The following is a 99,240-nucleotide window of genomic DNA, read 5'->3' on the forward strand; positions in this document are numbered from 1 at the left end:
CTATCAGACCGCTGGCCTGCAAGCGCCGGGCATCCTCTTTGGTGACGAGGTCATTGGTCACCACGGCCACCTCGATCGCACGCGCCTTAAAGACCGGCATCATCGCCTCGATAAGCGCCGTCTTGCCCGAGCCGACAGGCCCGCCGATCCCGATCCGGGCAGGACCGGGATTGTTGCTTTTGCTCAGGGGAATAAACTGGTTCATCGCAGCATATACCTTTGCGTAAGCGGCAGGCTTTCCGCTGGCTCGCAGGTGGCAAGAACGCCATCCACGAACACCTCGAAGGTCGCGGGATCCACGGTGATGTCAGGACAGGCATCGTTGAGGAACATGTCCGATTTGCGCAGCGTCCGCGTGCCCTGCGCGGGCAACAACCCCTTGGTCAGGCCCAGCCGCTGTGCCAGACCGCTATCAATGGCGCGGGGATTCACGAAACAGGCCCCACAGGCTGGCGCGGCCTTGCCGAAAGACCCCCATTGCGGTCGCATCATCAGCGGCTCGCAGGTCATCAGCGAGGCGGCGCTATCCCCCATCGCACCCCATGCGATAAAGCCGCCCTTGACCACCAACTCGGGCTTGATGCCGAAATATCCCGGCTTCCACAGCACGACATCCGCCATCTTGCCCGGTTCAAGAGACCCGATGTGATCGGCAATGCCAAAGGATCGCGCGGCGTTGATCGTGTATTTCGCAATGAACCGTTTGATCCGGTGATTGTCGCCTTTTGCCACGGTTTCCTCGGGCAGACGCCCGCGTTGAACCCGCATTTTCGAGGCAAGCTGCCATGTTCGGGTGATAACCTCGTGAATGCGGCCCATCCCCTGACTGTCCGAGCCAAGCATCGAGATTGCACCGATATCGTGCAGCACGTCCTCAGCGGCGATAGTCTGCGCGCGGATGCGGCTCTCGGCAAAGGCCACATCCTCAGGAATCGACGGATTCAGGTGATGGCACACCATCGTCATATCGAGATGTTCGTCGAAGGTGTTGATGGTGAAGGGGTTTGTCGGATTGGTTGACGACGGCAAGCAGTTCGCCCGCCCCGCCACCGTAATGATATCAGGCGCATGGCCGCCGCCCGCGCCCTCGGTGTGATACATATGTATCGTGCGATCCCCGATGGCCCGCAGCGTATCCTCGACAAATCCGCTTTCATTGAGTGTGTCGGTGTGAATCTGCACCTGAAAATCAAGCGCGTCGGCGACTGTCAGGCAGGCATCAATCGCTGCCGGCATTGATCCCCAGTCCTCGTGGATCTTGAGACCCAGACAGCCGTTCTCGATCTGCTCGACCATCGCGTCGGGCTGATGGGCGTTGCCGCGCCCCAAGAAACCGAAATTCATCGGCCAATGCTCGGCGGCCTGCAGCATTTTACCGGTGTTGAAGACGCCGCCACAATCAATGCCGACTGTGATCGGCCCCAAGGAGCCGCCCAGCATCGTCGTGATACCTGACGAAAGAGCATGCTCTACCAGTTGGGCACTGTCGAAATGCACGTGGACGTCAATTGCACCCGCCGTCGCGATCATGCCTTCGGCGTCACGCACGGTGGTGCCAGCCCCCACGATCAGGCGCGGATCGACCCCGTCCATCGTCGCCGGATTGCCTGCCTTGCCAATGGCGACGATCTTGCCGTTCTTGATGCCGATATCGCCTTTGACGATCCCGACCACCGCGTCGATCACCACAACATTGCAAATCAGCATATCGAGCGATCCGCCCGCACTTGTCACGCCCACGGCCATGCCGAGCCCGTCGCGCAGGGTCTTGCCGCCCCCATGCAGGCATTCGTCCCCGTAGACCGTGAAATCATGCTCGATCTCGGCCCATAGCTCGGTATCGCCAAGCCGGATCATGTCGCCCGTAGTCGGGCCGAACATCGCCGCATATTCCGCTCGCGTCATCTTTACCATGATCAGGCCCCCTTGAATCCCGCGGCGCGCGCGCGCTCTAGCGCAGCGATCTTGTTGGCCTCGTTGACTTCGCCATTTGTCAGATTGTTCAGCCCGCTCAACCGCTTCTCACCGCCAAAGGTGCAAAGGCTGACCTCTTTTTCCTGCCCCGGTTCGAACCGCACGGCTGTGCCCGCCGGAATGTTCAGCCGAAAGCCGAAGGCGGCGGCGCGGTCCATGTCCAGCGCCTTGTTGGCTTCGAAAAAATGATAGTGACTGCCGACCTGCACCGGGCGATCCCCGGTGTTGCGCACGGTCAGGGTGATCGTTTCACGCCCGGCATTGAGCTCTATCTCACCCTCAGCGACACGGAATTCGCCGGGTCTGATCTCGGCGTCCGCCACGGGGTTTGCACCGGGGCGGATCGGATCATGAACCGTGACCAGCTTGGTGCCATCTGGAAAGACACCCTCGACCTGTATCATGGGAACAAGGTCGGCAACGCCGGGCATCACATCGTCCCGCGTCAGGATTGTCGATCCATAACTGACAAGCTCGGCCACGCTGCGCCCGTCGCGGGCGCCCTCTAGGATTTCGTCGCAAATGATGGCAATTGCCTCAGGCGCGTTCAGAGCCAGGCCACGGTCGCGACGCCGCCGCGCCAGTTGCGCCGCGGTGAAGATCGTCAAGCGTTCAAGTTCGGTCGGTGTTAAAAGCATTCCGTATCCTTGATCCTCATCATGGTCTTTCAGGTCGCAAAAAGGCTGGCATGCGCAGTGGAGCGGCGGACTGCGGCAATCTCGGACAGGGGCGAAAAACTCCCCGGTTTCTCATGGCATGGCGTGCTCAATTCTTTGGCCATCGTCGGCGCGATCTGAGCCAGCAGCGACTGCGCCTCTATGGCTCCCAGCGTGCCAAGGCGCACCGCAGCCGAGGTGAACGCCGTGACCACCCCGTTCAGCGCACCAGCCTGGCCCTGCAAGGGCGACAGCCCCAAACCAGCGGCCACGACACCTTGCACCACCGGTTCATAGCCCCCCGCATGGCCGCGCATGGCCTGAGCGATGGCCGCGTTGAAGCTGGCAACGAATGGCGTGCCGATACGGCTATGAACGGACAACAAAGAGCGTCCAATCCTGCGCGAGGCGTCAGCCAACCGGTCCGAGGTGTTCTGCACGTGGCACCGCGCATCAATTTCCAAAAGCTGCTGCGGATCATTGGCCGCGTCCATCGCGCAGAGCAGGAAGGGGCGATCAAAGCTGAACCATCGTGGGATGATCTGATGCGTGAGTATCCCGTGAACACCTGTGGCATCGCGCACCTTGCCCTCGTTCGTCAGGCTCTCAAGCCCGGAAGAAAACGCGAAGGCGCCTGAAGGAAAGGCGCTATCGGTCGTCTGCAACATCCTGAGCAGAGATAACGCATCCGTCATGGCAAAGCGGCCTCAGCGCTTCGCAGGGGGCGGATTTCACCCGACTGAATCATCGGCTCCAGCCGGTCGAGATAGACGCGCCGCTCAGTCTCGACAGCGATCAAGAGCACATCGCCCTCAAAACGCACCCGCCAATGCAGGTTGCCCGCGAAATACCCCAATCTGAGCGCTGTGGCCGCATCCCGCGCCACAAACCGCAGCCAGTCCTCGGTCTCGACGCGCACCACGAGTGCCGCAGAGGCCTTCAATTCCAGAATTGCACCATCAAACAGCTGTTGGCTTCGGGGCAGCGCAATCGCAATCTCGCGCCCCGCATCCGTTAGGCCCCGAAATCGGCGACGCGCCAGATCGGACCGGGACAGGCGCAGGTGGTCAACCGCATGGGCGTGGTCCAACCGGTGCAGATCCTCGCGGAAACCGGGTTGATCGGCCGCACCGATGATGTCGGAGAATATGTTCATAGCATGCGCCCACGACTAGAGACGCACCTGCAATGCAAGCGGTGAAGCATAGCCTTACTCCTGGAAGGTCGGCGTGTTGAAACTCCGTCAAAACCGAGCACGCCGATGCGAAAAGTGAATTTGCCGGTGAAAGCCAGAACAGGATTTTAATGCTCACGCGCAGGCGTTCAGCACATCAAGTTATGGCTCAGATCAGACATAAGACGGCGACCCTGCATTTCATGATGCAGCCTTTCGGAGGTCAGATCCCCTAAGGGGCGGTCAGGCTTGGATACGACACTGCATCCACCGTCATCAACGCGCAGGGTCATAGTAAGATTGCGCGTTCAGCCTTCTTCCGTGTTGGCAAGCACCTATGGTTGCCAACGATTTAACTATACATCGCTTCGCTTCATTGACAATAGCTCACTCGCGCTGATGATCGCTTGGGCCATGTCATCTATGGAAATACGCTTGGACATTGCCTGTTCTCTAAGCACTCGATGCGCATCACACTCGCTAAGATTGTGCATTTCCATCAAAATCAGCTTGGCCTTGGCCAAAGCCTTCTGACCTCTGATCTTTTGTTCCAGCCGCTCGATCTGTTCTTGATAGGCAAGCTGCTGCTGCCAAATCGCACGCGCGAGGGCAAGATTGGTCAGCACGCCAAAGCTCTTGACCGGCTTGGAGGTGGCAGCCGTCGCATTCAAATCCAGCAGCAGTTGCAGCATGGCCGGGTTTTCGTAATTCACCAAACCGATGATGGTCGGCCCCGGCTTCCCGGTTCGCTTCAACATCGCTTTGATTTCTTCATGGTGGTCACAGAACAGACCGATGAACGCCACGTCGATCTGCTCAGCCAGCGTGTTGGGTGGCGGCCATGCCAGGGATTTGCGGCAACCGATCCGGCCAAGTTGGTCAAGGATCATCATGCCATCCTCATCGGGGGGATGCACCACGACGACTTCAATCTCACGAAGGTTTTTTAATCGAAAGATGCTCATGATAGGCTGCTCTTGGCAAAAGCGGCATGTGAAAGGGCAACTGGATCTTCCAGCTGGATAAGATAAGGCGAGGGGATCACCGGCGAAGACGCTTCCCGCACGATCCGGAACTTGCCATCCGCATCGACAATGGCGACCCTAGGCCACAACACCGTGTGATTTGTTGCCGCGTCCACCCGCACCAAGCCCTGCGGGGCCTCTAGTGAGAAGGTCGGCAGAACACGCAACAGATCGTCGCGATCGGTTCCCCCGGCCTGCCTTACGGCCTCTGCGAATAGCTTGACCTGAAAATATGCAGCCTCCGCCTCGGCGCAAAGCGATGCCTCTTCCCCGAAACGCTCCCGGAAGCTCGAGACGAAGCGGCGGTTCACGTCACTGTCGATCACGCTGAAATACGGAGCCGCCTTGATATTGCCCTCCGCCGCACTTCGGCCCATCGCGGCCATCTCAGGTTCGCCCGCAGTAACCGAACAAATCGGCATGACCGTCCTGTCGAAGCCCGCGTTGTCATAAGCCCTGTAGAAATCAACAGCATCTGTTCCGACCAACGTGGAAAACACGATAGCAGGCTGGCTTTGCTTGATCCGGTTGATGACGCAGTCGATCTCGTCGCCGGTCGAGCCCAATGGAATATAAACTTCATCCACGACATCCGCGCCGCGATTAGAGAGAAGATCGCGCATCAGGCGGTTTATTTCGTATGGAAAAATGTAGTTTGAGCCAACAAAGAAAAAGCGGCCACCATAGGTCTGCGTCATGAAATCGGCAAGCCATTTCGCGCTCTGATTGGGGGTCGCACCAGAATAGATACATCCCTTCGCGTATTCGAATCCCTCGTAATGTGTCGGGTAGAACAGTGTCGACTTGTGATCGTTCACGGTCGGCAGCACAGCCTTGCGGCAAGAGGACATGTAGCAACCAAACAAGGCATCTACCCGCTCCTCAGACAGCAACCGCGCACTTTCCGTACGAAACGCGGCAGGATTGGATCGCGTGTCACAGCCGGAAAACAAAAGCTTTTCGCCGAGAAGCCCACCATTCTGATTTATCTCTTCAACAGCCAATATGGCAGCTTTTCGCTGCTGGCCTTCAACCACGGACGTCACGCCGGCTCTGGAATAGAGAAAACCGATCTTGACCGGCGTTTTGTCGAGATTCATTGTCCTTCCCCGTGCAGGGGAACACATCAGCCATCACTGACCGAGTGTCCCATCGCGAAAGTTCGTATCCGAACCTGTTGCTCTTACCCGACGAGCTAAGCACAGTGATTTTGCAAATGACGCAAGCATTTGGGCCTTGAATGGAGCTAAACATGCAATGACTAGTGCGCCGCGCCGAAAAATTAAGCAGCCCACATGAGATTTGCCCGCTTTTCTGTTGCACCTTATAGTTGGGACACAGGCGGATGGGATGGGCCTGGCGTCGAAACTTCTTGTGTGGGTACCACTCGGTTTGCAAAGATTCTTGGAACTTCTGCAAATGAGATCGGGTGTTGTCTTTTGTCAGGCCGGAGAGGTGGTCGCGGAGATCTTGACTCGATTTCCGTCGCATCCAAGGCCTCGCGGACCAGTTGGAGTGGAACCCGCGGGCGGTAAGGAACCGGCCGCAAGCCAACCCTTCGATCAGCGCTGCCGTGCCGCGCAGATCGCGGGCCTGCTCGGGCAGCAGACGGAAGTCGATCAGGTTGCTGAGCGTGTCGGTCAACCATTCAAGCACTGAGAGCTGTGAGGACGAGGACGAGATTTAGGCCCAATCACGGTTGTCCCGCTGATGCTTTTGCCTCCAGCCTCCCGGCCAAGATCTTGGTTGAAGACGTCCATCCTTAGGAATGGTTCCTTTGGCACCCTGCGACTTCGCGGGGCAAGGTTGTGATGGATGAGAGGCCCGCACTTGGGCGGGTTCCTCGGTTTCAGTTGGGCTCAGGCGGCCAGGTCCGCGTCCCCTGCCCTTTAGCCCTCTTCATCGGCAACGATTTCAAGTCGCGCATTGCGGTATCCTTCCTTGGCGATCCAAAGCTCGGCCGCAGTGATGGATTCCGCCAAATGCAGCGGCTCCGTGTTGCCTCCGAAGTCGAGGAACACACGCACCTGCCCGGGCGTCGGCTCCTCGGCCACCTCGAAGACGAGGGCGCTGTCAGCGGAATGGCCGCGCATGATGGTCACGAGGATCATCCCTTCAGAGGCGAAATTGCCCTCATGCAACGTGAACGACGCGGGAGCCGTCCATGTAGGATAATGCCGGGGTGGTTCCTTTTTCACAAGGCGGCCGACGCCGTTCGAACGCTCCCAGGCTGCCAGCTTCGCGGGTCGAAGCGTGCCGGTGGCTTGGGGCTGCCGTCGGTGTAGCGAATGAGCGCCCCGAGGGGGGCAGTGTCGATGATGGCTATTGCAGACATGATTCCTCATTCCGAATGCGAGTATTCGTACTCATCTCATTGATATTATTACGTTATAGGGTGATTGGGGGCGGAATTTCCGCCCCCCCGCTGGATCACATTATTCCGCGGCCAGCATCGACGCGCCTTCAGCAGGCAGGTCATCCGTCAGGAACGCAGGAAGGTCAGCTTCACTGACGCTGTCAGCCGCTTCCGCATCCGCCCCCTGCCCTTCGGCACAGTCCTCACCGTCCAGCGCCACGAGATCGTTCCGGCGCAGGACCTCGGGCAACCAGCCGCTGCCCTTCAGCAAGCGCTCGGCCTCACTGGCCATCTCGCCCTTCTTCAGGTGATCGAGGAGTTGGGCAGTCCCCTCCCCTTTCGCCTCGCGCACGGCCTCGAGGATGCGGGCCTTGGGCACGCGGTTGAGATAGGTGTCGACCGTGGGCTCCCAGCCCGCCTCGACCATGTCGAGATCTGTCGCGCGCGCCACGAGATCGGCATGCGCCATCCGCCGGGTCAGACCGCCTGCAGAGATGCCTGCCCCGTACGGGTTCACCTTCTCATGCAGCGCGTTGACGCCGAAGCTGAGGCAATGCGCCAGTAAGGCCAGACGGCTGCCCTGGTCCAGGAGTGTCAGATAGTCCCAGAGCGCTGCATCGTCGCCAAGCGGCAGATCGGCTTCCCATTCCGCATGACGCTCATCGACCAGCTTTGCCACCACGCTGTCCTTCAGATCACTTGCCTGCGCCGACATGTAGACGTGACGCACGGAGGCTTCGAGACAGCTGCCCGAAGCTGAGGAGGTACGGAAGGTGTCCGTCACCAGCTTCAGAAGCAGAAGCGTCAACGCTACGTCGGGCGAGCGCCCGATCGCTTCACGCAGCGCCAGCGTCCGGTGGGCCGTCAACTCCATGACCAAGCGCTCGGGCAGTGGCTTCAACGCTCCGTCATCCTCATCCTCCGGCAAGTCAGTTCCGATCGGCTGGCCACCCGACATGATGACGGTTCCGCCATGAGCGGCACTGCCATGTCCATCGGTGAGATCATGACAATCCCCCTGCCCCGCCACCGCAGGATCAGTACCATCCTGGACCTCGGTCTCCTCAACGGGCTCATCCTCTGGACGCACATAGCCACGATAGACTGCCAGCGCGCCGTAGCGATCGAGCGTGACGAACGCCCCTGCCCGCCCGTTCTCTTCCGCGTCGAAGATCAATGGCCTGGCCTCGAGTTTTTCCATGGCGACCTCCAACACACCAAGACGTGCATCGATCTCTTCAGGGAATTCATCCTGCCCCTCGTATTCCTCTTCCAGCGCTCGATATTCGGCGAGCAGCTTGGCATGAGCCACGACTTCGTCATCCGTCATCGGGGCCGGATCACCGGACAAGGACCGCAGCCCGTGGCTGTAGCCGTAGGGCAGGTCAAGCGCGACCTCGATCCACTTCCAGCCCTCAACCGCAACCGTCTCAGCCTCGGCCTGCAGTTTTTCCGTTACCAGCCGATCGAGCAAGGCAGGGTCCTCGAGCCAACCACCGTCATCGCCCTGGAACAGGTCATGCAGCATCGTGCCGCCCGCCGCTTCATAGGCATCAAGACCCACGAAGATCGCGCGCCGGTCCGACACCCGGACCGAGGTTTCTGTCAGCATGCGCCGGATCTGGAATGGTTCCTTGTTCCAGGATGAGTTGATCACATCCCAGACCTGAACCTGACGCGAATGATCGGGGTTCACGGTGAAGGCCATGAGCTGCTCCAGCGTCATGCCATCCTCGGCGTAGACCTCAAGCAGGGCAGGGGCGACAGCTGCGAGTTTCAGGCGCTGCTTCACGATCTGCGGCGTTACGAAGAAGGCGGCAGCAATCTCTGCATCGGTCTGACCCTTATCGCGCAGGGACACAAACGCGCGGAACTGGTCGAGCGGGTGCAGGGCGACGCGCTGCATATTCTCGGCCAAGGAATCGTCCTCGGCTAGGATGTCAGACGCAGGATCGCGCACGATGCAGGGAATTGGCGTCGTTTTCGCCAAACGCTTCTGCTTCACCAGCAACGACAATGCTTGGAACCGGCGGCCACCGGCGGGGATCTCGAACTTGCCGGTCTCTGTGCCATCAGCATCCAACACTGGCCGCACGCTCAGGCTTTGCAAGAGGCCTCGGCGGGCGATGTCTTCAGCCAGTTCCTCAACGGACACGCCAGCCTTGATGCGCCGCACGTTGGATTGGCTCAGCACAAGCCTGTCGAAAGGGATATCTCGGGACGGGGACAGGGTGATTTTCTGGACAGCTTTGGTCATCAGATCTTCTCCACGACGGGCGTCGGAAGCCACTCTACCGATCTCACTTCCCGTCACCCTCAAACCAACACTCCTTTCCCTCTCGATGCCGTTTGGTCATGCGCCAATGGAAATAGTTCACAGCTGTGAACTTTGCCGAATGGGTGGTTGAGGCCGTGGGTGTTCACAGCTGTGAACATCACGCCGCGCTCCTTCGGCCGATCAGCGCCATGACCATCGGCCCGCAGGAGAATTCACCCGCCGCCGCCTTCGATGTCAGCGCGCGGAGATATCCACCCGGCGATCTGATGTCGGCAAAGCGTTCCAGCATGGCAACAACAACGATCGACGCCTGCTCGGGCCCCATGAACCGCTGCGCTTCTTGCCAGGCGGACGCGCTGATGCCCATTGCTGGCCGCACATGGCAGGCAGCGTCGAAAAGCTGGTGCCAGTGCCGAACATCCCCTTGGTAGAAAGTTTTGAGCGAAGGACAGGCCGCAATCACCAGATGAAGTGGGATCTTGGGCACCCGCTGTGTGTCCGGCTCTTCAACGTCAGCCAAAGGCGCATCGTTATCCTTCTCTGGCACATCGGCCGCCGCCCCGCCTTTTTCTAAGGCAGGTTCAAGATCTATAGATTCTTTATTTGAATTATGATCGTGACGCTCGAACCGGGCATCATTGGTGTTCATTTCTTCTGTTTCAGGGCCATCAATGACGTTACGCGCCTGATCGAGAAGGGTCTCGAGGTCAGCCCGATACGCCGTGAGCTCCTCAAGCAAGAGCTTGCGTCGAAGCGCGCGGGCCGTAAGGACGGCCTTGTCGCGAAGCTTATCCCAGATGCCTAGGCCTGGTTGTATTTCGTCTCCGAACTCCGCGAGGGCCGCGAGATCACGCCGCATGAGGCTTACGACCTCCCTCAAACGCCTGACACGCTCCTCAGCCTCACGCACGGCCTCAGCGGCCCGAGCGATCTCCTCGGATTGGCAGTAGAGAGGGGATAGATCAAAACCAAAGGCTACGCGCTCTTCGCCGTGCTTACGCACGTAGCGCTTCCCGTTGGGACTATCGCGCCGCATGAGCAAGCCAGCTTCTACCAGGCGGGCAAGATGGCGACGCATCGTGGAGCAGGGCATGCCATTCAGCCGCTCGCAGATCGCTTTGTTGGAGGGAAAGACAAGCATTTCAGCGTTCCCGCCAAGCGCATCATCCGGAAAGAAGCTGAGAAGCCCCTGCAGGACGGTCAGATCGCGCTCAGAGACACCAAAGGCGGCCTGCGCCTTGGACAATTCGCGCAAGAGCTCCCACTTGTTGACGGGCTTGCCGGCAACAGACGTCTCAGGCCGCTCGATCACGCGCAGATGGGCGTGCGAGATCGGCCGCATAAACGGCGAAATCGGTGTGTAGTCCATGATGTCATTCACGAAGGCATAGAAAAGCTGTTCCGCGAATCAGATATGACTTGCGGTTTGCGCGTCGGCCCACTACCTTGAAAGTGCTAAGATCAAAGTTGGGGTCTCGTGGAGCGAAAGCTTTGCGGGACCTTTTCTTTAGCCTGTACCGTGCCTCCTTTTTGTTGCTGCTCTGCCTCTCTTCATGTCTCGCGTTTCCAGCGATCGTGAAGCTCTTCGAGGACGTCCTGTGCGCGGGCGTCAAGCCACTCCGCAAAGGCATCATCCACATCCGTCAGGTCTAGGCGAAGCGCCCGGCCAGATCTCTTGCTCGCGCCCACGGGCGTACCATCAATCACAAGGGCAGTGGTCTTCGATCTCGGCTTCTTGCCGGGCGTCGGGCCAACATTCTTTTTTACCTGCCGTGCAACGGCCTCAAAAGCCGCCACCGAAGGATCAACCTGAGTCTCCTCGTCGGCGTGCTCGCTCGCGGCTACTGTTGCATGAACATCAAGAGCAACTCGGCAAAGGACGTCGATACCGATCTGGTTATCGGCAAGTTCCTTCGCCATAGCCTCCCACCTGGGACGCCCGACACCATGAGCCGGTCCGATTGCGTGGGCCAAGGCCGTGCCGATCGCCTTGGCAACTGAGATCGACATCGATACTGCAGAACGGGTCACGTTCAACACTTCGGCAATCTGCGCTTGGGAGCCAAAGCCACTATCGAGCAGTTCTTGGGCGAAAAGTGCGCGTTCGATGTAGCTTAGGTCACGTCTGCCGGTGTTTTCCGAAACTTGGGCGCGAAGCGCCGCCGTATCATCCATATTCGCAATGAGGGCGCGGACCTTGCTCACCTTGTCAGAGGCACGGATTGCCTCAAGACGTCGACGGCCATAGACGAGCAGATAGCGGTTGCTTTCGGTGGGGTGGCGCCGAACGAGGATGGGGACCGTCTGCCCGTTTTGCTCTATCGACACGCGCAGATCGTGGACATCCTTGGGATCAAGGCGATCGGAATACCGCTCGTCTTCGATCTCGGCCGGATCGAGATCCCAAACATGGTGCGCGTCCACAGCATCACGTGCAGAGCGCAGCGCTCGATTGCTCGACATCATGCTTCCAGCCACAGGCGGCGTCCCCGCTGTTGCGAGACTGTCGAGCATGGACATGCGCTTCTTTTTGCTGTCGGTCATCAGCGGCCCCAAGTCTTTTGTATGAGCTGGGCGATCTCGTCATTGACCGCGTTCAAGCTTTCAATGGCCCGGTCATAGGTCGTCCGGGTGAAGGCGCTGCGTTCGACCTCATAAAGGGTCTGCTTGGTCAAGCCGGCATCCGAGATGGCCGTCGACTTGAGCATCGGCGCGTTCAAGACTTTGTCGCCATACATCGTCCGCAAGAAGGCGACGATCCGGTTCTGCGGTGCGTCTGTCGGCTCATATCGGGTCAAGAGATACCGCATCCAGTCATGCGACATGTCAGCCCCACTGTCGGCAATGACGTCCATCAGGTCGGCCGTCATTCTGAGGAACTGGCTCATCGACATCACGTCGAGCATCTCGGGATGAATCGTCACGAGGACGCCCGTCGCGGCCGACAGAGCGGACATGGTCAGGAACCCAAGCTGCGGCGGGCAGTCAATCACGACCACGTCGTACTGCTCATCGACCTGTGCCAATGCTTCCTTCACCCTGAAAAAAAACAAGCCGGCATTGCCCTTGGCAAGTGCCCGCGGTGTTTCGTGCTCGAACTCCATGAGTTCGAGATTCCCGGGAATCAAATCGAGGTTTGGGATGTATGTCTTGCGGATAACCTCTGCGATCGGAACCCGGTCTTCATAACGGATCGCATCATAGAGCGTGCCGCCATCCAGCAGGTCAAATTCAGGCTGAACCCCATGCAAGGCTGTCAGTGAGGCCTGCGGATCAAGGTCGATCGCCAGCACCCGGTAACCCTTGAGGGCAAGCCGCTGTGCAAGATGTGCGGACGAAGTCGTTTTCCCGGAGCCGCCCTTGAAATTCATCACGCCGATGATCTGAAGATGGTCACCAGCGCGGCGACCAGGCAAATAGTCGCCGGGCTTCCGAGCTGTTTTTTCCAACAAAACCCGCAGGTTCTGAATGTCTTCAGCCGAATAGTGCCTGCGGTTCCCCGAAGTGATCTCAGGCGAAGGTCCCTTGCCATCAAGATGCAGCTTTCTGAGGTATGAATCGTTGACACCCAGCAGAGCAGCGGCTTCCCCGGAGGTGAATTTTCGCATAGACTTAGACGCGTCGGGTGGGAAGAGGCTCTCGCGCTGCGAATGCAGCTGCGCCGCCAGCAAAGCAGAGTGCTGACGGATCACGGCGTTCAGGTCTTCCTGGGTATCTGCTCTGCTCATCTGCCCTCACTCGTCCGCATCGTGTTCACGGATTACGGCGTTTAGTCGCCCTTTTTCGTGACTATTGCCCGAGGGATCAGATTCGTGCAACACCTTTCTAGATTTGGTGTGCAAAGGCCTGACATGCACAATAGTGTCCAGGTCTCGACGTCAAGCTTGCCCTTACGCTCAGTATGATATACTTTTCCCAGCGTATATCCAAGCTAGGAGGTCACGATGCATGTCGCGAAATGGGGGAACTCGCTTGCCGTCCGCCTGCCTGCGGAGCTCGTCCGTGAGCTTGGCCTCAAGGAAGGTGACCAGATCGACCTTGTGAAGGATAACGGCCAAGTAAGAGTGCGCCGCTTGGCCCGCGCAGAGGAGGTGCTGACGGGTCTGCGCCGCTTCCGGGGCAAGCTGCCCGCTGCGGAACGCCTTAGCCGCGAAGACGCTCATGAGCGCTGAATTCGCGGACACGAATGTCATTCTTTACCTGCTCGACGACAGCCCGAAGGCCTATCGAGCCGAGGTCATCCTGGGGCAAGGACCGCGGATCAGCGTTCAGGTCCTGAACGAGACGCTGGTGAACTGCCGCCGCAAGGCTGGCCTCAGTTGGGAGGAAGCAGGGGCGTTTCTCGAGGGCGTGCGTGCCTTGTGCCCCGTCGAAGACCTGAACCTTCAGACCCATGACGTCGGCCGCGCATTGGCGGAACGCTACGGCTTCTCGATCTACGACGCGATGATCGTCGCTAGCGCTTTGGTTGCGGGTTGTACCACGCTGTGGAGCGAGGACATGCAGGATGGCCTGCTGGTGGAAGACCAGCTTCGCATCGTTAACCCCTTTGCGTGAGCGGACGGCTTCTGAGCATCGCGCCTGCCACAGCCTTGTAAACCTTCCATGTCGTGGAGGATTTGGAAGGTTGTTTGGCTACTCAAGCAGTCCCATCTTCTCGGTCCGTTCCAGCAGCATCTTCACCGATGACGGCTGCCAACTTGTCCGCCCGCGGGGAGTACGCTCGCGCATCGCTTCGAGCCGGGTGCAGATCGCCTGGAGCCTAATGCCGGATCCGCGCCCTTGATGGCTGCGACGATGGCGGGCGGTCGTCGGTTTTGCGGCGCCCGGCACGGGCCAGCACCGTTTCGGGCAGAAAGCCATCGCGAACATAAGCGTTGACCGCGCGCAGGAGTCGGCTTTGCGTCCATTGACGCTCGCGGGGCAGGGGGCCGTTAACAACGCTCAGCACGTCTTCCCATGCCGTGTCGGGACGCAGGCGGCGTACATGCGGCACCCAGTCCTGTGCCGTCTCGTTTAGCCGCTCCGTGTAGCCGTCCTGTCGTGCCAGCCGCACTTTGTGCAGAGCGGCTGGGTCCTTGGCCCGCAGACCCGGGTTCCCACCAACGCGACCTCTAGTTCTCGCGCTTGCCAAGCCCGCCTTGGTGCGTTCCCGGATTAGGGCGCGCTCGAACTCGGCCGCAGCACCCAAGACCTGAAGCGTGAACTTGCCCTGCGGGGATGCAGTGTCGATTGGGTCTTGAATGGAACGGAAGAACGCGCCCGTCGCCTCAAGTCGTTCGATCACTTCCAGCAGATGCGACAGCGATCGCGCAAGACGATCAATGCGCACAACAACCAGCGTGTCGCCCTTGGTCACGCGCTCCAAAATGCGCGCAAGGACCGGCCGCGCACGATTTCCGGCAGAGGCCTGTTCTTTATGGATCTCGGCACAACCCGCGGATTTCAGGGCCTGCAACTGGGGCAGGGGGGGGTTGATTCTCGGTTGAAACGCGCGCGTAACCTATCAATGGCATCAAAACAGGCCTTTTGCCGTTTCATATAGCGTCACTAAACGACGGTTTGGCTTGGAATGCATGAACAATTCTTGCGATTTGGCAAACTTTGTCATACTCTTTGCTAGGAAGGAGATCATCATGGGCACCATGAATATTTCGTTGCCGGACCCGATGAAGAGTTGGGTCGAAGACCAGGCAAAAGCCGGACGCTACGCCAATTCCAGCGACTACGTTCGCGATCTGATCCGGCGCGATCGCGCACGGACTGAGGCCATTGCGGAAATCCAGGCTGCGGTTGACGCTGGCCTCGCCAGCGGGCCGGCGGCCCCGCTCGATCGCAGCACGTTCAAGTCCCGGATGCGCGCGGAATATGCCGGAGAATAGCCGTTGGGTCATTCGATCCGCCGCTGAAACCGACTTGTCCGACATCTGGCACCACGGCGCAGGCATCTGGGGCATCGAACAGGCGGATCGCTATGCCGATGGTCTGTTCGCGCTCTTCGACCTGCTCGCTGACTTTCCAGAGATGGCCCGGGAACACGGCGAGTTCATACCCCCGGTACGCATCCATCCCAGTGGTATGCATCTGGTGATCTACCGGGCGGACGGGCAGGGGGTTGAGATTATCCGCATAATACATGCTCACCAGAACCTGACGGCCTATCTCTTGGAGGGGTGAGCGTCACAACCCTGCGGCCTTTGTCAGGTTTACCCGGAATCGGTCGCGGCGGCGCTGGTAGCGGCGGGTCATTTCGGCCGAGGCATGCCCCAGCTGTTTCTGAACGTGGCGCTCGTCGACCTCGGCAGAGCTGGCGAGACCGGCGCGCAGCGAGTGGCCGGAAAACAGCGCCAGTCGTTCCTTTTCGGGCAGATCTGACCGGATGCCGGCGTCCAAGACCGTGCGCTTGATCAGGCGCGCAACATGCTTGTCATTGAGCCGAGCTTCCAGCGCGCGTTTGCCGTCTCGCCCGGTGCGCACGAAGACCGGGCCGAAGTCGATCTTCGCGAAGTGTAGCCATTGCTCAAGTGCATGCACGGGGCAGGTCTGATCCTTGGAACCTCGCCCGACCTCGACCTCGCGCCAGCCGGTCTTGGCGTTCAGCGTCAACAGTGCGCCCTTGTCGAAGACCTCAACCCAGCCACCCGAGTCCGGCGTGTCGTCCTTGTTGACGTCGAGGCTGACAATCTCGGAACGCCGCAATCCGCCCGCATAGCCCAAGAGCAAGATTGCCCGATCCCGCAGCCCACGGAGGTCGAAGGGCAGGGAGGCAACCATCGCGAGGATGTCCTCGGCCAGGATTGCCTCCTTCTGGACCGGCGGACGCGCATGCCTGCGTTTGATCCCGGCCAGCACAGTCGCGATGTGACGGTTCTTGCGATCAAGGGTGACCCCGCGCTGCGCATAGGTCCACCCAAGCCCCGACAGGCGCCGTTCAATCGTTGAAACCGAGAGGGCAGGGGAGGGCCCCGACCCGGACGCCAGATCCGCAAGGTAGAGCCCGATCATCTCCGGAGAAGGGGGCAGGGGGTCTGCGCCCTTCATCCGGCACCAGCGCGCAAAATGCGCCCAGTCCTTCGTATAAGCCTTCAATGTATTTTCGGAAGCTGCGGCGCGCGCATAATCCCGCGCCGTATCGACCAAGCGATCTAGATTGCCGGAGCCAGCCACATGGGAGGGTAGAGCAATAGAAGTTTCTTCGTCGTTCATGGCTGGGCCTCTCTCTCGACGTTTGTGTTCTCTAGGCAAGCGCGATCACACTCAGATCGGTGATAACGCGCGCCGGCGGACCGAAGCCGCCGGTTATTGCTTACAGTCTCATGAATTCCGACTCGTCCAGTCTCATAAACACTGTTCAAGAATCTCACGAACCCCTGTCTCTCTCGCGGCGCAAGTGCTTGTGTCGGAATGCCGGAATTCATGAGACTGCGATTCCTTTAATTTCAATGGCCTAGCCGAAGCGCCCCGGTTCTCCCGAGTCAGTATTTGTGAGACTGGTGACAAAACATGCCGGGGTTCATGAGACCAGATCGCATCCGAACGGATGGCTATTTTCGCGGGTTTTGGTGCCATCGGAGGCAGTCTGGTCGTAGGAAAGCCCTTATTTTGTGGGGCGTGGCAGCATCTAGTCTCACGAATTCCGACTCGTCCAGTCTCATCAATACCGCTCCAGAATCTCATGAACCCCGGTTCGTTTTTCGGGGAAGTGCTTGAATCTCGTGAATTCCGGTCATCCGACAACAGATTTCTCGGTGTTTTCTGACATGACGCTGAGCATATTCTTTTATGTCCGATAAGGCAAACTTATTGGACATAATATAGAGCGGCAAGGCGGGGCGGTTTATACGCTATTTACTGGCAAAAACAGCCGCACGAGTGTAGGCTCTGGGCATGACATTTGCCCGGCCGGATCACATCAGCGACCTCGACACGATACCCCGGATGCCCGCTTGGATCACCTCTGCACGCGCTGAAACCCTTGAAGATGTGGCGTTTTTGTCGGGCGCGGCGCTGAACCACCTGCATCTTGTGTTGGGACGCGAGGAAGTGCCCCAAGCCTTGTTGCGGGACCGCTTGGCGCTGCGCGCGGCAGAGGCTTGCGTTGTGTTTTCTGGGCGTCCAGAGCGGGCAGGGGAACTGCGCGACGCGGTACACCTGCTGCGCCCCGGCGACCTGCCCGGACCGGCGGGGGAAACCTACCTGGCCTGGCGGCGTGCGGTGGAGCTGCCGGTCTCGATCAAGGCTTTGGGGCGCGCCTTGCCGAGCCTCGGGCCCCGCCAGGTTGCCGTGTGGCTTGATGCAGGGAAAGGGGCGCCAGTGACCCGGGCCGCGATGGTCCTGGAGACGGTGCTGACGGAGGCGCCGCGTGCAGAGGCTGCGGCGCTGATCCTCGCGGACGCGGCTTTGTCCCAAGCGCTCGGTTGGGATCATGTCGTGCCGCTGCTGGCGGCTGGCCTGAAACGCGCAGACCTGCGCAAGCAAGGCGACGACTTGAGGCTCGCCTGTCATCGGGCGCTCGTCTCATCGGCGGTCGAGACCGTGCGTCTCTCCACCGACCTCGCGCGTCGGGTGGCGCATCTGAGGGCGGTCGCACCCAAGCTGCGGGCCAAGGGGGCGGGCGACGCGGTCGATATGTTCCTGGCTCGTGACGCGGTGGCGCCGTCGGCCTTGCCTTTGCCGGATCGGGCAGCGCGGCGGCTGTGTGACCGGTTGGTCGATCTCGGCGCGGTACGCGAGCTGACGGGCCGAGATACGTTCCGGCTCTATGGGGTATGACGATGGCTAAGGATCGCTCTGACCCCGAACTGGATCGCGAGCTGACCGACTTGCCGCCCGAGCTGCGCTGGCGGGAATGGATGCGCCGGATCGAGGCGGTGCTCTTTGCCTCAGCTTCGCCGGTGCCGCGCGACGACCTGGCACGCGTGGTGGGGCAGGGGGCTTCGGTCGACCTTCTGGTCGAGGACCTCGCCGCCGATCTGGAGGGGCGGGCTTTTGAAGTTGCGCAGGTCGCTGGCGGCTGGATATTCCGCACGCGACCCGCCTACGCCCCCGCGATCCGGGCCGCCGCGGATGTCGGCGACCAACTGATAGACCTGAGCGAATTCGACGTCGCGGTGTTGGCCGCTGTCGCCTACCACCAGCCTATCACCCGCGACGGGCTGAAGGACATCTTCGGCAAGGAGATCAGCCGCGATCTGATCGGACGGCTGCATGCGCGGGGGCTGATTGGAACAGGGCCGCGGTCGCCGCAGCGCGGGGCACCCTATACCTTTGTGACCACGGAGACGTTCCTGATCGCCTTCGACCTGGAAACCCTGCACGATTTGCCGGACCGAGAACAGATGGAAGATGCGGGGTTGAGTTGATGGGGAAGCTCGCGCTCGGCACTTGGCTGTGCCCGACGCAGTATCACGGTTCTGAATCCAATCGGGGCGATTGATTCCGAATTGTCGTTGGACGGATTACGGCTGCTGCCCGATAATCCCGCCATGTTTGATATGGCACATTCCACGACCGATCTGGTCCGCATTGTTCCCGACCTGAATATGGCGCGGTTCTATGTCACCGCGATACAGCCCACGCTATTCGGCGAGGTCTCGGTTGTCCGATACTGGGGCCGCATCGGTACTCGCGGGCGGTCGATGACGGTGACTTACGAGGATGCGAGGCAGGCGGGCGAGGCGGGCGACAAGCTGGAACGCCAAAAGCGCCACCGGGGGTATGTGGGGGCGTAGTGTTGGTTGAGGGGTGTATTTTCGGATCGTTCAATCAGCCGTACAGTCGCAAATCCAGATTTGCCGAAAATGCTCGCTTGTTTTGGCTTCAGCTGTCGGGCCAGTAGTGGACATGTGAGAGTGCCCGCAAAAACATTCTTGCGCTTGTTGAGGTATAGGATTGACTTCTATGGCTCTAAATTGATCTATTTTTGAGTTATAGAAAGGACATCTATAACTCATGGCATGGAACTGGCAATTACCTAACTGGCCGGATTTTCGGTATGACGCGACAGCATTGGCCCCGCTTGAACAACGTTTTCTGCTGTCGTCAGGCGAAATCCTGGGTGCGGTTCACCATGTCAGCCCGTCAGAACGTGATCAGCTCCGCATTGATCTGCTGAGCGATGAAGCCATGAAAACCAGCGCCATCGAAGGTGAGATGCTCGATCGGCTCAGCGTGCAATCCTCGCTTCGCCGACAACTCGGATTGGCACCGGACAGCTATCCGAACAGGCCTCGAGAACAGGGCGTAGCCGAGATGATGGTCGATGTTTACTCAACTTATGCCGAGCCTCTTACACATAACACGCTCTTTCGGTGGCATGAGATGCTCTTGTCTTTCGACAAACCGTTGGAGGCAATCGGGTCCTATCGCAAGCACGAAGAAGCCATGCAGATCGTCTCTGGCCGTCTTGATCGTCCGGTCGTACATTTTGAGGCGCCGCCTTCGGCGCAGGTTGCAGACAAGATGGACGGTTATGTCGACTGGTTCAGCAGGACGGCGCCGGGTACCAGTGACCCATTGCCGGCACTGACGCGTGCTGGGCTGAGCCACCTCTATTTCGAAAGCATCCATCCATTCGAAGACGGGAATGGTCGCTTGGGTCGGGCCCTGGCCGAAAAGTCCTTGGCTCAGAATATCGGACAGCCAAGCCTGATCGCGCTTGCCTTCACAATCGAACGGCAACGGAAGGCATACTATGACCAGCTTGAACGGCACCAGAAGATATTGGATGTCACACCTTGGCTCGTGTGGTTTGCCGAAACGGTGCTTGCAGCGCAGCAAGTCACTTTGGATCGCGTCGGCTTCTTCATTGCGAAAGCACATTTCTATGACAGGCACCGGGACAACCTGAACGAGCGGCAGACCAAGGCGATCAAGCGGATGTTCCGAGAAGGACCAGAAGGGTTCAAAGGTGGCCTAAGCGCCGGGAACTACATTTCGATTACCGGTACTTCGCGTGCAACGGCGACAAGGGATCTACAAGACCTTGTTGAGATGGAGGCATTCGGGCGCACAGGTGAGCGTAGGTACACGCGCTACTGGCTCAATCTTGAGGAGGCGCCTCAGTAGGGTCCGTTGCATTAATTTGGGAATGCCTGGCAAAGGCTGTGTCGCAAACTATTTTGCTTCCAGCTGGACAGGCGATATTGCAGAGCACGGTCGGAAGAAACGATTGCGCGGGTTGGGCAGAATGGCGATAGATTTCAAAGGCGTGCACTACCCGAAGGGGTGTTGTCAAATTAACTCAACCAGTCTTCAGGTTGGCGTGCCGATCTCACATCAAGCGACATTGGTCGCGATTTTCCATGCCTCGAGTGCTTCGAGCCGGTGGTAGCGGATGGTGATGGCGGAGCGGCGGCGGGCTGGCACGGAGAAGCAATTGCGGGTGGCGGACTGTATGGACACGAAGCGTTGTAGTGCGCCCGGCGATCGAAAGCCCTGCATCACCCGCTCGCGTTTTCGAAAGGGCAGATGGTTGTTCTCGGCTCGGTTATTGAGTCCTTTGTGGGACCAATGATCCAGGCCAGGTGCGACCTCGCGCTTGGCGGCACCGTAGGATCGTAATTTGTCCGTAATGATCCGTTTGGGCACGAAGCCCCAGCGTTTCATCAGTTTGACCAGAAGCCGCTTTGCCGCGCGCTTGTCCCGCTTGGGCTGTAGGATTTCCTCAAGGACGACGCCGTGTTGATCAACGGCTCGCCAAAGCCAGAAGGACCGGCCCGCGATCTTCACAACGACTTCATCCAGGTGCCAGACATCGCCGGGGCGCGGTTGTCGTCGCCGAAGAGTACGGGCAATCAGCGGGCCAAACTTTACCGTCCAGCGCCGGATCGTCTCGTACGAAACGTCGATGCCGCGCTCCAACATCGAACTCTTCGACTTCACGGAGGCTCAGGTTGAACCGGGCGTAGAGCCAGACGACATGCGTGATGATCTGGAGTGGAAACCGGTGGCGCTTGTAGCGGATGTCTTGATTTCGCATCGCCACCAACTACGCTGACAACCCTAGGCCAGCAATGTGCAGGGCGTTAACGTGACAACACCCGTTTAGACTTTGCAGGCCAGCGAAATTGGCGCCGCTCTTGTCGTTGGCAATTCGGTCTGGGACACCGTTGGTGCCAATGGCACGCATGAAGAACCTTCGCGCGGCAGCGGTATCGCGGCGCTTTGACAGCATGAAATCAAGAGTTTGGCCGTCCTGATCGACGGCGCGGTAAAGATAAGTCCATTTGCCGCGGACCCGGCAATCGGAAGTAGATATGTGACAACGCCCCCTGTCGGCATGATTCACAGGAATTAGGCGACACTTAGGCCAAGGCCATAGTTTCGCTGGAGTGCCCCCGTTGAAGTAGGTTCTCTTCGGACAGTCGTCGGCGCGCGCCTGAAAAGGGAAAACGCCCTACAGGGACAAGGCGTCGTTGAGATTCGCAATTGCATTACTCGCCACTAGGTTGTCCGGTTGGATGAGCGTTCGGTAGGAGATACCCATATGGTAGTTGGATACGTCCTGGTCGGTGCCCTTGCGGGTCTGATTGCATCCGTCGTTGCCCTTCTTCTCGGTGCATCGTTCTGGCTCGCATTCGGTCTCTACCCGCTGGTTGGCTCCGCCATTCTGGTTCTGCTTCCGGCTGCCAGAATGCTGGTGGGCCATCTCGCCGATCAAGGCAAGGCAGCGATCGCCGGAGATAGCGGGAACCCGCAGGGATATGCGCCACTAATCGAACCCGCTCCCGACCGACCAGTTGCGGTGACTGAAGCTCCAATGAGAATCCTTGCGGTCGATGACGATGCGTTCATTCTGGAACTCATACCGATGATCTCGGCGAAGGCGGGGTTTTCCGAGGTGACGCCCGCCGCGTCAGGCGAAGAAGCCTTGAAGTTGCTAACCGGCAGCGACACGCCCTTCGACTGCCTCCTGCTCGATATCAGCATGCCTGGCATGAACGGTATCGAATTCTGTCGCCGGGTTCGCCAAATTCCCCGATACCGCCAGACGCCGATCGTCATGCTGACCGCAATGCGGGACGTGGCAAACATTGGTGATGCCTATCGTGCCGGTGCGACTGAATATGCGACCAAACCGTTCGATATCGAAGAACTGGGTATGCGCTTGCGGCGGGCGCAGGAAACAGTCCACGCACAGCGCGGGACGGGTCCTGCAAGGCAGGAAAACTCGGAATGTCGCCGACGGATTCGGATACAGAACCAAGACTTCGAATTGCCCGAAGAACTGCGGCTTCAAGCCGGGGGAAGCCTTGTCGATCCCACGGCCCTGTCGAGTTATCTGACCCAGTTGCCAGGGAAAGAGGTGGCCGGTGTTCAGATGCTCGCCGTCAGCATTGATGAGGTCGAAGCGGTTTATATGCGATCATCCTCCCAACAGTTCGTCGCGCTTCTCGAAGATCTTGCGGCGACTGCAGTCGGATGTTTCGGAGCCGATCAAACCGTTATGGCCTACACTGACGACGCGACCCTTCTGGTTGCGACCAATTATGCAAACCCTCTGCATGCGATCAATATCGAGACCGACATCGAGAGACGGCTTCATGGCAACGTTTCCAGCAAGGACGCGGGGATAGGCATATCTGTCGGAGGACCGGTACAGCTACAAGGTGCAAAGGCAGAGCGCGCCGGGATGGCGACGGACCGCGTGATCGCCCTTGCGGAGAACAGAGCGATGGACAAACAGGGCAGATCAGTTGCAGGTCTGCTCAGGCGCTAGCGCGGCGATTTCTCCACCTGTGAGACGAATGCCTGCTGCCCCGCCGCTCCTTAACAGCGCCCTGTCCCCGATATCGCGGGTATCTAGCCATGCCTAAGCTATCGCCAGGCGGGATGGCTCTACGGGAACTGCTCTGTACGCCAGACTGGCAATCGGATTATCGCAGTTGTGCAGTTGGGATCGGACCGGACTTCAAAGTCACCACCGTGAAGTTCGACCAACTTGCGCGTTAATGGAAGGCCAAGACCCAGTCCGCCTCGCGTGTCCCGATGTTTGATATCACCACCAACCACGAAGGGTTCGTAGAGCTTGGCCAGTTCTACATGCTCACCTAGATTGCCGCTATCAGCGACCCAGAGCTCGATATTACCCTGTGCGTCCTGACTGGCACCGACGGTGATGTCTTGACCGCCATGATTAATCGCGTTGAGGGCGAGAGCGTTCAGTGCAACCTTGATCTGGTTCGGATCAAGAAAGACCTGCTGTGTCAATGAACCCTTCTCAAGGGTGATCGACTTCAGGACACCGTCGGCACCCGGTAGTTGCAGGTAAGAGATTTCCGCAAAAAGGTCTCCCAATTCGCAACGGTTTTCGTTCAGCCGCAGCTCACCTGTCGAGGCATCACTGAACGCTATGACCGCTTCCACGAGGTTCATCAGGTGTTCGACTGCTTTCCCCGCCGCCCTCATCAATTTCGGATTGACGCCGCTTTCAGCGGTAGCTTCGAGAAGTTGCAGACTGCCGCGCAGGATCGTGAGCGGCGTCCGTAACTCATGGCCTATCAAGGTGATGAAAGTGGTCTTCGCGGATTCATCTTCTGTCTTTACCACCGGTTTCGGCGGAACGCCTTCGAGGGCCGCGACCACGGCCCTGCCCAAGTCCGCAAGGATAGCCATCTGTTGGTCCGCGGGGGCGTCGTGCGGGACGAGATCGAGACCACAGAGACTTCCGAAACGATGTCCCGATGAAAGTACCAAGGGTACTCCGGCATAGTACCGGGCTTCTGGGCCTCCCTTGACGACCATCGGGTGTCGTTTGAAGCGCGGGTCTTTGCTCAGGTCCGGAACCACGAGTGGTTCGTTTGACATAATCGTATGCGCGCAAAAACTGTTGTCTTTAGGCATACGGTCCAGCTCTATCCCGACGACAGCCTTGTACCACTGCGTGTCGTCCTCAACGACGCTGATGTGGGCGATGGGACAATCAAGAAGTTTCCTTGCGGCCTCGCAAATAGCTTCGAAAACGGCGTCATTCTCTTCCGTAAGGCCCGGAACGGCAAAAAGAGATCGGAGGCGTGCTTCCTCATTGAACGGAATGGGATAGGTCCTCACAAGCGGCGCCTCTTAGGAAATTAACTTTCACGTCAATAAGTAGGCTATTTCCGGTTTAGTCAACGATTGCGTTTGCGTGGGTGTTGTCACGTTAACTTCCGCGGCTTGCAAGACCGGCCGGTTTCTGCTGATCCAGGCGATGTCGGCTGCGGTTGCCCAAGCTTCGAATGCTTCCCTTCGGTGATATCGGATAGTCAAGGCGGCGCGGCGTCTGGATGGAACGGTAAAACAATTTCGGTGGCGGAATGAATTGAACCGAACCGCTGTAATCCGCCTGGTGACCGGAAGCTTTGCATCGCTCGTTCCCGCTTTCGAAATGGCAGGTGGCTGTTCTCGGCGCGATTGTTGAGGTCCTTGTGAGACCAATGATCAAGGCCTGGCGCCACTTCCCGTTTGGCCGCCCCATATGCGCGGAGTTTGTCGGTAACGATCCGCTTGGGGAGCCCGTAACATTTGATCAGGCGTCGCAGTACCCGTTTCGCGGCTCGCTTGTCGCGCTTGGATTGCACGATCTCCTCGAGAACGACGCCATGCTGATCAACCGCGCGCCAGAGCCAGAACTTCCGCCCCGAGATTTTCACAACGACCTCGTCCAGATGCCATACATCACCAGGGCGCGCCTGTCGGCGCCGCAGGTTCCGTGCAATCTGGGGGCCGAATTTGGCGGTCCAGCGCCGGATAGTTTCATAGGACACGTCAATGCCACGTTCGAGCAGCATCTCCTCAACCTCACGCAAGCTCAGATTGAACCGGACGTACAGCCATACCGCATGGGCAATGATCTCAGGCGGAAAGCTGTGGCACTTATAGCTGATTTACGGTGTCTGCGTCGGCACCGGCTACCTCCAAATCGCGGACCCGGCAATCGGAAGTAGATAATGTGACAACGCCGCTTGTGGTGCTAAGCTTAAGTCTGTTTTTCTAACGACGTTGTCAAAATCAGACACCCGCCCGCCACTGCCCAGTTCTTGATCATGATCGACATCTGCCATGGGTCGGATGGAATGAAATGAAAGACGCTGGTCAGCAAGCAATATGCCGCCAGCAAACGTCCGAGAGGCTTCAAGAACTTGCCCGCGATAAGAAGCCCGGCAGCCAACGCGTTGAACGCTAGGGCGGGCCAGACCAGCCACACGGGCAATCCAGAGCCCGCCAGAAGCGCCTGCGCGGCACCTGGGTCAATTGTCTTCTGCACGGCCCCGGCAAGAAAAAGTATCGCCAAGAGATACCGCCCGGCGACCCATTCAAATCTATTGGTCATTCGCCCGGAACGAAGGTCAGGCTGAGACCATTCAGGCAATGACGTTTGCCCGTCGGCTCCGGTCCGTCAACGAAGATATGGCCCAGGTGGCCGCCACATCGGCGGCAATGCACCTCGGTCCGGACCTGAAAGAAAAGCTTCCTGTCTTCTTTAGTCCTAACAGCATCCTGCAGGCTTTCATAAAAGCTCGGCCAGCCGGTTCCACTGTCGTATTTCGCGTCCGAAACATAAACCGGGAGGTCGCACCCACGACAATGGTATGTCCCAGTGCGCGTTTCTTCATTGAGCGGGCTAGTGTAGGGCCGCTCGGTTTCTTCCTCGCGCAGCACCAGGTATTCGTTCTCGCTCAGGCGGTCGCGCCACTCCGCTTCGGTGCGGCAAATCTCGAAACCGCATGTTGAGGCGTGGAGAGGCCGTGCCATCAAGGCGGCTCCCGTCATCAAGAGAAATGCTCTGCGCTTCATGGTTTCACCTCTTCGAAAAATGCCCGGACGGACCAGCGGGGGGCGTCGGCCCGCCCAGGCGGTTCTGCTCGCCTTATTTCGGAACGAGGACCGTATCGACGACGTGGATCACGCCGTTTGACTGATCGACATCCGCGATGGTCACACGACCCGCGTTGCCGCTTTCGTCGTAGATGAAGACGTTGTTTCCCCTGACCTGGGCCGACAGGGCGTCGCCCGATACCGCATTGAAGTGATAAAAGCCATCGGACGAGGCGCGAGCCTGACGTGCGATCTCGGCGGCGGACCAGTCACCAGCAACCACGTGCGCGGTCAGCACCTTAGTGAGCATGTCCTTGTTTTCGGGCTTCAAGAGCGTGTCGACGGTGCCGTCCGGCAGGGCCGCGAACGCGTCGTTGACCGGCGCGAAGACGGTGAATGGTCCGGGGCCTTGCAGGGTTTCGACAAGGTCTGCGGCCTTGACCGCGGCAACGAGCGTCGTGTGGTCGGCCGAGTTCACAGCGTTTTCCACGATGTTCTTCGTCTCGAACATCGGCGCGCCACCAACCATCGGGTTTTCTGCGTAGGCTGCGGTCGCGATGGTCAATGCTGCAACTGCGGTGGCCAGTTTGGACACGATTTTCATGTTTTTCTCCTCCTGATAATGTTCGCAACTTTCTTGCGGTAACGAGAGAAGATACGGGCGCGCCCGCGAAAGAGTTTCAGCCCGCCTAGAATAAACGTGCGCCGAAGAATTATTTGGTTGCCAGAATGGCCCCGGTGGGTGAGCCGCCTTCCCCACACACGAGGCCGCAAGGCAAATGTAGGAATGCCGTTACTTGCGGAACATTCTCATTAAGCTCGGAGCTCCGAGCGAAAGAGATGTTCATGACTCAGGACAACGCGATATTCAGCGCAAGCTGCGGATACTTCGATATGCTGAGGCCATTGGGCACGTCGCCAAGACATGTCGCTACTTTGGCATCGGCAGGACAAGCTTTTATCGATGGCGCAAAGACTATGCCGAGCATGGCGAAGCAGGGCTGGTAAACGCACCACCTATCCCGAAGCGCCATGCCAATAGGACGTCGCCAGAGCGCGAGGAAAAGGTGCTACACCTTCGCCGCACGTATCATCTCGGACCGATGCGGATCGTTTGGTATCTGGAGCGCTATGATGGCATTCGGATGTCTGATGCCACCGTGTCGCGGATATTGCGGCGCAATGGATTAAATCGGCTTCCGCGCGGAACACGCATGCGCAAAGTGCATACTAAGCGATACAACAAACAGGTCCCCGGCACACCGCCTTCGGCCTGGCGCAGGATCGCAATGATCTGCGCTTCACTGTATCTGCTTGTCTTAATTCGAAATCTCCTCGTTCATCTTGCCGAGAAAATTCTACTTATCCAGCCCCTTACTTTCGGGGGGATTACCCCCGTCTTCAAGTGGTGATCCAGATCGTCTTGGTTTGCATGTACTGCGCCAAAGCCTCTGTACCATTGTCGCGAGCAAGCGAACCGGACATTTTGTAACCGCCAAATGGGGTTTTGATGTCTCCTTCAGAAAAACCGTTTACTGACACGGTGCCGCAAGGAAGAGACCGCGCCATGTGAAGCGCGCGGTCGATATCGCGCGTAAAGACGGTCGCATGGAGGCCGTATTCGGTATCGCTAGCGATCGCGAGCGCCTCTGCATCTGATCCCACCGGCATGATGCCAAGGACCGGGCCAAATATCTCTTCCCGCGCGATCTGCATATCGGGAGTGACACCTTGAAACACGGTCGGCTCAATAAAGAATCCTGGTAAGTCGCTGCTACCGCCCATGATTTTGCGGGCACCCTGATCCACGCCGCTTTGGATATAACACATCACCATTTCCTTGTGGTCCTTGGAGATCATCGAGCCGATATCCGTCGACGGATCCAGCGGATCACCAAGCCGAAAGGCCTTTACCCGTTCGCAGACGCGGGCCGTGAACTCTTCGACCAAAGGCGCCGCGATAAGCTGACGCATATTGGCTGAGCAGTTCTGCCCTCCATTCCAGAAGGCCGACATGGTGGCGTGTTCGATCAGATCGTCAGTGATAGGGGCGTCATCCAGCACGATGAAGGGGCTCTTACCGCCCATTTCCAGACCAACTCCTTTGAGGTTGCTGTCGCCGGAATAGTGCAGGAACATCCGTCCGACTTCGGTCGAGCCGGTGAAAGATAGCGTGTCGATGTCATTGTGCAGACCGATCGCTTGCCCCGCCGTGTGCCCATAGCCGGGAATGACGTTGATGACACCTGGCGGAACGCCGGCCTCTTCCATCAACTGGGCCAGACGAATGGCGGTGAGTGGCGTTTGCTCGGCCGGTTTGATGACAGCAGAACACCCGACCGCGAGGGCAGGAGCAATCTTCCAGGCCGCCATGAGAAGTGGGAAATTCCAGGGCAGGACGCCGGCCGCGATACCGGCAGGCTCATAGGTGATCAGGGCGAGCGCACCTAGGCCGGTGGGTGCAATCTTTCCAAAGGTCTTGTCCGCGAGTTCCGCGTACCACTGAAAGAAACGCGGTACTTCAGTTCCGATCTCGTGCAGGCAATCAGTGATGGTCTTGCCAGTATCAAGGCTTTCTAGAACTGCCAGCTCAGTTGTGTGTTCGCGAACGAGGGTCGCGACCTTCAGCAGTACCTCCTTGCGGTGCTCTGGCTCTGCCCGCGACCAGGTGCCGTCGTTGAACACCCGACGGGCGGCGGCGACAGCGCGGTCGACATCTGCCGATTTGCAATGTGAGACCTCTGCCAGAACCTGCCCGGTGGCCGGATTGATCGTTTCGAATTTGTCGCCGTCAACTGCGTCACAGGATGAGCCGTCGATATAGGCCCGACCGTTCGGGATCAGCTTGGCAGCTATGGCTTGGAAGTTGGCATGTGTCAGGGTCATCGGGTGGCTCCATTGTCTTTTTGGCGCAGGCTGCATGCGAATTTGCGAATGTCGTTGATGAGCATTTCTGGTTCTTCCATCGCAGCGAAGTGGCCACCGCGTGGCATTTCAGTCCAATGCTGGATGTTGTAGATGCGTTCGGCATAACTGCGTGGCGGCCAGCGCAGCATTTCCTTCGGGAAAACGGCGCAACCCGTCGGTACTTCGACGCGAGCCCCTTCCGGCGATAGAATGCGCCCGCCTTCCTCACGCCGTCCGTAGTAGATCCACGAGGCGGAATTGAAGGTCCGCGTGGTGATATAGATCATGATATTGGTCAGCAGCTCATCCTTGGAATGAGCGGTTTCGATGCCACCGACTGGCACATCCGACCAATCGTGGAACTTTTCCACTAGCCAGGCCGCAATGCCGACCGGGCTGTCCATCATCGCATAGCTGAGCGTCTGCGGTCGCGTCGCCTGCTGGGTGCGATACCCGTTCTGCATGATCTGATCGCGTTCGAATTGTGCTTCCCACGCCGCTTCAGTCGGTGTCTGTGGTCCGTCGGGATGGCGCATGGTTAAGACGTTGAGGTGAACGGCCGAGCAGGCGGGCGCATGATCAAAGCCGAGCCAAGAACAGATTGCGCCCCCCCAATCTCCGCCCTGTGCCAGATAGCTTTCGATGCCCAGAGTTTTGGTCATCAAGGAATTGATGACGCCTGCCATTTTGCGTGGGCCAAAAGGGCGCGGAGGGCGTCCAGAAAAACCAAAGCCAGGCAGAGAAGGGGCGATGACGGTGAAGGCGTCACTGACATCGCCGCCAAAACGTTCAGGATGGGCCAGTGGCTCAATCAACTTGAAAAACTCGGCTACGGATCCAGGCCAGCCATGGCTGATCATTAGTGGCATAGGATTTGGGCCGCTGCCGGGCTCATGGATGAAATGCATATCTATGCCGTCGACCGACGTCTTGAAATGCGAAAAGCTGTTGATCCGCGCTTCTTGCGCGCGCCAGTCAAAGCCATCCGTCCAATAGGCACAAAGCTCTTTGAGGTAGTCGATATTGGTGCCGTAATCCCAGCCTCCGTCGTCCGGCATTTCGTGCCAAGGGTAAGTTGCAACCCTGGAAAGAACGGTCTCAAGCACATCGTCGGGGACGTGGAACTTAAACGGTGACAAATTGGGATTGGTGTTGATGCGATCCAACAAAAGGCTGACTCCTCAATCTGATCAATTATGCTCAAAGGCCCATGGACCTAGCATCTCGAAACTCAGATAACTGGAAAGTCGGACTTGCCACGAGAGACAGGTTGAGCCTTTCGAAGGGACAGATGGATGGTCGCAGATACGGAATCTAAAGCGCGGCCTGAACTTCTTCGGCAATGATTTGGACGCCTGCCTTTAATTTCGTGACTGGGACATAAGCAAATCCAAGGCGGAAGCTTCGGTTATTATCGTAGTGGAGAAAGTAGTCCCGCCCCCTGTCCACCAAGACGCCACGTGCGCGCAAGCGCAAAGCCAGTTTTGCCGCGTCAAACCCCTCTGGCCCGGTTAGCCAGAATGACGTCCCACCCTTGGATGCCGTGCGCTCCAAACTGCCAAGATGGTCGCTTAGTGCCGAATTCATCGCATGCCAGCGTTTTTCATAGCGTCGCTCGATATTGCGCAGATGGGCATCGTAGTGCCCCAGCCGGAAGAACAGGGCTAGGATTTCCTGAACGATAGTCGGCGGGTGTCGCATCATTACGCCGCGCGCGACGCGTGCTTCCCGAATTATGTCCCTATGCGCGACGATGAAGCCAATCCTGATACCTGGAGATACAGTTTTTGAAAGGCTACCGACATAAATAACACGGTCTGATTGGTCCATCGAACGCAGCGACGGCGAGGACTTTGTAACATAATTCATCTCGGCTTCGTAATCATCCTCAATGATCATGAAATCCTTCTCGGAAGCCGCTTCGATCAATTCTTCGCGCCTTGATTGGCTCATGGTGACCATGGTCGGGAACTGGTGGCTGGGTGTTGTGAAAACCATTTGGCAGCCCTTGGGAATGGCGGACGGAATCAGCCCATCCGTGTCGATCGGAACGCCGATCAACTCGTTGCCAGAAAGTCGGAAAGCATTGCGTGCGCCAAAGAAGCCGGGATCTTCCAAAGCTATCGGTTTGCGGTTCGGTGCAAAGATCGTGCCAAGTATGAAGAGCGCGTTCTGTGAGCCGAGCGTGATTAGTATCTCATCCTCGTCGGCATAGATGCCTCGCGTGTTCAGCAGCCTTTGCCGAAGTTGCTGGATAAGTTGGGAGCTGTCGCTTTCCACAGAATCGTTGGCCCAAGCTGGCATTTGCTTGCGGCCTAGGGCCTGTCTAGTGCATTCGCGCCAGCTGTCGACAGGAAACAGGTCTGGGTCGATTTGGTTGTAGATGAATGGGTAGGGATAGCTGCTCCAATCCAGCGGATTGACTACTGGCATCAGATTACTTGGCTGGAAGCTCACGGGGCAGGGCGCGCCCCCATTTTCGTCGGCCTTAACCTTTGCTGCCTTTTTCAAAGTCACCATCTTTGGGTTCACGAAATAGCCCGAACGGTCGCGTGATATCAAAAATTCTAAATCTATCAGCCTGTTATAGGCGGAAAAAACCGTATTACGTGACACCCCAAACTGTTGTGCTAGCTCACGGCAAGAGGGGAGCGGGCGGCTACAAGCCAAGGCCTCGGACGCAATCGCGGCGGTCACAACCTCACATATCTGGTCGCGCAAGCTTAGTGTCGAGTTTCTGGGGAGCCTCAGGAACTTTGGCGTCGTGGAACTCAATGAATCTCTCCCTCGGGCGGATCGCTTTCTTTCGACTGTAAGGGCCTTCTGACAGTTTCCCAAGTTGCGCGGTGCCTGTCCCCTTCAATCATTACATCTGTCCCTTCCAAAGAAAACGTCCTCGGTAAACAGTGCCTCTAAGAAATCCGAGCCAAAGGGAGTTAATTCTATGAGAACGAAATCCGTAGCGACGCTACTGTCGTTTGCAACGGCATTGGTGATATCTGCGCAGTCGGCCAACGCTGAAACCGTCTTGAAGCTTGGCACCGTTGGCCAGTTGGGCATGCCGATTGGCGACGCCATCGAGCAGGCGCTGATCCCGACGCTTGAGGAAGTGTCAGGCGGCCAAATGCGGATCGAGCCGCATTATCGCGGGTCACTGTGCGGTGAACAGACCTGCGGCGAGCAGGCAAATCAGGGACTATTGCAGCTTTGGACCAGTTCAACCGCTAATTTCCAAAGTTTTGGTGTCTCCCTTTCTATCTTTGATCTGCCTTACATCTTCAAGACCGCAGAAGATGCCGATCGCATCTCTTCGGAATGGCTGGCCAAGAAGCAATGCGAGATCGCCGCCGAAGAGTCGGGGCATGTCTGTCTGACCGTCTATTCGAGTGGCGGTTTCCGTCAGCTCGGCAACGCGTTGCGCCCCGTGCATGTCCCCTCGGACATGGAAGGCATAAAGTGGCGCGTCACCAAAAGCCCGATCGAATACACGCTCATCAGCAATTGGGGTGCTGTTCCGGTCCCTTACGACTGGACGCAGCTTTACCAGGGACTTCAGACCGGTGTTGTTTCCGGACAGTATGTTGCCACTCCGTGGCAGGAAATTGCGAAACTGCACGAGGTCGCAAAATACTTCACTGAGATCAATGGTTCGTGGTCGGGCAACCAATTGTCGATGGATAAAGGTCAGTATGACGCGCTGAGCGATCAACAACGCGAATGGCTTCACACCGCCGCTGAAGCCTTTGGTCAGAAGGTGCAGGAACTCGACCGGCAGTGGGTCGCCGACGGCGAGGCGATAATCAAGGCAGCGATCGAGGAATGGTATGTTCCGACCGATGAGGAAATCGCCCTGTGGCGTACTGGAGCAATCGATGCCTGGGTCAACGCCAAAGGCACATTTGATCCGGAAACGGCAACCCGCGTTCTTCAAGAGCAGGGGATGGAAGACTTCATCGCTCAACTGAAGGAAGCTGGGGCGCTTTGATAAGACCACACTGCCAACAGCGGCGCGGAGCTTCGGCTTTGCGTCGTAACAACTGCTCAACCGCAGCGAAATTACCCAACCGCACAGGATCAAGGCTGACATGGATAGTATAATGCTAATGATCGTTCTGGTGCTGCTGATCTTACTCGGCGCGCCAGTTGGCTTTACGCTGATCATGATCCCGGTGGTCTATATCCTGATCACCGACGCGGCACCGATGATCCTGATCCCCAGTCAGATGTTCAGCGCTATCGACTCGGTTCCGCTTACAGCTATTCCCTTGTTCATGCTAACCGGCGAGTTGATGACCAGTGCGACGATCACCGATAGATTGGTCGAGCTGAGCCGTCGCCTAATCGGGCGGGCGCGAGGAAGTCTTGCACAGGTCAATGTTCTAGTCAGCATGTTCTTTGCAGGCATGAATGGATCGGTCGTGGCGGACACAGCTACTGTCGGTTCCCTGCTGGTGCCCGCGATGAAAAAGGCGGGCTACCCACCAGCCTTTGCGGCAGCAATCACGGCTGTCAGTTCCACCATTGGCGGGATCATACCGCCTTCGATCATGATGATTGTCCTCGCGAATGCGGGAGGGATATCGGTGGGCGCGCTCTTCGCTGCAGGTATTATTCCGGGCCTTTTGATTGGCGGACTACTGATGGTAATTAATTACATTATTGCGCGCCGCAACAATTTCGAACGGAGCGAAGAGCCGTTCAACCTTAAGGCCGTTATGGTCGTGGGCTACAAATCATCTTTTGCGCTGCTGATCCCAATTGTTTTGGTCGGATCGGTGGTGTTTGGCATCGCGGGTGTGGTCGAAGCGGGTGCGCTAACGGCAACCATTGCTCTAGCCGTTGGGTTGTTTGTCTATCGTACGATAACCTGGACGAACTGCAAAAGCGCCTTTGTTCGCGCTTTTCGAAACTCGGCAATGGTGTTTATCATCATCGCCGCTTCGGGGCCTTTCAGCTGGTTGCTGACGTCAATGGGGGCGATAAACGATCTGGAAGAGTGGTTGTTGGGATATACTCACAATCCATTATTGTTTGCTTTGGTACTGGTGCTGTTTATCTGCCTTTTGGGTATGGTCATGGATTCAGCAGCGAACATCATTGTTGTGGGGCCGGTGCTGGTCGATGTTATGGTGAAGGCAGGGTATCCGGATGTGCAGGCGGCACTCGTCGTTGTCGTGGGATTTCTGATAGGTTCGGTGACACCACCCGTAGGAGTCGCGTTCTTTACTGCCGGTGCAATCGCGAATGTTAGGCTGGAGAAGGTCGCAGTAGCCATGCTGCCCTACCTAGTGGCGCTTTTTGCGCTGTTGTTCGTGCTAATTGTTGTGCCGGATATCACCATGTTCCTGCCGCAAGCATTGGGGTTCGTGAGATGACGTTGTTCGAGACCGCCACTCGCATCAATCCGAGCACCTCCATCGTCATCGCATCCTCAATGGTGAGGCCATCCCAATGCTAGCAGCCTTTAAGTTCATCGACCGCGCTGTCAAGAAAACGCTCACCGCATTCTGCGCTGTTCTCTTGTCGCTGATGGTTGCATTCACGGTCTATTCCGTCGTCATGCGCTATGTATTTGAGAATCCGCCCGTTTGGGGGGATCTTCTGACGGTTCTCAGCAACATCTGGCTAGTTTTCTTTGCTCTTGCGCTGACGGTTCGCGACAGGGACCACATCGCGCTGGACCTGATCTATTCTTGGCTACCAATCAAGGTTGCGTTCGTCATTCAACAGTTCTGGTCTGTCGTGATCTTCGGGATCGGTATCGTGATGATCATCTATGGGCTCGAAGCCGTTGCCAAGATGGGCGGCAAGTATTGGGAAATGTGGTATTTCGCATGGGAAGACGGAGGCTTTGTCTTCAAGCCCAATTACATGCCTAAGAAATATGCCATCAGCATCGTGCCAATCTCTGGGTTCCTTGTCAGCGTAGCAGCCTTGGCATCCATTCTGGAGGATAGTCTTCGATTGAAAGCAGGTAAGTATGAGCATTCCAGCGACTTTGATGGCGATGAAGGTATCGACCACCTCTAGTTGATTCTGGCCGGTTGTCAGGAAGCGGACCGCTATCGGAGATAGATACTTGAGGATGAAGATGGCATTCATCACTAAAGAGGGCCCGGTTAGGCAAACTTGGATTGAGGCAGGGCAGGGCACCGACTAGCGTTTTGTCATGTCAGTACCCAGTCCCGTCAATTGCTTTAAGACGAACCCCTAGATCAAACGCCTAGCCAATTCGAAAATCCAACTTGCGCGAGCCGACAGTTTTTCAATCACCTCATAGTGAGATGATGTTATTTTGCCTCAGCTCGGATTGGTGAGACCCTACGATATGCCGGTAGTGTCGCAAATTTTGTAAAGGGTTGAGAATGTCCCGTGGACTGGACACAATTATCCAGCGAGCTCAGCGAACTGCTCGAAGCCGAACTTCCCTGATCGGGAGAATTGCCCTTTACGGATCATGTGAGCGACTTCGATGCCAGCCAGAGTGGCTGCGGCCGAATTGAACGATTTGAAGGTCTGCATGGGGCGGGTGATCTTCTTTATGAAACGGTGATCCTGTTCGATAATATTGTTGAGATATTTCACCTGCAGGACCTCGATCAACCAACACCAGTTGTGCATCATCAGCAGGCAATTCATGTTGAACAGACCGGCTGCGTTCGATCCGCTCTTGTCGATGACGACCCTGTCGGGAAAGCCGTTGTTTCCGATTGCGCGGATGAAGAATTCGGTGGCCGCTGCTTCGTCCCGCCGCTCTGACAGCATGAAATCAAGCGTTTTGCCCTGGTTGTCGATAGCTCGATACAGATACATCCACCGCCCTTTGACTTTCACGTAGGTCTCATCCATCCGCCAAGATCGACCGGTCGGCGTCTTCCGGCGAAGGGCTTGCTCAGCGATGATTTTCGCATATTTCTCGACCCATCGGTTCAGCGTAGCGTGATCAACATCGACGCCGCGCTCAGACATGATTTCTTCGAGATCCCGATACGATACCGCAAACCGAACATAGAAATATACCGCGTACAGGATGACATCTTTCGGGTGGTGCGCGCCTTTGAAATTGACCAATCTCTTAAACCTTGAATGGGATGTCGAAGGGTTGCTCCATTAACGCCACTGTCGAGAAGTGCAACTGGGCGTCAAAACTTTGCGACACTACCCCGTGGCCTTGATGAGGGTCGAGGCGACGAAAAGGATCACTGCGGCGGCTGCAAATACCATAAAAGGAAAGCCGGGGACAAACCCAAAGAGCAAGAGCACGATCGCAGCCGCTGCGGGCACCCGGGCATCAGACATGAGTTCCTTGGCGATGTCGGTCCCAAGGTCCTGTGGCTTTTCATTGGCGACACGTGTGACTATCACACCCGCACAGATCGACATCAGAAGCGCCGGGATCTGCGCGACCAACCCATCGCCGATCGTCAACAGCGAATAGACCGACGCGGCCTCGCCAAGGCTGAGACCGTGGACGCCGGTGCCCACCGCAATTCCGCCCACCAGGTTGATGAAGATGATGATCAATCCAGCCGTTGCGTCGCCCTTGACGAATTTCATGGCCCCGTCCATCGCGCCAAAGAACTGGCTGTCCTTGTCCAGAGCCTTGCGTTGGAGGGCACCTTCATCTTGTGGCAGCGTACCGGCGCGAATGTCAGCCTCGATGCTCATTTGTTTGCCAGGCATCGCGTCTAGCGTGAAGCGCGCCGCAACCTCCGCAACGCGTTCTGCCCCCTTGGTGACGACGACGAACTGCACGACCGTGATGATCAGAAACATCACAAGGCCAATGACCACGCTGCCACGCACGACAAATTCGCCAAAGGTTGCGATGATCTGTCCGGCATCGGCCTCTGACAGGATCAAGCGGGTGGTTGCGATCGACAAGGCCAGACGAAAGGCTGTGGCGATCAGAATGACGGATGGGAAGGTCGAGAAATCAGAAGGTCGTTTCAGATAGACGGCCACCATCAAGAGAACCACCGACAGGCTGATGCTGATCACCAGCAGGGCGTCGATCAGCCCGGTCGGCAACGGGATGACCATAAGGGCAAGAATGGAAATCAGGAGCGCGACAAGGGCAAGATCTTTTCTCATTGGACACGCTTCTTGAAAAGAAAAACCTCCAGCCAGATTTGGCTGGAGGTGCTGTCAGAGCGACGATTACGCCGAATTCGCCTTACGGCCCAGGGCTTCGGACGTGCCGACGGCCTCTTTCATCTTGCGGGCAGACTGGAGGCTGATCAGCTGGATCTTCTCGAATTCGCTCACGAGATCAGCGTTGGGTGCCTGAGGTCCGGAAGTTTCCATTTTCTTCTCCATATGTTGGTCCGTATTACACGGATGGTTTACCCAAAAGGGCGTTTGATTGAGCAGCCTAACGCACCAAACCCTGTTACGGCTGCAACCTGTTATCGAAACCGCACTGGATCGAGATCCGCGTCACCGTTACCGACGCCCCCATTTTTTGCCATTCGGGCGAAAATGAACACTCAGCGAGACTACGTTAAAGCCTACGTAGCGGCACGTGTCGGGGCAGAGTTTGCTGCAATTGGTCATTACGGGGTAGTACGCACCCAAGGCGAACAGGCAAAGCTGACAGGGGTTGCCAAAGAGGTGGTGCACGCCGCCGTGTCTAGGATTGCGACCCGCGATACTGGCGTATCGCATGAAAGATCTGCTGCGCCTGGTCCTTGGACATCTCGGCGGTGGCCAGGTCATAGGCCTCGGACTCGCGTCCAACGAGATAGTAGGCGATGGCAAGGTTGTGCCGCAGGTTCAGATCTGTAAGCTGCGATCGCGTGAGATCCTGCAGGATCGCAACGGCCTCGTGGCCGGAGCCCCCGAGCACGTGGCTCAGTGCGAGGTTGTTCAACGCATCGAGATTGGTCGGATTGATCGCCAGAAGCGCCTGGTAGGCGCTGATCGCGCGAATATGATCACCGCTCAGGTCAAAGGCCACGGCACGGCCGTTCAAAGCCGTTTCGTTTTTCGGATCATCCGCCAGAACAAGATCAAAGTTGCTAAAGGCTTCGGACATATTGTTTTGCGCCAATGCGACGCGCCCAAGGCCAAGGTGCCCCCGCTTGTCCGCGCCCAACTTGATAGCAGTCCTGTAGGCATTTCTGGCCTTGAAGAGCGCGCCACCCTGCAGATAGGCATTGCCAACCGACAAAAGCGCTTCGGCGTGCGAGCCGTGATCTCGGGATACTTCGTCCAACAGACGATAGGCGCTGTCGTATTGCCCGCCCACCAACATCCGTTGCGCCACGTCAACACGCGCCTGATATCCCACGGGTTGGGAACCGGACAGCTCACAACCGCCGAGAAAGAGCGCCGCGGCAACAAACAGCGCCGTCTTGCGTGTTGCCAGAGCGGTTCTGGGCGGGAAATCTTCCGTTTGGAACATCGACAGGGTATCCTCGGCTGGTGGCGGAATTCTAGGAAAGTATCCGATCCGATACCCTGCACCTGCGCCGGATTGTATGCGTAGTGACGGCGAGAGCACTACGTATACGTAGGTTTCGGCCCACACGGACGTGCTTGATTGCGTGACAGCGGCTCTCTACCCCGGTCGGGAATGAAAGCTGCGAAAAGGACGACGAGATGAAGCCGTTTGATGCGTCGAAATGGCGTCATGCCCTGGCACTGGTATCTTTCATTCTGATGTTGCCATCTGTGCTGAGCAGCCCGGCATCCGCACAGGAACGCCTGACCGTTGAGCAAGGCAAAAGCATCCTTCTGCCCGTAGGGGACAATGTCGACACCGTCTTTGTGAGCGATACGACGGTTGCGGATGCGAGCATCTCTTCGAACAACCGCGTTTTTGTGTTCGGCAAGGAGGTCGGGGAAACATCGCTCATTGCAACGTCCACGTACGCGGATTCGGATATGACATTCACGGTTGTTGTCACACACAAACTGTCCGAGATCAGATCGGTCATCCAGAGCCGGTTTCCCGGGGAACAGATCGCGGTCGAATCCTCGCGTGGCAGTCTGATGATCACGGGCATCGTTTCCAGCGACCGCGTCCGCGAAACTCTGGTCACGACGCTCGAGAGTGCAGCCCCGGAAACGACCATCATCGACCGCCTTCGCGTTGCAAGCTCGAATATCATCCGCCTCGAGGTCAAACTTCTCGAAGTCAGCCGAACTCAGGTGGAAAACTTTGGCATCGATTGGAACGCCACAGTCACCGCTAACGGTTTCTTTCTGGGAACATCCAACCGCGGTGTGCTGAGCGTGGGCAAAAGCGACACGGCAGAGTCATCGCTGAACGCCGCATTGGATGTGCTGATCTCAAACGGAATCGCGACGATCGCGCAAGAGACCGTGTTGTCGACTGTGAATGGAGAAGAGGCCCTGTTCTCGGTCGGTGGCGAAATCCCGATCCCGACATTCATCCCCGTCGATAGTGGCTCGTCAGATGGCAATTTCCAACTTGATTTCAAGTTCATCGGTACATCCCTGTCCTTTACGCCCAGCATAGCACCGGGTAACAAGCTACGTCTCCTGATTGACAGTACGATCTCATCACAAGGTCAAACCTCATCAACCGTGAATGGAAACGTCTTTCCGAACCTGAACACCCGCTCCTTTCGGACCAATGTCGAACTCAGCGACCGCCAACCGTTTGTGATTGCCGGGGTGACGCGCAATGACACCTCAAACGACCTGCGTCAGGATCGCGGCACCGGCTTGTCCCGTATCGTCGATAGCTTGCTTGGTCAGGATCGGGTGACCGCAAATTCGCAAGAATTGGTGGTTATTGTTACGCCCCTTCTAACAGAACTCGAACCTCAGAGCATTCAGGAACGGCTGCCCGCGCCGCTTTCCAATTTGGGGTTCATCCTGTCGAACCGCGATTCGCGCACGGCAATCACACATGAACCTCGATATAATGCTTTCGGCGCAGCAGGTTTTCGCTATTGAGCACAGAAACTAACTTGGTCGGTCGAGTTCTGTTGCGAGGAAGGTCTATTGCATGGTATTGTCGCAAACTTTTCGCTTCCAGCTGGACGGCCGATGTTGCAGAGCACGTTTGGAAGCAACGGGTGTGCGGGGTGTGCAGAAGCGCGATAGAATTCAAAGGGGTGCACTACCCTAAGGCCGTGGTCCTACATGCTGTCTTTTTCTATGTCCGTTATGCGGTGTCATATCGAGACCTCGAGGAAATCCTGGCCGAGCGAGGGGTCACCGTTGATCACGCCACCTTGAACCGCTGGGTAGTGAAATTCTCGCCCTTAATTGCCACAAATGCCCAATCTCGGAAACGTGCAACGGCACATTCTTGGAGGATGGATGAAACTTATATCAAAGTCCGGGGCAAATGGACCTTCCTCTACCGAGCGGTAGATCGATATGACCGCGCCCGGCGTTGGAATTATCACCGCGCTATCAGTTGTGTCGGCATTTGATGACGCATCGCGCTTCAAAAAGTCGTCAAGTGCGGGCGCATATCTCTGCCTGACGCCAAGACGATACGAGGCCGGCGAAACCAGTAGAAACGGACGTATCTCGAAGCAAGGCGACAAGATGGTGCGAAAGCATCTCTATGAGGCAGCGACAACCTTGCTGACGCGCAACCTGCGATCATCTCATCTGAAGACCTGGGGCTTGAAATTGGCCAAAGTGTCGGGCTTCAAAAAGGCACGCATTGCGGTCGCCCGAAAGCTTGCCGTCATTCTTCACACAATGTGGAAAACCAACACGTCATTCCGCTGGGACCAGTCGGCAGCATAGAAAGAGGTAAGCTGCTCAACTAAACCAGTATGGCGCGGATAAGGCCGTCCCTCTGAATGCACTGATCAGCGAAACAAGTGCGAGGACCACTTAGGCCGATCCGACCATCCGACGCCAACATGCGGCGACCCATGGAAGTCGACCGCGGAGAGAACCATGAACCCGGCGCGCGCGAAGGCATCAATCATAAAACTTGACCAATGCGATTAGAGAACTCCAGTGGGGGCACTCCACATAGCATCCACCATCCATTCCGGAGTGAATACTTCGCCATGATCGGCTACGCGTTTTTCCGACTTGATTAGGCTCATGGTTTATTCATGTCAGCAGGCAAAGCTTTATCCAATGGCGTATTGATTTATTTGGCGGATTGCCCGGTCGCTACCGCGTCAGCGTGTCGCTCACTCTAGCCGCTCAGCAATCCACATCTTGATCAGTGCCTGACGGGTGATGCCGAGCTTCTGGGCCTGCCGGTCCAGACCGGCGACGACCCAGGTCGGGAAATCCACGTTCACCCGCTTTGCCTCGACATTGAGGCGGCGCGCCTTTGTCCATCGACATGGGCGGACATGTCCTCGCCCGCGTCGAAGCGTTCGTCGAATTCAGTCGCCTTCATAGTGCTCAATCTCCTGCTTGCGAGCGCGGCGCACGGAGATGATCCGCACCCGGTCGCTCCCGGTATGTGTAGACAGCCCGTTCCAGGGTCTGGCCCCGATCATGCAAACCGCCATAAAGCGTGGCTCATCCGTGACGTTGGCAGGGGCCTCGATCAGATAAGGATCATCCCAGAGGGCCTGGGCTTCATCAAAGTCGATCCCGTGCTTTTCACGGTTCGCGGCGCTTTTGTCGGGGTCATACTCGAACTTCATAAGAGGCAATATATGTTGAAAATGGTATAATTACTATACTTCTCAGCCGCCCTACAGTTACTAGATTTACTCAGCTAAAAAGCGGCAACGCCGCCCGCATATCGTAAGGACATGCGGGCGGCGTTGCTGGCCAGTCAAGAGGCCTGTGCGAGTCCGTCACGCTATCACCTGAACATCGCCAGTTGCTGGGGCTCCACCCAATACCCGCGCTGACCCTTGGACGTTTCCAGTGTGACCAGAGCCGTGACGGCCTAGTCTCGTCCTCGAACCAATCCATCCAAGGGAGTGGAAAAGTTCTGGGGGTTCAGAGCGCGAGCAACCTATTCTCTTGCTGTCATGACTGACCCTTTCTGGTGACAGGGAGGGCGGGGGTATTTTCACCGTGGATTTGTATCGTAAGGTTCGTCTGGCGTGTCGGGGCGGCATGAGCAGGCGCGAGGCGGCACGTCATTTTGGGATTTCACCCAACGTCTATTCCGAACGAAAAAGGGGGCGGTGCGGCGCTCAGAAGCCCTTCACGGGCTGCTTTACGAGAAAAACCGGGCCGACGCGGGAGAGTTGAAAACTGGACAGGGCTGTAAAGCTAATAATACGATCCTGTCCCCGACCGGAATTTACACCCATTTCATCAATGGAATAACTGCGCCGACAAACTGACCATTTCGAGTGACGCATGGTTGGCATGCAATCAGCTCAGAAAAATCACTTGACAATGTTCTTGCCTAAGAAGCCGCAGAGCGAGGCAGTTCGATGTTGATCTCCAAGCTCGACATCTGATCGCCACGTTCCATGCTAACTTCAACGTCATCCTCTCCGATTGGGACATGTTTGCGGATCGCTGCCACGATGTCGCGCTGCAGCAGCGACAGATAATCGTTTTCTGCGGTGCCGCCCCCGCTGCGCTCATGCGCAAGCAGGATCTGCAACCGATCCTTCGCTGTCTCAGCACTTCTGGAGTGGCGCTGTTTGCGGCCAAAATTGAAAAAGCTCATGAGGCACGTCCAAACAACCGGTTCAACAGGGTGAGGCGGCGTTCCCCTTCGATCCGCATCTCGACCTCGTTTCCGATAAGGCGGCTTACAGCGTCCTCATAGGCTCGCCCGGCGGCGGATGGTTGATCAAGAACGACGGGCGTACCCATGTTGGAAGCGCGCAAGATTGCCTGGCTTTCGGGGATCACACCCAGAAGCGGAACCGCTAGGATTTCCAGCACGTCCTCAACAGTCATCATCTCACCGCTTTCTACCCGCGCCTTGTCGTGACGCGTCAGCAGAACCTGCGCCTTCACAGGCGCAACATCCTTACTTTCAGCCCGCCAAGTCTGGCTGCTCAGGAGACCTAGAACGCGGTCACTATCGCGCACGGAAGACACCTCGGGGTTGGTCACGACGACCGCTTCGTCGGCAAAGTACATTGCCATCTGGGCACCGTGCTCGATCCCCGCCGGGCTGTCGCAAACAATATAGTCGAACTCTTGCTTTAGTTCGTTCAGAACCTTTTCCACCCCCTCTTTCGTCAGCGCGTTTTTATCCCGTGTCTGCGAGGTTGGTAGGATGTACAGGTTGTCCAGCCGCTTGTCTCGGATCAGGGCCTGCTTTAGCCGGGCATCGCCTTGAATGACGTTTATAAAGTCGAAAACGACCCGGCGCTCGCAACCCATAGTCATGTCCAGATTGCGCAGCCCGACATCAAAGTCGATCACAACCGTCCGAAACCCCTGATTGGCCAGCCCTGCCGAGAGCGCGGCCGAGGAGGTGGTCTTGCCCACGCCGCCCTTGCCCGACGTGATTACGATGACCCGCCCAAGTGGCGGTTTTTCCTTCAATTCGATCGTCATCAAATTATCTCCATACGCAATTTTTCTTCTTCCAGATAGATGTGCACGCAGCCCAAGCGGGCTGCAGCCTCAAGCGTTTCGCTTGTTTGGTAGAGTCCGGCGATGGCCACCAGTTCTGCATCTAAGACCTGACAGAAAATTTTTGCGCTTTCGTCGCCCTGTACCCCGGCCATAGCACGCCCGCGCAAAGGACCGTAAACATGAATGGACCCACTCGCGATCAGTTCGGCACCTGAGGCGACAGAGCCAATTACTGTCAGGTCACCATGCTCGCTGACAACCGTCTGGCCGGATCGGACCGAAGCATGGTGAACCTTGTTCTTGCTGTTCAGACGTTCGGCGCGGGACTGACGCCGCCCCAGCTTATCCTCTGGCAGCGGCGCATTCTTGCCCGCCGGAACCTCAATTAACCCAAGTTCCTGCAATACGTCCGCCGGAACGCTGTCGCTGCTATGAACGCCAAAGACCCGCAGGTTGCGACGCCTCAGGTTAGCCAGAAGCGGGCTCAGACGGTTGGTCTTGGCGGTTCCGAGCGCGTTCGCGAGGTCGAGAACAATCGGCGCGTCGTCATAGAACTGCGGTGTTTTCTTCAATTGCACATCAAGATGTGCGTAGAAGGCATCCATATCCTCATCCGAGTCGATCCGAAGCGCGAGCGCCGTCAGGAACCGCCCACGGAACTGGAAAGGGGCTATGCTGGCCAACACGTCTCCGTGCCGGTCATTGGCGTATCGATATGACACTGATGCTCCTTCTCGCTGGCGGTTCACGAATCAAGACGGACCGCTCTTGTTAGGCGGTTATTCTTCACGAAACGGATACTGTGCGAAAGTCGTGTGAGGATCGTCAGCAAAAAGCCGCCACGACTTACACACCGTTGTCATAGTCACCAACAGATCTGCCGGAATGGCCAACTTGTTTGCGAAGCGGGGCTTGGCTAGGCGTCAAGTGCGAATAGGCGCGTTGCGCCCCTCCTTGAAGAACAGGCATACTACAACTTGAGTTGAAACTCTGCAACGCGACGGCAACTGCGGTTCATCGAGGTTCTTTAGGCACACGCGCCTCTCTCGGCTGATTTCCTCAACCTGATCGCAGAGAATTGCCCGCTGTATCTGTTCGACAATCCGCTTCCCATCCTCAAGGCGCAGCCCAAATCCTTCTGGGCAGGTCACCCGGTACGGTCGTGAAATGCCGTCAAGCTGGTGAATGCGCTTCTCACCATTATCAAAGGTTGTTTCGATTATAATCCGAACGTCCATGGCGACCCTCCTCGCAAAGACCTCACCTTAGCATGGACTGGAGAGACCCGAGGACCCCCATGTTTCGTACACTCCCCTAACGGGGTGCCGGACCGGGTTGTCATTGACAAGAGCGGTGCCAATTTGGCCGGCTTGATGGCCGTGAATGTGATCTTGAAATTCACTGGGAAGGGGCGCATCGTCACGATCCGGCAGGTCAAGTATCTCAACAATATTTTGGAACAGGATCACCGTTTCATCAAGCGAATTACCGGGCCGATGCTAGGCTTCAAGGCCTTCCACTCCGCCACCGCAACCATAGCTGGGATCGAGGTCGCTCACATGATCCGTAAAAACAATTCGCGGCGAACGGCACAGCTGCCTTTCAGCAATTTGCAGCGCTGGCGGCATAGTCACGTCCGCAGGATAGCCTTCTCAAATACTTGCAAAATTTGCGACGGAACCGGACACTGACACTTCATTCACAGTGCCAAGCACCACACCCTCTGAGCTCATTGCAATGATCGTTTCGCCCCGGGCCATGGCCTGCGTTACTGTGTTGACTGTCAGCCTGGCTCGTTTATCGGGACCGTAAACCAGAAAGTCGTACTGCCGCACTGATCGCTGTCGAATCCGATGGTGCCCCCTGTCTGCTCTACGATCTGTTTAGTGATGCTCAGCCCAAGACCGGTCCCACCCCTGGCCCGTGTCGCTGAAGACGTGGCCTGTGAGAAGGGCTTGAAGATTTGCTCGCGGAAGGTGACGGGAATGCCATCCCCTTCATTGGTAACTGAAACCTGGATGGCCTTCACCTGACCTTCGACGATCACGTTAATTGTGCTGCCCTTGTCAGCAAACTTTGCCGCATTCGTCAGAAGGTTCGCCATCACCTGCTGGAAGCGTTTCGGATCAATAAATCCGCGCAGCGACCTGTTCAGGCAAACAATATCAAACCGCACATCATACTTGTCCGCAGCGGTCATGTTGGTCAACACCGCCTCTTCAACCAATCCGACGATCTGGTGCAGGGATAGCGTAAACCGCATTTGCTTGGCAGAAAATTTCTCGAAATCCAGAATGTCGTTGACAAGAGCATGAAGACGTTTGCCGTTCTTTTGGGCGATGAACAGCAATCGTTACGCCTCGTCGGAAAATGGTTCCTCATTCATCGCCGACAAGAGTGTCAGCGACCCAAGTACCGATGTAAGCGGCGTCCGCAGTTCATGGCTGACATTGGCCACAAAATCGTTTCTAAGTTCACTTAGCCGCCTCTGCTCAGTCACATCGACGATTTGCGATATGAAGTGGTCCGGCTGGCCTTCGGCATCTCGCACGATGCCAACGCTGAGCAACCCCCACATTATCGCTCCGTTAGCCCGGATGTAGCGTTTCTCGGTTTGGTAGACCGGAATACTGCCTGACTTGAGGAGATCGAGATTAAACAGATCCCTATTCAGATCGTCAGGGTGTGTAAGTGTCTGGAAGTTGGTTCTTAAGAGCTCATCGGCAGAGTATCCAAAAAGTTTACAGAGAGCCGGATTTACAGCTAGCCAATCGCCATTTAGGTCAACGATTGCCTCGCCGACAGTCGCATTATTGAACGCCGATCTGAACTGTTCGACACTTCTGCGAAGAGCGTTCTCCGTTGTCTTGCGCTCAGTGATGTCTGTCAGTGCGCCAATGACACTCACTACTTTACCGACCCCATCCCGGCTGGCGATAGCTGCATCCGTTTTCATCCAACGCCACTGCGATCCATCCCTGGACCGCAACCGATATTCGCTACTTGCAAGCTCACTGATGCCTTCCAGACATAACCGGATGGGTTCCAGCGCCGTTTCGAGGTCGTCCGGATGCAGGCGCCCGTCCTTGGTCATCTTGCGGGCTCGAACTTCGGGAACAGCACGTCATTCTCCAGTCGGATGTGTTCGGTCAGATCGCCCACGAATTCCTCGAGGCCGTCATAGAGCGTGGCCCAGCTGGTGCACGCCCCGGCGGGCGTGGTCATGTCATGGGTAAGCCGCCGTATCTGGTCGATCTCATGCCCATGACTGTCGTGATCGGCACGCATCACCGCGATCGGATGTTCGAGGCCGGGGCCGCCACCTTTTCGGATCGCCGGAAAGAGGATCAGCTCTTCCTTCTTCATGTGCACCTCCATTTCGCCCACCATTCCAGCAAGGAGATCAGAGAGCCCCTTCGGAACGCCAGTGTCGTCGCAATGGAGGTCTTCGACCATTTCGGCCAATTTGACCAAGGCTGGCAGTTGCGCGCGATGTCGGGCGTGATAGCGCACCTCTATGTAGCGGGTCAGCGCGGCGGTGTCGTGAATGGGGGCTGCTTCGGTCATCGTACTCTTCTCCCTTCAGCACAGGTTGGGAACATCGTCCGGGGCGGCTTTCGCATCCTCAACCGCTATATGCAGCGAGCGGGCGATGCGTTCGGCACGCTCGATCACGTGCGAAGCACCCGAAGGCGTGCAGGTTTCCCGCGCCGTCGCGCGGAACAGACCAAGCCAGCGCTCGAAATGCGCCGCATCGACCGGCAGCCGGGCATGAGCCGGCACTGGCCGGCCGTGATAGCGCCCCGTCATCAGCGCGACGGATGACCAGAAGGCCACCATGCGGTCCAGGTGCGGCGTCCAGTCGGAGATCCGGGCCTCGAAGATCGGACCGAGGTCCGCGTCCCGGCGCACCTTGTCGTAGAAGCGCTCGACGAGTGAGCGCAGCACCTGCTCGTCGAGGCCTGTTTCGGCCATGATCGCCGCGGTCATTTCGGGTCTGGCCGATGCGATTTGTGGCCTATTGTCTTGGGGTGTCATCGATTGCTCCGGCATTTCGCTCTTGCAAAACATTCTATGTCTGGTAATCGGTATTGTAAATACCTATTCAAAGTGGAGATCAACGCAGATGCGCCTCACCTCCTTCACCGACTACGGTCTGCGCATGCTGATGCGCATGGCCAGCGAGCCCGAGCGCGCCTACTCCTCCGCCGAACTGGCCGATGAGTTTGGCCTGTCGCGCAATCACCTCGCGAAAATCATGCAGCGGCTGTCCCGCGGCGGATTGATCGAGACGCGGCGCGGTGGCGGCGGTGGCGCCGTGCTCGCAAAGCCCGCGAGCGAGCTCCGCCTCGGCGCAATCGTGCGGTTGCTGGAGGAGGGTCAGCCGCTCGTCGAGTGCTTCGCGGCCGACTCAGGCGATTGTTCGATTGATGGACAGTGCCGCCTGAAGGCACGGCTTCGCTCCGCCGAGGCTGCGTTTCTCGCGGATCTCGAAGGATCCACGCTTGCCGCCATCGCCCTGAATCCCGCCCGCGCGGCCTGAACCTACGAGACGAGAGACCGACATGATTGAAACCCTCACACTCCGAGAAAGACGCATCGGGCTCTGCCTGTCGGTCGCGCTGGCCATGCTCGGCCTGGCGATGGCGGCGGCCGCCAGAACGGGCCCAATGGCCGTGCATGGCGCCATGGCACTGATCCTGGGCTTGGTGCTTGTCTTCGCCATCGGCGGGGCGCTTTACGATCACCCCGAACAGGGAGAGGGGCGGCTGACCCGCTACTACGACGCGCCGACCCGTTTCGGGATCGTCATGACGCTGATCTGGGCTGTGATCGGCATGGGCGTCGGCGTCTGGCTGGCCGCGCTGATGTATTGGCCCGAGGCGACGCCGCCCTGGCCCGCGACAAGTTTCGGCCGGCTGCGTCCGGTGCACACTTCCGGTGTGATCTTTGGTTTTGGCGGCAACGCCCTGATCGCAACCTCGTTCTGGGTCCTGCAACGTACCTCTCGGGCGCGTCTCGCAGATGCGGTCAGCCCGTGGTTCGTGCTGATCGGCTACAACCTGTTCTGTCTCTGGGCCGCGAGCGGCTATCTGATGGGGTCCACGCAATCCAAGGAATATGCCGAGCCCGAATGGTACGCCGACATTTGGCTGACGATCGTCTGGGTGACGTATTTCCTGCTCTACATTCGGACCCTCGCGCGTCGGGCAGAGCCACATATCTACGTCGCCAATTGGTACTACATGGCCTTCATCCTGGTTGTCGCGATGCTGCACATCGTCAACAATCTCGCCTTGCCGGTCAGCTGGACCGCGGCCGAGAGTTTCCCGGTTTGGGCCGGCGTGCAGGACGCGATGATCCAGTGGTGGTATGGCCACAACGCCGTGGCGTTCTTCCTGACGGCCGGGTTCCTCGGAATGCTCTACTATTTCCTGCCGGTACGCGCGGGGCGGCCGATCTGGTCCTACCGGCTGTCCATTCTCAGCTTCTGGGGCATCGTGTTCTTCTACATGTGGGCGGGCTCGCACCACCTGCACTACACCGCCCTGCCCTATTGGGTGCAGACGCTGGGGATGACCTTCTCGGTCATGCTGCTGGTGCCAAGCTGGGCCTCGGCGGGTAACGCGATCGCCACGCTGAACGGCGCCTGGCACAAGGTGCGCGACGACGCGACACTGCGTTTCATGTTCGTGGCCGCCGTGTTCTACGGCCTGTCCACGTTCGAGGGCTCGTTCCTCGCCATCCGGCCGGTCAATTCGCTGTCGCACTACACGGACTGGACGGTCGGACACGTCCATTCCGGCACGCTGGGCTGGGTGGCGATGATCGTCTTCGGCGCGATCTACACGCTGGTACCGAAACTGTCCAACCGCGAACACATGGCTTGGCCCGCTGCGGTGGAGTGGCACTTCTGGCTCGCCGTCGTAGGGACGCTCGTTTACGTCGTTGCGCTCTGGAACGCGGGGATAACGCAAGGCCTGATGTGGCGAGCTTACGACGAGAACGGTGCGCTGTCCTACAGCTTCATCGAATCCGTCGAGGCGATGCTGCCCTATTACGCCGCGCGCACTCTCGGAGGGGCGCTGTTTCTCGCCGGTGCCATTCTCTGCGCGCTCAATTGCCGGGCCACCATGCGGGCGGCCGGGAACACGGTGGACGCCACTGACCGGCCACTCTTGGCCCAACCGGCGGAGTGATCACATGCTGAAGCTGCACTACAACCTCGAAAAGATCTCCTTGGGCCTCGTCGGCGCGATCATCGCCGTAGCCTCGGTCGGCGGCATCGTGGAGATCGTGCCACTCTTTACGATCGAGCAGACGGTGGACATCCCCGACGACCTGCGCCCGCACACGCCGCTGGAGCTTGCCGGGCGCGAGATCTATATCCGCGAAGGCTGCTACGCCTGCCACAGCCAGATGGTGCGTAGCCTCGCCGACGAGATCGACCGATACGGCCCCTATTCGCTTGCGGCGGAAAGCGCGTACGACCACCCGATGCTCTGGGGGTCTAAGCGCACCGGGCCGGACCTGGCCCGCCTCGGCGAGAAATATTCCGACGCCTGGCATGTCGCGCATCTGATCGACCCGCGCAGCGTGATCCCGGTATCGATCATGCCCGCCTATCCCTGGCTGATGCGGCCGCTAGACACCGATCTTCTCGAAGGGAATCTCGCGACACTAGCCCGCCTCGGCGTACCCTACGACGAGGCGATGATCGAGAATGCGCTCGCCGATACACGGGCGCAGGCCCGGCCAGACGGAGACGGGGTCGGCGACCTGCAGGAGCGATACGGCGAGGACATCGCCGTGCGGTCCTTCGACGGGGATCCCTCGCGCCTGACCGAAATGGATGCGCTCGTCGCCTATCTGCAATCGCTCGGCACGCTGACCGATGCCGCCGCCGACCTGCTCGCGGAGGACGCGCAATGAGCCCCGAATCCCTGGTGCTCTTCGCCAAGATATTCGGGCCGATCTGGATGGGCGGGTTCCTCCTGATCGTGTTCATCCGCGCCTACAATCCCCGGCGGCGAGCGGAACAGCAGCGCATCGCGCGGTCGATTCTGACCTCCGATAGCGCGAAGGAGCGGCGATGACGACAGATCCGAAGGCTTTGCCGGGCGCCGATCCGCATACCGGCAACCGCGAGGTTGATCCGGTCACCGGCTACGACACGACCGGCCACGACTGGGGCGGGATACGGGAATTGAATACACCCTTCCCGAAAGTGGCATTGATCGCTCTCGCGATTACGGTCGTCTATTCGGTTATCGCCTGGGTGCTGCTGCCCGCCTGGCCGCTCGGGCGCGACTACACGCGCGGGCTCCTCGGGCTCGATCAGGGCGAGATGGCGGTGGAGCGCCTGGACCTGATCGATTCCCGCCGAGGCGAGTGGCTTGCACAATTCGAAGATCCGGACTTCGGCCAGATCACGGCGGACGAGGCCCTGATGGCGCGCGTACGTCCCGCCGCCGACCGGCTCTACCAGGACAATTGCGCCGCCTGCCATGGTGCCGCGGGCCTGGGCGGCCCCGGCTTTCCGGTTTTGGCGGACGATCACTGGCTCTGGGGCGGAGACCCCGAAACGATCGTCGAGACGCTTCAGGTCGGCATCAATGCCACCCATCCGGATACAAGGTGGGCCCAGATGCCAGCCTTCGACTGGATGGAGCGACCCGATCGCCGCGCGCTGGCCGAGTATGTCGCGGAGCTCCCTGGTGGGGAGGCCGACCACGAGAGTCCGGCCGCCGTGCTTTTCGATGAAAACTGCGTCGCATGCCATGGAGACGGCGGTGGCGGCGGGTTGATGAACGGTGCACCTTCTCTGACCGACAATGCGGTGATCTACGGCCAGAACGCAGCAAGCGTGATGGACACGCTTCGGAACGGGCGCCAGGGCGTCATGCCACACTGGTCCGATCGACTGACCGACGCCCAGATCAACCTTCTGGCAGTCTATGTCTCAGGGTTTGGCAACGACGCGGAGGACGGCGATCCATGACCGCGACTGCGCAGAAACGGCTTGCCGTGCTCGCCGTCCTGTTGGCCGTGACGATCGTCGTCGGCGCCAACGGCCATCTGCTAGCGGTCGCCTTTCGCTCGCAGCCGGCCTGCGTCGCGGATGATCGCGCCGCCACACCCGCGAAACGCGCCTGCTAGGAGGCCCGCCAATGCTCGAACCGCTTCCAACACTCCGTCCGCCGCAGCGTCCCGCTTCCACTATGACACGAGGCCTGCCGGCCCGCGCGGCCCTCGACTGGCTGGCCGCCGGATGGCGAGATCTGCGCGCAGCACCGGGGCCGGGGTTGGTCTACGGCGCGCTCCTCGTCATGATCTCCTACGGCGTGCTGGGGGCGCTCTGGAGCACCGGACTGCTGTACTTGGCGCTGCCCGCGACCTCGGGGTTCCTGATCGTCGGGCCTTTCCTGGCCATCGGCCTCTACGAACAGAGCCGGCTGCGAGAAGAGGGCGGCCGCGCGACGCTGTTGCAGATGCTGCTGGCGCGCCCGGCGGCCGGAGCGCAGCTGGCCTATTCAGGCCTTCTTCTGGGGCTTCTCGTCCTTTTCTGGCTGCGCGCGGCGGATCTGCTCTACGCGCTGTTCTTCGGCCTTGCACCCCTTCCGCTCGCCGGCGACGCGCTCGCAAATGTTCTGACGACAGCCCCTGGCTGGGGGCTTCTCGTCGTTGGCAGCTTGGTCGGCGGGCTGTTCGCTTCCTTCGCTTTTGCGCTCAGCCTGTTCTCGGTTCCGATGCTGATGATTGAACGCCGCGATGCCCTGACGGCCATGGGTCTTAGTCTCGCGATGACCACGCGCAACCTCGCGCCCTGCCTTGCGTGGGGCGCGATCATCACTGCAGGTATGGCGCTGGCGGCCGCCACGGGACTGCTGGCGCTCGTCCTCGTCTTCCCCGTGCTCGGCCATGGAACGTGGCACGCCTGGCGCGCGATCGGCGGAGAGCCGGAATGACGGCCCTGCTGGTGCTGATACCCGTTTCAATCGGCATGGGATTGATCGGCCTTGGAGCATTCATCTGGGCCATGCGCCACCAACAGTTCGACGATCTCGAAGGCAACGCATGGCGGGTCATTGGCCAAATGGAAACCGAAGATGAGAAAGGAAAGCGCGATGACTGACTGGCTCCCCACGCTGAAGACAGCAACCCCTCAGGAAGGCTATGACCTTGCGGTCAAGATGGCGCGCGTCGCGGTGAAGATGACGCAGCCCGATGCCGATGTGCGCGACAAGCTACGCCCGATCTATGCCGAGGACGCCAATGCCCTGATCGCATCGAGCCAGGTCGTGGCCACGCATTTTGCTACGGTCGCGGCGGCCAACGACTACTGGAGGGCGCCAGATGACGACGATTGAACGGAACGGAAGCGACTTCGTCGTGCCTGCCGACTTGCTGGCGAGTACCTTCGGTCTGAGCGAAGCCGCAGTTCGGCAGGGCATGCGAACGAACAGGATCACATCCCAGTCCGAGACCGGCGTGGGCGAGGACGAGGGCCGCTGGAGATTGACGTTTTTCTATCAGGACCGGGCCGTCCGGTTCATTATTGATGAGCATGGCGAGGTGTTGAAACGTGCCGGTTTCCCGGTCCGCCGGAGAACGGTGCAGGAAACGCCGGCCACGACAGAACCTCGAAGAGAGTGACATGCGTGCCGATGTCCCGCCCTTCGAGGTGATGGCCCACACCTTCTGGCTTGGCGACGAGCCGATGGAAACGAGCCAGAGGATGTGAAGGTGTTGTCACCCCGACGACCGATCACGCGCGCATCAGCGCATAGGACGGATCGTAGGGCGACGGCGCGATTACTTCTGTGCCGACAATCTCGCCATAGGAGTCGAGGTCGATTTTCGTGCCAGGGACAGCCAGAGCCGGTTCGACGAAGGCATAGGCGAGGTTCATGCCGACCCTGTGGCCCCAGTCGCCCGAGGTGATGGTGCCGACGACTTTGCCGTCCTGCATCAGCGAGGCACCGCCGTGGGCCGGGGCGTTGGTGGCGTCGACCTTGAGCGTGACCAGCTTCTTGCGCGGGCCTTCCTCGATACGCTTGAGCAGCGCCTCCTTGCCGATGAAATCGCCCTTCTCGGGCTTTACGAAGCGATCGAGTGCGGTCTCGAAGGGGTCGAACTCGGTGATCAGGTCGGCCTTCCAGTGCATGAAGCCCTTTTCCATCCGCATCGAGTCGACGGCGCGTGCCCCGAAGAGCTTCAGACCAAAGGCTTCACCAGCCTTTCTGAGCGCGAGGTAGGCAGCATAAAGCGAGGCGTTGGGTACGTGGATCTCGTAGGCCAATTCGCCAGAAAAGCTGACGCCGAGAACCGTCGCCGGGGCGAAGCCGATGAAGCATTCCCGCACGCTGAGCCAGGGGAAGGCCTCTTTTGACCAGTCGCCGCGGGCTGCTGCTGAAAGCACGTCGCGCGCCTTGGGTCCGGCAAGAACGAGGATGGTCTGATCGTTGGTCAGACTGCGGATCTGCACGTCTTCATCAGGGTTCAGATGGGCGGTCAGCCAATCCATGTCGTGGTATTCGCTGGCTGCGGCGGACCCGTACCAGACCCGCGCCGGGCCACGGTCGGAGGCCGGAATATTGGCCACCGTGGCCTCGCCCTTTATATGTCCGTGATGGTTCAGCAGGTAGCCGAGGCCGACGCGACCGTCGCGTTTCGTCACTGCGCCGCAGAACATCCGGTCGAGGAAGGCGTGGCGGTCGGCGCCGGTGATCTCGAACCGGTTGAAGCCGTTGACCTCGCAGAGGCCGACGTTTTCTTGCACGTTCTTCACCTCGGCGGCGATGACGTCGAACGCCTCGTCGAAGTCGAAGCTGAGCGTGGGGTGAAAGTCGGGCGACGGTTTGATGTAGTCGACCCGCTCCCAGCCGTTCACAACGGTGAACTCGGCGCCCTCGGACGCGAAGATCGGCGTCAGGGGAGTGGTTTTGGCCGGGCGGCCTGCCGGGCGATGCTCATGCGGGAAGTGGAATCGGAATTCGTTCTGATAATCCTCGATCGCCTTGAGGGCGGTCAGTTCCACGTTTGTGTGACCGGTGAAGCGGCGCGGGTCGATGACCCAGGTGTCGTAGCAGGCTTCGCCGTGGACGATCTGTTGCGCGAGCAGCCAGCCGTGACCGCCGCCTTCGCCGAGGCCGGCGCGGAGACCGATGATGCAGAAGGCGTTGCGCTTGCCGGGGATCGGGCCGACCAGCGGCGCGCCGTCGATGGTATATGTGATCGGGCCGTTGACGATGGACCGGATGCCGGTTTCGGCCAGCGCGGGCATGCGTTCAAAGGCGCCTTCCATGACGTCCATCACGCGGTCGAGGTCGTCCGGGCACAGCGCGTTGACAAAGTTCGGGTCAATCCCGTCCATGCCCCAGGTCTTGCAGTCCTGTTCATAGAACCCCACGAGCAGGCCGTTCTTTTCCTGGCGGCTGTAGTAGTCCGAGATCGGACAGCGCAGCAGCGGCATGCGGTGGCCTGCCTCGACAATCGCGGGGATATCCTCGGTAAGGAAATACTGATGCTCCATCGACGCGACGGGGTGATGCACGCCCATCATCGCGCCCACCTCGTTCACGCGGTAGCCACAGGCGTTGACCACGATATCGCAATCGATATCACCCTTTTCCGTATGTACGGTCCAAGTATCGTCCTTGTGCTGGGTCAGCGCGGTCACAGGCGTTTCGCGGTAGACCTCCGCCCCGGCCTTGCGGGCGTGGTAGGCCAGCGCCTGACATAGCTGCGCCGGGTCGATATCGCCGTCCAGCGGATCCCAGAGCCCGCCCAGCAGATTGGTGGTCGAGATCAGAGGGTGACGGCGGGCACATTCCTCGGCATCAATCACCTCGAACTCGACGCCCATACCGCGCGCCATCGAGGTGAAATGGCGATAGCCCTGCATTTGTGCGGGCGTGTTGGCCAGCCGGATGCCGCCGTCAGCATGGTGATAGTTGATCGGATATTCGGGATCTTCAGACAGTTTCTTGTACAAGTTGATCGAATGCGTCTTCAGCCCCACCATCGTCTGGGTGCCGCCGAAATTCGTAACCTGCGCCGCGGAATGCCATGTCGTGCCCGAGGTTAACTCGTTGCGCTCGACCAGGACCACATCGGTCCAGCCTTCCTGTGTGAGGTGGTAAAGCGTCGAGCAACCGGCGATGCCGCCACCGATAACAACAACTTTGGTCCGAGATTTCATGGGGTGCGCCTCCGATACATGCTGCCGGGATAAGGGGGGGAACCTGACGGCCCCGCAATCTGGACACCGTCGGTTTCAAAAAATCTAAGTCAGCATTTGATTAAGTGAGATTAAGCGCGAAAGATTTGCCCCCCACTCACAGAACGCGCCACATGCGGGACACGCGGGAAGGATCGCCATGTCGGGCACACACGGGAAACGCACAGGACGCAGCGAGCGCATGGCGCTGCGCGCGGCAAAGCCGGTGATCGATCCCTGCCCGCCGGGGCAGATCGGCGGCAGCTACAAACCGCTCACTGACGAAGACATCCGCCGCATCTACTCCACCGCGCTCGACCTGCTGGAACGGCTTGGCATGGGCGAGGTGCCGCAGCGCCTTCAGGCCGATCTGATCGCCGCGGGTGCTGTGGACAACGGCGCCGGCCGGGTGCTGTTTCCGCCTGCGCTGGTGGAACGGGCCGTCGATCAGTCGGCATGCACATTTGTGCTGCATGGCCGCGATCCCGCGCGCTCCATCGAAGTGGGCGGCAACAGGGTCTACTTCGGCACAGGCGGTGCCGCGGTGCAGACGCTCGACCTGGACAGCGGGCTGTACCGACCCTCAACGCTCGCAGATCTGCATGATTTCACTCGACTGCAGGACGCGCTGGCCAATGTCAGCTGGTTCACCCGCTGTTGTGTCGCAACCGATGTTCCGGACAATCTGGATCTGGATATCAACACCGCCTATGCTTTGGTCAAGAACACCACCAAACCCGTTGCCACCTCTTTCACGCTGGCCGAACACGTGGCTCCGATTGTCGAAATGCTCGATATCGTTGCGGGCGGCCCGGGCGAATTTTCCAGACGTCCGTTTCTCAAGGCGCATATCAGCCCGGTGATTTCGCCGATGCGTTATGGCGAAGATGCGGTTGATGTGGTCTATGAATGCATCCGCCATAATATTCCGATGTCCTGCATTACCGCCGCGCAGGCGGGGGCGACCGCACCGGCCACCCTGGCGGGGTTTCTGGCGCAATCGCTGGCGGAAACCCTGGCCAGCCTTGTCATGGTGCATGCGATACAGCCCGGCTTTCCGATGGTGTTTTCCAACTGGCCGCTTGTGGTCGACCTGCGCACCGGGTCCTTTTCGGGTGGAAGCGGCGAAACCGCCGTGCTCAATGCTGCCTCGGCGCAGGTGTCGAACTGGCTGGGCCTGCCGTCGGGCGTGGCCTGCTCGATGACCGACGCCAAGGCTATCGATGCGCAATACGGGATGGAAAAAGGCATAACATCCATGGCTGCCGCACTGGCCGGGGCGAACCTGATCTACGAAAGCTCGGGCATGACCGCATCATTGCTGGGGGCCAGTTTCGAGGCATTTGTGCTGGACGACGAAATGCACTCGAATACCTATCGTACGTTGCGCGGGATCGAAGTGACCGACGACAACCTGGGCTTTGACGTGATCCGCGACGCGGTGCTTGGCCCGGGGCACTTTCTGGGCAGCCAGCACACGTTTTCCGCTATGGAGCGAGATTACTTTTACCCCAGGATCGCCGACCGCGAGGCGCCGCGCACCTGGGCCGAAAAGGGTGCGCAGGATGCCTGGGGCAAGGCGCGGGCGCGCGCGAAGGAAATCCTGCAAGATCATCGGCCGGTCTATCTGACCGAAGAGCAGGACCAAAAAATCCGCGCCCTGTTCAACATTCTTTGACGATGGGCTTCAGTCGAGCAGCTTGAAACTATCGGCAAGCCAGGGGTCACTGCGGTGAAACGGGGTTAGCGCGTGATCCCGGATCAGTTGGCGCATTTTGCTGTCTACCAGTTCGATCACTGACCGTGAGCAATCCGGCGTCGAGACCAGCGCCAAGGTGCGCGCGAAGTTCTTACCCGGCAAAAACCGGTGCATCCGCAACCTCGCTTGAAACCGCTTTGCGCGCGAGAACAAAAGCGGGGTGGTGATTGTCCAGCCGGCCCCGGCGGCGACCATGGCCATCAGGGTCTGGTTGTTGCTGCATTCGAACCGATGCGGCGACGTGACCCCGATCCTTCGCAATTGCGATTCGATCTGCCGGGCTATCATCAAGTTATTGGAAAAGCGCAGGAACGGAAGCTTGGTACGTCCTTCAACGATATCGCTCAGCGATTGCTCCGTGATCAGCGGCAGCACCGCCACAAAGGGATCGCGCAGCAGTGGCCTGTCGCGAAGATCGCTGAACCTTTCGTCGGGTGCTGTAGTGATGCCGATATCAAGCTGCCGGTTGCGCAGCATGTCGATAATCTCGTGGCTCGAATCCGTATGATACATGAAATCGCATGTCGGCATGCTGGTCGACAGGAACACCGCCAGTTCGGGGATGATGTCGCTGTCAAAATCCTCGATCGTTCCAAGCCGAAGATAGCTTGCCTCGGTCACGCTGCCGGCGGAAGCCTCGGCCTTGGCCTTGCGGATCGCGAGCAGCGCCTCTTCTATGTTGCGCAAGAAGGTCTGGCCCTTGGGTGTCAATACCATCGGCCTGCGGGAGTGATTGAACAACTCAACTCCCAAATGCTCTTCAAGCGCGCGCAGATGATGCGACACGGTGCTAACCGTCAGCCCGGCCTCCTGCGCGGCGGCTTGTAGAGACCCATCCCTCGCGCAGGTCTGAAACAGTTCCAGCGACTTGAGGCTGAGATCTTTGGAGGTGTTCAAGCGGGGCATGGGGCCTTTCGAGCGGAGCACGGTTTGGCGAAGCTTACGCGCAATTTTTGCGAATATAAATCTCAATAATTCTTACCAGGGAGGAAGTGTTCTGACCCTGTCCGGAAACGTGGAAGCGTCGATTTTTATAGATCCACTCGCACACCAAACCCGATAGGAGAGAATATGAAACAGATTATTCTGGCGTCCGCATGCACGCTCGGCCTTGCCGCGCCGGCCCTCGCGCAGAACTGCGGTGAAGTGACCATCACCCAGATGGACTGGGCTTCGGCCAATGTCGTCACCTCGGTCGCGAAGTTCCTGATGGAGCAAGGCTATGGCTGTGACGTCACGACCGTGCCGTCCTCGACCCCAACGGCGCTGACCGCGGTCGCCGAAACCGGCACCCCCGATATTCTGACCGAGCTTTGGGTCAACACCGCGCCCGCCTATGCCAAATTGGTGGAAGAGAGCAAGCTGGTCGAACTGGCCGACGTGTTGTCCGACGGTGGCATCGAGGGCCTGTTCGTACCTCAATACGTGGTCGATGCGCACCCCGAGGCGGCGACCCTCGAAGGTATTCTCGCCAATCCCGATCTGGTCGGACGCCGCTTTGACAATTGCCCCGACGGCTGGGCCTGCCGGACCGTGAACGACAACATGAACAAGGTCATCGATTTCCAAGGCGCCGGTATCGAGGTGTTCAACCACGGCTCCGGCGAAACCCTCGCCACCGCCATCGCGTCGGCCTATGCCGACAAGGAGCCCTGGTTCGGGTTCTACTGGTCGCCCACAGCCATTCTGGGCAAATATCCGATGGTGTTGGTCGACATGGGTGCCGATGACGCCGCCGTTCATGCCTGTAACAGCGATCCCGAATGCACTGAACCGGGAATTTCGGCCTATCCGCGCGCAGCGGTCAAGACCGCCGCCACCGCCACCTTCCAGGCACGCGAGCCCGAGGTGGCTGAACTGATGTCGCACATCTCATTCACGGGAGTGGAAAGGATCTGGGGTTCAAGCGGCGTTGAGGTGTCGGGTTGACAGTCTTCCGTCCAGAACGGCCGCTCTAACCGTAGCGACTATGTGGGCGCCCCTTGGTGACCACCGCATCCGCTGCTTCTTTCCCATTCGGACATTGGCGATTTCGTTGACCAGGCCTTCGGCCCGCGATGTCGAGACAGCTTTTCCTTGCCTCCGCCGGTGCCCGTAGTTGACGAGAGCGGACAGGTTATGGGTCAGGTAGGTCTGGAGGTCCATCGTTCGACCAGCTGCCGACATTGCCGCTTCCTTTGTGTCACCTGCAGCGCAATCGCGCGCCTGCATGGCAAACCGGAACAGGATTCCGAGTGCTTCCAGCGCACGGTGAGCCTGGCCATGCCAGATGCGCCATCGTAGCCGTTCCACAAGCGCCTCGACATCGGAGGTCTCGCTGTTTTCAAGCTGCGACAGCAGGGTTTGGAACGTTGTCTCTACGTGCCTGATGCGGGCGGATATATGCCACCAATCGAGGATGTGTTCGGCGTTTCCATTGATTGCGTTTCGCACAAGACGCGGAAGGGCGGGATCACCGTCGGACAACACTGTTATGGCTGAACCAGGGATCCAGCCTGCGGCTTTGAGATTGGACTTCAGGCACTCCAAGGGATGGTCAGCCCCTGCAAGACTCAATCCGAAACGGCGTTTGTTGCCTGTTTTGGTCTCGATCGATCCGACAATGACTTCAAAGTTCCGCCGTTGATATTCGGGTCTTGAGCGGACATAGGCGCTATCCAGAAATACTGTCATCTCGGATCTATCAGGTTGAACTTCCAAGGCTTTTTGAATTTCGGCACACTGGGTTTCCAAGCCATCCGCGACAGAGGCAAGACGGTTGCGAATTGTCGTGTGGTTTTGTCTGGCGCATGGTGTCATCGCATTTAGAATCCGCGCGGCCTCACGAAAACTGTGTCGCGCGGCCAAATCGGCCTGCAGCTTGCAAAGTTCAGGTGTCGCATTTCCGGGGAGCATGCGCGTGAGTGGCGAGAAGGCTGCTGTGCAGTTTGGAAAACCCGGGAAACGGCACATGCAGATGCGGATCCGTGGTGCCTCGACGGTTACACGGCCGAACAGAGTGTCTATCCGACGTGACCGGCGATCATGTATGGGCAAGTAGGTTTGGCAGGTCTGGCAAACCCGCTCAATCTCACTGATTTCCTCTACTTGATCTTGCAGAACTGCCCTTTGGATCTCTTTCAGGATTGCCTTCCCTTCGGCAAGGCTTAGCCCGAAATCCTCCGCGCATGCCTCTGTCGAACGCCGTTCCAGAACACCGACATCATGAACCCGACGCTCGCCCCAGCCAAATTCCGTTTCGATCCTAATTCGTACTTTCATCGTCAACCCTCCTGTCGTGACAGCAGGAGACTAGGTCGCCCTCGATCTGAAACCCCAGAACTTTTCCACTCCCGTTTCCTTTCGTCTACTTGCGCAGGTATTTTACCAGCGCCGCAATCGCGAGACCGACCAGCACAAGGATAACGATCATCCAGAGCCAGCCAAAGCCCATCCCGAAACCCATACCATAACCGTTCATCATCATAGCTCCCTGATCTGTGTTGGGGTTATCCCCGCCAACCGGCTTCGAACCGGCTGGCGGGGCGAAGTACCTGTCAGTTGTTGCCCATCATGCCATGCCCCATGCCCTGCATGCCACCTTGGTGCCCGCCCATGTGGTTTTGCATCATTTCCGCCATCGCCGCCATTTCTCCCTCCGTGACCTGCGCGTCGCCGTCGCCGTCGTGCATCTGGAAGGCGCGCACCGTCATCGGCCGGGTGTGGGCTGCATGCATCACCGCAAACTCCTCCAGCGACAAGGTGCCGTTGGCGTCGGCGTCATAGGTCTTGAGTTCGGCCTGAATACCGGCCGTCAATTCCTCGGGGCTGAGTGTGCCGTCCTTGTCGGTATCGAACGTCGCCATGGCATAGCTTTGGCCGCCGCCCATCATGACCATGGCACCACCCTTCATGCCGCCATGCTGGCCCATGCCCATGCCCATGCCACCTTGCATCATGCCACCTTGCTGCATCTGGCCCTGTTGGGCGACGACCGGCACGGCAACAGCGGCCACACCAAAGATTGCAACGGTTGCGAGGGCAAATTTTGTCGAACGTTTCATTCTGTCTCTCCTGGATCAGATTGCGATGGATCCAATCTGGGGGTTAAGTATCCCACAGGTTTGTCAGGGGGACGCCTGTTTTGTATCAAACTGTCGCAAGCAATTGGGCTGAGAGAGGTTTGCGAAAATCTTTTGTCTGCAAAGCCAACAGGTTCAGCTAGGGTCAACCTCAGGAGAGAAGATGATGACCCAGCCGCCCCATATTCTGATCGTCGATGACCACCGTGAGATTCGCGATGCATTGGTGAAGTATCTTGAAAAAAACGGCATACGCGCGACGTCTGCAGCAAATGCCGTGGCCATGGATGTGGCGATGAAGGAGGGCCAGTTCGATCTGATCGTGCTGGATGTGATGATGCCCGGCGAAGATGGCCTGTCGGTCTGCCGACGTTTGCGCGCACAGGGGGGTATCCCGATCCTGATGCTGACAGCATTGGGGGATGAAACCGACCGCATCGTCGGGCTGGAGGTCGGTGCGGATGACTACCTGCCCAAACCCTTCAACCCACGCGAGTTGTTGGCCCGGATCAAGGCGATCCTGCGCCGGTCAAACCGGGCCGAAGTGGTTGGCGGCAACCTTACCGGGCACAGGTTGGCCTTCGACCGCTGGGTGCTTGATACCGACCGCCGGACACTAACCAGCGCCGATGGTGCCGATGTCGCACTGACCACTGCCGAGTTCCGCCTGCTGACGGTATTTCTGGAACGGCCACGTTTCGTGCTCAGCCGTGAACAACTGCTTGATCTGACTTCGGGCCGCGCCGCACAGGTCTTCGACCGCACCGTCGACAACCAGATCAGCCGCCTGCGACGCAAGATCGAGGCCGATCCCGCCAAGCCCGCGCTGATCGCCACCGTCTGGGGCGGTGGCTACAGCCTTGCGGCCGATGTGAGGGCGGTGTCGTGAAGTCGCGCTTTCCCCTCCTTAAAAGGCTGTTTCCGCAATCCCTGGGCGGTCAGCTTCTAATCATGTTGCTCTTGGCACTGGCCATCACGCAGGGTCTAGGCCTTGTGCTTTTGACCGACGAACGGAACCGCGCGGTCCGTGCGGCCCTAGGGCTGGAGGCGGCCGGGCGCGCGGCAAATGTGGTTTTGCTGCTCGACAGCGCGCCGGCAGATCTGCGCCCCTCCATCCTGCGGGCGGCGGACTCGCCGCTTGTCAGGTTTGAAGTCGACCCGGAGCCGGAAGCGCCCCACACCAGCGCAGAAGGCGACACGGTCCTGCGCCAGATCCGCCAGATCCTCGGCGAACCGCAACGCGATGTCCGCGCCGATGTTCATGCGCTGCCCGTCACCTCCTTACCAATGCCCGACGGCATGCCCGCCACCATGCGACCCATGCACGAGGCAATGATGGCCGGACGGACCGACCCCATCGAGTTGACGCTGTCGATCCGGCTGGCGGGGGGCGATTGGCTGAACGTGCGCACGATGTTCCACCGCCCCAGCCTGCAACTTACGCCGCAAGCCCTGGTGCCGGTGCTGTTGATGGCGGTGGCTGTCGCCCTAGTGGCATGGTGGACCGCGCGGCGTGTTGTTGGTCCGATGCGCGCCCTTGCCATAGGGGCCGACCGGCTGGGTCGCGGTCTTGAGGCAGATCCGCTACCATTGGCTGGCCCATCCGAGGTGCAGGAAACCACGCAGGCCTTCAACCGGATGAAAGACCGACTGACCCGTTTTGTGAATGAGCGCACGCATATGCTCGCAGCCCTCAGCCATGACCTGCGCTCGCCCCTGACCGCGATGCGTCTGCGGATCGAGATGCTGGACGAAACTGAAGACAGTGTCCGACTGAAGGCACTTGTCGAGGAAATGCAGGCCATGGTCGAGGCCACGCTGGAATTTGCGCGCGGCGTCGCGAAGGCGGAACCGGCTTCTGTGGTCGATCTTGCCGCGCTGCTGGGCGATCTGGTGTGCGACGTTGGAGGGGACCGGGCCACGCTTGCCCAGTCACCCCCTCTGCCCGTGGCAGTCCGCGCTCATGCGCTGAACCGCGCGCTGCGCAACCTGATCGACAATGCGGTTCGATATGGCGGCGAGGCCACGGTGACGTTGACGCAAGCACCGGGAATGGCCGTCATCAACATCGCAGACAAGGGGCCAGGACTGCCCGCCGATCAGCTTGAAGCAGTCTTTGAACCCTTCGTCCGCCTTGAAGTATCACGCAGCCGCGATACGGGCGGTGTCGGCCTGGGCCTCGCCATCGCCCGGACCATCATTCAGGCCCATGGCGGAACGGTGACGCTGCGTAATCGTCCTGAAGGTGGAGTTGAGGCGGTAGTGACATTGCCAACGGGAGAGGCCTGATGGGCCTGCCGCTGGAACTGTGGATAGAAGGCCATCCATCACATCGCACGCTTCACCCGTAAGTACCTATCAGTGTTTCTATTGGTGTTGTCACGTTAACGCCCTGCACATTGCTGGCCGAGGGTTGTCAGCATAGTTGGTGGCGATGCGAAATCAAGACATCCGCTACAAGCGCCACCGGTTTCCACCCCAGATCATCGCTCATGTCGTCTGGCTCTACGCCCGGTTCAACCTGAGCTTCCGTGAAGTCGAAGAGTTGATGTTGGAGCGCGGCATCGACGTTTCGTACGAGACGATCCGGCGCTGGACGGTAAAGTTTGGCCCGCTGATTGCCCGTACTCTTCGGCGACGACAACCGCGCCCCGGCGATGTCTGGCGCCTGGATGAAGTCGTTGTGAAGATCGCGGGCCGGTCCTTCTGGCTTTGGCGAGCCGTTGATCAACACGGCGTCGTCCTTGAGGAGATCCTACAGCCCAAACGGATCATTACGGACAAATTACGATCCTACGGTGCCGCCAAGCGCGAGGTCGCACCTGGCCTGGATCATTGGTCCCACAAAGGACTCAATAACCGAGCCGAGAACAACCATCTGCCCTTTCGAAAACGCGAGCGGGTGATGCAGGGCTTTCGATCGCCGGGCGCACTACAACGCTTCGTGTCCATACAGTCCGCCACCCGCAATTGCTTCTCCGTGCCAGCCCGCCGCCGCTCCGCCATCGCCATCCGCTACCACCGGCTCGAAGCACTCGAGGCATGGAAAATCGCGGCCAATGTCGCTTAATGTGAGATCGGCACGCCAACCTGAAGACTGGTTGAGTTAATGTGACAACACTCCTGACCCTGCTCAACGATCCGCCATATGCAATTTATCGGGCAACATTACCGATTGATTCTATAATGTTTCTATAGTTGTATCGATTGTGTGGCATATCCCTCTCTCCAGAGAAATGACTGTTTAAAAAAACAGTCATGGTATGCCACCCCTTTGGGGATCATTTCGAGGTTCCGCATATTACCGTGATCTTGGCAAAAGTTCGACGATGTTCCGAATTTTCTTTACCGAGCATTTCTTGGGTAACGCCTATGTCAACTGGTCTGCCCCCATCGAGTGGTCCGATATGAATGTTAGTGCATGGTCGGCCTTTGGTCTATTGGGACGATGCTTTTGGGCGCTGGTGGACGGTATCCCAGAGGGTTCTGTCGCAAATTTTCAACATGGTTGAGATCAGGCTTGCGCCGGACATAATTATGCTGCGAGCCGGGCGAACTGCTGGAATGCGGTCATGCAATTGTTGTCGAATTGCCCTTTGCGGATCATGTGCGCGATCTCGATGCCCTCAAGGGTTGCGGACGCGGAATGAAAGGCTTTGAAACCGAGCATTCGACCCGTGATGCGCTTGATGAACCGATGATCCTGCTCGAGGATATTGTTCAGGTATTTGACCTGTAGGATTTTTATGGTCTCTCCTGTACCGGTGAATTTGAGGATTACATCCACAGCTTCCAACCCCGCAAGATTGGCGCCGCTTTTGTCGATAACGATGCGGTCGGGGACACCGTTGGTGCCAATGGCGCGCCGGAAGAAGCGCCGCGCCGCCGGCTTGTCGCGGCGCTCAGACAGCATAAAATCAAGGGTTTGGCCGTTCCGGTCCACCGCGCGGTAGTGATACATCCACTTGCCCTTAACCTTGATATACGTCTCATCCATACGCCACGACTTCGCTGTCGGTCGCTTTTTCGTTTGTGCCTGAGCCGCGATTAAAGGGGAGTACCTGACCACCCAGCGGTTCATCGTTGCGTGGTCAACATCGACACCGCGCTCGTGCATTATCTCCTCAAGATCACGATAAGAAACCGGATATCGCAGATAGAAAAACACTGCAAACAAGATCACCAATTTCGGATAATGCGCGCCCTTGAAGTCAACCATCGTCACCGTCCAATCCTCCCTGCGAAGTCTCCTTATAAAGCGCTGCAGCATACCAGGCGACCAGAATGCCAGAAATATTTGCGACAGAATCGGTTTGATCGACGGCGTTTCTCTTGGGGTCTTTCTGGGCTTGTTTCTGGGCAAGCAAATCGGAGTGCTTGGAGCGACTTGGATTGCCGTGAAACTGAACCTTGGTGAGTTGCCGCCAGGAGTGACCTACCGGCATATCTACGGAGCGGCCCTGCTGGCGGGCGTCGGCTTCACGATGGGCTTGTTTGTCACAGCACTCGCGTTCGACGCGCCAGCCTTGGCCGCCAGCGCGCGGCTGTCAATTCTGGCCGGGTCCAGCCTCTCGGCTATTGCGGGACTCACCGTTTTGGCGCGTGCAAGGCAAGGACAGTAATTGCACACCTTGTTCCAGAGCAGCCTAATTTTGACGGTCGCTACAGTTCCGGCAACCATTTTTCGCTGATCGTGTAACGCATGCGCACTGACAACGTCTTTATAACAAACCCGTGGAAACGCGGGGCCTGTCGTGCTTGCGCGACGTCGCGATTTCAGGAGTAATCCCTATGTCAGACACAAAACCACTTCGCATCTATCCTGTTGGCATGGCGCTTGGCGTCTTGCTGGCGGTGAGCTTCGTGCTCTGCGTTCTGTTCGGCCTGCTGTTTCCCGGGGCCACGATGTATCAGGCGTGGCTGCCTTTGCTGCCCGGCGTAAGCTGGATCAGCTGGCCAAGCGCTCTTCTGGGCCTCGTCGAAAGCTTTGCCTACGGCTGGTACGTCGCCATAAGGTGTTGTCACATTAACTCAACCAGTCTTCAGGTTGGCGTGCCTATCTCACATTAAGCGACATTGGCCGCGATTTTCCATGCCTCGAGTGCTTCGAGCCGGTGGTAGCGGATGGCGATGGCGGAGCGGCGGCGGGCTGGCACGGAGAAGCAATTGCGGGTGGCGGACTGTATGGACACGAAGCGTTGTAGTGCGCCCGGCGATCGAAAGCCCTGCATCACCCGCTCGCGTTTTCGAAAGGGCAGATGGTTGTTCTCGGCTCGGTTATTGAGTCCTTTGTGGGACCAATGATCCAGGCCAGGTGCGACCTCGCGCTTGGCGGCACCGTAGGATCGTAATTTGTCCGTAATGATCCGTTTGGGCACGAAACCCCAGCGTTTTATTAGTTTGACCAGAAGCCGCTTTGCCGCGCGCTTGTCCCGCTTGGGCTGTAGGATCTCCTCAAGGACGACGCCGTGTTGATCAACGGCTCGCCAAAGCCAGAAGGACCGGCCCGCGATCTTCACAACGACTTCATCCAGGCACCAGACATCGCCGGGGCGCGGTTGTCGTCGCCGAAGAGTACGGGCAATCAGCGGGCCAAACTTTACCGTCCAGCGCCGGATCGTCTCGTACGAAACGTCGATGCCGCGCTCCAACATCAACTCTTCGACTTCACGGAGGCTCAGGTTGAACCGGGCGTAGAGCCAGACGACATGAGCGATGATCTGGGGTGGAAACCGGTGGCGCTTGTAGCGGATGTCTTGATTTCGCATCGCCACCAACTATGCTGACAACCCTCGGCCAGCAATGTGCAGGGCGTTAACGTGACAACACCGCTTTAGGAGTTAAGGCTTGCAATATCAGGTTAACCCGGAGCGCATGGCTAATATGCATCGCCATATCTTGGTGGTCGAACAACGACAAATTCCAGGCGCGATACGGGCGACCAACAAATTCATGGAAGGATAGTGGAAGATGCTGACAAGACGACACTTCATCCAGACGAGCACCGCGCTGTTTTCGGCGTCCATCTCCAGCCCGCTCTTGGCCGACACGTGGCCTACCGAAGCGCAAAAGGCCGCTTGGGACGCACAGGTTACACCGACTGGATACGATCCGGCCACGTCCAACCCTTGGGGCCTGCACCCTCGCTTCCTGCCACAGCGGGTCGTGGCAAAAGAGGGGCTCGTACCCGGTGACATACATGTCGATGCAGTTGCGCGCTATCTGTACCACATCGAAGAAAGCGGCACGGCGATGCGCTATGGCGTAGCCATCGCGCGCGGCAAGCTCTACGAACCAGGCACCTATACAATTAAGCGCAAGGTCAGATGGCCGCATTGGCAGCCGACGCAGAACATGATCGACCGCGATCCGGAAATCTACGCCGAGGTCGCAGACGGAATGGAGCCGGGACCCAAAAATGCACTCGGGTCGCGCGCTCTCTATCTCTATGTCGGTGACCGGGATACGTATTTGCGTATTCATGGCACACCTCACCCGAAAAGCATTGGAGGTCGTGCGAGTTCCGGTTGCGTCCGGATGGTCATGGCGCATATCAACGGCCTTCACCCGAACGTCGAGATCGGCTCGACGGCGTTCCTCTACTCGGCCGAAGACAGCGTAACGCCTCGCCAACCGGGATCTGTGTGACTCTGCTGCGCTCGCCGACGCGTCACTAGAATGGGTCGGTCTGACGAAAGGGCTGATTGATCACGATGTCTGGCGCGAGATGCAGATGGGACTGCCACCAACAGCACGTAGCGGCACCAGGGTTGTTTCTACTGGGCCGCTATGAGCATACCAATAGCAGTCGTCTTCTTTGAGCAGCCTTGCGGACGCGAGATCCTGCCCGGGCGCGGTAAGTGCCCTGACTGTATCGGGAATATTTCCGATTTTATAAAGATTGTCGTCGTCGTTTGGCTTCGGGACGGTACAGCCTGAGACAACCAAGATTGCCAGTATGATTGGCGTGTTTCGGTTCGGCATATCTGTTTCACTCTTGTTGATTACGTTGTCCGCTACAAACACAGTTTGGATTGCGACGCCTAAATGGGGCAGCAAGCTTATAGGCTCACAATACTGTTTCCGTGCCGGGCGAAAAACCATTCTAAGCCCTTGAAGCTCTAGTTACTGTAGGAGCTAAACAATTGTGGAATCAATGAACCCTGAGGTCAATCCATGGTGTTGTCACGTTAACGCCCTGCACATTGCTGGCCGAGGGTTGTCAGCATAGTTGGTGGTGATGCGAAATCAAGACATCCGCTACAAGCGCCACCGGTTTCCACCCCTGATCATCGCTCATGTCGTCTGGCTCTACGCCGGGAGTGGGCAAAACCTGGTGGTCAAGCGGCCCGCTTTGAGACGCCTAGCCTTCCGTCAAGGACAGCGGCCCGAGTGACGGCAACCCGATGCGCGCCCCGCGGTGACCATCTCATGCGCCGCTGCTTGCCCATGCGGGTGTTGCCGATGTCATCAACGCAGCCTTCTGCCCGGGACGACGAAACTGCGAGGCCATTCCGGTGTCGATGGCCGTAGTCTACGAGCGCGTCGAAGTTGTTCGCAAGGTATGAATAGAGGTCCTGGCACCGGGCTTTGACGCGCTTGGCCGCTTCTCGTAATTCTCGGGTTTCGGTGTGCAGACGATCGCAATCGATCTGAAGAACGTTGAGGATTGTCGCGGCGGTCATCACTTTGCCGTGCCAAAGGTACCAACGCAGTGTATCGGCAGGTTGATCGAAGAGGAGCGGCAACCCTGAAAAGCCCTTCGATTGCAGAAGTCCCAGCACCGCATTTTCAATGTGTTTGACCCGCATCGAGATATGCCACCAGTCCAGTATGTGGGTGACAGGACCTCGAACGGCACGCCTCACCAAATTCGGCAGTGCAGCTTCGCCGTCCGAAATCACGGTCACTTTGCTCTGACCGTCCCAGCCCTGCGCGATCAGGTGATGTCGGAGCTGCTTTGCGGGAGAACTGGCGGCTTGCTGCACGAGGCCAAACCGCCGGCTCATATTGGGGCTTTCGACCTTGCCGACCACGACATCCAGGTGGCGCTTCTGGTATTCAGACCGACATCGTATGTGCGCACCATCCAGGAAAACGGTCAGTGGGGAGGGCGGCGCGATTGTATCCGCGTCTCCTTGGCTTGCGTCGTCGTGGCCTAGCTCGTCGGCGATGCGACCCAAGCGATTTCGAACGGTCGTGTTCAACTGAGCCGAACAGGGCAGGAACATTTCGATCAACGTGGCGGCTTCCCGAAACGAGTGCCTGGCCCCCAATTCAGCCTGCAGGCGCCGAAGTTCGGAAGTCGCACGGTCAGAGAACAACCCGGCAAGTGGTGATTGCGGCCCAGATTTCGCGATCCCGGCCGGTTGGCACAAACAGCGTCGAAGCCTTGGCCACTTCACCCGAATTCGCCCGAAAAGAGTGTCGAGAATACGGCCTCGATCATCATGGATCGCGCGTTGTTTGCCACAGCCATCGCATTTCCGGCGAGCCTCTATTGCTTCACCGACCTGATCTTGCACAATCGCTTCCTGCAAGCGCCTCAACAAGGTCTTTGCGTCGTCGAGGAGAAGGCCCAAATTCTCGGAACCGAACTCGTCCGGCGCACGGCGAAGTCGACCGATATCGCGCCTCTTGGTTTCTCCATCGTCAAACGTCGTCTCGACAAAAATGCTTACATCCATGGTGGGTCCCGCCTTGTTCCGAAACCTTAACCTACCACGTCGACCACCAAGTTTTGCCCACTCCCGGACGGACCACTGTCAACACGCGCGGGCGCGGCTCACGCCGGGTTGATCGCGGCAGGGCTTGTAAGCGCGGCGGATTGCCCGCAGCATCCGCGCGGGGCATGATCCGGAGAACATGTGAAAAGGTGTATTCATGACGGACAAGACATCGCGGCGCTGGCTGGCCCCGCTTGGCGCGGCGCTGTCGCTGATCGCCTGTTACGGCACGCTGGCGGCGGTGGCGCTTTTGGGTGCGCTCGGGGTGGGGGTCGCGCTCAATAAGGCGGTATGGGCCGGGGCCATCGTGCTCTTTGCCGCGCTGGCGGTGGTCGCACTGGCGCTGCGGTGGCGGCGTCACGGGCGGGCGCTGCCGGGTCTGCTGGGCGGTGCCGGGTTGGCGCTGATCGTCTTCGTGATGTATGTCAGCTATTCGCTGCCCGCTGAGTTGGGGGGCTTTGCGCTTTTGTGCCTTGGGACCTATGCCGATTGGCGCGGCGGGCGGGCATGAGCGACGAAGGTCTGCCGCCGCTCCTGCGCGACAAGGACCACGGCGCGCCCTCGGCGTTTACGCCCGAGAGCCTTTTGCGCGAGGCGCGGCGGCAGAAGGGGGCAGAGCGGGTGACGGTGCCCGGGATTTGCCTGCTCGATCCCGATGGCGATATCGTCCGCGCGCTCTGCGCCGAGGGCCGCGCGCGGCGGCATGCGGGATGGGTCTGCTATCACACCGAGATGTGGGTGTTCGAGCTTGAGGGACGCGAGATCGGCGTGGTGGGCTGCGCCGTGGGCGCGTCTTTCGCGGTTCTGGTGGCTGAGGAGATGTTCGCCTCGGGCTGTCACCTGCTGATCAGCGTCACCTCGTCCGGGCAGATCACGCCGCAGGGCGCGCCGCCCTATTTCATCGTGATCGACCGGGCGTGGCGGGACGAGGGCACGAGTTACCACTACCTGCCACCCTCGGATTGGAGCGCCGCGCCGGAGCACCTCCTGTCACGGCTGGAGGGCATGTCCAACGACAGCCCTCGCGTGCTGACCGGCCCGACATGGACCACTGACGCACCGTTCCGCGAGACTGAGGCCGCCATTTCTGCGGCGCGATCGCGCGGCATCCTCGCGGTCGAGATGGAAGCCGCAGCGCTCTACGCTTTCGCAAAGGCACGAGATCGGGCCGTGATCTGCTTTGCCCATGTAACGAACCAGATGGGCACGATCGAGGGCGACTTCGAGAAGGGCGAGGCAAACGGGACGGCGGACGCGCTCGTGGTGGTGGCGAAGGTCGTGACACGGCTCGGCTGATCCGGTTAGCGTTCCATGGTCCTGAACGGATTGGGGAGCGGGAGTGTCGCTGCGCCATGGAGGGGAGCGCTACAGGGCAAGTCCACCGATCGTGTCGAGCACCGGACAATCCGGGACTTCGGCGCCGGAGCACCGGGCAGCAGTTTCCGCGAGAACTGTTTCGATACGCCTGAGATCCGCGATCCTCGCGCGGACATCGGAAAGATGGCGCTCGGTGCGTTCCTTGACCTCCGCGCAGGTGGGCGCCGCGCCGTCCTCCAGTCCAAGAAGCCCGCGGACGTCTTCCGTCGAGAAGCCGAGTTCGCGGGCGCGCAGGATGAAGCGCAGGCGCGTGACGTGCACGGCAGAATATATGCGGTAGCCTGCACCCGTGCGCGGCGGGTCGGGCATCAGACCGGACTTCTCGTAATAGCGGATTGTTTCAATGTTGCTGCCGGTCGCGCGGGCCAGTCCGCCGCGCGTGAGGCCACTCTCGCTTTCGTGATCGGTCATGGGCAAGTCACCTCTTGAGCCTGTAGTAGCTACAGAGCTTATGCAATGTCTGGATCTTAGACGAGAGGTGCGCGACATGACACTGGCAGACTACCGACCCGATACTCGCTTAGGCCAATGCCGACCACCCCGCGCGCGTCTCGGGCTGACGAAATGACCGAACGTACCGACCGCAAGCTGCTCGCGACCGGCCTCATTGGCACCGTCCTCGCGGCGCTTTGCTGCTTCACGCCAGTGCTGTTGGTGCTGTTGGGTGCAGTGGGCCTGTCTGCCGCACTCGGCTGGATCGACTACGTGCTGCTTCCCGCGCTCGCCTTCTTTGTCGCGCTCACCGTCTATGCCCTCTGGCGGAGGCAGCGCCGGACAAACACCGAAACGAATGGATGACCTGATGAAAGACGAATGCTGCACACCCGAGGGTGACTATGACCTCGTCGTCATCGGCGCGGGGTCGGCCGGCTTTTCCGCTGCGATTACGGCGGCCGAGGGCGGCAAGCGCGTCGCGCTGATCGGTCATGGCACCATCGGCGGTACCTGCGTGAACGTTGGCTGCGTTCCGTCCAAAACGATGATCCGCGCCGCCGAGGCCGTGTATGGCGCGTGGGCGGCGTGCCGCTTTCCGGGCCTCAACGGCGAGGCGCAGGTCGCCGACTGGGCGGCGTTGGTCGCGGCAAAGGACGATCTGGTCGCGAGGTTGCGCCAGAAGAAATACGCCGACCTGCTGCCGGGCTACGATAGCGTGACATATATCGACGAGGGTCCGGCGCGGCTCGTTCCCGGTGGTGTCGAGATCGACGGGCGCATGATCACGGCGTCCAAGGTCATCGTCGCCACCGGCGGGCGGCCTGCCGTGCCCGACATTCCCGGCCTCGCGAGTGTGCCCACGCTCGACAGCACCTCGCTGCTGGAACTGGAGAGGTTGCCCGAGAGCCTGATCTTTCTCGGCGGCGGCTACATCGGCGTGGAACTGGCGCAAATGATGGCGCGGATGGGTGTCGGCGTGACCATCGTCTGCCGCTCGCGCCTCTTGTCGCAGGCAGAGCCGGAAGTCTCCAAAACCCTTACCGAGATATTGCGCGCCGAAGGTTTGACGATCCTCGATGGCGCGGTCTATCACACCGCGCAGTGCGACGGGGACCGCGCGGTCCTGACCGTGACGGTAGACGGCACCACCCGCGATCTTGCGGCCGATCATCTCGTGTTGACGACGGGACGCGTGTCCAATACCGAGGGACTGGGTCTGGCCGATATCGGTGTCGAGGCAGACGCACGCGGCGCGATCCGCGTCGGCGACGACATGCAGACCACGAAGCCTGGCGTTTTCGCAGCGGGCGATGTGACCGAACGCGATCAGTTCGTCTACATGGCCGCCTATGGGGCCAAGTTGGCGGCCCGAAACGCGGTACTGGGCGGCTCGGAACGCTACGACAATGCGGAAATGCCCTGGGTGGTGTTCACCGATCCGCAGATCGCAGGCGTCGGGCTGACTGAGGCGCAGGCGCATTTGGCGGGCCATGAGGTCAAGACCAGCGTACTCTCCCTCGACAACGTGCCCCGCGCGCTGGCCGCCCGCGACACGCGAGGGCTGATCAAGCTGGTCGCGGATGCGCAAACCGACCGTCTGCTGGGCGGCGTGATCATGGCGCCGGAGGGAGCCGACAGTGTCCAGACGCTCGTCCTGGCGTTGAAGTTCGGTATGACGACCAAGGCGCTCGGCGAGACGGTCTTTCCTTACCTCACGACGGTCGAAGGCCTGAAACTCGCCGCACAGACCTTCGATATGGATGTTGCGAAGCTGTCGTGCTGTGCAGGTTGAAGTAGTAATACACGAGTGTTCACCAAGACAGGCATAGAAAACAGGGAAAAGCATTCGGCGACAAGCGCCTCCCGAGCCTCGGCTCCCGTGCGCCCAAGTTTCTTCCAATACTATCTTGACCTTCCAGTTACAGGAACCTCTATGTGAGAGACAACCTCGCAGGATGGAAGGTCAGGATCATGGATACGCAGCATATCAAGATAGCCATTGAGGGCATGACCTGCGCGTCTTGCGTGGGGCGGGTCGAAAGAACATTGACGGATGTGAACGGGGTCAGTGACGTCTCGGTCAACCTTGCCAATGAGTCCGCGCAGTTCGACATCACAGAAGGTGCCGATTTCAGTCAGGTCGCTACGGCGCTTGAGAGCATTGGCTACCCACTGCGGACACGGACCGTGAAGCTGACCCTGACGTCGATGTCCTGTGCTTCTTGCGTGGGCCGGGTGGATCGCGCGCTTGGCGCGCTGCCCGGCGTTCTGGACGTCAACGTGAACCTCGCCTCCGAGAGCGCGGTGGTGACGATTGCCGACGGGGCAGTGACCCCGCAGGATCTTTTGGCCGCGACGCGCGCGGCTGGCTATCCGGCGGAGCTTGCAGAGACGGGCGAGGGCCACTCGGCGGTGGCCCGCAAGGAGGAAGACGCTCGCCTGATCGCCCGCAAGACCATGATCGCCGCCCTGCTGGCGCTGCCTGTCTTTCTGATCGAAATGGGCAGTCACTTGATTCCTGGTGTCCATGACCTGATCGCAGGGACGATCGGGCAACAGGCAAGCTGGTACATACAGTTTGCGCTGACGACGATCATCCTCGCGGGGCCGGGGCGGGTGTTCTTTGCCAAGGGCATTCCCGCGCTGCTGCGCGGGGCACCGGACATGAACAGCCTTGTCGCGGTCGGCACCGGCGCGGCCTGGGCCTATTCGGTGGTGGCGACCTTCCTGCCGGGCCTTTTGCCCGAGGCCGTGCGCGCGGTCTATTTCGAGGCGGCGGCCGTGATCGTCGTGCTGATCCTTCTGGGTCGCTGGCTGGAGGCGCGCGCCAAGGGCCGGACCGGGGCGGCGATCGAGCGCCTGTTGGGGCTTCAGGCCCGCACGGCCCGCGTGATCCGCGATGGCGACGCGAAGGATATCGATATTGACGATATTCGTGTCGGCGACACCCTGCTGGTGCGTCCCGGCGAACGCATCGCGCTGGACGGCGAAGTCACAAAAGGCGAGGCCTATGTCGACGAGAGCATGATCACCGGTGAACCCGTGCCAGTGGCCAAGACCGAAGGCGATGCGGTGACCGGCGGCACGGTCAACGGGTCGGGGAGCCTGCACATTCGCGCGACGCGGGTCGGCGCGGATACGACGCTGGCGCAGATCATCCGCATGGTCGAAGAGGCGCAGGGTGCCAAATTGCCGATCCAGGGGTTGGTTGACCGGATCACCTTGTGGTTCGTGCCGGTCGTCATGGCCGTGGCCGCGCTCACCGTGGCGATCTGGTTGGCGATAGGGCCGGACCCTGCCGTAACTCTGGCGCTCGTCGCAGGAGTTTCGGTGCTGATCATTGCCTGCCCCTGTGCCATGGGGCTTGCGACGCCGACCTCGATCATGGTGGGCACCGGACGCGCGGCGGAAATGGGTGTGCTGTTTCGCAAGGGGGACGCGCTGCAGGCGCTGGCCTCCGTCGGCGTGGTGGCACTCGACAAGACGGGCACGGTGACAGAGGGACGCCCTGAAATGACCGATCTGGTGCTGGCTGACGAGTTCGCGCGCGATGAAGTCCTGTCGCTGATCGCCGCGGTCGAGAGCCAGTCCGAGCATCCCGTAGCCGAGGCGATTGTCCGTGCGGCGCAGGCCGAAGGGGCCGCGCGCGCTGATGCGGAGGGTTTCGAATCGATCACCGGCTACGGTGTGCGTGCCCGCGTGTCGGGACATGACGTGCTGGTCGGGGCGGATCGCTTGATGGCACGTGAGGGGCTGGACACGGGCGACCTTGCCAAGGCAGAGGCGGACCTCGCCGCAAAGGGACGTACCGCGCTCTATGCCGCGATCGATGGTCAGGTCGTCGCCGTCATTGCCGTGGCCGATCCGGTCAAATCCGCCAGCGCCGAAGCGATCCGGTCCCTGCAGGGCATGGGCCTGCGCGTGGCAATGATCACCGGCGACAAGCGCGAGACGGCGGAGGTTATCGCGCGCGAGGTCGGGATCGACACGGTCATCGCGGGTGTACTGCCGGATGGCAAGGTGGCCGCGCTGGACGAATTGCGCGAAGGCGGGGCCCGCATAGCCTTTGTCGGTGACGGGATCAACGATGCGCCCGCGCTGGCCCATGCGGATGTCGGTATCGCGATTGGCACCGGGACCGACGTGGCCATCGAATCCGCCGATGTGGTGCTGATGTCGGGCGACCTGCGCGGCGTGGTCAACGCCGTTCAGGTGTCCCGCCACACGATGCGCAACATCCGGCAAAACCTGTTCTGGGCCTTCGGCTATAATACCGCGCTCATTCCGGCGGCGGCGGGGGTGCTTTATCCGGCCTTCGGGCTGCTGCTCTCGCCGGTTCTGGCGGCGGGGGCAATGGCCCTCAGTTCGGTTTTTGTTCTGACAAACGCGCTGCGCCTGCGTCGATTGCGCCCAGTGATGGATGAAGGCAAGCGCTCCAGCACCTCAATTAACCCGCACGCAGCCCAACCCGCCCCGGCACAATAGGAGACACGCTATGAATATCGGAGATATCGCGCGGATTACGAACCTGCCCGCCAAGACGATACGCTATTACGAGGATATTGGCCTCGTAAATCCGGCACGCGATGACAACGCGTATCGCCGTTTCAACGATAACGATGTGCATAAGCTGGGATTTATCGGACGCGCCAGATCACTGGGTTTCACGATTGAAGATTGTCGTGCTCTGTTGGCTTTATACGAGGATAAGGACCGCGCAAGCGCTGATGTCAAACAGATCGCCCAACACCATCTGGACCTTATCGATGCGAAGATCGCCGAGTTGAAGGCGATGCGCACCACGCTTGGCCACCTCATCGAAAGCTGTGCGGGTGATCACCGGCCAGATTGTCCGATCCTCGAGGATCTGGCTGTGATTTCACAGAAAGAGCCATGCTGATGCACTTCGTTCGCCCCAAAGGACAGATCGTCGCGGCGCGACAGGTCACAGGGTCGTGGCTGGACACGCTTTCCCGCTCAATCTATTGTTCGCTCATGCGTCGTGTTTCATCCATATTCCTATTGGCCTTTCTCGCGATATTCGCTGCGGGTAATATTGCGCATGCGGTAAGTGCTAATAAGATGGCGCTGGACATGGCCGTAATGGATGGCAGCACGATGGCCATGGAAGACTGCCAAGGCTGCCCGACAGATGGCGAAGGCGCCGCAGATTCGACTTCGTGCCAAATTGACTGCACTGCCCCCGGTGTGGTGACATTGACGGCTTCTACGTCTCTTGATTTTGTGATGCCGATCCTTCGTCAGGACCGCCCCCTCAGCGTGACCTTGACGAATGGTCTGCGAGCTCCGCCGGACCCGTTCCCACCCCGACACCTCATCTGATCCGACGCCACGGGCGCTGACCACAGCGTGTCCGTGACCGTCGGACTGCGTATTCTGGAACCTGAGCGGTTCCGGGACGCCCTTGATCGCGCGACCTCTGCGCGAGCCCCGATGGTAGAGATCAGATGAGACAGACACATGAAATCGACATTCACACCGGCGCTGTCGCGCCGCGGCTTTCTGGCCGGTAGCGCTGCGGCAGGTGCCGCGTTTTCCCTCCAGCCCGCGTGGGCTGATACCCAACGCGTCTTCACCCTGCGCGCTGCACCGGGGCGGGCGAGGCTGGTTCCCGAGCCGTGGGGCGAAAGTGATGTCTGGTGCTATGGCGGCACCGTGCCCGGCCCCGAGATCCGGGTGCGGCAGGGCGACCGGCTGCGCATCGCGGTCGAGAATGCTCTGGAAGAGGACACGACCGTGCACTGGCACGGGCTGCGGGTGTCCAACGCCATGGACGGTGTACCGCATCTGACGCAGGCCCCGATCGCACCGGGGGAAACCTTCACCTACGAATTCGACGCGGTCGATGCCGGCACATTCTGGTATCACCCGCACCAGCGCAGCTTTGAGCAGGTGGGCCGCGGCCTCTATGGTCCCCTGATCATCGAGGAAGCAAACCCGCCGCGCGTTGACCGCGAGCTGGTCTGGGTGCTCGACGACTGGCGGCTGACGCAAGAGGCCGAAATCGACGACAGCTTCGGCGGATTTCATGACATGAGCCACGGCGGACGGCTGGGAAATACAGTGACGATCAACGGCCGGGTGCCGGGCGCCGAGCCGGTGCGGGCGGGCGAGCGGGTCCGGCTGCGCCTGATCAATGCCGCAAATGCCCGCATCTTCGCACTGGATTTCGGTGAACTAGCACCGCAGGTCATCGCGCTCGACGGCCAGCCGGTCACACCGCATGCGCCGCAGGATGCGCGCGGATGGGTGGTGATCGGCCCGGCGATGCGGGTCGATCTGATGCTCGACATGACGGGTGCACCGGGCGAGACGGTGACGGTCATCGACCGGTTCTTTTCAGACCGGAATTACGAGTTGGTCGATCTGACCTATTCCGAGACGCCCCTACGCGATGCGCCGCCCAACTGGGAAATGGCGCTGGCCCCGAACCCACTGCCCGAACCCGATATCGGCCAAGCCCGCCGTCACGAAGTGATCTTCACCGGCGGCATGATGGGCGGGATGGTCGAGCGCCAGATGGGCCTTTCCGGAAGGGGTGGCATGATGGGCGGTGGGATGATGAACCGGATGCATGACGGCGGCATCTGGTTCGTCAACGGGGTCGCGGCCGAGGGCCATATCCTCGACCCGATGCTGGTGCTGGCGCGCGATGCCAGCCACGTCATCGCCATGACCAACGCCACGGCGTTTCATCACCCGATCCACCTGCACGGCCATTCCTTCCGCGTGATCAATCGCAACGGCGTGCCCACGGCGCATCATGAGTGGCAGGACACGGTGCTGATGGCCCCGCGGGAACGCGTCGAGATCGCCTTCGTCGCAGACAATCCGGGCGACTGGATGTTCCACTGCCATATCCTCGAGCACCAGGCGGGCGGAATGATGGGTGTGATCCGTGTGGCGTGAGGGGCGCAAGATGATAAACATGAATGACCCTATCACAAAACCACTCGGACGGCGCGGCGTGCTGGCCCTGCTGGGCGGTGTGGTCGCCGCCGGGCTGTTATCAACGCAGCCGGCGCGGGCCTTAGGCACGTCACACTCTGCTCTGGCGTTCGACGGTGATGCGCTTGTCGTTGCGGGCTCGCAGGTGTGGCGGTTTGATCCGTCCGGCGTTGCAAGCCTCCTGCCTGAGCCGCGCACCCCGATCCGGGCTTTGGCCTGTCACCCAGACCGGCGGGGGAGGCTTTTCGCGGCGCTGGAGGGCGGCGGTCTGGACCGGTTCGACGATGGGGGCCGAACATGGGCTGCGGCCTCGGACGGCTTGCCGCTTGCGCAGGTCACCGCGCTCGCCATTGCGGCGGGGGCACCTGACACGGTCTATGCGGCGCTTGCGGGCGACGGGCTTTGGCGCAGCGAGGATGCGGGGACCAGCTGGTCTTTCGTCATGGACCGCCCCTGGCTTGCCGAGGCCGAGCGCGAGGTGCTCACGCTTGCTTCGGTCAATCTCGCCAGCGGTATGGGCGGTATCTGGATATACGCCGGGACCGATCAGGGCGTGACCCGAGTGCCCGACTGTTTCTGCCGCTGGCAGGACGTGGTGGCGGGTGACGCGATGGATGCGCTGGTGGCCGGAACGCCGCCCGCGCCTGAGGCACCGTTGCCAAAGGGCGAACCCGTCAGCGCGCTGGTCGCAGCCCATAGTGCGCCGGAACGGCTCTACGCGGCCTTGCCTTCGGGGATTTGGGTATCCGCAGATGGCGGCGTGGTCTGGGAAAACAAGTCCAGCCTGCACGCACAGGCGCTCGCCGTTGATCAGGTAGACCCCAACCACATTGCCGCCGACACCAATACCGAACTGAAACACAGCCGGGACGGGGGCACCACCTGGGCCACCCTTGCCGCGCTCTGAGAAAGGAATGCCGATCATGAAAAAGATAATTGCCATCACCCTGGGGATCGCCGGTGCCGCTACAGCCGCCTATGTCGCGACCGACAGCGATACCCGCCCGACCCTTGTCGCATCCGCCGCCGCACAAAGTGCCGAGCCGGTGACGATCTGGCGCGATCCCGGCTGCGGTTGCTGCGACGCCTATGCCGAATATCTGCGTGCCGAGGGCTTTGCGGTCAATGTGATCGACGACCGCGATTTCGACCAAAGGTCGATCGAGATGGGCGTGCCCGAGCGGGGCATCGGCTGCCACCTCGCCATGATCGATGGCTATGTGGTCAGCGGCCTCGTGCCGTCCGAGATCATCGAGCGGTTGCTGGACGAACGTCCCGACATCACTGGCATCACCCTGCCGGGCATGCCCGGTAACGCGCCGGGGATGGCACCCGCGAAAACCGGAACCCTGCGCACCTATTCTTTCTGGCCTGACGGCGTCGCCGTTTATTCCGATGAATGAGCGCGCGGACATGTTCGTCGATACGTTGGAGGCCGCCGTCGCGAACCTCGCGGTGATCCTCGGCCCCATACTGGCTGCGGGCGCAATCTGCCTCGTGGTCCGTGAAATTCTCAAACACATATGGAGTTCGACATGAACGGAACTTTAGACGGCCCCGGAACGGGCTTTGCGGACGATTGCATGGGCCAGATGATGGGCATGATGATGGGCGGAAGCCTGATCATGCTGCTGTTTGTCGCGGTGCTGGTCTTCGCGGCGGCGGCGCTGGTCAAATATCTTCGGCAGCCTGCATGACCCGCCTCGGTCATTACGCGGCGGGTCTCGTTGTGGCGCTCGGCTCGGCGGCCTGGGTGATCGCCGACGATGCGACGACCGTTCCCGAGGGGCTAACCTTTCTCGGCGCGCCGGTGACGGCCGAACAGGTCGCGCTTGGGCAGGAGGTGTATGCCGCCAATTGCGCCGTCTGCCATGGGGCCAAGCTGGAGGGTGAACCCGACTGGAAGCGGCGCAAGGACACCGGACGAATGCCCGCCCCGCCGCATGATGCGAACGGCCATACCTGGCACCACGCCGACCGCCAGCTGTTCACCATCACCAGGCTGGGTGTCAGCGCGATCGTACCCGGCTACGAAAGCGACATGCCGGGCTTCGAGGGGACCCTGTCCGACGACGAGATCAAAGCCGTTCTGGCCTTCATAAAGAGCACCTGGCCCGAGCGAGAACGTGGGTTTCAGGCCGAGGTGACCGCCAATGACGAGGGCGGATCATGACTGTCGCAACAGAGCAAAAGAGGCGCCGGGTTTCCCTGCTGATGGTGTTGCCCGTAGCGATTTTCATCGGGCTTGGCACCGCCTTTTCCTGGGGGCTCTGGAACAAGGACGATCGGCCGCCCTCGACGCTGATCGGCAAGCCGGTGCCGGAATTCGACCTGCCACCAATCGAGGGGCGCGCCGACGGGTTGGCCACCACCAACTTGGCGGGTGAGGTGTCCATCGTCAGTGTCTGGGCGTCATGGCGCGTGCCTTGCAGGGTCGAGATGCCCCTTCTGGTCGAACTGGCGGCCACTGGTTCGGTTCCCATCTACGGCATCAATCACGGCGATCCACCCGGTGCTGCGCTAGCCTTTCTGGATGAGCTTGGCGATCCCTATACCCGGATCGGGGCCGACCGGAACGGACGTGCCTCCATCGATTGGGGCGTCTACGGCCTGCCGGAAACCTTCGTGATCGATGGAGAAGGACGGATCGCCTACAAGCATGTCGGCGCATTCGACCGCCGCGCGCTGGAGAAAGACATCCTGCCCGTTGTCCGCCGGTTGCAGGGAATTGGTGGAACATGAGACGCCGCGACCTGCTGACCGGTGCGCTGGCTTTTGCTGCGACACCCGCTGCCGCACGCCCCGTGATGCCGCTGCACAAGACCCCGCGCGAGATGCTCTCGCCGCCCTTCGTGGATGGCATCGGGCGTGACCTCACCTTGGCTGATTTCCAAGGCCGCGTTGTGTTGCTCAATATCTGGGCCACCTGGTGCGCGCCTTGCCGGGAGGAAATGCCGACACTCGATGCACTTCAGGCGCGGCTTGGTGGTGACGATTTCCATGTCCTGCCGCTGTCGATCGATCGGGCGGGCCTGGGGTCAGTGCGCCGCTTCTACGACGAAATCGGTATCCGGCATCTGGATATGTACCTTGCAGAGGACATCCGCGCGATGCTGGCCTTTGCCGTCATCGGCCTGCCGACAACGATCCTGATCGACCGGCAAGGGTACGAGTTAGGCCGCCTTTCCGGCCCGGCTGACTGGGACAGTCCAGGCAACATCACGTTCTTCGAGACAACCATAGCAAAAGGATAAGACCCATCATGACTAATATACCTCTTGTTCGTCGCCGTCAGGCCGCGCCCGCCCGCTGGCCTCTGAGCCGCCGCCAGACCGTGATCGCGGCGATGATCGCCGTCGGCGCGGGCCTCTGGCTCAACTGGGGCTGGCTTGCCGCGATCGGTGTGGCCCCCCTGATCCTGAGCGTCGCCCCCTGCGCTGTGATATGCGCCACCGGATACTGCGTCATGTGCAAAAGCAAGGGCTGTGACGCAGCGAAAACCCCGGCCGATATGCCGGACACGACGAGGGACTGATCTTTCAACACAACCCAAGGAGATGACCATGAAAACGACCACGACACTGAGCTTCGCTGCCACGTTCGTAGCTCTTATCGCCGCCCCGATGGCCTTTGCGCAGGACGACACGGCGCCCGCGCCGATGGGCGGGCAGATGATGCAAGGCGGCGGCATGATGAGCGGGGATATGTCCGGCATGCAGAACATGATGGGCATGATGCAGACGATGCAGCAGATGGGCCCGATGATGGAGGCCTGCACCGAGATGATGCAACAAATGGCCCATCACAGCCCCGAGCATGACCTGCCACCCAGTGGGACCGGCGCAGACCCCGCGCCGCAGGGCGGTTGACCGAACGCTGCCCGGGCCGCAATCGCGACCCGGGCAACTCCACCTAATTAAAGGGCCCGATCACATGGACCAGACTTCTAATGCCGATGGCTTGCGACGTATCCGTCGCGGTCTTTGGGCGCTGACCGGCGTTGCCGCCGTCGCCCTCGGGGCAGCCGTCCTCTGGCAAGCACGGACGACCCCAGCGGCTCTGCCCGGCACCCGCGTCACCGGCGAGGCAGCGATCAGCAATGCCTATACCCTGATCGATCATACCGGACGGTCGGTGACGGCCGACAGCTTCGACGGTCAGTGGCAGCTGGTGTTCTTCGGCTTCACCCATTGCCCGGATATCTGCCCGACGACGCTGGCGTATATGGCGCAGGTGATGGATGAGTTAGGACCTAAGGCCGCACAGGTGACACCGATCTTCATCACCGTGGACCCGGCCCGCGACACGAGGGACGTCATGGCCGCCTATGTCGAGGCGCTCCATCCACGCATGGTCGGTCTGATCGGAACTGAGGGGCAGGTCGCCGAAGCCGCGCGCAATTTCCGCGTCTGGTACGAGCGCACCGAAGACGAAGCTGCGCCCGACGGTTACACCATGGCCCATTCCGGATACATCTACGTTTTGGCCCCCGACGGGCGCTTCGTCGATGTCTGGCTGGAGGGCGATGCGCCCGCCGAGAGCTTCGCCAATAATCTATCGACTCTCCTTCAAACGACAGGATCATCCTCGTGAAAACCATTGCTCTCGCCGTTGTCTGCGCGGCCCTCCCGACTCTCGCTGCCGCCGATGTGAGTGTCACAGACCCGTGGGCCCGCGCCAGCATCCTGGCCAGCCGCCCCGGCGCCGCCTACCTGACGCTTGAAAGCGATATCGCGGACCGGCTCACGGCGCTCGAAACGCCGGCGGCGGGCCATGTGATGCTGCATGACACTGTAACGGATGCCAATGGTGTCTCCCGCATGAACCATATTGAGGCGCTCGATCTAGTCTCCGGCACCCCCGTCACCTTCGCCCCCGGCGGGATGCACCTGATGCTGATGGGGCTGACCGGCAAGCTGGAGGAGGGCAGCACCTTTCCGCTGACGCTGAGTTTCGAGAACGCAGGGGATATCACGGTCAAGGTGCCGGTTCTGAGCGTGACCGCAACCGGGCCGGAGAATGCAGAATGAAACATATCCCTGTCTGTCTCGGGCTTGCCCTGTCGCCGGTTCCGGCTGGCGCGCATCATCCAGGCGAGCGGGTCGACGAGGTGATGGCCGCGCAGGAACCCGCGTTCGAGGCCACTGACCTGCGGCGCACGCCGCACCTGCGGGGGACCGATGCCGATGGCGGAGCCTTTCGGTTGGACGCCCTTCAGGACCGGATCATCGTGGTCAGTTTCGCGCCTGAGGTTTGTGGCGCTCCCTGCGAGAGCCAACAGGTGCTGTTGCGTGAGGTGCAGACAGGGGTGAATGTCACACCGATGCGCGAGATGGTCACCTTCCTCACGGTGGGCCCCGCGGCAGAGGGCTGGGACAGCACGAACTGGCACCCGATTTCTATCGAGGGCGGTATCCTTGAAGCAGCAGATGATTTTGCCGCCTTGTCGGAACGCGACACTGACGCCCCGATGATCCATGTCATCGATCGTGGCGGGCGTCCCGCCGCGATTTTCCACGGCGCGGATTTTTCTCATGTGAACCTGATCCTGTATATCAACGAACTGACCAACACGCCGCCGCCCGAACCGGGCCGCTTCGAGCGTATCTTCGGAGCCTTCCAATGAGAGCTGTCCCGTTTACACATGTCGCGGATTCGCGCGATTGGCTGGGCGCGCTGCGCCGGTATTTCGTCTTCTCGGCTATCGCGCACCTTATCTGGGAATTCGCGCATATGCCGCTCTACACGATCTGGTTAACCGGAACGCCGGGGGAAATCGTCTTTGCGGCGGTTCACTGCACCGGTGGCGATATCCTGATCACGCTCAGCGCCTTTTTTCTGCCGCTCCTGCTGTTCGGTCGACCCACGTGGCCGAAGACGCATGCGCCCCGTGTTCTGCTTGCTGCGCTGATCTTCGGTGTTGGCTACACGATCTTCAGCGAATGGCTGAACATCGAGATCCGTGAGGCCTGGGCTTACCGCGACCTCATGCCGGTCATTCCCGTGATCGACGCAGGACTGAGTCCAATTCTGCAATGGGTGGTCATTCCGACTGCGGCCTATTCCTATGCTCTTGGTTGGTGGCCATGGCGACAGAGAGCGCTGGAGACTTCGCATGGCTGACCTCTCACTCATCGGCATGACTGCGGCCCTTCTGGCCGGGGCTATATCCATTGTCTCACCATGCGTGCTCCCACTTGTGCCAGGCTATGTCTCCTACATCGCCGGGGGCTCGGTGGGCGGCGCGGTGGCCCCGGGCCGCGGGCAGGTCGTCTGGCTCAGTCTTTGGTTCGTGCTGGGGTTTTCCACGATCTTCATGATCCTCGGGGCCTCGGCAACCGCCGTCGGGCAATCGCTGCTGCGCTGGCGGTATGAGCTCAACATTCTGGGCGGCGGCATCATCATCCTGTTTGTCCTGTTCATGCTGGGGGCGGCACGTATTCAGGCGATGGAGCGGGATGTCCGTTTTCACCTCGACCTGCCGGGAGGACGCCCCACGGGCTCTTACGTGCTTGGGCTCGCCTTCGGCTTTGGCTGGACCCTCTGCATCGGTCCGATCCTTGGCGCGATCCTGACGGCGAGCGCGACACGTGCAACGATTGGACAGGGCGTGACACAGCTCGCGATCTACTCCGCCGGGCTTGGCATCCCGTTCCTGATCGTCGCCGCCTTCACCGATCGTCTGACGGGCCGTTTAAGAGGGGCCGGACGTCTGGGCCGCCGTCTGCATCAGATTGCGGGCGTGGTGATGGTCCTGATGGGTTTGGCTATAATCACTGGACAGTTGGGCGCGCTCTCTTACTGGTTGCTAGATGCATTCCCGGTGCTGGGGAAGATCGGGTGACGTTATCTCGACGGTTGAGAAAATGAAATAATCCTGAAGGTTCAGGTGCGAAAAACGGAGCACTCAAACCTGTAAAAGTGTTACTTGCGTCAGTGCTTTGGACACAGGTAACGGACAAAAGGCCATGTTACGACATTGTGACTTGCATCTAATCCACAGCCCCTTAGTTACCGATTGTGATGAGAAAAAGTCGAAACACGCGTTACAGCAATCTGAAGGTCTCTGGGCTTCTGCTCATGACCATTGCGTGGCTGTTGCTAAACACCATGTACCCGGTCATGGCAAGTTCTTATCCTGCCGGTTCTGCAACGATGCAAACGATGGAAGAGTTTGATCCATTTAATCACTTCGGCCACAGTGCGCAGGTAACGCACAAACAACACGCCGAACCAACCGACATTCCATCGGCGCCCAGTGATTCAATGAAAGACTGCGTGTCGTTTTCCTGTTGTCTGATCACGCGTGAGGAGCCGGTGCTCCTGCAAGCATGGCGGCATCTCTCAACATTGAATTTCGACAAGAGCGGCCAAGCAATCTTTGTCGACTTCAAGCCGGGCTCTAAAGACAGACCTCCAAAACATCTCTGATCCCAAATTGAACCCGGGCAGGGCGTTTGCACGCATGTCCGATTCTTCAGATCGAGGATGCGGGCGATGACACGCCCGAACGGAGAATGTGATGCGAGGACGCTTTACCGCGTTGGGCATACTGGTCATAGGTGCAAGCACTTTGGCCGGAATTGCTGGCGAACGATATTTGCTGAACCCTGCAGTGGGGACAAAGACCACCGGGCCGGACGTCTTGTACTGGGTCGCGCCGATGGACGCGAACTATCGCCGGGACGGGCCGGGCAAATCTCCCATGGGCATGGATCTTGTCCCCGTCTACGCGGGTCAGGAGCCGTCCGGTGATCCTGCCGAGGTGCAGCTATCTGCATCCGAGATCAACGCGATCGGTGTCCGCACGGCGATTGCTAGGATGGAGGCTGTCTCAGAACGGATTGATACCGTGGGTTACGTTAGTTACGACGACCACCTGACAAGCCATGTCCATACGCGCGTCGAGGGCTGGGTCGAGACACTCAATGTGCGCGCCGTGGGCGATCAGGTCGCTGAGGGCGACGTTCTTTTCGAGATGTTTTCACCTGCGATCGGGTCTTCCAGTGCGGATTTGATCCGGGCCATCGAAGCGGGCGATAAGAGAATTGTCGAACTGGCGCGCAGCAGCCTGCGCAGTCAAGGCATGTCGGATCGGCAGATTGACGAAATCGCCAGCTCTGGCAGGTCAGCTCGCAACCTGCGTGTCTACGCACCGCAAAACGGCGTTGTGATTTCGCTGGAGGCGGCGGACGGGATGTTCCTGCAACCCAACACGCGAGCGATGTCGCTCACCGATCTGTCGCAGGTCTGGCTGATCGCCGATGTCTTCGAGCGTGATATCGGGAGGCTGTCCGAAAACATGACAGCCGTTGCCGAATTCGCACACCTGCCGGGCCGGCGTTTCGAGGGGCGGATTGACTATATTTTTCCGGAGCTTGATGCCCGCACACGAACGCTGCCGGTGCGGTTGCGATTCGACAATCGCGAAGGGCTGCTCAGGCCGAATATGTTCGGCACTCTCGCCCTCGTCCCGGAGCAGACGCGCGAGGCAGTGACGATTCCAAGTGAGGCGATCATTCAAACGGGGCGGGCGGAGAGGGTCATTCTCAGGACCGGAGAGGGCACGTTCAAACCAAGGCTCATCACAACAGGCCTGCGCGATGCCTTCGGCGAAGGTGGACGGACAGAAGTCTTGCAGGGATTATCCCCCGGCGAAGAAGTTGTGGCGTCTGCCCAATTTCTGATCGACAGCGAAAGTTCACTTTCCGCAGGGCTGACGCGCATGGCCCCAACCGACGCAGCCCCTGCGCAGGGACAGGGCACGCTGGTTGCGCTTGAACCGGACACACGCATGGCGACCATTCGCCACGATGCGTTGGAAAGCGTTGATTGGCCGGCGATGACCTCACAATTCCCGGTTAGGGCGGATATTGCGATTGATCGCGTCAATATCGGGCAGCAGGTGGCGTTTCGCATTGCGCGTGGGGCGGATGGTCGGCTTGGCCTGATTGATCTTGGGGCGGATGACGGGATTGCGGCTACCGCGACGGGTTTGGTCGAGGCTGTAACACCCGATGGCAAGCTCGTCATGCGTCATGACGCAATCCCTGATATTGGCTGGCCCGCCATGCAGATGGATATACCGCTCGTCGGGCCTGACCCGGCAACGGTGCCCTTGGGTGAAAGGATCGAGTTCGATCTTGCGAAGGATGAAGATGGCAACTTTGTCATCGTCGATGTTCGCGCAACGGGCGCCGAAACGGGCACAAAGGAGCAGGGCGCGACCGCGCCGACGGCTTCCGCATCCGAGCCGACACCGCCGATTACTGTCCCTGGTCGCATAGAAGAGATCAGCGCAGGGGAACGGACAGCTACCGTTTCGCATGGGCCGATACCGGAGACGGGCATGCCGACCATGACAATGGCGTTTGACCTTGCCGATACGCTTGATCCGGCAACGCTTGTCCTCAACACCGACCTTTTACTGACATTCGTTCGTACCGACGGAATGACCATGGTCTTGACCGCTGCCGAACCTGCACAACCACCTGTACAGGTGTTGGGGACGATCAATAGAATAGATGCATATGCCGATCGTGCCAATATCACCCACGGCCCGATCCACGATATCGGTATGCCGGGGATGACGATGGACTTTGCCATCGCGCCAAACCTCGAAACTGACAGTTTGCCGGTTGGCAGGGAAACTGGGCTGCTTTTTGCGCGCAATCCCAACCTGTCGCTGACCCTTGTCGGGGTCACACCCGCGCCGGAGTTGTTGCAATGATTCCGTCGATCATCAGGGCATCGATCACCAATCGGCTTTTGGTGCTCGTGCTCGCCGGAATGTTGGCGGTGGTCGGAGTCTGGTCCATCCGTTCCACCCCGGTTGATGCGATACCCGATCTGTCCGATGTACAGGTCATCATCAAGACCCCTTTTCCGGGGCAGGCCCCGCAGGTGGTTGAGGACCAGGTAACCTTTCCCATCACCACGGCTATGCTCGCCGTACCGGGGGCAACCGATGTGCGTGGCTTTTCCTTCTTTGGCGACAGTTTCGTCTATATCGTGTTCGAGGACGGCACCGACCTCTATTGGGCGCGAAGCCGTGTTCTCGAATATTTGGCCCAGATCACATCCGACCTGCCCGAAGGTGTTGCCCCCGAATTGGGGCCGGATGCAACGGGCGTCGGCTGGATTTATCAATATGCGCTGATCGACCGGACCGGGGGCCATGATCTCGCACAGTTGAGAACGCTACAGGACTGGTTTCTGAAATTCGAGTTGCAAACGGTTCCGGGTGTATCCGAAGTGGCCACCATCGGTGGCATGGTCAAACAATATCAGGTCGTCGTCGATCCCAACAAGCTGCGCGCCTACGATCTCTCGCTGTCACGCATTCGCGCAGCAATCGAAGCCGCAAACCGGGAAACCGGGGGCAGTGTCATCGAGATGGGTGAAGCGGAGTACATGGTGCGCTCTACCGGCTATGTGGATGAGTTGGCTGATCTGGCTGCCGCGCCGCTGATGGTCAACGCGCGCGGCGCGGCAGTCACTCTGGGCGATGTCGCCGAAATCCGGCTCGGGCCAGAAATGCGCCGCGGGGTTGGCGAGTTCGGCGGCGAGGGCGATGCTGTTGGCGGCGTGGTCATCCTGCGATGGGGCGGGAATGCGCTGGCAACGATCAATGCTGTAGAGGCACGGATCGAAGAATTGCGCGGCAGCCTGCCCGAGGGCGTGGAAATTGTCACGACCTACAATCGTGCCGGGGTTATTGAGCGGGCGATTGAAACCCTGAAGGATAAGCTGACCGAGGAATTCATCGTCGTGATTCTCGTCTGCGGCGTCTTTCTGCTGCATCTGCGATCCTCACTGGTAATCGTTCTCTCGCTGCCCCTGGGCATCTTCGCGGCTTTCGTCATCATGAAGCTGCAAGGTGTCAACGCCAACATCATGTCGCTCGGCGGCATTGCGATTGCCATCGGGGCGATGGTCGACGCGGCCATCGTGATGATCGAAGCAATGCATCGACGGATCGAAAAAGAGGCTCTGACCAAGGAAAACCGTTGGCGAATCGTAGCCGAATGCTCATCCGAGGTGGGTCCGGCGCTTTTCTTTTCCCTGGCCATCATCGCGGTCAGTTTCCTGCCTGTCTTCGTCCTTGAGAGCCAGGAAGGGCGTTTGTTCAAGCCATTGGCTTTCACCAAGACCTATGCCATGGCGGCCGCTGCGATCCTTTCGATCACATTGGTGCCGGTGCTGATGGGGTATTTCGTGCGCGGGCGGATTCTGCCGGAACAAAAGAATCCATTGAACAGGTTGGTGATCTGGATCTACCGGCCTTTTCTGGATGCGGCCGTGGCCTGGCCCTGGGCGACATCGGTGCTTGCGATCGCGCTGGTTCTGTCCATGGCCTGGCCTCTGCAACGGCTGGGGACCGAATTCATGCCAGAGCTAAATGAAGGCGATCTTCTATACATGCCGTCGCTCTATCCTGGTGTGTCCATCGGCAAGGCGCGCGAAGTCTTGCAGCAAACGGATCGGCTGATTGCCTCCCTTCCTGAAGTACAAACAGTGCATGGCAAACTGGGGCGCGCCGATACGGCTACGGACCCGGCCCCCCTGACGATGGTCGAGACCACAATTCAGCTCAAACCCGAAGCCGAGTGGCGAGAGGGCATGACAATGGAGCGTATTCGCGACGAGCTGGATCGCATCGTTCAAGTTCCAGGAGTGACCAATGTCTGGATCCAACCGATCAAGAACCGCATCGACATGCTGGCCACCGGCATCAAGACCCCGGTCGGGGTCAAGATTTCTGGTGCTGACCTTTCGGTGATTGAACAGATTGGCGTCGAAGTCGAAAAGGCCGTTGCCGGTATCGATGGCACGGCATCCGCCTTTGCCGAGCGTCCTATCGGCGGGCGTTTTGTCGAGATTAACGTCAATCGAGATGTCGCTGCCCGTTACATGATGAGCGTGCGTGAGATTCAGGATGTGGTGCAATCCGCAATCGGAGGTCTGAACGTTTCCGAAAGCGTCGAGGGATTGGAACGGTTCCCGATCAACCTGCGTTATCCGCAGGACTGGCGCGACAGCCCGGAAAAGCTGCGTGATCTGCCGGTTGTGACGCCTTCGGGCGCGCATGTGCCACTTGGGGCGATGGCCGATATCTCCGTGGTGGATGGACCCGGAATGATCCGGTCGGAAAATGCACGGCGCACGGGATTTGTCTTCATCGACATCGTCGGACGTGATCTGGGCGGCTATGTCGACGAGGCCCGCCAAGTTGTGGCTGAAACCGTCACCCTGCCACCGGGATATTCCATTACTTGGGCTGGGCAGTACGAGTTTATCCAGCGGATGCAGGATCGACTAACCCTCGTGGCGCCTGCGACGCTATTGATCATCACGCTGATGTTGTTCATGGCGTTCTCGCGCGTGACAGAGGTTGCAATCATACTCGCGGCCTTGCCGGTGGCTTTGGCCGGAGGTGTCTGGTTGATCTGGTATCTGGCCTTTGATATTTCCGTTGCGGTTCTGGTGGGCTTTATTGCTTTGGCCGGTGTCGCAGTCGAGACGGCCATCGTGATGCTGCTCTACCTTAATCTGGCATGGGAGAAACGCCGTGCACTCGCTCGGGATCAGGGGCGTCCTCTGACATCGCAGGATGTCGAGGAAGTTGTTTTTGAAGGAGCCTTGTTGAGGGTGCGACCCAAGGTGATGACCGTGGCCACGATCTTCGCCGGGCTTGTGCCGATCATGTATGGCCACGGGACCGGCTCCGAGATCATGCAGCGCATTGCCGCCCCGATGATCGGAGGCATGGCGACGGCAACCCTGCTGACACTCTTGGTAATCCCCGCAATCTATGTGATCTGGAAACGTCTCGCGTTGGTGCGCGTTAACCGCGAATTGGTTAACGAACGCCAAGAACCCACTGATTTCGCAACTTCCGCAGTGCCTGGCGAATGATCGTCCGACACCGATTGGCGTAACAAGAAGGAGAACCCAATGCGCAAGATTCTACTGACTATCGTGACCGTGATCCTGAGCACACCAATGGCCATAGCCCAAATGAGCAAAATGGAAGGGATGAATCATGGTACAATGACCATGGACAAGGCTTCTGCCGAAGAAGCCATGCTCGTTGACGCGACGGTAAACAGCATCAACGAGGATAGCGTGAACGTCAGCCATGCTCCAATCTCCGAGATCGACTGACCTCAAATGACAATGGAAATGCCATTTGCGAAAGAAGCCGAGGTGATGCTTGGAATTTCCGTTGGCGACAAAGTTGTCATGACCCTTGTGATGGGTGACGATGGCATGCCGCGCGTCACCACGTTGACAGTCAAGCAATAACAGCACTGCGCCGCAGCAAGCTTGTTGCGGCGCAGTTTCTTCTAGATGGTCCTATGCCTGCAAGAGGTTGAGGATACGTTCATTCATCCAAGGGCACGTAGAGATCGCCGGCCTCGCGGAATTTTTCCGCCATCGCCGCCATACCCTCTTTCTGCGCCTCCGCGCGGATATCGTGGCTGATCCGCATGGAACAGAACTTTGGCCCGCACATCGAACAGAAATGCGCCACCTTATGCGCCTCTTTGGGCAAGGTCTGATCATGGAAATCGCGCGCGGTTTCAGGATCAAGCGACAGGTTGAACTGATCTTCCCACCGAAATTCAAACCGCGCCCGACTAAGCGCATCGTCACGGCGTTGGGCACCGGGCAACCCTTTGGCGAGGTCGGCGGCATGGGCCGCGATCTTGTAGGTGATGACGCCGGTTTTCACGTCGTCGCGGTCGGGCAGGCCGAGATGTTCCTTGGGCGTGACATAGCAGAGCATCGCACAGCCGAACCAGCCGATCATCGCCGCCCCAATGCCGCTGGTGATGTGGTCATAGCCGGGCGCAATATCAGTGGTGAGCGGCCCGAGCGTGTAGAACGGGGCCTCGTGGCAACACTCAAGCTGCTTGTCCATGTTCTCCTTGATCTTGTGCATGGCGACATGGCCCGGCCCCTCGATCATCACTTGGCAACCCTTGGCCCATGCAATCTGGGTCAGTTCCCCCAGTGTCTCCAACTCTGCGAATTGCGCGGCGTCATTGGCATCGGCGATAGAGCCGGGCCGCAGCCCGTCGCCCAGTGAAAAGCTCACGTCATACTGGCGGCAGATGTCGCAGATGTCCTCGAAATGCTCATAAAGGAACGACTCACGGTGATGATGCAGGCACCATTTGGCCATGATCGAGCCGCCGCGCGATACGATCCCCGTCACCCGATCCACGGTCATCGGCACCATGTGTAAACGCACGCCTGCGTGGATGGTAAAGTAATCCACGCCCTGCTCGGCCTGTTCGATCAGCGTGTCGCGGAACACCTCCCATGTCAGGTCTTCGGCAATGCCATTCACCTTTTCCAAGGCCTGATAGATCGGCACGGTGCCGATGGGCACGGGGGAATTGCGGATGATCCAGTCTCGGGTGTTGTGGATATTGCGCCCTGTCGAGAGGTCCATCACCGTATCCGCGCCCCAGCGGATTGCCCAGACCAGCTTGTCCACCTCTTCTTCCATCGAAGAGGTGACGGCGGAGGTGCCCATATTGGCGTTGATCTTGACCAGAAAATTGCGGCCGATGATCATCGGTTCCAATTCCGGGTGGTTGATATTGGCCGGGATGATGGCGCGACCCGCCGCGATCTCTTGGCGGACGAATTCGGGGGTCACGTAATCGGGGATATTGGCCCCCCAATCGTTGCCGTCGCGGTGGCAGGGTGTCAATTCGCGCAGCTGGTTTTCGCGGAGGGCCACGAATTCCATCTCGGGCGTGATGAGGCCTGCGCGGGCATAGGCCAGTTGGGTGGGGGCCGCCCCCGGTTTGCCGCGCAGCGGGCGGGATTTCACCGGGAATTCCGGCACCAGCCTCTCGCCCGTGACAAAGCCATTGTCCTCGGGCTTGACGTGACGGCCCTCGTACTCCTCCACATCCCCGCGCGCCATGATCCACGAGCGGCGGAGCGGCGGCAGGCCTTGGCGAATGTCGGTGGTGAGGTCCGGATCGGTATAGGCACCAGAGCTGTCATAGACCGCAAGCGGGGCCTCGCCTGCGGTTGGATGGGTCGAGATTTCGCGCATGGGCACCGCGATTTCGGGGTGCAACTGGCCATTCACATAGATTTTCCGTGAGGCAGGCAGAGGGCCGGTGGTCACGCTTGGGGTGATGTCTTGGGTGGGGACGTTCATGTTGGTGCTCCTCGAGTCACGTTCTGCAAAGAGACCAGATGAGCGTGGCTAAGAGGCATGAGGGCATGGGTGTGCCCCCCGGTTCAGACCACAGGATACGCCCCATTTCGGCGAAACCACGTGTCCTAGCTTCCTACGCCAGTATCAACTGGGTCAGGTTCAAAGGGTCGCGACACTGAGCAATCGCTCTCAGCCGCCTCTCAGTCCCTTGGTCGGGACTCCCCTGCGTCCCTCTTGGGTATCGTCAAAAACCCAGGCTGACAAGTCTCTGGATCGCCCAGTCATATCAAGCCACATCATCCAGCGCGATGATCTCGTCTTCAGGAAGACTTAAGATGTAGCAAATAGCAAAGTGCAGGAATCTCGGCGGCTCTGCGAAACCAAATCCGGACGCTGCTCTTGTCTCGCTTGGATGAACGTTAAGTCGCAGGTCGAGCAACCGATTTGTGAACCCCCGAAGGTTAGAAGTTTCCAATGCAGACTCTTGCGAGTTGGTCCTTCGGAGCAGGAATAACATACCGATGTCCTTCGGGAGGACGCCGAGCCAGTCAGTTTATTTTGCCAAGAACACATCCATGCGGCGCTGTTTCAGAGATAAAAGACCGGCATTGATGTTTAACCTTCCGGCCTTGCCCCGCCGGATCATCTCTCGCATCAATCCGCCCGGATTGCGCACGGGGTATGTGGGATGATCGCGCCCAGCATTGACGAGAAGCACACAGAGCGCCAATCCGTGATCTCCAAGGGCATTCTGGCCCTCGAACCAGACTGAAAGATGGATATCGAGCATTGGCAATAACTGCCAGGCAGCTTCGATGATGTGGCGCTCCCTGATGGGCCGGTTCTGCTCCCGGCTGGCGTCAAGCATCATGCGAAGTCCGTCACCTGCAATCTCGTAGAGGTTCTCGGGCGTCAGAGTGGATGGTTGGGAACAGGAAGGCGATGGCTGCGTTTCAAACTTTTCATTTTCCTCGTATTTTGCGGAATTATCCACAGCAGACGGCTCTTCTACATTTTGAGAGTCTTCTTTGGTGCTCTGTATAAAGGGCCGGAAGTTTTCCGCTGGTTCGCCGGAAGAAAGCCCATGTTTTTCAAACCAATCATCGATGCTGTTGCATAGATCGGAACTCGCCTGCAGGTGGGCGGTAAGCCGGTCCAGACCAAGACGGCTTAACGCATCGCTGCGTGGCCATTCCTCGAAACTGACGAGGATCTCTGCAACCTCGGGATCTTTGATAGCCGAGGAGGGCAGGGCAGCGATGCACCGTTTCATGTGCCGCAAACGAAGGGACCGAAGGTCCTTCAAAGCGCGCAAATACCTGCGTTCCGCGCGGAGCCGATCGCGAAGGCCGATGAACTCATCCAGTCGCGCGATCAGCGGAGTCAGTATCAAGCCTAGGCCAGCGCGCCCATAGCGGGCCCCATTCGCCGCGACGCGTTTCACGATCAGGCCGAGCCTGGCCAGCGCGGCCTCATCCGTTCGCAACTGGCGCGGTGTCTTGCCGAGCTCGACCGCTGCGAGGTCTTGCGCGCCAAAGAACACCGGCTCTCGATGCGGGGACGTCCAATCGGATGCGCAGGTGCGTCCGATAAAATAATTCAACACCGCGAGGCGCGCCGGGCGCAGACCGATATGCGGGGCAACTTCTGAAAGTAGCGCCATGACAGCGCCTTTGGTCCAGCCGTCCGGCAGGGCGGGGTGGGTTTGGATCAGGGTCAGGGTCAATATCTTGTCCTTGTCAGGGTGGGACAAGGCCGCAACAGGGCAATCGCATCCCAGCAAGAGATACGTTTTTTTGTTGCCTTGGCTGTCGGGGCTGCTAGAGCGGGGTCACAGTTTGTTTTGACCTATCGGAACGTCAATTCCGTTGTTCTTTGAGCCCCTCGCATGGTTGCCGCCTTGCGGGGGTTTCTCTTTTTCGGGTGTCGAGTCCTTCTGTCAGGGGTAAGGGTCAGTAATTGACCTGCTCAGATCCGTAGGTGCCCTCGTGATCTTCCCAATCGACAAAGACGGCACGGGCCCGGATGCTCGGACAGGTGGCCCCAAAACCCTCGTCGCCCTGGAAAGCTGGCGGCAACTCGTCCGGGGACGCAATACGCCATCGAAACTGCCCCGTGCTGTCGTATGATCCATGCCGGATCAGGGCCGTGCGACGACAATGCTCGCCTTCGCCGACCACGCCTTGGGACAGTTGGGTATCAAAAACATCAATCGAGCGGATGAAGGCAAAGGCGGACCCGCTGACATCGATATCAGCCCCGCGCCCGACGGCTTGCGCGAGATGGAGGGTTTCCGTCCGGGGTACCGGAGAGGCTTCTGGTCCCGGATCGAACCCCGCCAGCCTGTAAAGGCGCTCGACTGCGTCCGGCGTTTCAAGCACCGCATGCATCGGGCAGCGCCAGATTTGCAAAGGTGGCTCGACCGGCCAGGGTGTGATCCGGCGGATGAACTCCGCGCGCGCCCGGGCACATGGAACCGACGCAGGCCAGCCGCCTGCGAGGCACAAGAGAATCGCGCAATCGATCTGGTAACCCTGTGCGGCCGCGGGGTCGGGCTCGAGCGGCGCGAGGCCCATCGCGATCATCGCGGCGGTTGAGAGGAGCCACCTCATGACAGGCCGCCGCTGTGAACTCACGCTGAAGCGCAATTTCTGTGGGGTCATTTTATCTGGATCATGGCCCTCCTTCCATCAGTTTTGCCCGGAATACCTCAGCCGGTGTTTGATACCCCAGACACTTGCGTGGGGTCGCGTTGAGGCGGTCACAGATTGACCTCAAATATCGATCTGTGAACGCCGTGGGATCAGCCTTGCGGGACAGGTAGCGGCGCAGGCGATTGTTGGTGTTCTCGACCGTTCCTTTTTGCCACGGCGACTGAGGATCGCAGAACCATGGTTCGACGCCCAGACCATCCTTTAGATGCTGCCATGCGCTGAACTCAGTGCCGCGATCAAAGGTGATGCTGCGACGCGCTTCAGCTGGCAGGGGAGACAGGTTGGCGATCAGGCTCTCCATCACCGGTTTTGACTGGCGATCCGGGTTCTTCAAAACGAGAGCAAACCGGCTGACACGCTCGACCAGAGACGTCACATTGGCTTTGCCAAACTCCTTGCGGAACATCACCAGGTCGCACTCCCAGTGACCGAACTGGTCACGTTCGGCTATCGCTTCAGGGCGGTGCGCGATGGCCAATTCATCAAGGATATGACGCCCATGATGCCTCCGAGTTCCACGTGGCCTGCGGCGATGGCGATGCATGGGTAAGTGGCGGTAGAACTTCTCAGCACGGCCGGCTTTTGAATAGGCATATCGATAGATCGTCTCGTGGCTCACACGCATCGGATGGCGTTCCAGGCGCATACGTCCTGCAATTTGTTCAGGGGACCATCCGGCGTCAAAACCACACCGCACGGCAGCCATGATCTCGGGATATAAGATCAGCTTGCGATGCACCGCACGGCGATCTTCGCTCCGATCCTGCGCGGCCAACGCATGATAGCCGTTCAACTCAGGTTGATCGTCGAAACGGCACGAGTTGCGCTTGATCTCGCGGTAGATTGTCGATGCATCTCTGCACAACCGATCAGCGATCTCTTTGATTGATATCTTCGCTTCAAGCCATTTGGCCAGATTACGCCGTTCGTCGAGGTTCAGGTGAGGGTAGCAGCGTCCCATAAATTAACTCCATGCAATTCAATACCTTGTTAAAGAAATTGCACTTCATTTGTGAATTCACCCGCTGCTAAGCCATTGTCGCATAATAAGACTTATGTTAATTGTGTCATAATTACTGACATATTTTGCGCGTCGTTTCATTGGAACATCTCCTGGTAAGCGTCAAGCACAAGACGGACTTCGGCCTGCGCGGAAGCTGATGCCGCCGCAAGGCAATTCAGATAGGTTTGTGCCTCATCGAAGTAGGCGTTGAACTCGGCTCTGATGTCGTCGCCGTACTCGTTCAGGAGCGCAGGCGTGGTCGCCAGCTCCGGCCGCAACGGCAACATGCAGTCCATCGCCAGCGTCTCGGCACGTGCCGAGATGGCAAGTAGGCTCAGTATGGTAAATACCGATAACCGCGACATCTGGTGGTCTCCCGACAATCTGGGGGCGAATCGTGTGCTCGACCTATCACCGAAAAAATATCGTAATCAATCAAAAGATATCTATTGACCTCGTAAAGTGTTTTCCGCTACGTCGCCGCATATCTTGTGACATGCACTGTTTGAAGCGGTGCAAAAGCAGGTTACTTCCGTAGGAACTTCTTTCCTTCGGAGGCAAAATGGCAGGAACAAAATACCCCGTGATCCTAACATCGCACATGCAAGAGGCGATCGAGGGTGGGGCATGGATCGAGGTGGAATGCGTTGAAGCCCCGGAAAAGGGCGGCAATACGCATAGGGGTGGCTGGACGGTTTTCGTCTGCTCCAATGACGGTCAAGGCGGTGTGCACCGGTCGGTCTATGTGACCAACCGGGATCTGAAACCACGCGTCTTCAAGACCGCAGCAGGGCTCATGAGCTTCTGCCTGGAGCTCGACGCAAAGGTATTCAGCTGCCCTCTCCGAGAAGGTGAGAGAGGCACGTGGGAGTTTGAGACGACAAGGTATCCTACCAGCGGCTAGCCTCGTTCTCTGGGGGCTTTCAGGCCCTTCCACTCATGCACAATCCGTTATCGATCTCGATGCTCCAGACCGTATTGGTCGACTGACCAGTAGCGTTCTCGACTTTGCAAGACCCCAACCCGAGCAAAGCGACGGTGTCGCACGCTCTGAGGTCGTCCCTCTTGATTCACCACGCCTGTCTCCGCCGCGGGCCCCATCGGGCCGCCCTGCGATCGAGACCATGATCCTTGATGTGGGGTCGGTCTA

The 99,240-nt window shown here is 59.3% G+C and carries 105 protein-coding genes, 10 pseudogenes and 1 riboswitch (1 of these 116 cut by a window edge); of the genes and pseudogenes, 64 read left to right on the plus strand and 51 right to left on the minus strand.

From position 1 onward, the window contains the following. The 12 genes and pseudogenes from ureG to repA all read right to left on the minus strand — a co-directional run. Window positions 1-205, minus strand: the beginning of a protein-coding gene (ureG, locus tag ROS217_RS20420; RefSeq protein WP_009819716.1) for an urease accessory protein UreG. 455 nt of this gene lie to the left of the window's left edge; 205 of the gene's 660 nt are visible here — the first part of the coding sequence; its start codon is at window positions 203-205; the stop codon falls past the left edge of the window. Further along, window positions 202-1,914: an urease subunit alpha gene (gene ureC / locus ROS217_RS20425; protein ID WP_009819717.1), complete on the minus strand. Its 1,713-nt coding sequence runs from the start codon at window positions 1,912-1,914 to the stop codon at window positions 202-204. Before ureC ends, ureG begins: the two co-directional genes overlap by 4 nt. A 2-nt stretch (window positions 1,915-1,916) precedes the next feature. Further along, on the minus strand, window positions 1,917-2,612 hold the full coding sequence (locus ROS217_RS20430) for an urease subunit beta (RefSeq protein ID WP_009819718.1): 696 nt from the start codon (window positions 2,610-2,612) through the stop codon (window positions 1,917-1,919). 29 nt (window positions 2,613-2,641) lie between these two features. Continuing rightward, window positions 2,642-3,325, minus strand: a complete 684-nt coding sequence (locus tag ROS217_RS20435; RefSeq protein WP_040651944.1) for an urease accessory protein UreF — start codon at window positions 3,323-3,325, stop codon at window positions 2,642-2,644. Further along, window positions 3,322-3,786 carry an urease accessory protein UreE gene (gene ureE / locus ROS217_RS20440; protein ID WP_009819720.1) on the minus strand — a complete coding sequence of 155 codons (465 nt, stop codon included), beginning with the start codon at window positions 3,784-3,786 and terminating at the stop codon, window positions 3,322-3,324. The genes ROS217_RS20435 and ureE overlap by 4 nt, the downstream gene beginning before the upstream one ends. Window positions 3,787-4,160: 374 nt before the next feature. After that, entirely contained in the window at window positions 4,161-4,769 is a 609-nt protein-coding gene (locus tag ROS217_RS20445; RefSeq protein ID WP_008280659.1) for an ANTAR domain-containing response regulator, read from the minus strand. Beyond that, window positions 4,766-5,929 (minus strand): transporter substrate-binding domain-containing protein, encoded by a 1,164-nt coding sequence (locus tag ROS217_RS20450; RefSeq protein ID WP_009819721.1) that lies wholly within the window; start codon window positions 5,927-5,929, stop codon window positions 4,766-4,768. Before ROS217_RS20450 ends, ROS217_RS20445 begins: the two co-directional genes overlap by 4 nt. 789 nt (window positions 5,930-6,718) lie before the next feature. Then, window positions 6,719-7,164 (minus strand): annotated as a pseudogene (locus ROS217_RS20455) (hypothetical protein). Window positions 7,165-7,264: 100 nt separating this feature from the next. After that, window positions 7,265-9,442, minus strand: coding sequence for a ParB/RepB/Spo0J family partition protein (locus tag ROS217_RS20460; protein WP_040652024.1), 2,178 nt, complete (start codon window positions 9,440-9,442; stop codon window positions 7,265-7,267). Window positions 9,443-9,620: 178 nt separating this feature from the next. Further along, a complete protein-coding gene (gene repC / locus ROS217_RS20465; protein WP_009819725.1) occupies window positions 9,621-10,832 on the minus strand; it encodes a plasmid replication protein RepC in 1,212 nt (403 codons plus the stop codon). 182 nt (window positions 10,833-11,014) lie between these two features. Continuing rightward, complete coding sequence (gene repB / locus ROS217_RS20470) at window positions 11,015-12,007, minus strand: plasmid partitioning protein RepB (protein ID WP_009819726.1); 993 nt, start codon at window positions 12,005-12,007, stop codon at window positions 11,015-11,017. Further along, window positions 12,007-13,191: a plasmid partitioning protein RepA gene (gene repA / locus ROS217_RS20475; RefSeq protein ID WP_040651945.1), complete on the minus strand. Its 1,185-nt coding sequence runs from the start codon at window positions 13,189-13,191 to the stop codon at window positions 12,007-12,009. Before repA ends, repB begins: the two co-directional genes overlap by 1 nt. 216 nt (window positions 13,192-13,407) lie before the next feature. Between repA and ROS217_RS23700 the strand changes: the two genes are divergently transcribed. Next, window positions 13,408-13,635, plus strand: a complete 228-nt coding sequence (locus ROS217_RS23700) for an AbrB/MazE/SpoVT family DNA-binding domain-containing protein (protein WP_083781602.1) — start codon at window positions 13,408-13,410, stop codon at window positions 13,633-13,635. Further along, window positions 13,625-14,020, plus strand: a complete 396-nt coding sequence (locus ROS217_RS20485; RefSeq protein ID WP_009819731.1) for a PIN domain-containing protein — start codon at window positions 13,625-13,627, stop codon at window positions 14,018-14,020. Before ROS217_RS23700 ends, ROS217_RS20485 begins: the two co-directional genes overlap by 11 nt. Before the next feature lie 78 nt (window positions 14,021-14,098). On the opposite strand, the pseudogene ROS217_RS20490 reads toward ROS217_RS20485, so the two are convergent. After that, window positions 14,099-14,979 (minus strand): annotated as a pseudogene (locus ROS217_RS20490) (recombinase family protein). Window positions 14,980-15,099: 120 nt separating this feature from the next. Between ROS217_RS20490 and ROS217_RS20495 the strand changes: the two are divergent. Both ROS217_RS20495 and ROS217_RS20500 read left to right on the plus strand, forming a co-directional pair. After that, window positions 15,100-15,345, plus strand: a complete 246-nt coding sequence (locus ROS217_RS20495; RefSeq protein ID WP_040651947.1) for a type II toxin-antitoxin system ParD family antitoxin — start codon at window positions 15,100-15,102, stop codon at window positions 15,343-15,345. After that, the gene (locus tag ROS217_RS20500) at window positions 15,332-15,640 is read left to right on the plus strand and encodes a type II toxin-antitoxin system RelE/ParE family toxin (RefSeq protein WP_009819734.1); all 309 of its coding nucleotides are present in this window, start codon (window positions 15,332-15,334) and stop codon (window positions 15,638-15,640) included. Before ROS217_RS20495 ends, ROS217_RS20500 begins: the two co-directional genes overlap by 14 nt. 3 nt (window positions 15,641-15,643) lie before the next feature. Here ROS217_RS20500 and ROS217_RS20505 read toward each other — a convergent pair whose 3' ends face one another. Beyond that, entirely contained in the window at window positions 15,644-16,669 is a 1,026-nt protein-coding gene (locus tag ROS217_RS20505) for a tyrosine-type recombinase/integrase (protein ID WP_009819735.1), read from the minus strand. 681 nt (window positions 16,670-17,350) lie between these two features. On the opposite strand from ROS217_RS20505, the gene ROS217_RS20510 reads away from it, so the two are divergent. The 4 genes from ROS217_RS20510 (at window position 17,351) to ROS217_RS20525 (ending at window position 20,530) form a co-directional block, all read left to right on the plus strand. Beyond that, window positions 17,351-18,235: a DUF1403 family protein gene (locus tag ROS217_RS20510; protein ID WP_009819736.1), complete on the plus strand. Its 885-nt coding sequence runs from the start codon at window positions 17,351-17,353 to the stop codon at window positions 18,233-18,235. A 2-nt stretch (window positions 18,236-18,237) separates the two neighbouring features. After that, window positions 18,238-18,825: an SMC-Scp complex subunit ScpB gene (scpB, locus tag ROS217_RS20515; RefSeq protein WP_040651951.1), complete on the plus strand. Its 588-nt coding sequence runs from the start codon at window positions 18,238-18,240 to the stop codon at window positions 18,823-18,825. 123 nt (window positions 18,826-18,948) lie between these two features. Further along, window positions 18,949-19,194, plus strand: coding sequence for a WGR domain-containing protein (locus ROS217_RS20520; protein WP_009819738.1), 246 nt, complete (start codon window positions 18,949-18,951; stop codon window positions 19,192-19,194). A gap of 220 nt (window positions 19,195-19,414) precedes the next feature. After that, complete coding sequence (locus ROS217_RS20525) at window positions 19,415-20,530, plus strand: Fic family protein (RefSeq protein WP_040651953.1); 1,116 nt, start codon at window positions 19,415-19,417, stop codon at window positions 20,528-20,530. Window positions 20,531-20,740: 210 nt separating this feature from the next. Here the strand turns inward: ROS217_RS20525 and ROS217_RS20530 are convergent. After that, window positions 20,741-21,443: pseudogene (locus tag ROS217_RS20530) on the minus strand (IS6 family transposase). A gap of 63 nt (window positions 21,444-21,506) precedes the next feature. After that, window positions 21,507-21,704: pseudogene (locus tag ROS217_RS23705) on the minus strand (DDE-type integrase/transposase/recombinase); the annotation flags it as partial. A gap of 246 nt (window positions 21,705-21,950) precedes the next feature. On the opposite strand from ROS217_RS23705, the gene ROS217_RS23265 reads away from it, so the two are divergent. Next, complete coding sequence (locus tag ROS217_RS23265; RefSeq protein ID WP_009819742.1) at window positions 21,951-23,183, plus strand: response regulator; 1,233 nt, start codon at window positions 21,951-21,953, stop codon at window positions 23,181-23,183. Window positions 23,184-23,302: 119 nt separating this feature from the next. Here the strand turns inward: ROS217_RS23265 and ROS217_RS20540 are convergent, their stop codons facing one another. The 5 genes and pseudogenes from ROS217_RS20540 to ROS217_RS20560 form a co-directional block, all read right to left on the minus strand. Next, complete coding sequence (locus ROS217_RS20540) at window positions 23,303-24,514, minus strand: GAF domain-containing sensor histidine kinase (RefSeq protein ID WP_009819743.1); 1,212 nt, start codon at window positions 24,512-24,514, stop codon at window positions 23,303-23,305. Between the two features lie 156 nt (window positions 24,515-24,670). Continuing rightward, window positions 24,671-25,329 (minus strand): annotated as a pseudogene (locus tag ROS217_RS20545) (IS6 family transposase); the annotation flags it as partial. Between the two features lie 92 nt (window positions 25,330-25,421). After that, window positions 25,422-25,775 carry a DoxX family protein gene (locus ROS217_RS20550; RefSeq protein WP_009819745.1) on the minus strand — a complete coding sequence of 118 codons (354 nt, stop codon included), beginning with the start codon at window positions 25,773-25,775 and terminating at the stop codon, window positions 25,422-25,424. Next, window positions 25,772-26,239, minus strand: coding sequence for a peptide-methionine (R)-S-oxide reductase MsrB (msrB, locus tag ROS217_RS23710; protein WP_009819746.1), 468 nt, complete (start codon window positions 26,237-26,239; stop codon window positions 25,772-25,774). The genes ROS217_RS20550 and msrB overlap by 4 nt, the downstream gene beginning before the upstream one ends. A 73-nt stretch (window positions 26,240-26,312) precedes the next feature. Continuing rightward, window positions 26,313-26,864, minus strand: coding sequence for a fasciclin domain-containing protein (locus ROS217_RS20560; RefSeq protein ID WP_009819747.1), 552 nt, complete (start codon window positions 26,862-26,864; stop codon window positions 26,313-26,315). A gap of 208 nt (window positions 26,865-27,072) precedes the next feature. Between ROS217_RS20560 and ROS217_RS23715 the strand changes: the two are divergent. Further along, window positions 27,073-27,519 (plus strand): annotated as a pseudogene (locus ROS217_RS23715) (helix-turn-helix domain-containing protein); the annotation flags it as partial. A gap of 142 nt (window positions 27,520-27,661) precedes the next feature. On the opposite strand, the gene ROS217_RS20570 reads toward ROS217_RS23715, so the two are convergent. The 3 genes from ROS217_RS20570 to pdxR form a co-directional block, all read right to left on the minus strand. After that, complete coding sequence (locus ROS217_RS20570) at window positions 27,662-29,146, minus strand: aldehyde dehydrogenase (protein WP_009819749.1); 1,485 nt, start codon at window positions 29,144-29,146, stop codon at window positions 27,662-27,664. Further along, window positions 29,143-30,336, minus strand: coding sequence for an epoxide hydrolase family protein (locus ROS217_RS20575; RefSeq protein WP_083781603.1), 1,194 nt, complete (start codon window positions 30,334-30,336; stop codon window positions 29,143-29,145). The genes ROS217_RS20570 and ROS217_RS20575 overlap by 4 nt, the downstream gene beginning before the upstream one ends. A 145-nt stretch (window positions 30,337-30,481) precedes the next feature. Further along, window positions 30,482-31,942: a MocR-like pyridoxine biosynthesis transcription factor PdxR gene (gene pdxR, locus ROS217_RS20580; RefSeq protein ID WP_050766474.1), complete on the minus strand. Its 1,461-nt coding sequence runs from the start codon at window positions 31,940-31,942 to the stop codon at window positions 30,482-30,484. Window positions 31,943-32,111: 169 nt separating this feature from the next. Here pdxR and ROS217_RS20585 point away from each other — a divergent pair, with 169 nt between their 5' ends. The 3 genes from ROS217_RS20585 (at window position 32,112) to ROS217_RS20595 (ending at window position 35,197) form a co-directional block, all read left to right on the plus strand. After that, window positions 32,112-33,152 carry a TRAP transporter substrate-binding protein gene (locus ROS217_RS20585; protein ID WP_040651959.1) on the plus strand — a complete coding sequence of 347 codons (1,041 nt, stop codon included), beginning with the start codon at window positions 32,112-32,114 and terminating at the stop codon, window positions 33,150-33,152. Between the two features lie 112 nt (window positions 33,153-33,264). After that, entirely contained in the window at window positions 33,265-34,542 is a 1,278-nt protein-coding gene (locus tag ROS217_RS20590) for a TRAP transporter large permease (protein ID WP_254656500.1), read from the plus strand. Window positions 34,543-34,618: 76 nt separating this feature from the next. After that, a complete protein-coding gene (locus ROS217_RS20595) occupies window positions 34,619-35,197 on the plus strand; it encodes a TRAP transporter small permease (protein WP_009819754.1) in 579 nt (192 codons plus the stop codon). Window positions 35,198-35,554: 357 nt separating this feature from the next. Here the strand turns inward: ROS217_RS20595 and ROS217_RS20600 are convergent, their stop codons facing one another. The 4 genes from ROS217_RS20600 to ROS217_RS20610 form a co-directional block, all read right to left on the minus strand. After that, on the minus strand, window positions 35,555-36,238 hold the full coding sequence (locus tag ROS217_RS20600; protein WP_009819755.1) for an IS6 family transposase: 684 nt from the start codon (window positions 36,236-36,238) through the stop codon (window positions 35,555-35,557). An 87-nt stretch (window positions 36,239-36,325) separates the two neighbouring features. Further along, window positions 36,326-37,261, minus strand: a complete 936-nt coding sequence (locus ROS217_RS20605; RefSeq protein WP_009819757.1) for a flagellar biosynthesis protein FlhA — start codon at window positions 37,259-37,261, stop codon at window positions 36,326-36,328. A gap of 66 nt (window positions 37,262-37,327) precedes the next feature. Next, complete coding sequence (locus ROS217_RS24180; RefSeq protein ID WP_009819758.1) at window positions 37,328-37,486, minus strand: hypothetical protein; 159 nt, start codon at window positions 37,484-37,486, stop codon at window positions 37,328-37,330. Between the two features lie 313 nt (window positions 37,487-37,799). Further along, entirely contained in the window at window positions 37,800-38,573 is a 774-nt protein-coding gene (locus tag ROS217_RS20610; protein WP_009819759.1) for a tetratricopeptide repeat protein, read from the minus strand. A 197-nt stretch (window positions 38,574-38,770) separates the two neighbouring features. Here ROS217_RS20610 and ROS217_RS20615 point away from each other — a divergent pair, with 197 nt between their 5' ends. From ROS217_RS20615 to ROS217_RS20620, 3 genes and pseudogenes are all read left to right on the plus strand, one after another. Beyond that, on the plus strand, window positions 38,771-40,096 hold the full coding sequence (locus ROS217_RS20615; RefSeq protein WP_009819760.1) for a type II and III secretion system protein family protein: 1,326 nt from the start codon (window positions 38,771-38,773) through the stop codon (window positions 40,094-40,096). A 131-nt stretch (window positions 40,097-40,227) separates the two neighbouring features. After that, window positions 40,228-40,524: pseudogene (locus ROS217_RS23720) on the plus strand (IS6 family transposase); the annotation flags it as partial. A gap of 1 nt (window position 40,525) precedes the next feature. Beyond that, window positions 40,526-40,906 (plus strand): IS110 family transposase, encoded by a 381-nt coding sequence (locus tag ROS217_RS20620; RefSeq protein WP_009819762.1) that lies wholly within the window; start codon window positions 40,526-40,528, stop codon window positions 40,904-40,906. Between the two features lie 401 nt (window positions 40,907-41,307). Here ROS217_RS20620 and brnA read toward each other — a convergent pair whose 3' ends face one another. From brnA to ROS217_RS24190, 6 genes and pseudogenes are all read right to left on the minus strand, one after another. Continuing rightward, entirely contained in the window at window positions 41,308-41,508 is a 201-nt protein-coding gene (gene brnA, locus ROS217_RS25140) for a type II toxin-antitoxin system BrnA family antitoxin (protein ID WP_441295884.1), read from the minus strand. After that, window positions 41,509-41,775 (minus strand): BrnT family toxin, encoded by a 267-nt coding sequence (locus tag ROS217_RS20630; protein ID WP_009819765.1) that lies wholly within the window; start codon window positions 41,773-41,775, stop codon window positions 41,509-41,511. A gap of 722 nt (window positions 41,776-42,497) precedes the next feature. Further along, a complete protein-coding gene (gene minE / locus ROS217_RS20635) occupies window positions 42,498-42,767 on the minus strand; it encodes a cell division topological specificity factor MinE (protein WP_009819766.1) in 270 nt (89 codons plus the stop codon). Further along, entirely contained in the window at window positions 42,764-43,612 is an 849-nt protein-coding gene (minD, locus tag ROS217_RS20640) for a septum site-determining protein MinD (RefSeq protein WP_009819767.1), read from the minus strand. Before minD ends, minE begins: the two co-directional genes overlap by 4 nt. Beyond that, window positions 43,612-44,319 carry a septum site-determining protein MinC gene (gene minC, locus ROS217_RS20645; protein WP_009819768.1) on the minus strand — a complete coding sequence of 236 codons (708 nt, stop codon included), beginning with the start codon at window positions 44,317-44,319 and terminating at the stop codon, window positions 43,612-43,614. The genes minD and minC overlap by 1 nt, the downstream gene beginning before the upstream one ends. Window positions 44,320-44,664: 345 nt before the next feature. After that, window positions 44,665-44,871, minus strand: a pseudogene (locus ROS217_RS24190) (ISKra4 family transposase); the annotation flags it as partial. Between the two features lie 78 nt (window positions 44,872-44,949). Between ROS217_RS24190 and ROS217_RS20650 the strand changes: the two are divergent. Next, a pseudogene (locus ROS217_RS20650) lies at window positions 44,950-45,263 on the plus strand (DDE-type integrase/transposase/recombinase); the annotation flags it as partial. Between the two features lie 153 nt (window positions 45,264-45,416). Here ROS217_RS20650 and ROS217_RS20655 read toward each other — a convergent pair. The 4 genes from ROS217_RS20655 to ROS217_RS20670 are packed head-to-tail and all read right to left on the minus strand — an operon-like array spanning window position 45,417 to window position 47,623. Further along, window positions 45,417-45,983, minus strand: a complete 567-nt coding sequence (locus ROS217_RS20655; protein ID WP_009819771.1) for a sensor histidine kinase — start codon at window positions 45,981-45,983, stop codon at window positions 45,417-45,419. A gap of 3 nt (window positions 45,984-45,986) precedes the next feature. Beyond that, window positions 45,987-46,727, minus strand: a complete 741-nt coding sequence (locus ROS217_RS20660) for a PAS domain S-box protein (protein WP_009819772.1) — start codon at window positions 46,725-46,727, stop codon at window positions 45,987-45,989. Continuing rightward, window positions 46,724-47,200 (minus strand): hemerythrin domain-containing protein, encoded by a 477-nt coding sequence (locus ROS217_RS20665; RefSeq protein WP_009819773.1) that lies wholly within the window; start codon window positions 47,198-47,200, stop codon window positions 46,724-46,726. Before ROS217_RS20665 ends, ROS217_RS20660 begins: the two co-directional genes overlap by 4 nt. Before the next feature lie 15 nt (window positions 47,201-47,215). Beyond that, window positions 47,216-47,623: a group III truncated hemoglobin gene (locus tag ROS217_RS20670; RefSeq protein ID WP_157046733.1), complete on the minus strand. Its 408-nt coding sequence runs from the start codon at window positions 47,621-47,623 to the stop codon at window positions 47,216-47,218. Between the two features lie 136 nt (window positions 47,624-47,759). Between ROS217_RS20670 and ROS217_RS20675 the strand changes: the two genes are divergently transcribed. From ROS217_RS20675 to ROS217_RS20710, 10 genes are read left to right on the plus strand one after another with little or no spacing between them, the layout of a single operon-like run. Then, window positions 47,760-48,176 carry an Rrf2 family transcriptional regulator gene (locus ROS217_RS20675; RefSeq protein ID WP_009819775.1) on the plus strand — a complete coding sequence of 139 codons (417 nt, stop codon included), beginning with the start codon at window positions 47,760-47,762 and terminating at the stop codon, window positions 48,174-48,176. A 22-nt stretch (window positions 48,177-48,198) separates the two neighbouring features. After that, the gene (gene ccoN, locus ROS217_RS20680; RefSeq protein ID WP_009819776.1) at window positions 48,199-49,833 is read left to right on the plus strand and encodes a cytochrome-c oxidase, cbb3-type subunit I; all 1,635 of its coding nucleotides are present in this window, start codon (window positions 48,199-48,201) and stop codon (window positions 49,831-49,833) included. Between the two features lie 4 nt (window positions 49,834-49,837). Next, window positions 49,838-50,566 (plus strand): cytochrome-c oxidase, cbb3-type subunit II, encoded by a 729-nt coding sequence (gene ccoO / locus ROS217_RS20685; RefSeq protein WP_009819777.1) that lies wholly within the window; start codon window positions 49,838-49,840, stop codon window positions 50,564-50,566. Continuing rightward, window positions 50,563-50,730, plus strand: a complete 168-nt coding sequence (locus ROS217_RS23730) for a cbb3-type cytochrome c oxidase subunit 3 (RefSeq protein ID WP_009819778.1) — start codon at window positions 50,563-50,565, stop codon at window positions 50,728-50,730. Before ccoO ends, ROS217_RS23730 begins: the two co-directional genes overlap by 4 nt. After that, window positions 50,727-51,635, plus strand: coding sequence for a cytochrome-c oxidase, cbb3-type subunit III (gene ccoP / locus ROS217_RS20690; RefSeq protein ID WP_009819779.1), 909 nt, complete (start codon window positions 50,727-50,729; stop codon window positions 51,633-51,635). The genes ROS217_RS23730 and ccoP overlap by 4 nt, the downstream gene beginning before the upstream one ends. Further along, window positions 51,632-51,793: a hypothetical protein gene (locus ROS217_RS24470; RefSeq protein WP_009819780.1), complete on the plus strand. Its 162-nt coding sequence runs from the start codon at window positions 51,632-51,634 to the stop codon at window positions 51,791-51,793. The genes ccoP and ROS217_RS24470 overlap by 4 nt, the downstream gene beginning before the upstream one ends. A gap of 11 nt (window positions 51,794-51,804) precedes the next feature. Beyond that, window positions 51,805-52,602: a DUF2189 domain-containing protein gene (locus ROS217_RS20695; protein ID WP_040651961.1), complete on the plus strand. Its 798-nt coding sequence runs from the start codon at window positions 51,805-51,807 to the stop codon at window positions 52,600-52,602. After that, on the plus strand, window positions 52,599-52,769 hold the full coding sequence (gene ccoS / locus ROS217_RS20700; protein WP_009819782.1) for a cbb3-type cytochrome oxidase assembly protein CcoS: 171 nt from the start codon (window positions 52,599-52,601) through the stop codon (window positions 52,767-52,769). Before ROS217_RS20695 ends, ccoS begins: the two co-directional genes overlap by 4 nt. After that, entirely contained in the window at window positions 52,762-53,004 is a 243-nt protein-coding gene (locus tag ROS217_RS20705) for a hexameric tyrosine-coordinated heme protein (protein ID WP_009819783.1), read from the plus strand. Before ccoS ends, ROS217_RS20705 begins: the two co-directional genes overlap by 8 nt. Then, window positions 52,991-53,290, plus strand: a complete 300-nt coding sequence (locus ROS217_RS20710; protein WP_009819784.1) for a DUF6522 family protein — start codon at window positions 52,991-52,993, stop codon at window positions 53,288-53,290. Before ROS217_RS20705 ends, ROS217_RS20710 begins: the two co-directional genes overlap by 14 nt. A 112-nt stretch (window positions 53,291-53,402) precedes the next feature. Here ROS217_RS20710 and ROS217_RS20715 read toward each other — a convergent pair whose 3' ends face one another. After that, the gene (locus tag ROS217_RS20715) at window positions 53,403-55,838 is read right to left on the minus strand and encodes a GcvT family protein (RefSeq protein WP_009819785.1); all 2,436 of its coding nucleotides are present in this window, start codon (window positions 55,836-55,838) and stop codon (window positions 53,403-53,405) included. Window positions 55,839-56,016: 178 nt separating this feature from the next. On the opposite strand from ROS217_RS20715, the gene ROS217_RS20720 reads away from it, so the two are divergent. Then, window positions 56,017-57,534 carry a trimethylamine methyltransferase family protein gene (locus tag ROS217_RS20720; protein WP_040651963.1) on the plus strand — a complete coding sequence of 506 codons (1,518 nt, stop codon included), beginning with the start codon at window positions 56,017-56,019 and terminating at the stop codon, window positions 57,532-57,534. 9 nt (window positions 57,535-57,543) lie between these two features. On the opposite strand, the gene ROS217_RS20725 is transcribed toward ROS217_RS20720, so the two are convergent. Continuing rightward, window positions 57,544-58,521: a LysR family transcriptional regulator gene (locus ROS217_RS20725; RefSeq protein WP_009819787.1), complete on the minus strand. Its 978-nt coding sequence runs from the start codon at window positions 58,519-58,521 to the stop codon at window positions 57,544-57,546. A 165-nt stretch (window positions 58,522-58,686) separates the two neighbouring features. On the opposite strand from ROS217_RS20725, the gene ROS217_RS20730 reads away from it, so the two are divergent. After that, window positions 58,687-59,544: a glycine betaine ABC transporter substrate-binding protein gene (locus ROS217_RS20730; protein ID WP_009819788.1), complete on the plus strand. Its 858-nt coding sequence runs from the start codon at window positions 58,687-58,689 to the stop codon at window positions 59,542-59,544. Here the strand turns inward: ROS217_RS20730 and ROS217_RS20735 are convergent. Both ROS217_RS20735 and ROS217_RS20740 read right to left on the minus strand, forming a co-directional pair. Further along, window positions 59,518-60,876: an ISKra4-like element ISRssp6 family transposase gene (locus ROS217_RS20735; protein ID WP_009819789.1), complete on the minus strand. Its 1,359-nt coding sequence runs from the start codon at window positions 60,874-60,876 to the stop codon at window positions 59,518-59,520. The genes ROS217_RS20730 and ROS217_RS20735 overlap by 27 nt on opposite strands. Before the next feature lie 275 nt (window positions 60,877-61,151). Beyond that, complete coding sequence (locus ROS217_RS20740; protein WP_009819791.1) at window positions 61,152-61,658, minus strand: hypothetical protein; 507 nt, start codon at window positions 61,656-61,658, stop codon at window positions 61,152-61,154. A gap of 181 nt (window positions 61,659-61,839) precedes the next feature. Between ROS217_RS20740 and ROS217_RS20745 the strand changes: the two genes are divergently transcribed. From ROS217_RS20745 to ROS217_RS20755, 3 genes are all read left to right on the plus strand, one after another. Then, window positions 61,840-62,565 (plus strand): response regulator, encoded by a 726-nt coding sequence (locus tag ROS217_RS20745; RefSeq protein ID WP_009819792.1) that lies wholly within the window; start codon window positions 61,840-61,842, stop codon window positions 62,563-62,565. 62 nt (window positions 62,566-62,627) lie between these two features. Beyond that, on the plus strand, window positions 62,628-63,965 hold the full coding sequence (locus ROS217_RS20750) for an ATP-binding protein (protein ID WP_009819793.1): 1,338 nt from the start codon (window positions 62,628-62,630) through the stop codon (window positions 63,963-63,965). Window positions 63,966-64,110: 145 nt separating this feature from the next. Further along, entirely contained in the window at window positions 64,111-64,746 is a 636-nt protein-coding gene (locus ROS217_RS20755) for an IS6 family transposase (RefSeq protein WP_009819794.1), read from the plus strand. A gap of 465 nt (window positions 64,747-65,211) precedes the next feature. Here ROS217_RS20755 and ROS217_RS20760 read toward each other — a convergent pair whose 3' ends face one another. After that, a complete protein-coding gene (locus ROS217_RS20760) occupies window positions 65,212-65,895 on the minus strand; it encodes an IS6 family transposase (RefSeq protein WP_009819795.1) in 684 nt (227 codons plus the stop codon). A gap of 94 nt (window positions 65,896-65,989) precedes the next feature. Here ROS217_RS20760 and ROS217_RS20765 point away from each other — a divergent pair, with 94 nt between their 5' ends. Together ROS217_RS20765 and ROS217_RS20770 are read left to right on the plus strand one after the other, a co-directional pair. After that, window positions 65,990-66,298, plus strand: a complete 309-nt coding sequence (locus ROS217_RS20765; RefSeq protein WP_009819796.1) for a Na+/H+ antiporter NhaA — start codon at window positions 65,990-65,992, stop codon at window positions 66,296-66,298. 169 nt (window positions 66,299-66,467) lie between these two features. After that, window positions 66,468-66,746, plus strand: coding sequence for a DUF5676 family membrane protein (locus tag ROS217_RS20770; RefSeq protein ID WP_009819797.1), 279 nt, complete (start codon window positions 66,468-66,470; stop codon window positions 66,744-66,746). On the opposite strand, the gene ROS217_RS20775 is transcribed toward ROS217_RS20770, so the two are convergent. Next, complete coding sequence (locus ROS217_RS20775; RefSeq protein WP_009819798.1) at window positions 66,743-67,444, minus strand: IS6 family transposase; 702 nt, start codon at window positions 67,442-67,444, stop codon at window positions 66,743-66,745. The genes ROS217_RS20770 and ROS217_RS20775 overlap by 4 nt on opposite strands. Before the next feature lie 202 nt (window positions 67,445-67,646). Here ROS217_RS20775 and ROS217_RS20780 point away from each other — a divergent pair, with 202 nt between their 5' ends. Next, window positions 67,647-68,324, plus strand: a complete 678-nt coding sequence (locus ROS217_RS20780; RefSeq protein WP_009819799.1) for a L,D-transpeptidase — start codon at window positions 67,647-67,649, stop codon at window positions 68,322-68,324. Window positions 68,325-68,916: 592 nt separating this feature from the next. Continuing rightward, a pseudogene (locus ROS217_RS25145) lies at window positions 68,917-68,994 on the plus strand (IS6 family transposase); the annotation flags it as partial. 22 nt (window positions 68,995-69,016) lie between these two features. Here the strand turns inward: ROS217_RS25145 and ROS217_RS20785 are convergent. Continuing rightward, the gene (locus tag ROS217_RS20785; RefSeq protein ID WP_040651968.1) at window positions 69,017-70,363 is read right to left on the minus strand and encodes an ISKra4-like element ISRssp7 family transposase; all 1,347 of its coding nucleotides are present in this window, start codon (window positions 70,361-70,363) and stop codon (window positions 69,017-69,019) included. A gap of 196 nt (window positions 70,364-70,559) precedes the next feature. Between ROS217_RS20785 and ROS217_RS20790 the strand changes: the two genes are divergently transcribed. Both ROS217_RS20790 and ROS217_RS20795 read left to right on the plus strand, forming a co-directional pair. Beyond that, on the plus strand, window positions 70,560-70,913 hold the full coding sequence (locus ROS217_RS20790) for a MerC family mercury resistance protein (protein ID WP_009819802.1): 354 nt from the start codon (window positions 70,560-70,562) through the stop codon (window positions 70,911-70,913). After that, complete coding sequence (locus tag ROS217_RS20795) at window positions 70,910-71,698, plus strand: nucleoside phosphorylase (RefSeq protein ID WP_009819803.1); 789 nt, start codon at window positions 70,910-70,912, stop codon at window positions 71,696-71,698. The genes ROS217_RS20790 and ROS217_RS20795 overlap by 4 nt, the downstream gene beginning before the upstream one ends. Window positions 71,699-71,767: 69 nt before the next feature. Here the strand turns inward: ROS217_RS20795 and ROS217_RS20800 are convergent, their stop codons facing one another. Next, window positions 71,768-72,190: a MerR family transcriptional regulator gene (locus tag ROS217_RS20800; protein ID WP_009819804.1), complete on the minus strand. Its 423-nt coding sequence runs from the start codon at window positions 72,188-72,190 to the stop codon at window positions 71,768-71,770. A 153-nt stretch (window positions 72,191-72,343) separates the two neighbouring features. Here ROS217_RS20800 and merF point away from each other — a divergent pair, with 153 nt between their 5' ends. The 25 genes from merF (at window position 72,344) to ROS217_RS24475 (ending at window position 92,491) form a co-directional block, all read left to right on the plus strand. Continuing rightward, a complete protein-coding gene (gene merF, locus ROS217_RS20805) occupies window positions 72,344-72,577 on the plus strand; it encodes a mercury resistance system transport protein MerF (protein WP_009819805.1) in 234 nt (77 codons plus the stop codon). Window positions 72,578-72,581: 4 nt separating this feature from the next. Beyond that, entirely contained in the window at window positions 72,582-74,006 is a 1,425-nt protein-coding gene (gene merA / locus ROS217_RS20810) for a mercury(II) reductase (RefSeq protein ID WP_157046734.1), read from the plus strand. Window positions 74,007-74,185: 179 nt separating this feature from the next. Beyond that, on the plus strand, window positions 74,186-76,699 hold the full coding sequence (locus ROS217_RS20815; RefSeq protein ID WP_009819807.1) for a heavy metal translocating P-type ATPase: 2,514 nt from the start codon (window positions 74,186-74,188) through the stop codon (window positions 76,697-76,699). 10 nt (window positions 76,700-76,709) lie between these two features. Continuing rightward, window positions 76,710-77,114 (plus strand): Cu(I)-responsive transcriptional regulator, encoded by a 405-nt coding sequence (cueR, locus tag ROS217_RS20820; RefSeq protein ID WP_009819808.1) that lies wholly within the window; start codon window positions 76,710-76,712, stop codon window positions 77,112-77,114. Further along, window positions 77,108-77,557, plus strand: a complete 450-nt coding sequence (locus ROS217_RS20825; protein WP_009819809.1) for a hypothetical protein — start codon at window positions 77,108-77,110, stop codon at window positions 77,555-77,557. Before cueR ends, ROS217_RS20825 begins: the two co-directional genes overlap by 7 nt. A 138-nt stretch (window positions 77,558-77,695) precedes the next feature. Then, on the plus strand, window positions 77,696-79,144 hold the full coding sequence (locus tag ROS217_RS20830; RefSeq protein ID WP_009819810.1) for a multicopper oxidase family protein: 1,449 nt from the start codon (window positions 77,696-77,698) through the stop codon (window positions 79,142-79,144). Between the two features lie 19 nt (window positions 79,145-79,163). Beyond that, window positions 79,164-80,090 (plus strand): hypothetical protein, encoded by a 927-nt coding sequence (locus tag ROS217_RS20835; protein ID WP_254656501.1) that lies wholly within the window; start codon window positions 79,164-79,166, stop codon window positions 80,088-80,090. Between the two features lie 7 nt (window positions 80,091-80,097). After that, the gene (locus ROS217_RS20840) at window positions 80,098-80,586 is read left to right on the plus strand and encodes a DUF411 domain-containing protein (RefSeq protein WP_009819812.1); all 489 of its coding nucleotides are present in this window, start codon (window positions 80,098-80,100) and stop codon (window positions 80,584-80,586) included. 10 nt (window positions 80,587-80,596) lie between these two features. Continuing rightward, the gene (locus tag ROS217_RS24925) at window positions 80,597-80,722 is read left to right on the plus strand and encodes a hypothetical protein (RefSeq protein ID WP_302621688.1); all 126 of its coding nucleotides are present in this window, start codon (window positions 80,597-80,599) and stop codon (window positions 80,720-80,722) included. Further along, window positions 80,719-80,880 carry a hypothetical protein gene (locus tag ROS217_RS24195; protein ID WP_009819814.1) on the plus strand — a complete coding sequence of 54 codons (162 nt, stop codon included), beginning with the start codon at window positions 80,719-80,721 and terminating at the stop codon, window positions 80,878-80,880. The genes ROS217_RS24925 and ROS217_RS24195 overlap by 4 nt, the downstream gene beginning before the upstream one ends. Further along, a complete protein-coding gene (locus tag ROS217_RS20845) occupies window positions 80,877-81,356 on the plus strand; it encodes a c-type cytochrome (RefSeq protein WP_009819815.1) in 480 nt (159 codons plus the stop codon). Before ROS217_RS24195 ends, ROS217_RS20845 begins: the two co-directional genes overlap by 4 nt. Further along, window positions 81,353-81,925, plus strand: coding sequence for a DsbE family thiol:disulfide interchange protein (locus tag ROS217_RS20850; RefSeq protein WP_009819816.1), 573 nt, complete (start codon window positions 81,353-81,355; stop codon window positions 81,923-81,925). The genes ROS217_RS20845 and ROS217_RS20850 overlap by 4 nt, the downstream gene beginning before the upstream one ends. After that, window positions 81,922-82,437, plus strand: a complete 516-nt coding sequence (locus ROS217_RS20855) for a TlpA family protein disulfide reductase (protein ID WP_009819817.1) — start codon at window positions 81,922-81,924, stop codon at window positions 82,435-82,437. Before ROS217_RS20850 ends, ROS217_RS20855 begins: the two co-directional genes overlap by 4 nt. A gap of 8 nt (window positions 82,438-82,445) precedes the next feature. Next, a complete protein-coding gene (locus ROS217_RS23740; RefSeq protein WP_254656502.1) occupies window positions 82,446-82,718 on the plus strand; it encodes a hypothetical protein in 273 nt (90 codons plus the stop codon). A 28-nt stretch (window positions 82,719-82,746) separates the two neighbouring features. Then, window positions 82,747-83,052, plus strand: coding sequence for a hypothetical protein (locus ROS217_RS20865; RefSeq protein ID WP_050766483.1), 306 nt, complete (start codon window positions 82,747-82,749; stop codon window positions 83,050-83,052). 64 nt (window positions 83,053-83,116) lie between these two features. Then, a complete protein-coding gene (locus ROS217_RS20870) occupies window positions 83,117-83,776 on the plus strand; it encodes an SCO family protein (RefSeq protein WP_009819820.1) in 660 nt (219 codons plus the stop codon). After that, window positions 83,773-84,213, plus strand: a complete 441-nt coding sequence (locus ROS217_RS20875; protein ID WP_009819821.1) for a copper chaperone PCu(A)C — start codon at window positions 83,773-83,775, stop codon at window positions 84,211-84,213. The genes ROS217_RS20870 and ROS217_RS20875 overlap by 4 nt, the downstream gene beginning before the upstream one ends. After that, on the plus strand, window positions 84,210-84,809 hold the full coding sequence (locus ROS217_RS20880) for a hypothetical protein (protein ID WP_009819822.1): 600 nt from the start codon (window positions 84,210-84,212) through the stop codon (window positions 84,807-84,809). Before ROS217_RS20875 ends, ROS217_RS20880 begins: the two co-directional genes overlap by 4 nt. Then, complete coding sequence (locus tag ROS217_RS20885; RefSeq protein ID WP_009819823.1) at window positions 84,806-85,306, plus strand: hypothetical protein; 501 nt, start codon at window positions 84,806-84,808, stop codon at window positions 85,304-85,306. Before ROS217_RS20880 ends, ROS217_RS20885 begins: the two co-directional genes overlap by 4 nt. Continuing rightward, window positions 85,299-86,027 carry a cytochrome c biogenesis CcdA family protein gene (locus tag ROS217_RS20890; RefSeq protein WP_009819824.1) on the plus strand — a complete coding sequence of 243 codons (729 nt, stop codon included), beginning with the start codon at window positions 85,299-85,301 and terminating at the stop codon, window positions 86,025-86,027. Before ROS217_RS20885 ends, ROS217_RS20890 begins: the two co-directional genes overlap by 8 nt. A 236-nt stretch (window positions 86,028-86,263) precedes the next feature. Continuing rightward, window positions 86,264-86,614: a hypothetical protein gene (locus ROS217_RS20895; protein WP_157046735.1), complete on the plus strand. Its 351-nt coding sequence runs from the start codon at window positions 86,264-86,266 to the stop codon at window positions 86,612-86,614. 91 nt (window positions 86,615-86,705) lie between these two features. Continuing rightward, a complete protein-coding gene (locus tag ROS217_RS20900) occupies window positions 86,706-88,913 on the plus strand; it encodes an efflux RND transporter periplasmic adaptor subunit (RefSeq protein WP_040651974.1) in 2,208 nt (735 codons plus the stop codon). Continuing rightward, complete coding sequence (locus tag ROS217_RS20905; protein ID WP_009819827.1) at window positions 88,910-92,101, plus strand: efflux RND transporter permease subunit; 3,192 nt, start codon at window positions 88,910-88,912, stop codon at window positions 92,099-92,101. The genes ROS217_RS20900 and ROS217_RS20905 overlap by 4 nt, the downstream gene beginning before the upstream one ends. A gap of 39 nt (window positions 92,102-92,140) precedes the next feature. After that, window positions 92,141-92,350, plus strand: a complete 210-nt coding sequence (locus ROS217_RS20910) for a hypothetical protein (protein WP_009819828.1) — start codon at window positions 92,141-92,143, stop codon at window positions 92,348-92,350. A gap of 6 nt (window positions 92,351-92,356) precedes the next feature. Then, window positions 92,357-92,491, plus strand: a complete 135-nt coding sequence (locus tag ROS217_RS24475; protein ID WP_009819829.1) for a copper-binding protein — start codon at window positions 92,357-92,359, stop codon at window positions 92,489-92,491. Between the two features lie 79 nt (window positions 92,492-92,570). Here ROS217_RS24475 and thiC read toward each other — a convergent pair whose 3' ends face one another. The 5 genes from thiC to ROS217_RS20935 all read right to left on the minus strand — a co-directional run bounded on the left by thiC (window position 92,571) and on the right by ROS217_RS20935 (window position 98,455). Then, window positions 92,571-94,373 carry a phosphomethylpyrimidine synthase ThiC gene (gene thiC / locus ROS217_RS20915; RefSeq protein WP_009819830.1) on the minus strand — a complete coding sequence of 601 codons (1,803 nt, stop codon included), beginning with the start codon at window positions 94,371-94,373 and terminating at the stop codon, window positions 92,571-92,573. A 113-nt stretch (window positions 94,374-94,486) separates the two neighbouring features. Further along, a riboswitch (TPP riboswitch) is annotated at window positions 94,487-94,608 on the minus strand. A 318-nt stretch (window positions 94,609-94,926) separates the two neighbouring features. Continuing rightward, window positions 94,927-96,099 carry a replication initiation protein RepC gene (repC, locus tag ROS217_RS20920; protein ID WP_009819831.1) on the minus strand — a complete coding sequence of 391 codons (1,173 nt, stop codon included), beginning with the start codon at window positions 96,097-96,099 and terminating at the stop codon, window positions 94,927-94,929. A 226-nt stretch (window positions 96,100-96,325) separates the two neighbouring features. Beyond that, on the minus strand, window positions 96,326-96,985 hold the full coding sequence (locus ROS217_RS20925) for a hypothetical protein (protein WP_009819832.1): 660 nt from the start codon (window positions 96,983-96,985) through the stop codon (window positions 96,326-96,328). A gap of 61 nt (window positions 96,986-97,046) precedes the next feature. Next, the gene (locus ROS217_RS20930; protein WP_009817807.1) at window positions 97,047-98,048 is read right to left on the minus strand and encodes an IS30-like element ISRssp4 family transposase; all 1,002 of its coding nucleotides are present in this window, start codon (window positions 98,046-98,048) and stop codon (window positions 97,047-97,049) included. 137 nt (window positions 98,049-98,185) lie between these two features. Then, on the minus strand, window positions 98,186-98,455 hold the full coding sequence (locus ROS217_RS20935; protein WP_040651979.1) for a hypothetical protein: 270 nt from the start codon (window positions 98,453-98,455) through the stop codon (window positions 98,186-98,188). A gap of 197 nt (window positions 98,456-98,652) precedes the next feature. On the opposite strand from ROS217_RS20935, the gene ROS217_RS20940 reads away from it, so the two are divergent. Continuing rightward, window positions 98,653-98,994: a hypothetical protein gene (locus ROS217_RS20940; RefSeq protein ID WP_009819929.1), complete on the plus strand. Its 342-nt coding sequence runs from the start codon at window positions 98,653-98,655 to the stop codon at window positions 98,992-98,994. Window positions 98,995-99,240: the final 246 nt, after the last annotated feature.

The organism is Roseovarius sp. 217 (genome assembly GCF_000152845.1).
In the GTDB taxonomy this organism is placed as follows: Bacteria; Pseudomonadota; Alphaproteobacteria; order Rhodobacterales; family Rhodobacteraceae; genus Roseovarius.

Excerpts from the sequence above, each read along its gene's own strand:
- ureC (WP_009819717.1), bottom strand. The coding sequence starts at position 1,914 with ATGGTAAAGATGACGCGAGCGGAATATGCGGCGATGTTCGGCCCGACT.
- ROS217_RS20430 (WP_009819718.1), bottom strand. The coding sequence starts at position 2,612 with ATGCTTTTAACACCGACCGAACTTGAACGCTTGACGATCTTCACCGCG.
- ROS217_RS20435 (WP_040651944.1), bottom strand. The coding sequence starts at position 3,325 with ATGACGGATGCGTTATCTCTGCTCAGGATGTTGCAGACGACCGATAGC.
- ureE (WP_009819720.1), bottom strand. The coding sequence starts at position 3,786 with ATGAACATATTCTCCGACATCATCGGTGCGGCCGATCAACCCGGTTTC.
- ROS217_RS20445 (WP_008280659.1), bottom strand. The coding sequence starts at position 4,769 with ATGAGCATCTTTCGATTAAAAAACCTTCGTGAGATTGAAGTCGTCGTG.
- ROS217_RS20450 (WP_009819721.1), bottom strand. The coding sequence starts at position 5,929 with ATGAATCTCGACAAAACGCCGGTCAAGATCGGTTTTCTCTATTCCAGA.
- ROS217_RS20460 (WP_040652024.1), bottom strand. The coding sequence starts at position 9,442 with ATGACCAAAGCTGTCCAGAAAATCACCCTGTCCCCGTCCCGAGATATC.
- repC (WP_009819725.1), bottom strand. The coding sequence starts at position 10,832 with ATGGACTACACACCGATTTCGCCGTTTATGCGGCCGATCTCGCACGCC.
- repB (WP_009819726.1), bottom strand. The coding sequence starts at position 12,007 with ATGACCGACAGCAAAAAGAAGCGCATGTCCATGCTCGACAGTCTCGCA.
- repA (WP_040651945.1), bottom strand. The coding sequence starts at position 13,191 with ATGAGCAGAGCAGATACCCAGGAAGACCTGAACGCCGTGATCCGTCAG.
- ROS217_RS23700 (WP_083781602.1), top strand. The coding sequence starts at position 13,408 with ATGCATGTCGCGAAATGGGGGAACTCGCTTGCCGTCCGCCTGCCTGCG.
- ROS217_RS20485 (WP_009819731.1), top strand. The coding sequence starts at position 13,625 with ATGAGCGCTGAATTCGCGGACACGAATGTCATTCTTTACCTGCTCGAC.
- ROS217_RS20495 (WP_040651947.1), top strand. The coding sequence starts at position 15,100 with ATGGGCACCATGAATATTTCGTTGCCGGACCCGATGAAGAGTTGGGTC.
- ROS217_RS20500 (WP_009819734.1), top strand. The coding sequence starts at position 15,332 with ATGCCGGAGAATAGCCGTTGGGTCATTCGATCCGCCGCTGAAACCGAC.
- ROS217_RS20505 (WP_009819735.1), bottom strand. The coding sequence starts at position 16,669 with ATGAACGACGAAGAAACTTCTATTGCTCTACCCTCCCATGTGGCTGGC.
- ROS217_RS20510 (WP_009819736.1), top strand. The coding sequence starts at position 17,351 with ATGACATTTGCCCGGCCGGATCACATCAGCGACCTCGACACGATACCC.
- scpB (WP_040651951.1), top strand. The coding sequence starts at position 18,238 with ATGGCTAAGGATCGCTCTGACCCCGAACTGGATCGCGAGCTGACCGAC.
- ROS217_RS20520 (WP_009819738.1), top strand. The coding sequence starts at position 18,949 with ATGTTTGATATGGCACATTCCACGACCGATCTGGTCCGCATTGTTCCC.
- ROS217_RS20525 (WP_040651953.1), top strand. The coding sequence starts at position 19,415 with ATGGCATGGAACTGGCAATTACCTAACTGGCCGGATTTTCGGTATGAC.
- ROS217_RS23265 (WP_009819742.1), top strand. The coding sequence starts at position 21,951 with ATGGTAGTTGGATACGTCCTGGTCGGTGCCCTTGCGGGTCTGATTGCA.
- ROS217_RS20550 (WP_009819745.1), bottom strand. The coding sequence starts at position 25,775 with ATGACCAATAGATTTGAATGGGTCGCCGGGCGGTATCTCTTGGCGATA.
- msrB (WP_009819746.1), bottom strand. The coding sequence starts at position 26,239 with ATGAAGCGCAGAGCATTTCTCTTGATGACGGGAGCCGCCTTGATGGCA.
- ROS217_RS20560 (WP_009819747.1), bottom strand. The coding sequence starts at position 26,864 with ATGAAAATCGTGTCCAAACTGGCCACCGCAGTTGCAGCATTGACCATC.
- ROS217_RS20570 (WP_009819749.1), bottom strand. The coding sequence starts at position 29,146 with ATGACCCTGACACATGCCAACTTCCAAGCCATAGCTGCCAAGCTGATC.
- ROS217_RS20585 (WP_040651959.1), top strand. The coding sequence starts at position 32,112 with ATGAGAACGAAATCCGTAGCGACGCTACTGTCGTTTGCAACGGCATTG.
- ROS217_RS20590 (WP_254656500.1), top strand. The coding sequence starts at position 33,265 with ATGCTAATGATCGTTCTGGTGCTGCTGATCTTACTCGGCGCGCCAGTT.
- ROS217_RS20595 (WP_009819754.1), top strand. The coding sequence starts at position 34,619 with ATGCTAGCAGCCTTTAAGTTCATCGACCGCGCTGTCAAGAAAACGCTC.
- ROS217_RS20605 (WP_009819757.1), bottom strand. The coding sequence starts at position 37,261 with ATGAGAAAAGATCTTGCCCTTGTCGCGCTCCTGATTTCCATTCTTGCC.
- ROS217_RS24180 (WP_009819758.1), bottom strand. The coding sequence starts at position 37,486 with ATGGAGAAGAAAATGGAAACTTCCGGACCTCAGGCACCCAACGCTGAT.
- ROS217_RS20610 (WP_009819759.1), bottom strand. The coding sequence starts at position 38,573 with ATGTTCCAAACGGAAGATTTCCCGCCCAGAACCGCTCTGGCAACACGC.
- ROS217_RS20615 (WP_009819760.1), top strand. The coding sequence starts at position 38,771 with ATGAAGCCGTTTGATGCGTCGAAATGGCGTCATGCCCTGGCACTGGTA.
- ROS217_RS20620 (WP_009819762.1), top strand. The coding sequence starts at position 40,526 with ATGACCGCGCCCGGCGTTGGAATTATCACCGCGCTATCAGTTGTGTCG.
- ROS217_RS20630 (WP_009819765.1), bottom strand. The coding sequence starts at position 41,775 with ATGAAGTTCGAGTATGACCCCGACAAAAGCGCCGCGAACCGTGAAAAG.
- minE (WP_009819766.1), bottom strand. The coding sequence starts at position 42,767 with ATGAGCTTTTTCAATTTTGGCCGCAAACAGCGCCACTCCAGAAGTGCT.
- minD (WP_009819767.1), bottom strand. The coding sequence starts at position 43,612 with ATGACGATCGAATTGAAGGAAAAACCGCCACTTGGGCGGGTCATCGTA.
- ROS217_RS20660 (WP_009819772.1), bottom strand. The coding sequence starts at position 46,727 with ATGACCAAGGACGGGCGCCTGCATCCGGACGACCTCGAAACGGCGCTG.
- ROS217_RS20665 (WP_009819773.1), bottom strand. The coding sequence starts at position 47,200 with ATGACCGAAGCAGCCCCCATTCACGACACCGCCGCGCTGACCCGCTAC.
- ROS217_RS20670 (WP_157046733.1), bottom strand. The coding sequence starts at position 47,623 with ATGACCGCGGCGATCATGGCCGAAACAGGCCTCGACGAGCAGGTGCTG.
- ROS217_RS20675 (WP_009819775.1), top strand. The coding sequence starts at position 47,760 with ATGCGCCTCACCTCCTTCACCGACTACGGTCTGCGCATGCTGATGCGC.
- ccoN (WP_009819776.1), top strand. The coding sequence starts at position 48,199 with ATGATTGAAACCCTCACACTCCGAGAAAGACGCATCGGGCTCTGCCTG.
- ccoO (WP_009819777.1), top strand. The coding sequence starts at position 49,838 with ATGCTGAAGCTGCACTACAACCTCGAAAAGATCTCCTTGGGCCTCGTC.
- ROS217_RS23730 (WP_009819778.1), top strand. The coding sequence starts at position 50,563 with ATGAGCCCCGAATCCCTGGTGCTCTTCGCCAAGATATTCGGGCCGATC.
- ccoP (WP_009819779.1), top strand. The coding sequence starts at position 50,727 with ATGACGACAGATCCGAAGGCTTTGCCGGGCGCCGATCCGCATACCGGC.
- ROS217_RS24470 (WP_009819780.1), top strand. The coding sequence starts at position 51,632 with ATGACCGCGACTGCGCAGAAACGGCTTGCCGTGCTCGCCGTCCTGTTG.
- ROS217_RS20695 (WP_040651961.1), top strand. The coding sequence starts at position 51,805 with ATGCTCGAACCGCTTCCAACACTCCGTCCGCCGCAGCGTCCCGCTTCC.
- ccoS (WP_009819782.1), top strand. The coding sequence starts at position 52,599 with ATGACGGCCCTGCTGGTGCTGATACCCGTTTCAATCGGCATGGGATTG.
- ROS217_RS20705 (WP_009819783.1), top strand. The coding sequence starts at position 52,762 with ATGACTGACTGGCTCCCCACGCTGAAGACAGCAACCCCTCAGGAAGGC.
- ROS217_RS20710 (WP_009819784.1), top strand. The coding sequence starts at position 52,991 with ATGACGACGATTGAACGGAACGGAAGCGACTTCGTCGTGCCTGCCGAC.
- ROS217_RS20715 (WP_009819785.1), bottom strand. The coding sequence starts at position 55,838 with ATGAAATCTCGGACCAAAGTTGTTGTTATCGGTGGCGGCATCGCCGGT.
- ROS217_RS20720 (WP_040651963.1), top strand. The coding sequence starts at position 56,017 with ATGTCGGGCACACACGGGAAACGCACAGGACGCAGCGAGCGCATGGCG.
- ROS217_RS20725 (WP_009819787.1), bottom strand. The coding sequence starts at position 58,521 with ATGCCCCGCTTGAACACCTCCAAAGATCTCAGCCTCAAGTCGCTGGAA.
- ROS217_RS20730 (WP_009819788.1), top strand. The coding sequence starts at position 58,687 with ATGAAACAGATTATTCTGGCGTCCGCATGCACGCTCGGCCTTGCCGCG.
- ROS217_RS20735 (WP_009819789.1), bottom strand. The coding sequence starts at position 60,876 with ATGAAAGTACGAATTAGGATCGAAACGGAATTTGGCTGGGGCGAGCGT.
- ROS217_RS20740 (WP_009819791.1), bottom strand. The coding sequence starts at position 61,658 with ATGAAACGTTCGACAAAATTTGCCCTCGCAACCGTTGCAATCTTTGGT.
- ROS217_RS20745 (WP_009819792.1), top strand. The coding sequence starts at position 61,840 with ATGATGACCCAGCCGCCCCATATTCTGATCGTCGATGACCACCGTGAG.
- ROS217_RS20750 (WP_009819793.1), top strand. The coding sequence starts at position 62,628 with ATGTTGCTCTTGGCACTGGCCATCACGCAGGGTCTAGGCCTTGTGCTT.
- ROS217_RS20755 (WP_009819794.1), top strand. The coding sequence starts at position 64,111 with ATGCGAAATCAAGACATCCGCTACAAGCGCCACCGGTTTCCACCCCAG.
- ROS217_RS20760 (WP_009819795.1), bottom strand. The coding sequence starts at position 65,895 with ATGGTTGACTTCAAGGGCGCGCATTATCCGAAATTGGTGATCTTGTTT.
- ROS217_RS20770 (WP_009819797.1), top strand. The coding sequence starts at position 66,468 with ATGTCAGACACAAAACCACTTCGCATCTATCCTGTTGGCATGGCGCTT.
- ROS217_RS20775 (WP_009819798.1), bottom strand. The coding sequence starts at position 67,444 with ATGCGAAATCAAGACATCCGCTACAAGCGCCACCGGTTTCCACCCCAG.
- ROS217_RS20780 (WP_009819799.1), top strand. The coding sequence starts at position 67,647 with ATGCTGACAAGACGACACTTCATCCAGACGAGCACCGCGCTGTTTTCG.
- ROS217_RS20785 (WP_040651968.1), bottom strand. The coding sequence starts at position 70,363 with ATGGATGTAAGCATTTTTGTCGAGACGACGTTTGACGATGGAGAAACC.
- ROS217_RS20790 (WP_009819802.1), top strand. The coding sequence starts at position 70,560 with ATGACGGACAAGACATCGCGGCGCTGGCTGGCCCCGCTTGGCGCGGCG.
- ROS217_RS20795 (WP_009819803.1), top strand. The coding sequence starts at position 70,910 with ATGAGCGACGAAGGTCTGCCGCCGCTCCTGCGCGACAAGGACCACGGC.
- ROS217_RS20800 (WP_009819804.1), bottom strand. The coding sequence starts at position 72,190 with ATGACCGATCACGAAAGCGAGAGTGGCCTCACGCGCGGCGGACTGGCC.
- merF (WP_009819805.1), top strand. The coding sequence starts at position 72,344 with ATGACCGAACGTACCGACCGCAAGCTGCTCGCGACCGGCCTCATTGGC.
- merA (WP_157046734.1), top strand. The coding sequence starts at position 72,582 with ATGAAAGACGAATGCTGCACACCCGAGGGTGACTATGACCTCGTCGTC.
- ROS217_RS20815 (WP_009819807.1), top strand. The coding sequence starts at position 74,186 with ATGGATACGCAGCATATCAAGATAGCCATTGAGGGCATGACCTGCGCG.
- cueR (WP_009819808.1), top strand. The coding sequence starts at position 76,710 with ATGAATATCGGAGATATCGCGCGGATTACGAACCTGCCCGCCAAGACG.
- ROS217_RS20825 (WP_009819809.1), top strand. The coding sequence starts at position 77,108 with ATGCTGATGCACTTCGTTCGCCCCAAAGGACAGATCGTCGCGGCGCGA.
- ROS217_RS20830 (WP_009819810.1), top strand. The coding sequence starts at position 77,696 with ATGAAATCGACATTCACACCGGCGCTGTCGCGCCGCGGCTTTCTGGCC.
- ROS217_RS20835 (WP_254656501.1), top strand. The coding sequence starts at position 79,164 with ATGAATGACCCTATCACAAAACCACTCGGACGGCGCGGCGTGCTGGCC.
- ROS217_RS20840 (WP_009819812.1), top strand. The coding sequence starts at position 80,098 with ATGCCGATCATGAAAAAGATAATTGCCATCACCCTGGGGATCGCCGGT.
- ROS217_RS24925 (WP_302621688.1), top strand. The coding sequence starts at position 80,597 with ATGTTCGTCGATACGTTGGAGGCCGCCGTCGCGAACCTCGCGGTGATC.
- ROS217_RS24195 (WP_009819814.1), top strand. The coding sequence starts at position 80,719 with ATGAACGGAACTTTAGACGGCCCCGGAACGGGCTTTGCGGACGATTGC.
- ROS217_RS20845 (WP_009819815.1), top strand. The coding sequence starts at position 80,877 with ATGACCCGCCTCGGTCATTACGCGGCGGGTCTCGTTGTGGCGCTCGGC.
- ROS217_RS20850 (WP_009819816.1), top strand. The coding sequence starts at position 81,353 with ATGACTGTCGCAACAGAGCAAAAGAGGCGCCGGGTTTCCCTGCTGATG.
- ROS217_RS20855 (WP_009819817.1), top strand. The coding sequence starts at position 81,922 with ATGAGACGCCGCGACCTGCTGACCGGTGCGCTGGCTTTTGCTGCGACA.
- ROS217_RS23740 (WP_254656502.1), top strand. The coding sequence starts at position 82,446 with ATGACTAATATACCTCTTGTTCGTCGCCGTCAGGCCGCGCCCGCCCGC.
- ROS217_RS20865 (WP_050766483.1), top strand. The coding sequence starts at position 82,747 with ATGAAAACGACCACGACACTGAGCTTCGCTGCCACGTTCGTAGCTCTT.
- ROS217_RS20870 (WP_009819820.1), top strand. The coding sequence starts at position 83,117 with ATGGACCAGACTTCTAATGCCGATGGCTTGCGACGTATCCGTCGCGGT.
- ROS217_RS20880 (WP_009819822.1), top strand. The coding sequence starts at position 84,210 with ATGAAACATATCCCTGTCTGTCTCGGGCTTGCCCTGTCGCCGGTTCCG.
- ROS217_RS20885 (WP_009819823.1), top strand. The coding sequence starts at position 84,806 with ATGAGAGCTGTCCCGTTTACACATGTCGCGGATTCGCGCGATTGGCTG.
- ROS217_RS20890 (WP_009819824.1), top strand. The coding sequence starts at position 85,299 with ATGGCTGACCTCTCACTCATCGGCATGACTGCGGCCCTTCTGGCCGGG.
- ROS217_RS20895 (WP_157046735.1), top strand. The coding sequence starts at position 86,264 with ATGACCATTGCGTGGCTGTTGCTAAACACCATGTACCCGGTCATGGCA.
- ROS217_RS20900 (WP_040651974.1), top strand. The coding sequence starts at position 86,706 with ATGCGAGGACGCTTTACCGCGTTGGGCATACTGGTCATAGGTGCAAGC.
- ROS217_RS20905 (WP_009819827.1), top strand. The coding sequence starts at position 88,910 with ATGATTCCGTCGATCATCAGGGCATCGATCACCAATCGGCTTTTGGTG.
- ROS217_RS20910 (WP_009819828.1), top strand. The coding sequence starts at position 92,141 with ATGCGCAAGATTCTACTGACTATCGTGACCGTGATCCTGAGCACACCA.
- ROS217_RS24475 (WP_009819829.1), top strand. The coding sequence starts at position 92,357 with ATGACAATGGAAATGCCATTTGCGAAAGAAGCCGAGGTGATGCTTGGA.
- thiC (WP_009819830.1), bottom strand. The coding sequence starts at position 94,373 with ATGAACGTCCCCACCCAAGACATCACCCCAAGCGTGACCACCGGCCCT.
- ROS217_RS20925 (WP_009819832.1), bottom strand. The coding sequence starts at position 96,985 with ATGAGGTGGCTCCTCTCAACCGCCGCGATGATCGCGATGGGCCTCGCG.
- ROS217_RS20930 (WP_009817807.1), bottom strand. The coding sequence starts at position 98,048 with ATGGGACGCTGCTACCCTCACCTGAACCTCGACGAACGGCGTAATCTG.
- ROS217_RS20935 (WP_040651979.1), bottom strand. The coding sequence starts at position 98,455 with ATGTCGCGGTTATCGGTATTTACCATACTGAGCCTACTTGCCATCTCG.
- ROS217_RS20940 (WP_009819929.1), top strand. The coding sequence starts at position 98,653 with ATGGCAGGAACAAAATACCCCGTGATCCTAACATCGCACATGCAAGAG.